The 111,973-nt window shown below is 70.5% G+C and carries 107 protein-coding genes (2 of these 107 running past the window's edge); 32 read left to right on the top strand and 75 right to left on the bottom strand.

Features of this window, described 5'->3' with window-relative positions; genetic code table 11:
• From rplF to KNO15_RS20495, 19 genes are all read right to left on the bottom strand, one after another.
• A protein-coding gene (gene rplF / locus KNO15_RS20585; RefSeq protein WP_241705713.1) for a 50S ribosomal protein L6 crosses the window boundary here: on the bottom strand, positions 1–151 show its beginning. 386 nt of this gene lie to the left of the window's left edge; 151 of the gene's 537 nt are visible here — the first part of the coding sequence; the start codon lies at positions 149–151; its stop codon lies off the left edge, out of view.
• A 7-nt stretch (positions 152–158) separates the two neighbouring features.
• Complete coding sequence (rpsH, locus tag KNO15_RS20580; RefSeq protein ID WP_208041276.1) at positions 159–557, bottom strand: 30S ribosomal protein S8; 399 nt, start codon at positions 555–557, stop codon at positions 159–161.
• 111 nt (positions 558–668) lie between these two features.
• A complete protein-coding gene (rplE, locus tag KNO15_RS20575) occupies positions 669–1,256 on the bottom strand; it encodes a 50S ribosomal protein L5 (protein WP_208041275.1) in 588 nt (195 codons plus the stop codon).
• The gene (rplX, locus tag KNO15_RS20570; RefSeq protein WP_241705712.1) at positions 1,256–1,615 is read right to left on the bottom strand and encodes a 50S ribosomal protein L24; all 360 of its coding nucleotides are present in this window, start codon (positions 1,613–1,615) and stop codon (positions 1,256–1,258) included. Before rplX ends, rplE begins: the two co-directional genes overlap by 1 nt.
• 2 nt (positions 1,616–1,617) lie before the next feature.
• Positions 1,618–1,986: a 50S ribosomal protein L14 gene (gene rplN, locus KNO15_RS20565; RefSeq protein ID WP_021759574.1), complete on the bottom strand. Its 369-nt coding sequence runs from the start codon at positions 1,984–1,986 to the stop codon at positions 1,618–1,620.
• A complete protein-coding gene (rpsQ, locus tag KNO15_RS20560) occupies positions 1,983–2,288 on the bottom strand; it encodes a 30S ribosomal protein S17 (RefSeq protein ID WP_241705710.1) in 306 nt (101 codons plus the stop codon). The genes rplN and rpsQ overlap by 4 nt, the downstream gene beginning before the upstream one ends.
• Positions 2,288–2,620: a 50S ribosomal protein L29 gene (gene rpmC, locus KNO15_RS23215; RefSeq protein WP_278046607.1), complete on the bottom strand. Its 333-nt coding sequence runs from the start codon at positions 2,618–2,620 to the stop codon at positions 2,288–2,290. Before rpmC ends, rpsQ begins: the two co-directional genes overlap by 1 nt.
• Positions 2,620–3,039 carry a 50S ribosomal protein L16 gene (rplP, locus tag KNO15_RS20550; protein ID WP_055894786.1) on the bottom strand — a complete coding sequence of 140 codons (420 nt, stop codon included), beginning with the start codon at positions 3,037–3,039 and terminating at the stop codon, positions 2,620–2,622. Before rplP ends, rpmC begins: the two co-directional genes overlap by 1 nt.
• A gap of 2 nt (positions 3,040–3,041) precedes the next feature.
• Entirely contained in the window at positions 3,042–3,818 is a 777-nt protein-coding gene (gene rpsC / locus KNO15_RS20545) for a 30S ribosomal protein S3 (RefSeq protein WP_241705708.1), read from the bottom strand.
• Entirely contained in the window at positions 3,818–4,210 is a 393-nt protein-coding gene (rplV, locus tag KNO15_RS20540; protein ID WP_055913964.1) for a 50S ribosomal protein L22, read from the bottom strand. The genes rpsC and rplV overlap by 1 nt, the downstream gene beginning before the upstream one ends.
• Before the next feature lie 24 nt (positions 4,211–4,234).
• Positions 4,235–4,516, bottom strand: a complete 282-nt coding sequence (gene rpsS / locus KNO15_RS20535) for a 30S ribosomal protein S19 (protein WP_208041270.1) — start codon at positions 4,514–4,516, stop codon at positions 4,235–4,237.
• 12 nt (positions 4,517–4,528) lie between these two features.
• Positions 4,529–5,368, bottom strand: coding sequence for a 50S ribosomal protein L2 (gene rplB, locus KNO15_RS20530; RefSeq protein ID WP_055913962.1), 840 nt, complete (start codon positions 5,366–5,368; stop codon positions 4,529–4,531).
• A 24-nt stretch (positions 5,369–5,392) separates the two neighbouring features.
• On the bottom strand, positions 5,393–5,692 hold the full coding sequence (gene rplW, locus KNO15_RS20525; protein ID WP_208041269.1) for a 50S ribosomal protein L23: 300 nt from the start codon (positions 5,690–5,692) through the stop codon (positions 5,393–5,395).
• The gene (gene rplD, locus KNO15_RS20520; protein WP_241705706.1) at positions 5,692–6,342 is read right to left on the bottom strand and encodes a 50S ribosomal protein L4; all 651 of its coding nucleotides are present in this window, start codon (positions 6,340–6,342) and stop codon (positions 5,692–5,694) included. The genes rplW and rplD overlap by 1 nt, the downstream gene beginning before the upstream one ends.
• Positions 6,343–6,347: 5 nt before the next feature.
• Positions 6,348–7,007, bottom strand: a complete 660-nt coding sequence (rplC, locus tag KNO15_RS20515; protein ID WP_208041267.1) for a 50S ribosomal protein L3 — start codon at positions 7,005–7,007, stop codon at positions 6,348–6,350.
• 14 nt (positions 7,008–7,021) lie between these two features.
• Positions 7,022–7,330 carry a 30S ribosomal protein S10 gene (gene rpsJ / locus KNO15_RS20510; protein ID WP_005050520.1) on the bottom strand — a complete coding sequence of 103 codons (309 nt, stop codon included), beginning with the start codon at positions 7,328–7,330 and terminating at the stop codon, positions 7,022–7,024.
• A 355-nt stretch (positions 7,331–7,685) separates the two neighbouring features.
• Entirely contained in the window at positions 7,686–8,768 is a 1,083-nt protein-coding gene (locus KNO15_RS20505) for a glycosyltransferase (protein WP_241705704.1), read from the bottom strand.
• Entirely contained in the window at positions 8,765–9,685 is a 921-nt protein-coding gene (locus KNO15_RS20500; protein ID WP_241705702.1) for a glycosyltransferase family 2 protein, read from the bottom strand. The genes KNO15_RS20505 and KNO15_RS20500 overlap by 4 nt, the downstream gene beginning before the upstream one ends.
• Positions 9,682–10,686 carry a glycosyltransferase family 2 protein gene (locus KNO15_RS20495; RefSeq protein WP_241705700.1) on the bottom strand — a complete coding sequence of 335 codons (1,005 nt, stop codon included), beginning with the start codon at positions 10,684–10,686 and terminating at the stop codon, positions 9,682–9,684. The genes KNO15_RS20500 and KNO15_RS20495 overlap by 4 nt, the downstream gene beginning before the upstream one ends.
• A 168-nt stretch (positions 10,687–10,854) precedes the next feature.
• On the opposite strand from KNO15_RS20495, the gene KNO15_RS20490 reads away from it, so the two are divergent.
• Positions 10,855–11,781 (top strand): hypothetical protein, encoded by a 927-nt coding sequence (locus KNO15_RS20490; protein ID WP_241705698.1) that lies wholly within the window; start codon positions 10,855–10,857, stop codon positions 11,779–11,781.
• 292 nt (positions 11,782–12,073) lie between these two features.
• Here the strand turns inward: KNO15_RS20490 and KNO15_RS20485 are convergent, their stop codons facing one another.
• From KNO15_RS20485 to rpsL, 5 genes are all read right to left on the bottom strand, one after another.
• Complete coding sequence (locus KNO15_RS20485) at positions 12,074–13,846, bottom strand: choice-of-anchor L domain-containing protein (protein ID WP_241705696.1); 1,773 nt, start codon at positions 13,844–13,846, stop codon at positions 12,074–12,076.
• 147 nt (positions 13,847–13,993) lie between these two features.
• Positions 13,994–15,187 (bottom strand): elongation factor Tu, encoded by a 1,194-nt coding sequence (gene tuf, locus KNO15_RS20480; RefSeq protein WP_064109785.1) that lies wholly within the window; start codon positions 15,185–15,187, stop codon positions 13,994–13,996.
• A 114-nt stretch (positions 15,188–15,301) separates the two neighbouring features.
• Complete coding sequence (gene fusA / locus KNO15_RS20475) at positions 15,302–17,416, bottom strand: elongation factor G (protein ID WP_308220463.1); 2,115 nt, start codon at positions 17,414–17,416, stop codon at positions 15,302–15,304.
• A 121-nt stretch (positions 17,417–17,537) separates the two neighbouring features.
• The gene (gene rpsG / locus KNO15_RS20470) at positions 17,538–18,008 is read right to left on the bottom strand and encodes a 30S ribosomal protein S7 (protein ID WP_055913932.1); all 471 of its coding nucleotides are present in this window, start codon (positions 18,006–18,008) and stop codon (positions 17,538–17,540) included.
• Positions 18,008–18,382, bottom strand: a complete 375-nt coding sequence (gene rpsL / locus KNO15_RS20465) for a 30S ribosomal protein S12 (protein WP_011186743.1) — start codon at positions 18,380–18,382, stop codon at positions 18,008–18,010. The genes rpsG and rpsL overlap by 1 nt, the downstream gene beginning before the upstream one ends.
• A 418-nt stretch (positions 18,383–18,800) precedes the next feature.
• On the opposite strand from rpsL, the gene KNO15_RS20460 reads away from it, so the two are divergent.
• Genes KNO15_RS20460 through KNO15_RS20440 form a run of 5 tightly spaced genes read left to right on the top strand, consistent with a single transcriptional unit; the run spans position 18,801 to position 22,419 of the window.
• Complete coding sequence (locus tag KNO15_RS20460; RefSeq protein ID WP_241705694.1) at positions 18,801–19,379, top strand: SIS domain-containing protein; 579 nt, start codon at positions 18,801–18,803, stop codon at positions 19,377–19,379.
• Entirely contained in the window at positions 19,357–19,923 is a 567-nt protein-coding gene (locus KNO15_RS20455; RefSeq protein WP_241705692.1) for a D-glycero-alpha-D-manno-heptose-1,7-bisphosphate 7-phosphatase, read from the top strand. The genes KNO15_RS20460 and KNO15_RS20455 overlap by 23 nt, the downstream gene beginning before the upstream one ends.
• Positions 19,920–20,978 carry a GHMP family kinase ATP-binding protein gene (locus KNO15_RS20450; protein ID WP_241705691.1) on the top strand — a complete coding sequence of 353 codons (1,059 nt, stop codon included), beginning with the start codon at positions 19,920–19,922 and terminating at the stop codon, positions 20,976–20,978. Before KNO15_RS20455 ends, KNO15_RS20450 begins: the two co-directional genes overlap by 4 nt.
• Positions 20,978–21,664: a sugar phosphate nucleotidyltransferase gene (locus KNO15_RS20445; protein ID WP_241705689.1), complete on the top strand. Its 687-nt coding sequence runs from the start codon at positions 20,978–20,980 to the stop codon at positions 21,662–21,664. Before KNO15_RS20450 ends, KNO15_RS20445 begins: the two co-directional genes overlap by 1 nt.
• Positions 21,661–22,419 carry a WecB/TagA/CpsF family glycosyltransferase gene (locus KNO15_RS20440; protein WP_241705687.1) on the top strand — a complete coding sequence of 253 codons (759 nt, stop codon included), beginning with the start codon at positions 21,661–21,663 and terminating at the stop codon, positions 22,417–22,419. Before KNO15_RS20445 ends, KNO15_RS20440 begins: the two co-directional genes overlap by 4 nt.
• Before the next feature lie 36 nt (positions 22,420–22,455).
• Here KNO15_RS20440 and KNO15_RS20435 read toward each other — a convergent pair whose 3' ends face one another.
• The 21 genes from KNO15_RS20435 to KNO15_RS20335 form a co-directional block, all read right to left on the bottom strand.
• Positions 22,456–23,637, bottom strand: a complete 1,182-nt coding sequence (locus tag KNO15_RS20435; protein ID WP_241705686.1) for a hypothetical protein — start codon at positions 23,635–23,637, stop codon at positions 22,456–22,458.
• Between the two features lie 67 nt (positions 23,638–23,704).
• Positions 23,705–24,196, bottom strand: a complete 492-nt coding sequence (locus tag KNO15_RS20430) for a DUF6121 family protein (RefSeq protein WP_241705683.1) — start codon at positions 24,194–24,196, stop codon at positions 23,705–23,707.
• A gap of 43 nt (positions 24,197–24,239) precedes the next feature.
• Positions 24,240–25,460, bottom strand: a complete 1,221-nt coding sequence (locus tag KNO15_RS20425; protein ID WP_241705681.1) for a hypothetical protein — start codon at positions 25,458–25,460, stop codon at positions 24,240–24,242.
• Between the two features lie 108 nt (positions 25,461–25,568).
• Positions 25,569–26,291, bottom strand: a complete 723-nt coding sequence (locus KNO15_RS20420) for a hypothetical protein (protein WP_241705678.1) — start codon at positions 26,289–26,291, stop codon at positions 25,569–25,571.
• A gap of 5 nt (positions 26,292–26,296) precedes the next feature.
• Positions 26,297–26,989 (bottom strand): hypothetical protein, encoded by a 693-nt coding sequence (locus tag KNO15_RS20415; protein WP_241705677.1) that lies wholly within the window; start codon positions 26,987–26,989, stop codon positions 26,297–26,299.
• A gap of 176 nt (positions 26,990–27,165) precedes the next feature.
• Entirely contained in the window at positions 27,166–28,215 is a 1,050-nt protein-coding gene (pilM, locus tag KNO15_RS20410; RefSeq protein WP_241705675.1) for a type IV pilus assembly protein PilM, read from the bottom strand.
• 34 nt (positions 28,216–28,249) lie between these two features.
• Complete coding sequence (locus KNO15_RS20405; RefSeq protein WP_241705673.1) at positions 28,250–29,095, bottom strand: prepilin peptidase; 846 nt, start codon at positions 29,093–29,095, stop codon at positions 28,250–28,252.
• Positions 29,092–30,984 carry a hypothetical protein gene (locus KNO15_RS20400; protein WP_241705671.1) on the bottom strand — a complete coding sequence of 631 codons (1,893 nt, stop codon included), beginning with the start codon at positions 30,982–30,984 and terminating at the stop codon, positions 29,092–29,094. Before KNO15_RS20400 ends, KNO15_RS20405 begins: the two co-directional genes overlap by 4 nt.
• Positions 30,981–31,670, bottom strand: a complete 690-nt coding sequence (locus KNO15_RS20395; RefSeq protein WP_241705669.1) for a PulJ/GspJ family protein — start codon at positions 31,668–31,670, stop codon at positions 30,981–30,983. The genes KNO15_RS20400 and KNO15_RS20395 overlap by 4 nt, the downstream gene beginning before the upstream one ends.
• The gene (locus KNO15_RS20390) at positions 31,667–33,067 is read right to left on the bottom strand and encodes a type IV pilus modification PilV family protein (RefSeq protein WP_241705667.1); all 1,401 of its coding nucleotides are present in this window, start codon (positions 33,065–33,067) and stop codon (positions 31,667–31,669) included. Before KNO15_RS20390 ends, KNO15_RS20395 begins: the two co-directional genes overlap by 4 nt.
• A gap of 135 nt (positions 33,068–33,202) precedes the next feature.
• Complete coding sequence (locus KNO15_RS23210; RefSeq protein ID WP_278046606.1) at positions 33,203–33,643, bottom strand: type II secretion system protein; 441 nt, start codon at positions 33,641–33,643, stop codon at positions 33,203–33,205.
• 263 nt (positions 33,644–33,906) lie between these two features.
• Positions 33,907–35,136, bottom strand: coding sequence for a type II secretion system F family protein (locus tag KNO15_RS20380; protein ID WP_241705665.1), 1,230 nt, complete (start codon positions 35,134–35,136; stop codon positions 33,907–33,909).
• Positions 35,136–36,899 carry a type IV pilus twitching motility protein PilT gene (locus tag KNO15_RS23205; RefSeq protein WP_278046605.1) on the bottom strand — a complete coding sequence of 588 codons (1,764 nt, stop codon included), beginning with the start codon at positions 36,897–36,899 and terminating at the stop codon, positions 35,136–35,138. The genes KNO15_RS20380 and KNO15_RS23205 overlap by 1 nt, the downstream gene beginning before the upstream one ends.
• Positions 36,900–36,907: 8 nt before the next feature.
• Entirely contained in the window at positions 36,908–38,569 is a 1,662-nt protein-coding gene (locus KNO15_RS20370; protein WP_241705664.1) for a GspE/PulE family protein, read from the bottom strand.
• A gap of 239 nt (positions 38,570–38,808) precedes the next feature.
• Positions 38,809–39,036 (bottom strand): hypothetical protein, encoded by a 228-nt coding sequence (locus KNO15_RS20365; protein ID WP_241705662.1) that lies wholly within the window; start codon positions 39,034–39,036, stop codon positions 38,809–38,811.
• Positions 39,037–39,125: 89 nt separating this feature from the next.
• The gene (rpoC, locus tag KNO15_RS20360; RefSeq protein ID WP_241705660.1) at positions 39,126–43,001 is read right to left on the bottom strand and encodes a DNA-directed RNA polymerase subunit beta'; all 3,876 of its coding nucleotides are present in this window, start codon (positions 42,999–43,001) and stop codon (positions 39,126–39,128) included.
• Positions 43,002–43,050: 49 nt separating this feature from the next.
• On the bottom strand, positions 43,051–46,548 hold the full coding sequence (rpoB, locus tag KNO15_RS20355; RefSeq protein ID WP_241705657.1) for a DNA-directed RNA polymerase subunit beta: 3,498 nt from the start codon (positions 46,546–46,548) through the stop codon (positions 43,051–43,053).
• 319 nt (positions 46,549–46,867) lie between these two features.
• Positions 46,868–47,917, bottom strand: coding sequence for an SDR family oxidoreductase (locus KNO15_RS20350; RefSeq protein WP_241705656.1), 1,050 nt, complete (start codon positions 47,915–47,917; stop codon positions 46,868–46,870).
• Between the two features lie 47 nt (positions 47,918–47,964).
• Entirely contained in the window at positions 47,965–48,642 is a 678-nt protein-coding gene (locus KNO15_RS20345) for a response regulator transcription factor (protein ID WP_241705654.1), read from the bottom strand.
• The gene (locus KNO15_RS20340; RefSeq protein WP_241705652.1) at positions 48,639–49,802 is read right to left on the bottom strand and encodes a sensor histidine kinase; all 1,164 of its coding nucleotides are present in this window, start codon (positions 49,800–49,802) and stop codon (positions 48,639–48,641) included. The genes KNO15_RS20345 and KNO15_RS20340 overlap by 4 nt, the downstream gene beginning before the upstream one ends.
• Before the next feature lie 7 nt (positions 49,803–49,809).
• Positions 49,810–50,328: a hypothetical protein gene (locus KNO15_RS20335; protein ID WP_241705650.1), complete on the bottom strand. Its 519-nt coding sequence runs from the start codon at positions 50,326–50,328 to the stop codon at positions 49,810–49,812.
• 160 nt (positions 50,329–50,488) lie between these two features.
• Between KNO15_RS20335 and KNO15_RS20330 the strand changes: the two genes are divergently transcribed.
• Positions 50,489–51,364, top strand: a complete 876-nt coding sequence (locus KNO15_RS20330; protein ID WP_241705648.1) for a spermidine synthase — start codon at positions 50,489–50,491, stop codon at positions 51,362–51,364.
• Between the two features lie 6 nt (positions 51,365–51,370).
• Here the strand turns inward: KNO15_RS20330 and KNO15_RS20325 are convergent, their stop codons facing one another.
• From KNO15_RS20325 to KNO15_RS20310, 4 genes are read right to left on the bottom strand one after another with little or no spacing between them, the layout of a single operon-like run.
• Positions 51,371–52,291 (bottom strand): biotin-dependent carboxyltransferase family protein, encoded by a 921-nt coding sequence (locus KNO15_RS20325; protein WP_241705646.1) that lies wholly within the window; start codon positions 52,289–52,291, stop codon positions 51,371–51,373.
• On the bottom strand, positions 52,288–52,944 hold the full coding sequence (locus KNO15_RS20320; RefSeq protein WP_241705955.1) for a 5-oxoprolinase subunit B family protein: 657 nt from the start codon (positions 52,942–52,944) through the stop codon (positions 52,288–52,290). The genes KNO15_RS20325 and KNO15_RS20320 overlap by 4 nt, the downstream gene beginning before the upstream one ends.
• Positions 52,945–52,964: 20 nt before the next feature.
• Entirely contained in the window at positions 52,965–53,741 is a 777-nt protein-coding gene (locus KNO15_RS20315; protein WP_241705644.1) for a LamB/YcsF family protein, read from the bottom strand.
• A 4-nt stretch (positions 53,742–53,745) separates the two neighbouring features.
• The gene (locus KNO15_RS20310; protein WP_308220461.1) at positions 53,746–54,381 is read right to left on the bottom strand and encodes a CGNR zinc finger domain-containing protein; all 636 of its coding nucleotides are present in this window, start codon (positions 54,379–54,381) and stop codon (positions 53,746–53,748) included.
• A 140-nt stretch (positions 54,382–54,521) separates the two neighbouring features.
• Between KNO15_RS20310 and KNO15_RS20305 the strand changes: the two genes are divergently transcribed.
• Positions 54,522–55,130 carry a GNAT family N-acetyltransferase gene (locus KNO15_RS20305; RefSeq protein WP_241705642.1) on the top strand — a complete coding sequence of 203 codons (609 nt, stop codon included), beginning with the start codon at positions 54,522–54,524 and terminating at the stop codon, positions 55,128–55,130.
• A 17-nt stretch (positions 55,131–55,147) separates the two neighbouring features.
• Here the strand turns inward: KNO15_RS20305 and KNO15_RS20300 are convergent, their stop codons facing one another.
• The 7 genes from KNO15_RS20300 to KNO15_RS20270 all read right to left on the bottom strand — a co-directional run bounded on the left by KNO15_RS20300 (position 55,148) and on the right by KNO15_RS20270 (position 65,747).
• The gene (locus tag KNO15_RS20300; RefSeq protein WP_241705640.1) at positions 55,148–55,675 is read right to left on the bottom strand and encodes a SprT-like domain-containing protein; all 528 of its coding nucleotides are present in this window, start codon (positions 55,673–55,675) and stop codon (positions 55,148–55,150) included.
• Between the two features lie 36 nt (positions 55,676–55,711).
• Positions 55,712–56,308, bottom strand: a complete 597-nt coding sequence (locus tag KNO15_RS20295) for a hypothetical protein (protein WP_241705638.1) — start codon at positions 56,306–56,308, stop codon at positions 55,712–55,714.
• A gap of 24 nt (positions 56,309–56,332) precedes the next feature.
• A complete protein-coding gene (locus tag KNO15_RS20290) occupies positions 56,333–57,523 on the bottom strand; it encodes a PQQ-dependent sugar dehydrogenase (protein ID WP_242599943.1) in 1,191 nt (396 codons plus the stop codon).
• Between the two features lie 173 nt (positions 57,524–57,696).
• On the bottom strand, positions 57,697–63,903 hold the full coding sequence (locus KNO15_RS20285) for a DUF5979 domain-containing protein (RefSeq protein ID WP_241705634.1): 6,207 nt from the start codon (positions 63,901–63,903) through the stop codon (positions 57,697–57,699).
• 346 nt (positions 63,904–64,249) lie between these two features.
• Positions 64,250–64,552, bottom strand: coding sequence for a DUF427 domain-containing protein (locus KNO15_RS20280; protein WP_241705632.1), 303 nt, complete (start codon positions 64,550–64,552; stop codon positions 64,250–64,252).
• A gap of 78 nt (positions 64,553–64,630) precedes the next feature.
• Complete coding sequence (locus KNO15_RS20275) at positions 64,631–65,206, bottom strand: 2-phosphosulfolactate phosphatase (protein WP_241705630.1); 576 nt, start codon at positions 65,204–65,206, stop codon at positions 64,631–64,633.
• Positions 65,207–65,210: 4 nt separating this feature from the next.
• Positions 65,211–65,747, bottom strand: a complete 537-nt coding sequence (locus KNO15_RS20270) for an EVE domain-containing protein (RefSeq protein WP_241705629.1) — start codon at positions 65,745–65,747, stop codon at positions 65,211–65,213.
• A gap of 110 nt (positions 65,748–65,857) precedes the next feature.
• Here KNO15_RS20270 and KNO15_RS20265 point away from each other — a divergent pair, with 110 nt between their 5' ends.
• From KNO15_RS20265 to KNO15_RS20250, 4 genes are read left to right on the top strand one after another with little or no spacing between them, the layout of a single operon-like run.
• Positions 65,858–66,175 carry a YciI family protein gene (locus KNO15_RS20265; protein WP_241705627.1) on the top strand — a complete coding sequence of 106 codons (318 nt, stop codon included), beginning with the start codon at positions 65,858–65,860 and terminating at the stop codon, positions 66,173–66,175.
• A gap of 28 nt (positions 66,176–66,203) precedes the next feature.
• Positions 66,204–67,508 carry an RNA polymerase sigma factor gene (locus KNO15_RS20260; protein WP_241705626.1) on the top strand — a complete coding sequence of 435 codons (1,305 nt, stop codon included), beginning with the start codon at positions 66,204–66,206 and terminating at the stop codon, positions 67,506–67,508.
• A 49-nt stretch (positions 67,509–67,557) separates the two neighbouring features.
• Entirely contained in the window at positions 67,558–68,133 is a 576-nt protein-coding gene (locus KNO15_RS20255) for a hypothetical protein (protein WP_241705625.1), read from the top strand.
• Entirely contained in the window at positions 68,130–68,810 is a 681-nt protein-coding gene (locus KNO15_RS20250) for a DUF1684 domain-containing protein (RefSeq protein ID WP_241705624.1), read from the top strand. The genes KNO15_RS20255 and KNO15_RS20250 overlap by 4 nt, the downstream gene beginning before the upstream one ends.
• Before the next feature lie 102 nt (positions 68,811–68,912).
• Here KNO15_RS20250 and KNO15_RS20245 read toward each other — a convergent pair whose 3' ends face one another.
• A complete protein-coding gene (locus tag KNO15_RS20245) occupies positions 68,913–71,129 on the bottom strand; it encodes a HelD family protein (protein WP_241705623.1) in 2,217 nt (738 codons plus the stop codon).
• 254 nt (positions 71,130–71,383) lie between these two features.
• Between KNO15_RS20245 and KNO15_RS20240 the strand changes: the two genes are divergently transcribed.
• Positions 71,384–73,144, top strand: coding sequence for a DEAD/DEAH box helicase (locus tag KNO15_RS20240; protein ID WP_241705622.1), 1,761 nt, complete (start codon positions 71,384–71,386; stop codon positions 73,142–73,144).
• A 347-nt stretch (positions 73,145–73,491) separates the two neighbouring features.
• Here the strand turns inward: KNO15_RS20240 and KNO15_RS20235 are convergent, their stop codons facing one another.
• From KNO15_RS20235 to KNO15_RS20225, 3 genes are all read right to left on the bottom strand, one after another.
• Positions 73,492–74,100 carry a TetR/AcrR family transcriptional regulator gene (locus KNO15_RS20235; RefSeq protein ID WP_241705621.1) on the bottom strand — a complete coding sequence of 203 codons (609 nt, stop codon included), beginning with the start codon at positions 74,098–74,100 and terminating at the stop codon, positions 73,492–73,494.
• An 83-nt stretch (positions 74,101–74,183) separates the two neighbouring features.
• Positions 74,184–75,047 carry an alpha/beta fold hydrolase gene (locus tag KNO15_RS20230; RefSeq protein WP_241705620.1) on the bottom strand — a complete coding sequence of 288 codons (864 nt, stop codon included), beginning with the start codon at positions 75,045–75,047 and terminating at the stop codon, positions 74,184–74,186.
• Positions 75,048–75,112: 65 nt separating this feature from the next.
• A complete protein-coding gene (locus KNO15_RS20225; RefSeq protein ID WP_241705619.1) occupies positions 75,113–75,694 on the bottom strand; it encodes an NUDIX hydrolase family protein in 582 nt (193 codons plus the stop codon).
• 111 nt (positions 75,695–75,805) lie between these two features.
• On the opposite strand from KNO15_RS20225, the gene KNO15_RS20220 reads away from it, so the two are divergent.
• From KNO15_RS20220 to KNO15_RS20210, 3 genes are all read left to right on the top strand, one after another.
• Positions 75,806–76,462, top strand: coding sequence for an alpha/beta hydrolase (locus KNO15_RS20220; protein ID WP_241705618.1), 657 nt, complete (start codon positions 75,806–75,808; stop codon positions 76,460–76,462).
• Positions 76,463–76,535: 73 nt separating this feature from the next.
• Entirely contained in the window at positions 76,536–81,215 is a 4,680-nt protein-coding gene (locus tag KNO15_RS20215; RefSeq protein ID WP_241705617.1) for an ATP-dependent helicase, read from the top strand.
• Positions 81,216–81,222: 7 nt separating this feature from the next.
• Positions 81,223–81,999, top strand: a complete 777-nt coding sequence (locus KNO15_RS20210) for a DNA-formamidopyrimidine glycosylase family protein (protein WP_241705616.1) — start codon at positions 81,223–81,225, stop codon at positions 81,997–81,999.
• Between the two features lie 95 nt (positions 82,000–82,094).
• Here the strand turns inward: KNO15_RS20210 and KNO15_RS20205 are convergent, their stop codons facing one another.
• Complete coding sequence (locus KNO15_RS20205; RefSeq protein ID WP_241705615.1) at positions 82,095–82,676, bottom strand: NADPH-dependent FMN reductase; 582 nt, start codon at positions 82,674–82,676, stop codon at positions 82,095–82,097.
• 99 nt (positions 82,677–82,775) lie between these two features.
• Here KNO15_RS20205 and KNO15_RS20200 point away from each other — a divergent pair, with 99 nt between their 5' ends.
• The 3 genes from KNO15_RS20200 to KNO15_RS23420 all read left to right on the top strand — a co-directional run bounded on the left by KNO15_RS20200 (position 82,776) and on the right by KNO15_RS23420 (position 85,750).
• On the top strand, positions 82,776–83,330 hold the full coding sequence (locus KNO15_RS20200; RefSeq protein WP_241705614.1) for a hypothetical protein: 555 nt from the start codon (positions 82,776–82,778) through the stop codon (positions 83,328–83,330).
• Positions 83,331–83,356: 26 nt separating this feature from the next.
• Positions 83,357–83,851 (top strand): MarR family winged helix-turn-helix transcriptional regulator, encoded by a 495-nt coding sequence (locus tag KNO15_RS20195; protein WP_241705613.1) that lies wholly within the window; start codon positions 83,357–83,359, stop codon positions 83,849–83,851.
• A gap of 129 nt (positions 83,852–83,980) precedes the next feature.
• Positions 83,981–85,750, top strand: a complete 1,770-nt coding sequence (locus KNO15_RS23420; protein ID WP_241705612.1) for an LCP family protein — start codon at positions 83,981–83,983, stop codon at positions 85,748–85,750.
• Positions 85,751–85,843: 93 nt separating this feature from the next.
• On the opposite strand, the gene poxB is transcribed toward KNO15_RS23420, so the two are convergent.
• On the bottom strand, positions 85,844–87,577 hold the full coding sequence (poxB, locus tag KNO15_RS20185) for a ubiquinone-dependent pyruvate dehydrogenase (RefSeq protein ID WP_241705611.1): 1,734 nt from the start codon (positions 87,575–87,577) through the stop codon (positions 85,844–85,846).
• A 146-nt stretch (positions 87,578–87,723) separates the two neighbouring features.
• On the opposite strand from poxB, the gene KNO15_RS20180 reads away from it, so the two are divergent.
• On the top strand, positions 87,724–88,356 hold the full coding sequence (locus KNO15_RS20180; protein ID WP_241705610.1) for a ScbR family autoregulator-binding transcription factor: 633 nt from the start codon (positions 87,724–87,726) through the stop codon (positions 88,354–88,356).
• Positions 88,357–88,637: 281 nt separating this feature from the next.
• The gene (locus KNO15_RS20175) at positions 88,638–89,015 is read left to right on the top strand and encodes a DUF3566 domain-containing protein (protein ID WP_241705609.1); all 378 of its coding nucleotides are present in this window, start codon (positions 88,638–88,640) and stop codon (positions 89,013–89,015) included.
• Here KNO15_RS20175 and KNO15_RS20170 read toward each other — a convergent pair.
• On the bottom strand, positions 88,996–89,631 hold the full coding sequence (locus KNO15_RS20170) for a TetR/AcrR family transcriptional regulator C-terminal domain-containing protein (protein ID WP_241705608.1): 636 nt from the start codon (positions 89,629–89,631) through the stop codon (positions 88,996–88,998). The two genes, KNO15_RS20175 and KNO15_RS20170, sit on opposite strands and share 20 nt — an antisense overlap.
• Positions 89,632–89,702: 71 nt before the next feature.
• On the opposite strand from KNO15_RS20170, the gene KNO15_RS20165 reads away from it, so the two are divergent.
• The 6 genes from KNO15_RS20165 to KNO15_RS20140 all read left to right on the top strand — a co-directional run bounded on the left by KNO15_RS20165 (position 89,703) and on the right by KNO15_RS20140 (position 95,110).
• Entirely contained in the window at positions 89,703–90,353 is a 651-nt protein-coding gene (locus KNO15_RS20165) for a biotin transporter BioY (RefSeq protein ID WP_241705607.1), read from the top strand.
• Positions 90,350–91,450 carry an AMP-binding protein gene (locus KNO15_RS20160; RefSeq protein WP_241705606.1) on the top strand — a complete coding sequence of 367 codons (1,101 nt, stop codon included), beginning with the start codon at positions 90,350–90,352 and terminating at the stop codon, positions 91,448–91,450. Before KNO15_RS20165 ends, KNO15_RS20160 begins: the two co-directional genes overlap by 4 nt.
• Positions 91,451–91,730: 280 nt before the next feature.
• Positions 91,731–92,849, top strand: a complete 1,119-nt coding sequence (locus KNO15_RS20155) for an acetyl-CoA C-acyltransferase (RefSeq protein ID WP_241705605.1) — start codon at positions 91,731–91,733, stop codon at positions 92,847–92,849.
• Positions 92,850–93,474: 625 nt separating this feature from the next.
• Positions 93,475–94,176: an energy-coupling factor ABC transporter ATP-binding protein gene (locus KNO15_RS20150; RefSeq protein ID WP_241705604.1), complete on the top strand. Its 702-nt coding sequence runs from the start codon at positions 93,475–93,477 to the stop codon at positions 94,174–94,176.
• On the top strand, positions 94,170–94,781 hold the full coding sequence (locus tag KNO15_RS20145; RefSeq protein ID WP_241705953.1) for an energy-coupling factor transporter transmembrane component T family protein: 612 nt from the start codon (positions 94,170–94,172) through the stop codon (positions 94,779–94,781). Before KNO15_RS20150 ends, KNO15_RS20145 begins: the two co-directional genes overlap by 7 nt.
• On the top strand, positions 94,778–95,110 hold the full coding sequence (locus tag KNO15_RS20140; protein WP_241705603.1) for a CHY zinc finger protein: 333 nt from the start codon (positions 94,778–94,780) through the stop codon (positions 95,108–95,110). Before KNO15_RS20145 ends, KNO15_RS20140 begins: the two co-directional genes overlap by 4 nt.
• A 12-nt stretch (positions 95,111–95,122) precedes the next feature.
• Here KNO15_RS20140 and KNO15_RS20135 read toward each other — a convergent pair whose 3' ends face one another.
• The 6 genes from KNO15_RS20135 to KNO15_RS20110 form a co-directional block, all read right to left on the bottom strand.
• Complete coding sequence (locus KNO15_RS20135) at positions 95,123–96,091, bottom strand: NAD(P)-dependent alcohol dehydrogenase (RefSeq protein WP_241705602.1); 969 nt, start codon at positions 96,089–96,091, stop codon at positions 95,123–95,125.
• A 10-nt stretch (positions 96,092–96,101) separates the two neighbouring features.
• Positions 96,102–96,320, bottom strand: coding sequence for a helix-turn-helix transcriptional regulator (locus KNO15_RS20130; RefSeq protein ID WP_208041206.1), 219 nt, complete (start codon positions 96,318–96,320; stop codon positions 96,102–96,104).
• Positions 96,314–96,730 (bottom strand): hypothetical protein, encoded by a 417-nt coding sequence (locus tag KNO15_RS20125; RefSeq protein ID WP_241705601.1) that lies wholly within the window; start codon positions 96,728–96,730, stop codon positions 96,314–96,316. Before KNO15_RS20125 ends, KNO15_RS20130 begins: the two co-directional genes overlap by 7 nt.
• A 242-nt stretch (positions 96,731–96,972) precedes the next feature.
• Entirely contained in the window at positions 96,973–97,461 is a 489-nt protein-coding gene (locus tag KNO15_RS20120) for a DUF2087 domain-containing protein (RefSeq protein WP_241705600.1), read from the bottom strand.
• Positions 97,462–97,581: 120 nt separating this feature from the next.
• The gene (locus tag KNO15_RS20115) at positions 97,582–102,369 is read right to left on the bottom strand and encodes an ExeM/NucH family extracellular endonuclease (protein ID WP_241705599.1); all 4,788 of its coding nucleotides are present in this window, start codon (positions 102,367–102,369) and stop codon (positions 97,582–97,584) included.
• A gap of 147 nt (positions 102,370–102,516) precedes the next feature.
• Positions 102,517–104,592 (bottom strand): vWA domain-containing protein, encoded by a 2,076-nt coding sequence (locus KNO15_RS20110; RefSeq protein WP_241705598.1) that lies wholly within the window; start codon positions 104,590–104,592, stop codon positions 102,517–102,519.
• On the opposite strand from KNO15_RS20110, the gene KNO15_RS20105 reads away from it, so the two are divergent.
• Positions 104,591–105,538: a LysR family transcriptional regulator gene (locus KNO15_RS20105; protein ID WP_241705597.1), complete on the top strand. Its 948-nt coding sequence runs from the start codon at positions 104,591–104,593 to the stop codon at positions 105,536–105,538. The genes KNO15_RS20110 and KNO15_RS20105 overlap by 2 nt on opposite strands.
• 71 nt (positions 105,539–105,609) lie before the next feature.
• Here the strand turns inward: KNO15_RS20105 and KNO15_RS20100 are convergent, their stop codons facing one another.
• Positions 105,610–106,194, bottom strand: a complete 585-nt coding sequence (locus KNO15_RS20100; protein ID WP_241705596.1) for a TetR/AcrR family transcriptional regulator — start codon at positions 106,192–106,194, stop codon at positions 105,610–105,612.
• Positions 106,195–106,291: 97 nt separating this feature from the next.
• Complete coding sequence (locus KNO15_RS20095) at positions 106,292–106,771, bottom strand: hypothetical protein (RefSeq protein WP_241705595.1); 480 nt, start codon at positions 106,769–106,771, stop codon at positions 106,292–106,294.
• A 149-nt stretch (positions 106,772–106,920) separates the two neighbouring features.
• Between KNO15_RS20095 and KNO15_RS23200 the strand changes: the two genes are divergently transcribed.
• Positions 106,921–107,049 carry a hypothetical protein gene (locus KNO15_RS23200; RefSeq protein WP_278046604.1) on the top strand — a complete coding sequence of 43 codons (129 nt, stop codon included), beginning with the start codon at positions 106,921–106,923 and terminating at the stop codon, positions 107,047–107,049.
• Positions 107,046–108,380 (top strand): glycosyltransferase, encoded by a 1,335-nt coding sequence (locus KNO15_RS20090; protein ID WP_241705594.1) that lies wholly within the window; start codon positions 107,046–107,048, stop codon positions 108,378–108,380. The genes KNO15_RS23200 and KNO15_RS20090 overlap by 4 nt, the downstream gene beginning before the upstream one ends.
• An 84-nt stretch (positions 108,381–108,464) precedes the next feature.
• Here the strand turns inward: KNO15_RS20090 and KNO15_RS20085 are convergent, their stop codons facing one another.
• Complete coding sequence (locus KNO15_RS20085; RefSeq protein ID WP_241705593.1) at positions 108,465–108,953, bottom strand: winged helix-turn-helix transcriptional regulator; 489 nt, start codon at positions 108,951–108,953, stop codon at positions 108,465–108,467.
• Positions 108,954–109,075: 122 nt separating this feature from the next.
• Between KNO15_RS20085 and KNO15_RS20080 the strand changes: the two genes are divergently transcribed.
• A complete protein-coding gene (locus KNO15_RS20080; RefSeq protein ID WP_241705592.1) occupies positions 109,076–109,567 on the top strand; it encodes an SRPBCC family protein in 492 nt (163 codons plus the stop codon).
• A 12-nt stretch (positions 109,568–109,579) separates the two neighbouring features.
• On the opposite strand, the gene KNO15_RS20075 is transcribed toward KNO15_RS20080, so the two are convergent.
• On the bottom strand, positions 109,580–110,047 hold the full coding sequence (locus tag KNO15_RS20075) for a GNAT family N-acetyltransferase (protein WP_241705591.1): 468 nt from the start codon (positions 110,045–110,047) through the stop codon (positions 109,580–109,582).
• Positions 110,048–110,140: 93 nt separating this feature from the next.
• Between KNO15_RS20075 and KNO15_RS20070 the strand changes: the two genes are divergently transcribed.
• Positions 110,141–111,322 (top strand): toxic anion resistance protein, encoded by a 1,182-nt coding sequence (locus tag KNO15_RS20070; protein ID WP_241705590.1) that lies wholly within the window; start codon positions 110,141–110,143, stop codon positions 111,320–111,322.
• On the opposite strand, the gene KNO15_RS20065 is transcribed toward KNO15_RS20070, so the two are convergent.
• Together KNO15_RS20065 and KNO15_RS20060 are read right to left on the bottom strand one after the other, a co-directional pair.
• A complete protein-coding gene (locus KNO15_RS20065) occupies positions 111,323–111,568 on the bottom strand; it encodes a hypothetical protein (protein WP_241705589.1) in 246 nt (81 codons plus the stop codon).
• A gap of 62 nt (positions 111,569–111,630) precedes the next feature.
• Positions 111,631–111,973 carry the 3' end of an FdhF/YdeP family oxidoreductase gene (locus KNO15_RS20060; protein ID WP_241705588.1) on the bottom strand. The gene runs 1,949 nt beyond the window's last position, so 343 of the gene's 2,292 nt are visible here — the last part of the coding sequence; the start codon falls outside the window, past its right edge; it ends in the stop codon at positions 111,631–111,633.

The raw sequence follows: 111,973 nt of genomic DNA, 5'->3' as shown, positions 1-111,973 counted from the left end.
GGACCTGGCCCTCCTCCAGCTTCGCCTCGATCGGGCTCGCGACGACGAGCGACAGCTCGCCCTTCGGGCCCTTGACAGTGACGGTCTGGCCGTCGATCTTCACATCGACCCCAGCGGGGATGTCGATGGGCAGTCTTCCAATACGCGACATGGCAGGGTCACCACACGTAGGCGAGGACTTCCCCACCCACGCCCTTCTTCTCAGCCTGGCGGTCCGTGAGGAGCCCCGAGGAGGTGGACAGGATGGCGACACCGAGGCCGCCGAGGACCTTGGGGATCTCCGTCGACTTCGCGTAGACGCGGAGGCCGGGCTTGGAGACGCGCTTGATGCCGGCGATGGAGCGCTCACGGTTCGGACCGAACTTGAGGTTGAGCGTCAGGGTCTGGCCGACACGGGCGTCGGAGACCTCCCAGCCGGAGATGTAGCCCTCGGAGGTGAGGATCTCGGCGATGTGTGCCTTGAGCTTGGAGTGCGGCATCGACACGGTGTCGTGGTGTGCCGAGTTCGCGTTGCGCAGTCTGGTCAGCATGTCTGCGACCGGATCTGTCATCGTCATTGCGGTTTTCCTTTGTTCACCAGGTTTCGTTCAGCCGTTACACGACTGACGACCTGTGGTGGAAGTGGGCCGGCCGGGTGGCCGGCCCACAAGTAGACAAGGCTACTAGGTTCAGTTGCTTGTCTCGTTCGAACGGAACGGGAAGCCGAGCTGCTTGAGCAGCGCGCGGCCCTCGTCGTCGTTCTTGGCGGTGGTCACGACCGTGATGTCCATACCGCGGACGCGGTCGATCCGGTCCTGGTTGATCTCGTGGAACATCGACTGCTCCGTGAGACCGAACGTGTAGTTGCCGTTGCCGTCGAACTGGCGGTCGCTCAGGCCGCGGAAGTCCCGGATACGGGGCAGCGCGAGCGAGAGCAGACGGTCGAGGAACTCCCACATCCGGTCGCCGCGCAGCGTGACGTGCGCGCCGATCGGCTGGCCCTCGCGCAGCTTGAACTGCGCGATGGACTTGCGGGCCTTGGTGACCTGAGGCTTCTGGCCGGTGATCAGGGTGAGGTCGTTGATGGCCCCGTCGATCACCTTGCCGTCACGAGCCGCCTCGCCCACACCCATGTTGACGACGATCTTCACGAGGCCGGGCACCTGGTGCACGTTCGTGAAGCCGAAGTCCTTGGACAGGTTCGCGGCGATCTCGGTCTTGTACTTCTGCTTCAGGCGAGGCTGGATTTTGCCAGCACTCGTTGCAGTGTCCGTCATTACAGGTCCTTACCAGACTTCTTGGCGTAACGAACGCGGACCGTCTTGGTGACGCCGTCCTTCGTAACGGTCTCGTTGCGGAAACCGACGCGGGTCGGCTTCTTGGTCTCGGGGTCGACGAGCGCCACGTTGGAAACGTGGATCGACGCCTCGTGAGTCTCGATGCCGCCCGTCTTCGTGCCACGCTGCGTCTGACCGACGCGCACGTGCTTGGTCACGAAGTTGACGCCCTCGACGATCACGCGGTTCTTCTCCACGAGGACCTCGATGACGCGACCCTGCTTGCCACGGTCGCCACCGCGGGCCTGCGAACGGCCCGAGATGACCTGGACCAGGTCGCCCTTCTTGATGTTCGCCATGGTTACAGCACCTCCGGGGCCAGCGAGATGATCTTCATGAACTTCTTGTCGCGAAGCTCACGGCCGACCGGCCCGAAGATACGGGTACCGCGGGGGTCACCGTCGTTCTTCAGGATCACGGCGGCGTTCTCGTCGAACTTGATGTAGGAGCCGTCCGGGCGGCGGGTGTTCTTCCGCACGCGCACGACGACCGCCTTGACGACATCGCCCTTCTTGACGTTGCCGCCGGGGATCGCATCCTTGACCGTGGCGACGATGACGTCACCCAGGCCGGCGTAGCGACGGCTGGAGCCGCCGAGGACGCGGATGGTGAGAAGCTCCTTGGCGCCGGTGTTGTCGGCGACCTTGAGTCGGGATTCCTGCTGAATCACTTGGCCTTCTCCAGAATCTCAACCAGGCGCCACCGCTTGGAGGCGCTCAGCGGACGGGTCTCGTTGATGAGAACGAGGTCGCCGATGCCGGCGGTGTTGTTCTCGTCGTGCGCCTTCACCTTGGAGGTGCGGCGGAGGACCTTGCCGTACAGGGGGTGCTTCACGCGGTCCTCGACCTCGACGACGATGGTCTTGTCCATCTTGTCGCTGACGACGTACCCGCGACGGGCCTTGCGGTAGCCACGGACGAGGGCCTCGTCGGCCGCCGACTCCGCGGCCGCAGCCTTGGTGGTCTCAGCCATTACTTGGCCTCCTCAGTCTCGGTCTCGGCGACCTCGGCGGCCTCGGGGGCCTCCTTCTTCGCCTTGCTCTTCTTCTCCGCCTTGGCGGGCGCCACCTCGGCCGGAGCCGGAGTGGCCCGGATCCCGAGCTCGCGCTCGCGGATCACGGTGTAGATACGAGCGATGTCGCGCTTGACCGCACGCAGGCGGCCGTGGCTCTCGAGCTGACCGGTGGCCGACTGGAAGCGCAGGTTGAACAGCTCTTCCTTGGCCTTCTTCAGCTCGTCGATCAGACGCTCGTCTTCAAAGGTGTCGAGCTCGCTGGGAGCGAGCTCCTTGGTGCCGATCGCCATTACGCGTCGCCCTCCTCGCGCTTGATGATGCGTGCCTTGAGGGGCAGCTTGTGGATTGCACGGGTCATGGCCTCACGAGCGAGTTCCTCGGAGACGCCGGAGACCTCGAAGAGGACCCGACCCGGCTTGACGTTCGCGACCCACCACTCGGGAGAACCCTTACCGGAACCCATTCGGGTCTCGGCCGGCTTCTTCGTGAGCGGACGGTCCGGGTAGATGTTGATCCACACCTTGCCGCCGCGCTTGATGTGACGCGTCATGGCGATACGAGCGGACTCGATCTGACGGTTGGTCACGTAAGCGGGGGTCAGGGCCTGGATGCCGAACTCGCCGAAGGAGACCTTCGTGCCACCGGTCGCCTGGCCGCTACGGCCGGGGTGGTGCTGCTTGCGGTGCTTGACTCTGCGTGGGATCAACATGGTTATGCCTCAACTCCTGCTGCGGCCGGCGCGGCCTCGGCAGCGGGGGCGTTGCCCCGGCCACCGCCGCGACGCGGACGGTCACGGTCGTTGCGCTCGCGCGACGGCTTCTGGTTGGCCTGCTCGCGAGCAAGCTCCTTGTTCGTGATGTCGCCCTTGTAGATCCACACCTTGACACCGATGCGACCGAAGGTGGTCTTGGCCTCGTAGAAGCCGTAGTCGATGTTGGCGCGGAGCGTGTGCAGCGGCACACGACCCTCGCGGTAGAACTCCGAGCGGCTCATCTCGGCGCCGCCGAGGCGGCCGGACACCTGGATGCGGACACCCTTGGCGCCGGCGCGCTGAGCGCCCTGCAGGCCCTTGCGCATCGCGCGGCGGAAGGCCACACGTGCGGCGAGCTGCTCGGCGATGCCCTGGGCGACGAGCTGGGCGTCGGCCTCGGGGTTCTTGACCTCGAGGATGTTCAGCTGGATCTGCTTGCCCGAGAGCTTCTCGAGGTCGGCGCGGATGCGCTCGGCCTCGGCGCCGCGACGACCGATCACGATGCCCGGGCGGGCCGTGTGGATGTCGACGCGGACGCGGTCGCGGGTGCGCTCGATCTCGATGCGGGACACGCCCGCGCGGTCGAGCGACGTCTTCAGCAGGGTGCGGATCTTGACGTCCTCAGCGAGGTAGTCGCTGTAACGCTGACCCTTCTTCGTGCTGTCGGAGAACCAGCGCGACACGTGGTCGGTCGTGATTCCCAGACGGAAGCCGTACGGGTTGACTTTCTGACCCATTAGTTGCTCGCCTTCTTCGTGGCCGTGGCGTCCTGAACCTCATCCGGCGTCGCGAGGACGATCGTGATGTGGCTGGTGCGCTTGTTGATGCGGAAGGCGCGGCCCTGCGCACGCGGCTGGAACCGCTTGAGGGTCGTGCCCTCGTCCACGAAGGCGCGGCTCACGTACAGGTCCTGCTCGTCCAGGTAGGTGTTGCTCTGGTCGGCCTTGACGCGCGCATTGGCGATCGCCGAAGCGACGAGCTTGTAGACCGGCTCGCTCGCACCCTGCGGGGCGAACTTCAGGATGGCCAGGGCCTCCTGAGCCTGCTTGCCGCGGATCATGTTGACGACGCGGCGGGCCTTCATGGGGGTGACGCGGATGTGACGCACGCGTGCGATCGACTCCACCATTTCTCTCCTCCTTACGCCACCGCGTTAGCGGCGGCGACCCTTCTTGTCGTCCTTCACGTGACCACGGAAGGTGCGGGTGGGCGCGAACTCGCCCAGCTTGTGACCGACCATGGTCTCGGTGACGAACACCGGGATGTGCTTGCGACCGTCGTGCACCGCGATGGTGTGACCCAGCATCGCCGGGATGATCATCGAGCGGCGCGACCAGGTCTTGATCACGTTCTTGCTGTTGGCCTCGTTCGCGGCGACCACCTTGCGAAACAGGTGCTCGTCGACGAAGGGGCCCTTCTTGAGACTGCGTGGCATCTTCTCGAACTCCTACTTACGCTTCTTGCCGGCGTTACGGCGGCGGACGATGAGCTTGTCGCTTTCCTTGTTGGGGTGGCGCGTACGGCCTTCCTTCTGACCCCACGGGCTGACCGGGTGGCGACCACCGGAGGTCTTACCCTCACCACCACCGTGCGGGTGGTCGATCGGGTTCATCGCGACACCGCGGACGGTCGGGCGGACGCCCTTCCAGCGCATGCGGCCGGCCTTGCCCCAGTTGATGTTCGACTGCTCGGCGTTGCCGACCTCGCCGATCGTCGCGCGGCAGCGTGCGTCGACGTTGCGGACCTCGCCCGAGGGGAGGCGCAGCTGGGCGTAGGGGCCGTCCTTCGCGACGAGACGCACCGAGGCACCGGCGGAGCGGGCCAGCTTGGCGCCCCCGCCCGGCTTGAGCTCGATGGCGTGCACGACGGTACCGGTCGGGATGTTGCGCAGCGGCAGGTTGTTGCCCGGCTTGATGTCCGAGCCGGCGCCCGACTCGACCACGTCGCCCTGCTTCAGCCCGGCGGGAGCCAGGATGTAGCGCTTGGTGCCGTCCACGAAGTGGAGCAGCGCGATGCGCGCGGTGCGGTTGGGGTCGTACTCGATGTGCGCGACCTTGGCGTTGACGCCGTCCTTGTCGTTGCGACGGAAGTCGATCACGCGGTACTGGCGCTTGTGGCCACCACCGATGTGACGGGTCGTGATGCGGCCCTGGTTGTTGCGGCCACCGGTCTTCGACAGCGGACGGAGAAGGGACTTCTCCGGCGTCGAACGGGTGATCTCGGCGAAGTCGGCGACCGAGGAGCCGCGACGACCGGGGGTCGTGGGCTTGTAGTTACGAATAGCCATGTCTGTCTTCCTCTAGTCCTTCGCTCAGCCGACGGCCGTGAAGATGTCGATGGAACCGGACTTCAGCGTGACGATGGCACGCTTGGTGTCCTTGCGCTTGCCGATGCCGAACTTGGTGCGGCGGGTCTTGCCCTGACGGTTCAGGGTGTTCACCGAAGCGACCTCGACCTTGAAGATCGACTCGATCGCGAGCTTGATCTCGGTCTTGTTCGAGCGGGTGTCGACGAGGAAGGTGTACTTGCCCTCGTCGATCAGGCCGTAGCTCTTCTCGGAGACGACCGGAGCGATGATGATGTCGCGCGGGTCCTTGTTGACGGCGGCCATCAGGCAGACACCTCTTCCTTCTTGGTCTTCGACTCGATGAAGCCCTCCAGAGCGGCCTGCGAGAAGACGATGTCGTCGCTCACCAGGACGTCGTAGGCGTTCAGCTGGTCGTAGGTCAGGACGTGCACGGTCGGCAGGTTGCGGACGCTCTTGAAGGCCAGCTCGTCGTCGCGCTCCAGCACGACGAGGACGTGCTTGGAGGTCGCGACACCCGAGAGCAGGTCCACGACGGCCTTGGTCGAGGGGGCCTCGCCAGCCGTGAAGGCCTGGACGGCGTGGATGCGGCTGCCGCGGGCGCGGTCGGAGAGAGCGCCGAGCAGAGCAGCGGCGATCATCTTCTTGGGGGTGCGCTGCGAGTAGTCGCGCGGAGTCGGTCCGTGGACGATGCCACCACCGGTCATCTGAGGGGCGCGGATCGAGCCCTGACGAGCGCGACCGGTTCCCTTCTGCTTGAACGGCTTGCGACCGGCACCGGAGACCTCACCACGGTTCTTCGTCTTGTGGGTGCCCTGGCGCGCGGCGGCGAGCTGGGCGGTGACGACCTGGTGGATCAGCGGGATGTTGGTCTGAACGTCGAACAGGGAGTCAGGAAGCTCGACGGAGCCGGCCTTCTTGCCCTTGAAGTCGAGGACGTCAATCGAGGTAGCCATTTACCTTAGGCCCCCTTCACTGCGTTGCGGACGAAAACGATGCGGCCACGAGCGCCGGGAACGGCACCCTTGACGAGCAGCAGGCCCTTCTCGGCGTCGACGGCCTGGACCTTGAGGTTCAGGACGGTCACGCGCTCGCCACCCATGCGACCGGCCATGCGCATGCCCTTGAAGACACGGCTCGGGGTCGAGGAGGCGCCGATGGAGCCCGGCTTGCGGTGGTTGCGGTGCGCACCGTGCGAAGCGGAGACACCCTGGAAGTTGTGGCGCTTCATGACACCGGCGAAGCCCTTGCCCTTGGAGGTGCCGACGACGTCGACCAGCTGGCCGGCTTCGAAGGTGGCGTCCACGGTGAGCTCCTGGCCGGCCGAGTACTCGGCGGCGTCGGCGGTGCGGACCTCGGTGAGGTGACGGCGCGGCGTGACGCCCGCCTTCTCGAAGTGGCCGGCGGCCGGCTTGTTCACCTTGCGCGGGTCGATCTGGCCGTAGGCGATCTGGACGGCGTTGTAGCCGTCGACCTCGGGGGTGCGGACCTGGGTCACGACGTTCGGCGTGATCTCGATGACGGTCACGGGGATGAGCTTGTTGTTCTCGTCCCAGACCTGGGTCATGCCGAGCTTCTTGCCGAGGAGGCCCTTGGAGGTCTTGCTGTCGATGTTGGACATAGCGGCACTCCCCCTCAGAGCTTGATCTCGATGTTGACGTCGGCGGGCAGGTCGAGACGCATGAGCGAGTCGACGGCCTTCGGCGTCGGGTCGATGATGTCGATCAGCCGCTTGTGCGTGCGCATCTCGAAGTGCTCGCGGCTGTCCTTGTACTTGTGGGGCGAACGGATGACGCACACCACGTTCTTCTCGGTGGGAAGCGGCACCGGGCCGACGACGGTCGCGCCTGCACGGGTCACCGTGTCGACGATCTTGCGCGCCGAGGTGTCGATGACCTCGTGGTCATACGACTTAAGCCGAATGCGGATCTTCTGTCCCGCCATGTCTGACTCTCTCTCTTGTTATGGCGTCGTACGAGACGGCTCTCTCGAACCGTTCCTCGCATTGGACGCAGTGCGACGTACGCGTGGGGAACGCCACTATTCTTCTGTCAACTCACGCACCGCCCTGAGCACAGACCTCTGGCCTGTTTCTCGAGGATGTCGATTGTGAGCATGTCCTGCTACCTGCGGCCTAACCCCTCGACCGCCGGTCCGAAGACTCCCGCGGTGGGCTATGCACTGCCTGGCAGTGATCCGTTCGGAGCGCACGTGAGTGCGCTCGTTCCGAAATGTTGAACCAGACAAGTTTGCCAGATGTACGGCAATGCTGCAACCCGGGCGTGTCGCGGCTCGGGGGTCATCGCCTCCGGGCGGCCAGGAGTTCCTCCAGACGACGCCCGAAAGCGTCGTACTGCGACGCGACGTAGCCCTCCAGGGCAGCGGCCGTCCCGGTCGCCACGGGGCTTCCTCCCCGCGACAGCGTCACCAACGCGGAGGCCAGCTCCCGCGCGAGCTGTGCGTCGTCCACGCCGTCGATCTGCACGAGCTGGCCGCCGCAGACATCGGCGATCTCGGCCAGCGCTGGCGACGTGCGCGTCACCACCGTGCGACCGCAGGCCAGGCCCTGCCAGACCTTGTTCGCGATGACGGTGCGGGCCTTGTCGGAGTCGCCGAAGATCCCGAGTACGACATCCGCCTCGGCGAGATGGCCGGCGAGCTCCTCCTCGGGGACGGGGTCCACGAACCGGACGACCCTGTCGAGCCCCAGTTCGGAGACCAGGCGCTCGATCTCCGGTCGTGGGGTTCCGTGACCGATGAAAGTGACGGCCAGGTCGGTCTCGCGCGCCGCCCGCGCGACGGCGTCCAGGACGATCGGCAGGCCGTGCAGCGGGATGTAGTTGCCGTAGTAGAGGACGTTCGTGGGTCCGCCGCGCTGCGCGTCCCGCCGGGCCGCCGGCACCGCCCAGGCGGGCGCTCCGACGGGCAGCGAGAGCACCTCGGTGCCCGGGTGGGCCCCGGCGAGCGCGGTCGCACGGACCCGGGTGTCGATGAGCACGAGATCGGCGACGCGATAGGCGATCCGGTCGACGAGGGAGTACCACCGAGCGCGCACAGTGCCCGGCCGGGCCTTCTTCCAGTCTTCGACCATCGTCTCGTACTGCCCGACGAAGCCGTCGACGACGAGGACGCCACGGTTGAGACGGGCGACGATCCAGAGCAGGGCGGCGTACGGGAGCGAGAACTCCGCCAGGATGTACAGCTGCTTTCCGCCCAGCCCGAAGAGGAGCGTGCCTACGTCATGCGGGATCCGGCGGGTGCGCGATCCCTCGTAGCGCCGGTTGACCGTGATGTCGGCGTCGAATCGGCGCACCAGATACGAGCGGATGCGCGAGTTGCGGGGGTACGCCGGGTCCCACACGCGGCCGTAGCCCACCTTCACGAGCTCGTCCCCACCCTGCGCAGGCCGTTGCGCGCGGCGCGCACCACCGTCACACCGAAGTAGGCCCAGGCCCCGTAGCCCGCACGTCCGTGCCGTATCGCCGCGCTCGCGCAGGCGAGGAGCCCGGCGGCGCTCGCCGCCCGGCCTGCGCGATCGGCCGGGATGGTGAGGAAGAAGTCCCCGCGGATGCGCGCGGAGTGGTCCATCAGATGGCGCTTTCCCCACTCCAGACTCGATCGCCAGTCCGGCGCGGTCGTCAGGGAGTCGGAATGGCTCACCGGCCGCTGCACGAGCGGGTCCGGTACGCACAGCATCCTGGTTCCGCGGTTGGCCTCCAGCCGCACGAGCCATTCCCAGTCCTGATGGAGACGCACGGAGGTGTCCCACGGCTCCCGGAGGGCGAGCGCGCGGGGGAACAGCATGGTCGACGAGGCGAACTGCGGGGAGACCGAGCGGAGCCGGGGTCGCGCGAGGAGGTAGTAGGAGATGCTCAAGACGCTGAGCACCGGTTCGGTCGGGACGATCCGCGTCTCGCCCGTGAGGGTGTCGAGCTCGGTGATGGCGCACGACATCAGCCAGTTGTCGTCAGCGCCCGCGCGCTCGCGCACCGCCTCGAGCTGGTCCCGGAGTTTGTGCGGCACCCAACTGTCGTCGTCGTCCAGAAGTGCGATCAGCTCATGGCGGGCGGCGCGGATCCCCGCCATCCTGGCGCCGTTCCCACGATCTGCGGGATCGGAGCGGACGACCCGCACACGCGGATCGGCGAACTCGGGGCTCTCGCCCCTGCCGTTCATCGCGACCACCACCTCCACCTCGACGTCGCGCTGGGCGAGCGCGGACGCGACGGCGTCGTGGAGGGCGGCGCGGGTGTTCATGGTCGGGATCACGACCGACACCCGGGCGTGGCGTGGAGTCATGAGCGGAACCTCCTGAGCCGATCGTGGAGCCACAGTGCGGGCGTCAGCAGCAGCGGGTACAGGCGGCCCGACGCCGCGATGATGCGGCCGTGGAGCGCCGCGCGACGGTCGATCGCGGCGCAGTCGCCGAGGTTCAGCGTGCGGAGCTCCGTTCGCGCGAGTCGGAGACCCTCGCGGACGTCGGGTCGGGGGGCGCGCCGACGGATCGGGACGAAGGCGACGGCGATCGCATAGAACCAGAGCCGGAAGTAGGCGACGGCGCGGGGGTCGACCCCGGCGCGCGCGGCTGCGGCGACCGCGACGTCCCTGGCCACGGCGTACCGGCCGAAGTCGGGACGCCGCCCGCGGCTCAACGAGCCCGGCCGCTCGACATAGGTGTACACGGAGTTCGGTGACAGGACGACCCGCTCGCTGCGCTCGACGGCTCCGATCACGCCGACGAAATCCTCCTGGGGGTACTCGGTGCCGAACGGCGCGTCAGCGAGCACCGACCGATGGAACAGTTTGCTCCAGAGGAAGCCCTGCACGTCACCGCCGAGCACTCGCAGCAGGGCCTGCTCGCGATCGATGACGCCGGACTCGTCGACGCCGTCGACCCAGCGCTCCGCACCATCGGCCGAGCGGAAGCGCGCCCGGGCGAACACGAGGTGGGGACGACTCGCGCGGATCAGTCGATCGAAGATCTCGAGCGCGTCCGCTGCCGGCTCGTCGTCGTCGTCGACGAACCACACATAGTCGCGTCGGACGTGTCGGAGCGCGACGTTGCGTGCCAGGGCCGGACCGTGGTTCTCGTCGAGCGCGACGACCGTGGCGTGCGGATTGCCCGCCGACCACGTGCGCAACCGTTGGAGGGTGTCGTCGCGTGAGGCATCGTCGACGAGGACGAGCTCGGCACCGCGGCCGAGGCGGTCGAGCCGCTCCAAGGCGTGCTCCACCGTGCCGCCGGCGTTGTGGAAGCAGACGACGATGCTGATCGGGTACTCGGAATCTGGATGTGACATGGTGTGTCGGTCATACTACTGCGGGTAAGATTTCTTTTCGCTGCGGCCGGCGACGCACAGTACTCGACCGATACGGGTGAAGTCCTCCTCAGGTCGGCGCGCAGCTCGATGATCCACAGATGTCGCCCTGACGCGTCCTCGGGGGCTCCTGGACGACAGGCTGAGTGCATGGCAGCACTCTCCCGCACCACCGAGACCACAGCGACACGCGTCCACCTCCGGGTGGTCGAGCCCGGGCGGCGGACGACCCTCCGCCAGATCGCCCGCGCTCGCACCAGACGAGAGCACCTGGAGCGCCTGCAGCTCGTCGCCTGCAGCCGCGCGCGGCCGGCGGTTTTCGCCTACTGGTCTGCCGCGCTCCTCCACGATCTGCCGATGTTGAACGCTCCCCCGTCGACGGTCCACATCCTCGCCGCGGGCCCTGCCGGCTCGGCCGACCGGGGCGTCGTGGCGCATCCCCGGACGCCTGAGCTGAGACCCCAGCGTCGCCACGGCCTGCGGGTGACCTCTCCGGCGCAGACGGTGGCCCACCTCGCAGGACGCACGTCGTTCGTCGAGGGGGTGGTGATCGCCGACCACGCCCTGGCCGCCGGAGCGTTCGACGAACGCGCCCCGCTCGCCACACGGGCCGAGATCGTCGGGGCCGCCGAGCACCTGGTCGACCCCGGCGAACGCTCGCGTGCGTTGGCGGTCGCCCGGTTCGCGGACGGCCGCGCCGAATCCCCTCTCGAGTCGGTCAGCCGTGCGACCATGGCACTCGCCGGTGCGCCGCCTCCCGAGCTGCAGGTTCCGCTCCACGATCTGAACGGCCTCGTCGGGCGTCTCGACTTCTGCTGGCCGGCTCTCGGACTCGCGGGCGAGGCAGACGGCGCCGAGAAGCTGCTTCACCCGGCGTTTAATCGCTCGCGCGGCGGGTGGGACGTGCTCGCGGCTCGAGCCGAGCGTGAGCGGCGGATCGAGGCGGCCGGCCTGCGCGTCCTCCGCTGGCGTTGGGAGACCGGGCGTCGGGTCGACAGGATGGCCGCGTTCCTCGCCAATGAGGGTGTTCCACTCGACGCCAAGTCCCGGCTTGCCGAACTCGGGCTCAGACCGTGATCACGAGGACGCGCGTCGTAGGGCGTGAGGGGGTTCGCCGTCGGCGAGAACGAAAAGGCGGGACCGACTTTCGTCGATCCCGCCCCGGACGGCGCCTCGCGCCGCCGTCCTCGTGGTTCCAAGTCCGCTTATGCGGTATCCGAACTCTTCATCCGTGATCCGGTCAGCGGCTTGGTCTGGTTTGCGAGGTCCATGCTCACCATAGGCACTCTCCCTTCGTCGACGGATCCGTTCGGTTGAAACGGTGCGTCAATTCTGCGCCCGAGTAGCCGGGAGGTAAACCCCCCGGAGATCATCGACCCGCGCGAGACCCGGGGTGACGCGCCCGCAGAACCGAACGGGAGGCCAGAACGGCGACACCGGCGAGGAGGGCGATCACAGAGAATCCGGCGACGGGAGCGATCTCCGTGCCGGTACGGGCCACGCGCTCACCGGCGTTGGGCGGGGCCACCGCCACCGGAGCCGGAGGGAAGACGGGCACCGAGCGCGGCTGCGTCTGCGGCAGAGGGCGGGCGACGACATCGAGCCGGACCGTGATCGGGTCGCTGACCACTCGGGTCGGTTCGAGCGGGGAGGCGACGGCCGAGGTGGGCGCCGTGGACGCGGTGGACGCAGTGGACGCGGTGGACGCACTGAACGCGGTGGGGGTGAAGTCCGAGCCGCGGAGGACCAAGCTCACGGCGCTCGCTGTCGCCGCCGGGCCGAGGAGCTCCGCGCGCGCTGTCGTGGGCGCACCGGCTGGGCCAGCGCTCAGCGGCGTGGAGCCTGGCGCGCCCGCGATCGCCGATGAGGTGTAGTCGAACGAGTCGGCGCCCTCGTAGCCCTCGGTCGCGCGGTACGTGCGCTGGGCGCCGGTGCCGGAGAGAGTTCCGTGAGCGGGGGCACGCACGATGTCGAACTCGACGGTGGATGCGTCGTACTCGAGATCGTCGGCGAAGCGGGCGACCAGCGTCATGACCGTGTCCTCGCCGGCTACGGTCGAGTACCGCACGTCGTGGACAGGCGGCGCAGACCCCGCGGGTACTTCGATCTCGATCGCCACGCGATAGGGAGAGGACGTCGTGAGGCCGTCGGACACGACGTACTCGAAGGCATCCGGGCCGAGGTAACCGCGCGCAGGGGTGTACGTGCCGCCTGGGCCGTCGAGCGCGAACGTTCCGTGCATCGGCCCGGACGTCACTGTGTAGGTCAGGTGGTCTCCATCAGCGTCGAACCCGGGAAAGGTCACGGCTGCCTTCGCCTCGCCGGAGACCGTGAACGAGATGTCCCCGGCGGTGGGCGCTGTGTTCGAGGTGAGACCACCGGCCGCGAGAAGCACGGTCGAGTCGAGGTCGGCGTCGGCCGCGTCGGCGATCACCAGCTTCACACGGTTCACCGCGCCGGGCTCGACGGGTACCACACACGACAGCGGCACGGTGAATCCGTTCAGGGCCGTGTCGACGGATCCCGTGGTGTTGCCGACATACAGGGCGGCGTTGACGTTCGCGTTCACGGTGTCGATCCGCACCGCTTCGCCCTCGATGACCGCGCAGTTGCGGCCGTTGACGAAGATCGCGAAGACGTCGTTGTAGCCCTTGCCGATCCAGTGCTCGTACTCGGCCGAGCCGAAGACGTACGCGATCGAGAGGGAGTTCGCCCGCGGTACGACGTCGAACTCCAGCACGGCGGCATCGAAGGTCTCCGCACCCGCGAGCGCTGAGGCGTCGGCATCACCGGCCGACCCCAGACGGGTCGACGCGCCCGAGCCGTGCGGACCAGCGATGGTCGATAGGACGGCACCGGTGCTCAGAGCGATGCCCGCATCCAGCCCGATCGCCGACATCCCGGCGAACGAGCCGATCGCACGCGGATCGCCGGTGAAAGCGATGTTCGACACGGTCGCGCCCGCACCCACCAGCCGGGCGACCAGCTCGTCCACGGAGACGTCGGCGCTGTCGATGACCTGCTGCCCGGGCGACGCGACGGCCGCCTGGCCCACTGGGTCGGCGAGCGCCCCCGCGCAGACAGCCAGGGCGAGAGCACAGACGGAACGGAGGGCTTGAGCGGGGGAACGCAGAGACATCATCACCTCGAAGTAAATGTAACCTCCAATATGTATCAGAGTCAGCCGGCGAACGCCAAGCCCAGTCGAGGCGGGAGGAACGACAAAGGGCCGGATCCTTGCGGATCCGGCCCTCGCCGAGTGAGTCTGCCCGGTGAACCGGGCGGTGACTTACTTGTTGATCTTGGTCACCGTACCGGCGCCCACGGTGCGGCCACCCTCACGGATGGCGAAGCCGAGGCCCTCCTCCATGGCGATCGGCTGGATGAGCTCGACCGACATGTCGGTGGTGTCGCCGGGCATGACCATCTCGGTGCCCTCGGGCAGCGAGATGACGCCGGTGACGTCGGTGGTACGGAAGTAGAACTGCGGACGGTAGTTCGTGTAGAAGGGGTTGTGACGGCCACCCTCGTCCTTCGAGAGGATGTAGGCAGTGCCCTCGAAGTTGGTGTGCGGCGTAACCGAACCCGGCTTCGCGACGACCTGGCCGCGCTCCACGTCCTCGCGCTTGGTGCCGCGGAGGAGCAGACCACAGTTCTCGCCGGCCCAGGCCTCGTCGAGCTGCTTGTGGAACATCTCGATACCCGTCACCGTGGTCTTCTGCGTCGGGCGGATGCCGACGATCTCGACCTCGGAGTTGATGGCGAGGGTGCCACGCTCGGCACGACCGGTGACGACGGTGCCACGACCGGTGATCGTGAAGACGTCCTCGATCGGCATCAGGAACGGCTTGTCCTTGTCGCGGACCGGGTCCGGGATCGAGTCGTCAACGGCCTCCATGAGGTCGAGGATGGACTGGGTCCACTTCTCGTCGCCCTCGAGAGCCTTGAGGCCGGAGACACGCACGACCGGAGCGTTGTCGCCGTCGAAGTCCTGGCTGGAGAGCAGCTCGCGGACCTCGAGCTCGACGAGCTCCAGGATCTCCTCGTCGTCGACCATGTCGGACTTGTTCAGCGCGACGAGCAGGTACGGAACGCCGACCTGCTTGGCGAGCAGAACGTGCTCACGGGTCTGAGCCATCGGGCCGTCGGTGGCGGCGACCACGAGGATCGCGCCGTCCATCTGAGCAGCACCGGTGATCATGTTCTTGATGTAGTCGGCGTGACCAGGGGCGTCGACGTGCGCGTAGTGGCGCTTCGGCGTCTCGTACTCGACGTGCGAGATGTTGATCGTGATACCACGCTGACGCTCTTCCGGAGCCGAGTCGATCGACGCGAAGTCGCGCTGCACGTTGGTCGCCGACGGGTACTTGTCAGCAAGCACCTTGGAGATCGCCGCGGTGAGCGTCGTCTTGCCGTGGTCGACGTGACCGATGGTTCCGATGTTCACGTGCGGCTTAGTCCGCTCGAACTTGGCCTTAGCCACTGTGGTCCTCCTCAGGACTCTCGTGCAGACACCCCGGTCGACGGATTTCGACCGGAGGGTCTACGGGTTTGGTTTCTTATGTTACGGGATGTTGCCTGGGAGCAGTGACCGAGGTCACTCGCCCTTGCTCTTCTGGACGATCTCGTCGGCGACAGCCTTCGGGACCTCCGCGTAGCTGTCGAACTGCATCGAGTACACCGCGCGGCCCGAGGTCTTGGACCGCAGGTCACCGATGTAGCCGAACATCTCGGACAGCGGGACGTTGGCGCGCACGACCTTGACGCCGCTCGCATCCTCCATGGACTGGATCTGTCCACGGCGGGAGTTGAGGTCGCCGATGACGTCGCCCATGTACTCCTCCGGCGTACGCACCTCGACCGCCATGAGCGGCTCGAGGAGCACCGGGTTCGCCTTGCGAGCAGCCTCCTTGTAGGCCATCGAGCCGGCGATCTTGAACGCCATCTCCGAGGAGTCGACGTCGTGCGACGCACCGTCGACGAGCGTCGCCTTGACGCCCACCGTCGGGAAGCCGGCGAGCACGCCGACCTGCATCGCGTCCTGGATGCCCGCGTCGACCGAGGGGATGTACTCGCGCGGCACGCGACCACCGGTGACGGCGTTCACGAACTCGTACGAGGTCTCCGGGGTGACCTCCATGGGCTCCAGGCTGATCTGCACCTTTGCGAACTGACCGGAACCACCGGTCTGCTTCTTGTGGGTGTAGTCGTACTTCTCGACCGCGCGGCGGATGGTCTCGCGGTAGGCCACCTGGGGCTTGCCCACGTTGGCCTCGACGTTGAACTCGCGCTTCATGCGGTCGACGAGGATGTCGAGGTGGAGCTCGCCCATGCCCTTGATGACCGTCTGGCCGGTCTCCTGGTTCTGCTCGGTGCGGAACGTCGGGTCCTCTTCGGCCAGCTTCTGGATCGCGGTGCCCAGCTTCTCCTGGTCGGCCTTGGTCTTCGGCTCGATGGCCACCTCGATCACGGGCTCGGGGAAGGTCATCGACTCGAGCACGACCTGGTTGTCCGGGTCGCTCAGGGTGTCACCGGTGGTGGTGTCCTTGAGGCCGATCACCGCGTAGATGTTGCCGGCGGTGACGAAGTCGACCGGGTTCTCCTTGTTGGCGTGCATCTGGAAGATCTTGCCGATGCGCTCCTTCTTGCCCTTGGTCGAGTTCACGACAGCGGCACCGGAGTCGACACGGCCCGAGTACACGCGCACGTAGGTCAGGCGACCGAAGAACGGGTGCACGGCGACCTTGAAGGCGAGGGCCGAGAACGGCTCGCTGGCGTCGGCGTGGCGGAGGATGACCTCCTCTTCGTCGCGCGGGTTGTGCGCCTCGATGGCGGGCACGTCGAGCGGCGACGGGAGGTAGTCGATCACGGCGTCGAGCATCGGCTGGACGCCACGGTTCTTGAACGCGGAACCGCAGAGGACCGGGTAGATCTCGTTGTTCACGGTGAGCTTGCGGATCGCCGCCTTGATCTCCGGAACGGTGATCTCCTCGCCGCCGAAGAACTTCTCGAGCAGCGCGTCGTCGGTCTCGGCGACGGTCTCGAGGAGACGGTTGCGGTACTCCTCGGCCTTCTCCTGGAGGTCGGCGGGGATCTCCTGGACCTCGTACTTGGCGCCCATGGTCACGTCGCCCTTGGCATCGCCCGGCCAGACCAGCGCGCGCATCTCGACCAGGTCGACGACGCCGACGAAGTCGGACTCGGAACCGATCGGGAGCTGCATCACCAGCGGCTTGGCGCCGAGGCGCGAGACGATGGTGTCGACGGTGAAGTAGAAGTCGGCGCCCAGCTTGTCCATCTTGTTGACGAAGCAGATACGCGGGACGACGTACTTGTCGGCCTGACGCCACACGGTCTCCGACTGGGGCTCGACGCCCTCCTTCGCATCGAAGACGGCGACGGCACCGTCGAGCACGCGGAGCGAGCGCTCCACCTCGACCGTGAAGTCGACGTGTCCGGGGGTGTCGATGATGTTGATCTGGTTCTTGTTCCAGAAGCAGGTCACGGCCGCGGACGTGATGGTGATGCCGCGCTCCTTCTCCTGCTCCATCCAGTCGGTGGTCGACGCACCGTCGTGGGTCTCACCGATCTTGTGGTTGACGCCCGTGTAGAACAGGATGCGCTCGGTCGTGGTGGTCTTGCCGGCATCGATGTGGGCCATGATGCCGATGTTGCGGACCTTCTTCAGGTCGGTGAGCACGTCCTGTGCCACAGGGTTCCTCCGAAAAATAGAGAGTGGAAGGGGTGCCGCCCGGGCGGAGCACTCCGATGGAGTACAACGCCCGGACGACGAAAAGTGTTACCAGCGGCCCTGCGACTACCGGCGGTAGGGCCTACCAGCGGTAGTGGGCGAAGGCCTTGTTCGACTCGGCCATCTTGTGGGTGTCCTCGCGGCGCTTGACCGCGGCACCCAGACCGTTCGACGCGTCGAGGATCTCGTTGGTGAGACGCTCGGTCATCGTCTTCTCACGACGGCCCTTGGCGTAGCTGGTGAGCCAGCGGAGCGCGAGCGTGTTCGCGCGGTGCGGCTTGACCTCGACCGGCACCTGGTAGGTCGAGCCGCCGACGCGGCGGCTGCGGACCTCGAGGGTCGGGCGGATGTTGTCGAGCGCCTTCTTGAGCGTGACGACCGCGTCCTGACCGGACTTGGAGGCGACGCCCTCGAGCGCGTCGTAGACGATGCGCTCGGCGAGGCCCTTCTTGCCGTCGAGGAGGATTTTGTTGACGAGCTGGCTGACGACCGGCGCGCCGTACACCGGGTCGGCGACGACGGGGCGCTTCGGAGCTGGACCCTTGCGAGGCATTACTTCTTCTCCATCTTCGCGCCGTAGCGGCTGCGAGCCTGCTTGCGGTTCTTGACGGCCTGGGTGTCGAGGGCGCCGCGGACGATCTTGTAGCGGACGCCGGGCAGGTCCTTCACACGGCCGCCGCGCACGAGCACCATCGAGTGCTCCTGCAGGTTGTGGCCCTCACCGGGGATGTACGCGGTGACCTCGGTCCCGTTCGAGAGCTTGACGCGGGCGACCTTGCGGAGCGCGGAGTTCGGCTTCTTGGGGGTGGTGGTGTAGACACGGGTGCACACGCCGCGCTGCTGGGGGTTGGCCTTCAGGGCGGGGGCCTTGGTCTTGGTGACCTTCGGCGTCCGGCCCTTCCGAACCAACTGCTGAATGGTTGGCACTGAACTTCTCCTTATATGGACTGCACGGTGACAGTTGTTGCTTTTTCTCCGCACCCCGATCCACCCGCTTCGCGGGTCGCTCGGGAAATGAGGAGTATCGGACCGATGGCCGATATGCCGTGGGGGCCAGGGTTCCGTGCGGTTCCCTTGCCCATCGGATGAGTACGTGCCGGCTCGCCCGTTCCCCCGCGAGGGCGCCTGTCGCCAGGCATGGAATAAGCGCGCGACAGAGCGCACACCCGATAAATACTATCGTCCGCGCGGTGGTCGGTCAAATGAGAGCGGCCGTGCTAGCGCCCTGTCCGCGGACGGCGAAACCCGGGCGACATCACCCTTCCTGCGGGCATTCCTCTGCTCAGATCCGGTATGTCAGAGCGGTATACACTCCCGGCATCCGACGCCGAGAGAAGGGGCCGCCATGCGCAGCATCGAACAGATCCTCACCGAGACCATCGCGGTCAAGACCCGCATCATCGACGACAGGCGACTGCTCGCCGTCGGCGACGAGATCGCCGCGGCCATGGTGCGCTCGTATCGCGCCGGAGGCAGGGCCTACTTCTGCGGCAACGGCGGGAGCGCCGCCGACGCACAGCACTTCGCCGCGCAGCTCAGCGGTCACTTCATCTTCGACCGGCCGCCGCTGGCCGCGGAGGCCCTGCACGGCAACGCGTCCCACCTCACCGCCGTGGCGAACGACTACGACTACGAGAGCGTGTTCGCCCGCGCACTGGAGGGTTCCATCCGCCCGGAGGACGTGCTCGTCGCGATCAGCACCTCAGGCGACTCCGAGAGCATCATCCGGGCGGCGAAGGCGGCGCACGACAAGGGCGCGACGGTCGTCGCCTTCACGGGCGAGTCCGGCGGCGCGCTGCGCGAGCACGCGGACCTCCTGCTGAACGTGCCGTCGTCGGACACCGGGCGCATCCAGGAGTCGCACATCGTCTTCATCCACGCGATCTCGGAGCGCGTCGAGCATGACCTCTTCGCCGCCGCGTGAGCCGTGGTGCCTCTTCCTCGACCGCGACGGCGTCATCAACCGCCGGATAGTCGGCGACTACGTGCGGACGACGCGGCAGTGGGAGTACCTCCCCGGTGCGCTCCAGGCGCTTCGCCTGCTCTCCGAGTGGGCGCCCCGGATCGTGATCGTCACCAACCAGCGCGGGGTGGGTCGCGGACTGATCGCAGAGGACGACCTGGATCGCATCCACACCAGGCTGCTCGAAGACGTCGCGATCGTCGGTGCCCGCATCGATGCGATCCGGGTGTGCCCGCACCTGGAGACCGACGAGTGCCCCTGCCGCAAGCCGCGTCCCGGACTCGCGCTCTCCTGGCTCGCGGTGAATCGCGAGGTGAATCCGGCCCGCTCCGTCATGGTCGGCGACTCCCCGTCCGACATGGGAATGGCGCAGAACCTGGCCGCTGCGACCGGCGGATGCCTCCGCGTGCTGATCGATGATGGCTCGGACCCCGCCACGACCGGGGTCGACGCCGACTTCCGCTTCCCCACACTCCTCGACTACGCAAGGGACGTGACGCCGTGAACCCGAGCTCGACAACCGTGCGCGGCCGCGCTCCCCTCCGCCTCGGGCTCGCCGGGGGCGGAACGGACGTGTCCCCGTACTCCGACACCTACGGCGGGCGCATCCTCAACGCGACCATCGACAAGTACGCCTACGCTTACGCGACACTGATCGAGTCCGGCGTGGAGTTCCACTCCCCCGACCGGCAGACGGCGGGCGAGGCCGACGTCGGCGACATCGACACCCTGCTCGACGGGTTCGGCCTCCACGTGGCCGCCTACAAACGGATGATGGACGAGTTCAACGGCGGCGTCCGGCTGCCCGTCCGGCTCTCCACGCAGGTCGACGCACCTCCCGGTTCGGGTCTCGGCTCCTCCTCGACACTGGTCGTCGCGCTCGTGACCGCGCTGGCCGAGCTGTTGCAGACCTCGCTGGGCCAGTACAAGATCGCGCGCCTGGCCTGGGAGATCGAACGCGAGGACCTCGCCCTCGCGGGAGGCTGGCAGGACCAGTACGCCGCGACCTTCGGCGGTTTCAACTACATGGAGTCGCGGCCGGGCGGCCGGATCGTCGTCAACCCGCTCCGCGTCCGCCGCGAGGTCATGACGGAGCTCGAGGCATCCCTGCTCCTCTACTTCGGCGGCGTTTCGCGCAGCTCCGCCGCCGTCATCGCGGAGCAGCAGCGGAACGTCGTCGCCGGGGACAGCGGGGCGATCGAGGCGACACACCTGCTGAAAGCAGAGGCGGAGGCCATGAAGGACCACCTCCTCGTCGGCGACCTCCCGGCTCTCGCCTCCACCATGCGCGGCACCTGGGAGGCCAAGAAGCGTCTCGCCTCGCAGATCAGCACCCCCGCGATCGAGAAGGCGTACCGCATCGCCGACGAGCACGGCATGCTCGCCGGCAAGGTGTCGGGAGCGGGCGGCGGCGGCTTCATCCTGCTCCTGGTCGACCCCGCGCGCCGGTTCGAGCTCGCCCGCAGCCTCGAGTCGGAGTGCGGCGGCCAGGTGATGACCTGTCACTTCACGAAACACGGCGCGGAGAGCTGGCGCGCGCCGGAACCGGAGCACCGGTGATGCAGGTCGCGATCCTCGCCGGCGGCCTGGGCACGCGGCTCAGCGGCTCCATCCCCGCCGGACTCCCCAAACCCCTCGCCCCCATCGCCGGGCGGCCGTTCCTCGACCATCTGCTCGACTGGGCGATCGACCGCGGCGCCGACGACATCGTGCTGCTCACCGGGCACGGATCGGCCGCGATCGGCGACCACGTGGGCGACGACCACCGCGGGGTCCCGGTGAGCTACAGCGTGGAGCCGAGCCCGCTCGGTACGGGCGGCGCGCTGGCGAACGCCGCCCCGCTGCTGGCCGCGGAGTTCGTCCTCGTCAACGGTGACACGTTCGTCGACGCCGACCTCGTCGCCCTGCGCGCGGGCCTCGACGCGGCGCCGGTCGTCATGGCGCTCGTGGAGGTCGCCGACACCGGCCGCTTCGGCCGGGTCGAGGTCGCGGGCGACGTCGTCACGGCCTTCCGCGAGAAGGGCGCCGCCGGCCCCGGACTCATCAACGCCGGCGTCTACGCGCTGAAGCGCTCCGTGGTCGACGGGCTGCCGCGGGGCGCCTCGTCGTTCGAGCGCGACTTCCTCGAACCGCACCTGGCGGAGGTGGCGCCCCGCTACCTCCTGTGCGGTCCCACGTTCTTCGACATCGGCGTCCCGGCGGACTACCGCGCCGCCGACCTGCACTTCACGGAGGTCCGACCATGACGATCGCGCTGCAACGTGCCACACTCGGCGGCCTGCGCCTGGACCGTGCCGACCTCCACGACGCCGTCCTGCGCGTCCTGGACCTCGCGCAGACCGGGTCGGGCGGCATCGTCGTGCCCTCCAACGTCGCGACCTCGCGCTACCTGCGGACGGTCGGGCTCCCTCGTCTCGAGAAGGAGGCCGCCTTCTGGCCGATCGACGGCGTGCCGCTCACATGGCTGCTCCGGATCGCCGGCAAAGGAGCCTTCCCCCGCGTGGCGGGGACCGACCTGATGAACGCCCTCATCGCGCATCCGGGCACACAGGACCTCCGGATCGGGGTGATCGGTGCGGCGTCCGACGAGGCCGAGCGGTTCTATCGCGACCACGGGCACCCCAACGTCCGCGGGGGCGACCTGCCCGTGGCCGAGACGGGCAGCCCGCTGCTCGTCGAGGCAGGCGACGCGTTCCTCGCGGAGTTCCGCCCGCACATCGTCTTCACCTGCCTCGGATTCCCGAAGCAGGAGTACCTGATGCTCGCGCTCCACGAGCGGCATCCCGACATCGTGTTCATCGGGGCGGGAGCGGCCGCTCAGATCAACACAGGACAGTTCCCCCGGGCACCGCGTTTCATGCGCGCGGTCGGCCTGGAGTGGGTATGGCGGATGAAGCAGGACCCGTCACGCCTCGTGAAGCGCTACCTCCTGCAGGATCTCCCGTGGCTCGTGGGAATGGTGCCCGTCGCGGTCGGCGAGCGGCTGCGGCGGCGGCGCTGAGGCGGAACGGTCGGTGCGGAACTCGCGCCGCCGGGCTCAGGCGCCGCTCTGAGGCTGGTTTCCGTCGGTGTAGAGGGGCACGAAGAGCGGACCGCTGCCGTCGAACGTAAGGAGGCCGGCGAAGGCGACCGGGATCGAATCGATCGTGCCCGTTCCGGTGGCGCCGTCGGAGCTGCGCAGCAGATCGACGTCGCCGCTCACGCTGCCGCTGTCGGCGTAGACCTCCCAGCCGTCCGAGTTCCACTCGGGGTTGAGGTCGACGATCGGACGGGTGCCGAGGTGCCAGTGCACGTCGGTGATGGTGACGCCCGGCAGCTGCGAGAAGGTATAGAACGGACAGTTCTTGGGGTCCGCCTCGGTGGACGCCACGCACGCATCGAGCCACGCGTCGATGGCCCGGCGCCCCGCCGCATCGCCAGCCGACGAGAGCCTCGCGTTGAACTCGGTGGGGCTCAGGTACCCGCCGGCGGGCGCCGCGGTGACGTCGGCGTTCCAGACCTCGAAGTTCTCGTTCGAGGAGCTGAACTTCACCGGGTAGGTCCCCGGAAGCGCGCGCAGCGTGACGGCGGTGCCGATGGGCATGCTCTGCGGGTGCTTGCCCGCGACGGTGTACGTCAGCCCGGCGGGGCCGTTGACCTTCAGGTCCACCGTGTCGGGGGTGATGGGTGCGAGCGTCCAGAACGGCAACCCGGGGAGGCCGCCCGACGGCTCGACGGCGAACGACCGCTGATAGGTACGGTCGCCCTGCGTGATGGTCGCCTTGACGGTGGTCTTCGAGCCGCGGGTCACCGCCGGCTGCAGCGTGAAGCTGCGGATGCGGTCGGTGATCTTGGCGTAGGCGGCGTCGGAGAGGAGAACGTCGCTCGCGTTCGGGCGGATGCCGGCCAGCTTCATCGCGGCCTCCGCCCTGCCGTGCTCGAGATCGCTCAGGTACTGGGCGACGACGGTGCGCGGAAGGTTCTGCAGCGCGGCGATCGCCGTGATCGAGAGGGTCGCTCCCGCGGCTGTGGTGAGGAGCGTCACGGCCGCGATCATCGCCCAGACCCAGCGCGGGACGTGGTCGGAGGACCGCTTCGCGGGCGCCGGAGGCTGGACCGGTGGCTGGGCGAGCGCCAGTGGCTGTGCCGGGGTCGGGGTCGATGCCGGTGTCGATGCCGATGCCGGAGTCTGCTCGGGTTCCGTCGCGGGAGCGGGGGCGAGGTCTGGTGCGTCGTCCATGAGTTCCTCTCGGGTCTGCTTCCGCAGTGTATCGACCCGGGTGGACCGCTGCGTCCACCCGTTCGGGTCACTCCTCGTCGTCGTGCTCCCAGGGCCAACGCGGGCGACCGCGCTGACGGAACCGGCCGACGAGGACCAGCTGGTAGAGCAGCGTGACGAGGAACGCGGCGATGCCGACGGTGATGGCGTACACACTGCCCAGCTGGCCCAGAGCGAACAGCACGAAGTGGAGGACGTCGCCGGCGACGAACGCGCCGGCCACTCCCCCGGCGACGCAGTACGCGAGGTAGCAGGCGACCCCCACGCCGATCGCGGTGAGCGGCGCGATGCGCTGCTGGTCGCCGGGCACCCGCGTGCCGGTGACGATCAGCGCCACCAGGAGGACGGCGACGGCGGCGCCGGTCATGATCGGCCCGACCAGCGGGCCGGCGGCGGGGTCGGCGATCACCTCGGTGTCGGTGGCGAGGGAGATCAGTCCGAAGGCGGCGACGAGGAGGGCCAGGTAGAGGCCTGCCGCGAAGCAGGCGACCACGATGGCGTAGGCGCGCTCGTCACGCATCGGTGCTCTGTGCTCCTCGGCTCGTGCTCCGGCAGCGGGCCGCTCAGTATCCCTGCTGCGCGTAGGCGTTGGCGGCCTGGTTCTGAGCGTCGGCGACCTGCTGCTCGTAATCGGCCTGCGCCTCCGCGTTGCGCGCCTTGAGCTTGCGGCCCCGCGCGGCGAGCCAGGCGCCGGTCCAGATGGAGACCTCCCGGGCGATGACGCCCGCCAGCACCGCGAACGGCGCGACCCACACCTGGTTGAGCAGGATCTGGCGCTCGTCCGCGTTGCGGCGGAAGAAGTCGTTGTCGATCAGCACGGCGCCGATGTAGACGAGGTAGACGAAGATCGCGACGAAGAGCCCACCGAGGATGTACGCCCACCAGCGCGCACGGTTGATGATCTGGATCAGCACGACCGTGCCCACGAAGAAGGCGATGATCGGAGCCCACCCGGCCGAACGGCTCGTGAAGAACTGGATGAGCGACGGGACGAAGTCGCTGCTGGGCGTCAGCATCGCCCCGACAACGACGACGGCGACCGCCCAGAGCACGGCGAACAGCACCGTCCCCACAAGCGCGATGAGGATGCCGACGCCACGATTGCTCTTGCGCTTGGGCGGCTCGGGACGCTGCAGGAAGATCGGGGCGACCGGCTGCGGCGCGATCGGCGGCGCGGCGGCCGGCTCGGGAGCCCAGGTCGCCTCGCCCGGCTGGGCGGCGTAGGCGGCCGTGGCGGCGGCGGGAGCCTGAGCGGCGGCCTGCTGCGTCTGCTGCTGGGCGGCCTCCCCCGCGATGATGACGGGCGCTGCCGCCTGCGCAGGAGACGCGGTGTCCACGGTCGCGTCGCCGGCGGCGGTCGCGCCGGGCTCGCCGTTCGTGCGGGCGACGGCGGCGGCGATGTCGGCGTCGGAGGCCGTGACGGGCTCGGGCTCGATCGTCGGGGCAGGCGCGGCGGGCGCCGCAGCCACGGGGACCTCCGGAGTCTCCGGCGCGCTCGCGTCGGCCGGGCGGTTGACGTGGCCGCGGGCGGAGACGGGGCTCGACGGTGGCGCGGCCATGTCGGGGTCGGTGTCGTGGGGTTCGGCGGCGGAGGGGGCTGCCGCGCGCTCGGTGTTCTGAGCGGGCTCGGGGTTCTCGGCGGGCTGGGCGTTCTCCGCGTTCTCGGCGGGCTGGGCAGACTCGGCGGCGGCCGAGGCGGCGGGCGCGGTTGCCGGCTCGACGTGGGGCGCGTCCGGCCCTGCGTCGTCCCGCTTCTCAGCGGGTTCCGGTGTCGTGTCGCTCATGCTGGCGCTCCTCGCTCCGCCCCCAGTGGGCACCTGTAAGTGGTGCCCACTGTAGCAACGGGGGTGCCGAAGTCGAGGGAGGGCGGGCCGGGGTGGGGCCGGTCGGGGCTACTTGGCGGGGGCCGCCTGTGTCGAGGGATTGAGTACGTAGATGAAACCGCTCACCTTGCCGTCGAACCCGGGGCCCGTTGCTGCGGGGCCGACGTCGATCCCATTCACCAGGAAGAGGCGCTGCCCCTTCTGAGCCGCCGCAACGAATGCGACGATATTCGGGTAGGCGCCACGGACGGTGACCGAGACCGGGACCACGGTGAAGACGTCCTTCGTGACGAGGGGGCTGACCGCCGGCGGCATTCCCGGGACCGCGGTGGGCGCCGGAGTCGGTGCAGGGGAAGGGGTCGACGACGGCGCGGGCGTGGGTGTGGCCGTCGATCCACTCCCCGAAGCCGTCGCTGCCGGAGCCGGCGCCGCCGGGTTCGCCGGAGGGACGAACCCCGCGCCATCGGTGATCTGCGACGCGGTGACCGTCAGTCCGTTCGCTGTGGCGAGGGCCGTGAGCTCATCCATGAACGCCGGGGTCTGCGCCTCCGCGGGGATCGATGACTGCACCGCCGTGAGCTGCGACTTCAGATCGGGCAGCGACTCGCTGTCCTTCTTCAGCTTGTTCAGGGCGATCTGGCTCGACGCGTTGGTGCTGTCGACCTGGAGCGTCTGCGCGTCGGCGGCCGCCGACTGGTCGAGCTGCGGCTGGATGCCGAGCACCCAACCGAGCGCGGCGACGACGACCATGGCCAGCACGGAGCCGATGATCCAGAGGCGGGTCTTGTCCATCGTGATCACTTGCCCTTCGGCTCGTAGCGTTTGGTGTAGAGCGCGGCTGAGACGTGGATGGTGACCGTCGCCTTGTAGATGTTCTTCACGTCGTCCAGGACGACGGTGCCGGGGACGACGTCGACGACTCCGGGGATCTTCTGCAGAACCCCGACCCACGCGGGGACATCGGGCAGCGCGGCGCTGGTACCGACCACCATGACGGTGCCGACACGCGGCCCCTGGAGCGGATCGGTCGACTGCGGGTAGATCGCCGTCGGTGCGGAGGAGTCCACGGCGACTGACGCGAGCTCGAGTCCGGCCGGCTGGGCGGCACCGACCTGGTCCAGGAAGGCCTTCCAATCGATCTCGGTCGACACGCCGGCCTGCTGAGCGGCCTGCGCGAGCGCCACCTGCTTCTGCACGTCGCGCACGGGCGCGTATTGCTTCTGCTGCGCGAAGAGGGAGGTGGTCTCGGTTTGAGCCGCGAGCAGCTTGGCCTGCGACAGCACGTTGAGGCTGAACGCGCCGCCGGTCGCGGCCAGCACGACGAGGAGGACGGCCATCACACCCCAGCCGAAGCCGCGCCTCGTGCGCGCATTCCGTCGTTCCGCCCGAACCTCGGGCGGCAGGAGGTCGACCCGCGGCTCTGCACCGACGGCCAGTCCTTCCTGGCGCGGGCCGGAGGCGAACTGCTTCTTCGGGGCTGGGCTGTTCACGCCCTGTGACGCTCCGGGCGCCTTCGGCTCGACCGAGGATGCGCGGCCCTTCGGGGCCTTTTGCGACTTGACTCCGCGCGCAGTCTTCGCCTGCTTCGTCGCGCCGGCTCCCTTGCCTCGTCTCTGTGCGTTCTCGTCGGCGTCGTCCGCGCCCCTCGGACGCCGTGTGATGAGGCTCATGCTGCGCTCCCGAGTGCGAGGCCGACCGCCGCGGAGAGCGTCGACCTGTTCTGCCGAAGGACTGTGGCATCGAGGTGACGCGACAAGGCGACGGAGTGGAAGGGGTCCCCGACCGCGACCGGCAGCCGGGTCATCTCGCTCAGCGCGTCGGCGAGCCCGGGAAGCTGGGCGCCGCCGCCGGTGAGCACGACGTTCTCGACCGGAGTGGTGGGGCGCGTGTTGACGAAGTAGCTGACCGTGTTGCGGAGGCTGGTGAGCAGTTCGCCGGTGACCCGGTAGATGATCTCGACCGCCTGCTGCTCCTGCGGGCTCGACACCTGCTTGGCCAGGCCGATGGTCGACTTGATGCGCTCGGCCTCCCCCGGCGCGACCTCCAGCCCGGCACGCAGCGCTTGCGTGAGCTCGGCGCCGCCCGCGGGGATGATCCGGACGAACTGCGGGACGTTGTCGGTGAGGACGACCACGCTGGTGGTGTTCGCGCCGATGTCGATGAGGGCGACGGTTCCCCGCTGGCCAGTGCGGGTGACCAGGGCGCGTGACACCGCGAACGGCAGGAGGTCCACGTCGATCGCCGTGAGTCCGGCCAGAGTCGCTGCCTTCACGTTGCCGAGTACGGCCTCCTTGACCGCTGCGACCAGCAGGCCGTTGACCACCGGCCCGGTGTCGCCGATCTCTTCGGAGACCGGGTAGAAGTCGAGGAGGGCGTCGGCGACCGGCACCGGGAGCATGTCCTGCACGTGGAACGGCAGGCTCTCGCGAATGCGGATCTGCGACATCCTCGGCATTGTCAGGTCGCGCGCGAGCACACGCTGGTTGCCCATGCCGAGCACGACCTCCTTGCTCTTGAAGCCGCCCTGGTGCCACAGCCGGCGCAGGCTCGCAGCGACCGTGTTGGGCTCGAGGACCTCGCCGCGGCTGGCCGCGCCGTCAGGCAGCGGCACCTCGGAGTGACGCAGGAGCGTGGGTCTCGGCTTATGCGGATCGGCGAGCTCCACGGCGCGGATGGACGTGCTGCCGATGTCGATTCCGACGATGCTGCGTGCCATGCTGTCCTCCTTTACTTCTGTGCTTCTCGTGCGTTCACGCGAGTCCGAGGAGCGCCAGGTAGGCGTTCCAGATCGTGGGGCCGGCGAGGATGCCGAGCCAAGCCCCGGCCAGCATCCACGGGCCGAAGGGGATGCCGCTGCCTTTCCGCGCTCGACGAGCGGCGACCAGCACCAGGGCGAAGACGCCACCGAGGACGAACGCCGCGAAGCCACCGACGATCAGCGGTCCCCAGCCGAGGTAGCCCAGGAAGATCCCGAGCACGCCGGCGAGCTTGACATCGCCGAAACCCATCCCGCCGGGATAGACGAGGGCGAGCAGCAGGTAGAGCGCGTAGAGCACGACACCGCCGATCGCCGCGCTGAGCAGCGCAGCCCAGTCGCCCGTGAGCACGCCTGCCGTGCCGAGCAGGGCCGCTCCGACGAGGTAGGAGGGCAGCACGATCGCGTTCGGCAGCCGGTGGGTGTCGAGGTCGATGAGCGCGAGGGCGATGCTGATCGCGGCGAGATAGAGGTACGCGACGACCTCCAGCACGCCGGCGGCGAGCGCGGTGCCGGTGTGCTCGGCGGGTGCCTGCGGGCCGGCCCAGAACCACCAGGCGACGAGGGCGAACGCGATCGCGGTCGCGCCCTCCACCAGAGGGTAGCGCGGCGAGATCGCGCTGTGGCAGGACCGGCACCGTCCGCGCAGCAGCAGCCACGACACCACCGGGATGTTGTCGTACGGCTTGACCTCGGTGCCGCAGCTGCCGCACGCACTCGGCGGCGACACGATCGAGCGCCCGGCAGGGATGCGGTAGACGACGACATTGAGGAACGAGCCGATGAGCGCGCCGAACACGGCGACGAAGCCGACGGCGATGGCGAAGAGCGCAAGGGTCATGACAGCGGCGCTCCCGTCGCCGAGAAGGCCGTCTTGACCTCGATCTCGGTCGCCACGTTGAACGACGTGGTGCGCGGTGTCGGGAACTTGGGCGGAGGCGAGTTGAGCAAGCGGGTGTCGTAGCTGTAACGCTTGAGGAAGCCGGACGAGCCCGATCCGGTGCCGACGGGGCCGCGGTACTCCTGGGCGATCGAGCCGGTGACGCAGAGATACCCGGCGTACGAAGCGGACGCGTAGTTGTGCACCTCGAAGCTGTGATAGTTCGACAGGATCGCGGCGCTGATCGTACGAGCGCAGTTGCCGCTGGACGACGTCGACTCCCACGTCACATAGTCCTTGCTCGAGCTGCAGGTCGTGTTGCGCGCCGTCGGAAACGGCGTCGGGTTCGTGCAGACCTGCGGGTCCCACACCCAGACCGCACCGGCGCCGACGAGGCCGAGGATGTCGTTGGCGGGGTCGCTGTAGACGAGCTTCCCGGTGATCCAGACGAAGTGGTCCGCGTTGATCGTCATCGCGCCGTGCATGGCGCCCTGCACGAACACATCGCCTGCCCGGCAGTTGTACGGGGCATAGGTGGAGACGATCTCGTTGGCGATCGGATAGCCGATCCCATTGCCCGTGCTCGTGTTGTCGGCGCCGACGCACTTGAGGGTGTTGGCGTTGGGCGAGGCCGAAGTCGACCAGTAGTTCGGGTCGGTCGATGTGGTCGGCACGCTCTGCACATAGGCGAGGTTGTTGAAGATCTGCGACGGCGAACCGATCGGGATGGTGACGCCGTTGGTGAGGTCGGCCAGAGTGTTCGCGTTCGCCGCCGCCGAGGCGCCGGGAACACCCGGCTTGCCGCAGAACGTGGGAGTCGTCCCGCTCGGCGGGGTGGCGGTCGGATTGATCTGCGTCTTCACGGTCCAGGGCGAGATGACGTTCATGGACGCGATGCCGCCGGAGATCAGGAAGGTGATCTTCGTCGGCCCGGTGTAGAGGCAGCCAGGAACGGGCACCCTGGCCGGGATGTCGGTGCGCACCTGATCGAGCTGGGCCTGCGGCGGCGGCATGGTGATGAGCGCGGAGTTGACGGGCGCACCTGCATTGAACACCGGCGTGCCGGAGCAGTTGGTCTGCGAGTAGAGATTTCCCAGGGAATTGCGGTTGGGGTTCGCGGTCGAGACTTTCTGCTTGAACGTGCCGCCGCAGATGTTCAGGGTGTCGTTCGAGTGCACCTGGCCGTCGAAGGTGTCGCCGGCCACGAAGTTGATGAGGCAGCCCGTCGGGCGGCTGGTCCCCGACCACGCGTAGGCCTTGGGACAGCCGCCACCGTTGAGCGCCGGGTCGAGCTCTTCGTAATCGGTGAAGTAGACGTAGTTGGTGAACCCGGTCTGCTTGATGTTCGCGACGACGCTGCGGGTGACGTTGTCGACCTTCCCGGTCGCACGGATGTGCAGGATGCCGTTGCTGGCGTACTTGGAGTTGTCGACCTCGTAGCGGTAGGAGGCGTTCGCGGGAAGTCCGTCGGTGAGCGGCACCGGGGCCCACGAACCGCCATTGGTGACCACAAAGGCCGGATTGGCGTTCGCGCCTGTGGGCAGGGTCACCGTGCCCTGCGAGTTGTTCGCGATGGTGAACGGTGAGTTCGGGTTGCCGTACTGCTGGTAGCTGGGGTCGTTGGTAAGCCGGCCCTGGTATTCGCCGATGCCGGCGAAGGCGGCCGACATCGCGGCGTCCCAGTCGGCGTCGTGGTTGGACCGGACGAGACCGGAGACCGAGAACGACATCGTCGTCGCCACCAGGAGCAGCAGAACGGCGGCGATGCCGACGACCATCGCCAGTGCGACGCCGCGCTCGCGGGACGATCGGAGTCTGCGAAGGCGCCTGTTCAGAAGGGTGAGCATCACGACCCCGATCCGATGTTGGCCATGCCGATGGTGTTGGTCAGCGTCACTGCGCTGGCTGCCCCCGTCGGCTGGATGGTGATGGTGACCTGTACCGAGGTGATAGCCGCACGCGCCTGCCACGTCGTCAGGTTCGCTGGGAGGAGTTCGGTGCCGGTCTTGTCGAAGTAGCGGAACACCGTGGTGGTAGACGGGATCGAGTTGCAGAGCGAGCGTGTCGTGGCCGCGTTCAGGGGGACGAAGTCCCAGTGGCCATTGACGCCGGCCACCGCCGTCAACGCCGCCTGCTGCTTCTCCACCAGCGCTCCGGATGTCGCGTCGTAAGTGACCAGCACCGGAGACTCCCCTCCGCTCAGGTTCACGTAGGCGTAGAACGAGATCAACATCGGGGCAGCCTTGATGATCGCCGGATCGCTCTGCTGTCCGCCGACGATCGGATTCGCGAGCGGGTCGGGCGTCGCCGCGCGGATCATGCGGGCCGCCTGGTTCATCCCGTTGGAGGCCTGCCGCGTCCCGCCGTCGATCGACTGGGACAGGCTCACCGTGTGCGTCGCGACCACGAACAGCGAGACGGCGAGTCCCATCACCACGGTGGTGAGCGCGATGGCGACGAGGAGTTCGATCAGCGAGAGACCTGCGTCGCGCCCCTGCGTGACGCGGGACCGGAGGAGCCTACCCAGTCGGATCATGGCGCCCTCGGATCGAGCGTGAACGTGTTCGCGCCGGTGAAGGCCGGGCTCCCGGTGGGCAGCGCGATCTTCGACGACGGGACGAGTGCCCCGCTGGTGAGCGCGTCGCCCGAGTTGCTGAGCGCGTAGAGGGTCCAGCTGCCGTAGGGCAACGCGATGGTCGCGGAGTTGCCCGAAGACTGAGCGAAGTTCATGCGCATCCCGGTCGCGCATCCCGGGTCGCCGATGGACGATGATGCGACCGCGCTGACGGCGACCAGCCACGTGCTGGACGTCGTGACGGTGACCAGCTTCATCGTCACCGTGCCGAGCGAGCCCGGCGTGACCTGGATGATCGGGTCCGAGCGGATGCCGACGTGCCCGCTGGCGTTCGGAATGGTCCAGCGCTCGGGATCGACCGAGAGACAGATCGGGGCGGCACCTGTGGCCGTTCCTGGCGTGGTGTACGAGCCGGCGAACGCCTGGTAGCCCGAGGAGTACGGGAAGAGCGGGGTGCTCGTGGTCGTCACGCCGGATACGGTCGTCTTGGTCACCTGGGTGGTGTAGGCATCGCCCTGCGGAACGTAGGTGACGGTGAGATTGGTCGGGAACATCGTCGTCGCGGGTGCACCGGGCGCCAGCGTGAGCTTCGGAGTAGCCGCTGTGTCGTACTGCTTGTCGAGCACGGACGACTGTCCCGCGGTCACGGGCACGTTCACCTTGAGCGGCTGCTGCTGGTCGCTGCTGATCCGGCCGTCACCCGACGAGCCGATCGTGACGATGTACGCGCCGGGCACCACTTTGAGCACGTAGCTGCAGCCGTCGACATCGGTGGCGGAAGGCGCGGGGCTCACGGTGGTCGCCGTGTTGGGTGTGACCGAGCCGTCGACCGCGACGGCGATCGGAATGCCGGGGACACCTACACCGGCGGCATTGCGGGCGTGGACGATGATCGTCCCCGTGGTCGGGTCGTTGATCGGTCCGGCCGGAGCGAGCAGTGTGCTCGCCTGCACGGCAGCGGCGCCCGCACGCATCCCGGACCAGGTGACCGAGACGTTGAGGGTCTTGTTCTGCAGGAGGCCGGACGTGCCGCAGTCGGACGCGGTGCCGGCGTTGGTCAGCCAGCCGGCTGACTTGGTGACGGTGTAGGTCGTGCCATCGACGGTAGTGGTCGTGACGCCGCTGACGACGCTGAAGACGTTGGTCGCCGAGCGGGCCTGGTCGATGGCCTGGGCCGCGAGATTGGCGGCCACCTCGCTCGAGCGGTTCGACCGGGTGAGGGTCATGGCGGTCGTCAGCAGGTAAGCGACGAGCACGGACAGGAGCCCGAAGACCATCATGGCGATCAGGACCTCGATGAGGGTGAACCCACGATCGCGTTCGAGTCGGCGGAGCAGAGGGCGGTGCAGGCTGTTCACGGGGTCACCTCCCTTGTCGGGTCCGGGGGTGTGCAGCCGATGGAGCTGGCGATGGGGCGGGTGGTGCGGGACGAAGCCGGTAGTGCGGAAGCGAGGCGCCGGCTGCTGCCGCGGCGCCCCGCTTCGCTGCACTGGCTACGGAAGCGCGGTGCACGCTCCCGACCCGGTTCCGTTGGTGGAATCGATGTGGTAGACGTTCGTGGTGTCCTTGCTCGCCGCGGTGATGCAGAACGAGGTCGCGGTGGAGCCGGTGAAGTATGCCCAGCTGATCGTGTCGGTCCCCGAGGTGAATCCATACTTGCCGAGTCCAGCGGACGTGAGAGCCGGCTGTGTGGCGCTGGAGCCCTGGTCGGTGTAGTAGGCAACGGTCGCGGTCTTCGCGTTGGCCAGGTCAGACTTGACCGACGCGTCCTTCGCGTTGTTTTGAACGCCGATGTAGATCGGGATGGCGATCGCGGCGAGGATGCCGATGATGATGACCACCACGAGGAGCTCGATCAGGGTGAAACCCTTCTCGTCCTCCTCGAGCAGCCCCTGACGGCGAGCGTTGAGCTTGCCCATGAGACGGAAGTACATTTCTGTGTCCAATCGGTCGGGTGATGGTGCGGGGTGAGCGGCGCGAGATTGCCGCTTCGGGGATGACCATATTTGCCAGGAGATTCGGAGAAATATCCCCCGTTGCAGGGGTTTTGTGGGCGTTTCGTACCCCAGAACTGGGGAGGGTTGTGATATTTGTCCCTCGCCGGAGGGGCAGCGGTGCAACCTGTCGGCGAAGCGCCTCGGGCGCGCGGGCTGAGCCGACACTCGGGACGAATGTCGGCTCAGCCGTGCGCAGGACTTCAGCCGCCGATGGCGCCCGCGATGCCGAAGATAGGCAGATAGAGCGCAACGACCATGCCACCGATGATGACGCCCAGGAAGGCGATCATGAGCGGCTCGATGAGCGAGGTGAGCTGCTCGGTCATCGACTCGACCTCCTGCTCGTAGAAGTCCGCGATCTTGTCGAGCATGGTGTCGAGCGAGCCGGCGTCCTCACCGACCGCGACCATCTGGGTCACCATCGCCGGGAATACCGTCTGCTTGCTCAGCGGCGTCGCGATCGACTCGCCCTGCCTCACGCCTTCCGCGACCTGCACGAGCGCGTTCTCGATCACCCAGTTGCCACTGGTCTCCCCCACTATTCGCAGGGCTTGAAGGATCGGCACGCCGGCGGAGATCATGTTGGCGAAGTTGCGGCTGAAGCGCGCGATCGCGATCTTCTTGATCAGCGAGCCGAAGACCGGCATGCGGAGCTTGAACGGATCCAGACGGCGACGGACGTTCTCATCGTTCTTGTGCCGGGGCCACCACAGGGCGAAGGCGATGGCCAGGATCGCGATCAGCGGGCCGATCCAGACCATCTGGTGGGAGAGGATCACCAGCAACTCCGTCGGCACCGGCAGTTGCTTGCCGAGCCCCGCGAACATCTTCTCGAACACCGGCACGATGAAGATCAGCATCGCCAGCACGCCGAGAAGAGACATGATCAGGACGATGACGGGGTAGGTCATCGCCGACTTGATCGCGCCGCGGAGCTTGACCTCCTTCTCGAAGTTGTCGGCGACGGCCTCCAGGGCGCCGTCGAGGAAGCCGCCGGTCTCACCGGCCCGCACCATGTTGATCATCAGCGGCGGGAAGACCTGGGCATGCTTGCGCATCGCCTCTGAAATCGCCGTTCCGCTCTCGACCTGGTCGCGCACGTCGCCGAGCACGGCCTGGAGCTTCTTGTTGGCCGACTGCTCGGCGAGGATGTTCAGCGTGCGCAGCAGCGACAGGCCGGCGCCGATCATCGTCGCCATCTGACGGCTCATGATCGCGAGGTCCTTGAGCTTGACGCCGGAGCCGCCGCCGAGCTTGATCTCCCGGTTCAGGCCGGTGCCGGCCGCAGCCTCCGTGATGGCGACGGGCGACAGGCCCATGGTGCGCAGCCGGGAGGCGACAGCAGCTTCGCTGGCGGCGTCGACGCGGCCCTTGACGATCTTCCCGTCCGCGTCCCTGCCCTTGTAGTTGTACGGCGTGGTGACCGGCATCAGCGCACCACGGTCCCCGAGTAGCTGTCGCCGAAGTCCGGACCGCTCGACATGACCGACGACTCCGCCGGCGACTCGACGCGCTGGATGAGGCGGGTGAGGCCCTCCACGTCGTGCGCCTTCTCGACGGCGGCGTGGCGGGTGATGACGCCCGAGTTGACCAGGTCGGCCAGGTGCTGATCCATCGTGCGCATCCCGGATTCGCGGCCGGCCTGCATCATGGAGGCGATCTGGTAGGTCTTGCCCTCGCGGATGACGTTCGCGATGGCCGGGGTCATCATCAGGATCTCCGTGGCCACGACGCGGCCCCTGCCGCTCGCGCGCTTGACGAGCGTCTGTGAGACGACCCCCTGAAGCGTGCCGGCCAGCTGCGCGCGCACCTGATCCTGCTGGTGCGGAGGGAACACGTCGATGACGCGGTCGATGGTCTGCGGCGCATCCTGCGTGTGCAGCGTCGCGAAGACGAGGTGGCCGGTCTCGGCAGCGGTCAGCGCGACCGAGATGGTCTCCAGGTCGCGGAGCTCGCCGATCAGGATCACGTCGGGGTCCTGGCGCAGGACGTGCTTGAGCGCGTTCGCGAAGCTGTGGGTGTCGTGGCCGACCTCCCGCTGGTTCACGATCGACTTCTTGTGCACGTGCATGAACTCGATCGGGTCCTCGACCGTCACGATATGGTCGGAGCGGGAGCTGTTCACCAGGTCGATGAGCGCGGCCAGAGTCGTCGACTTGCCCGAACCGGTCGGGCCGGTGACCAGCACCAGGCCGCGCGGCAGTTGTGAGAACTGGCCGACGGCGTCCGGGACTCCCAGCGCGGCGAGCTGCTTGATCTCGGTCGGGATGAGACGGAACGCACCGCCGTACGACCCGCGCTGCTGGTAGAGGTTCACCCGGAAGCGGGAGTTCGCCGAGATCGTGAACGCGAAGTCGAGCTCGTGCTCGCGCTCGAAGATCTGGCGCTGACGGTCGTCGAGGAGGCTCATCAGGGCCTCGCGCGTGCGGTCGTGGTTCCAGGGCTCGGTGCTCGCCGCCGGGCGCAGGCCACCGTCGACGCGGATGGTCGGAGCCGCGCCGACGGTGATGTGGAGGTCGGACGCCTTCTGGAACACGACCTCGTGGAGGGCGGCGACCAGTTCCTTGTCCGCCTTCTCGAGCGCCTCCCGCTCGGGCTGAGTGAGGGTCTCGTCGATCTCGGTGACGTCCGGGCGGGCGGCGACCGGCTCGAGGATCTGGAAGTCAGGCGACGGCGCCGCGGCACGGCGGCCCTCGGGGATGAGCCGGCGGACGGGGTCGGGCGCGTCGGGCGCGGTGGCCGGAACCGGTGTGGCGGGCGGAGGCGCGGAGTCGAGCGACCAGACGACCGACGACGGAGTCGGCGGGGCGTAGGCGGGCGGGTCGTACGCAGGCTCGGCCGAGGCGAACGGGGCGGTCGCCGCAGCGTACGCCGCAGAGTCGTAGGCGGGGGCCTCAGAGACGACGGGAGCGTCAGCGGCCGCAGGCGGCGGGAACCCCGCCGCCGACCCGTACGCCGGTACCTGCTCGGCCACGTCCGGCGTCGAGGCCGCGTAGGTCGGGGCGTCGAAGACGGGCGGTGCCAGCGAGGGTGAGTCGAACGTCGGCGCAGAGTACGACGGCGGGCTCAACGGCACACCCGTCCCCGGGTTCCAGCCTCCCGCCGTCGCGCCAGGGGGTGTCACCGGGATCTCGTAGACCGGCTTCGCCGTCGGCGGCGGGAAGCCGCCCCAGCTCTCGTCGTTCGTTGTCATGGGCCCTCCTAGGCGACCACTCTCAGGATCTCTTCGACGGACGTCATGCCGCGCTTGACCTTCTCCCAGCCGTCCTCGCGCAGCGTCAGCATCCCCTGCTCGCGGGCGACGCGGCCGATGTCGGCGCTCGATGCGCGCTCGACCGTGAGCCGCTCGATCTCCTCCGTCACCGCCATCACCTCGTGCACGGCGATACGGCCGCGGTAGCCGGTGTTGGAGCACGCAGGGCAACCGACCGGCACGAAGACGGGAGGCAGCTCCACGTCGGGCACCTCGAACCGCAGCCGCCGCAGATCATCGTGCGTGTACGCCCCCGGCTGCTTGCACCGCTCGCAGAGGCGGCGGGCGAGGCGCTGGGCGACCACGCAGTCGAGTGCGGAGCCGACGAGGAAGGGCTCGATGTCCATCTCGGTCAGGCGGGTGACCGCGCTGGGGGCGTCGTTGGTGTGCAGGGTGGAGAGCACCAGGTGGCCGGTCAGCGACGCCTCGATGGCGATCTGCGCGGTCTCGTGGTCGCGGATCTCACCGAGCAGCACCACGTCCGGGTCGCTGCGGAGGATGCTTCGCAGCGCGCTCGCGAACGTCAGACCCGCCTTGGGGTTCACCTGCACCTGGTTGATGCCCGCCATCCGATACTCGACGGGGTCCTCGACGGTGATCACGTTGATCTCGGGGCGGGCCACCGCGTTGAGCGTCGTGTAGAGCGTGGTCGACTTGCCCGAGCCGGTCGGGCCGGTGACGAGGATCATCCCGTACGGCTTCGAGTACGACGCCCGGTAGGTCTCGAAGTTGCGCTCGAGCAGGTTGAGGTCGGTGAGGGTCATCCCGGTGTTCGTGTTGTCCAGGATCCGCATGACGACCTTCTCGCCCCACACCGTCGGCAGGGTCGCGACACGGAGGTCGATCTGGCGGCCGCCGTGGACCACGGACATGCGGCCGTCCTGCGGCTTGCGGCGCTCGGCGATGTCGATGTCGCTCATGATCTTGAGCCGGGAGATCACGCCGTTCTGGATCGCCTTCGGCGCGCTCTGCATCGCGTGCAGCACTCCGTCGATGCGGTACCGCACACGCACGTCGTGCTCGGCCGGCTCGATGTGGATGTCGGACGCGTGGTCCTGGATGGCCTGGCTCACGAGCAGGTTCACGAAACGCACGATCGGCGCCTCGTCATCGGCCTCCGTCAACGCGCTCTGGTCCTCGACGGGGGCGGACTCCTCCTCCAGCGTGTTGGTGAGGTCGCTGAGCTCGTCATCGGCGCGGATGTAGCGGTCGATCGCGGTCAGGAGGTCGGCCTCGTCGGCGACCACGGCGGTCACGCCCATGTGCGCGGCGGCGCGCACGTCGTCGAGCGCGAAGACGTTGCCCGGGTCGGCCATCGCCAGGATCACGGAGCCGGCGGCGGTCCCGATCGGGAGCACGGTGTGCCGACGGCAGATCGCGCCGGGGATCAGGCCGACCGCCGCGCGGTCGACCGGGTAGTCGGCGAGCTCGACGAAGGGCAGGCCCGACTGCGCCGCGCGGGCGCGGGCGAGCTGGCCGGCGGTGATCGCCCCGCGGCTCACCAGCTCGCGGACGACGGCCTCGTCGGCACTCGGCTCGGTCTCGACACGGTCCAAGTACTCGATGGGGAGATGGCCGTGCAGAATCAGGATCTCGGTCATGGACGCCACAGGGGACCTCCTCGGATAGAAGTCCTGCCGCTTCGGGTATACGACAGGGCGCCGCCGTCGCCCGGGCGAGACTCCGGGCGGGGCGAAGCTTTGTCACCGTAACCGCCCCGCGCGCCAACGGACCAGACCCGCGTGCGGGTGCCCCACGCGCGGGGGTCACCTGCGTGCAGCCATCGCTTCCTCACTTTCTCCCGCCTGCAGCCGGCGTTTTGCGGGAGAAAGTGAGGAAGCGATGGCTGCTAGTGGTGGCGGATGTCCCCGCGGCGACTGGCGAGGTAGACGAGGATGCCGCCGAGCACGGCGCAGCCCATGGTCGTCAGCCAGTACGGGAGGGTGCCGGCGGCGTTACCGCTCGACGCCTGGACGATCCCCACGACGAAGCTCACCACGGCGACCACGAGCGCGACGGCCGCGAAGCCCAGCATCGAGCGACCGACGGTGTCCGTGTACTCCAGAAGCCTCCACACCTCTCCATTGTCGCGTATCCGCGCACGCTCGAACGACGAAGGCCCCCGGCGTCTGCCGGGGGCCCTCGTGGTACGGGCTACCTACCTGCTTAGTTGTAGGTGCCCGGGGTGTAGTCGTCCGAGCTGAAGCTGTCGAAGTCGACGAAGCTCAGGTCGTTCTCGCTGAACGCGGAGTCGTCGGCGAAGATGCGGTTGGGGTACCGCTCCGCCTTGGCCTCCTCCGTCGCCTCCACCGAGACGTTCCGGTAGCGGGACAGACCCGTTCCGGCCGGGATGAGCTTACCGATGATGACGTTCTCCTTGAGACCGATCAGCGGGTCGGACTTGCCCTCCATGGCCGCCTGCGTCAGGACGCGGGTGGTCTCCTGGAAGGACGCGGCCGACAGCCACGACTCGGTCGCCAGCGAAGCCTTGGTGATACCCATGACCTCCTGACGGGCGGACGCCGTCTTCTTGCCCTCGGTCAGCGCAGCGCGGTTGATCTCGTTGTACCGCGAACGGTCGACGAGCTCACCCGGCAGCAGGTCGGTGTCGCCGTGGTCGACGACGGTGACCTTGCGGAGCATCTGACGGACGATGACCTCGATGTGCTTGTCGTGGATCGGCACACCCTGCGAGCGGTAGACGCCCTGCACGCCGCCCACCAGGTGCTTCTGCACCTCGCGGACGCCCTTGACCCGGAGGACTTCCTTCGGGTCGACGGTGCCGACGATCAGCTGCTGGCCGAGCTCGACGCGCTGGCCGTCCTCCACGAGGAGCGTGGAGCGCTTCAGCACCGGGTAGACGTGCGGCTCGTCGCCGTTGTCCGGGGTCAGGATGACCTTGCGGGACTTGTCCGTCTCCTCGATGACGATGCGGCCTGCGGCCTCGGCGATCGGGGACGCACCCTTGGGGGTACGAGCCTCGAACAGCTCCTGGACGCGCGGCAGACCCTGGGTGATGTCGTCCGCGGAGGCCGAACCACCGGTGTGGAAGGTACGCATCGTCAGCTGCGTTCCGGGCTCACCGATCGACTGGGCGGCGATGATGCCGACCGCCTCGCCGATGTCGACGAGCTTGCCGGTCGCGAGCGAACGGCCGTAGCAGGCGGCGCAGACGCCGACCGCCGACTCGCAGGTGAGCACGGAGCGGACCTTGATGTCGGTCACGCCGGCGGCCACCAGCTTGTCGATGAGCACGTCGCCCACGTCCTCGCCGGCCTTCGCCACGACGGAGCCGTCGGTTCCGATCGCGTCGGCGGCCAGGGTACGCGCGAACACGGAGTTCTCGACGTTCGGGTCGCGGGTGAGGACGCCGTCGGCGCCCACGGTCGCGATCGGGAGGTCGAGGCCCTTGGTCGTGCCGCAGTCGTCCTCGCGGATGATGACATCCTGCGAGACGTCCACCAGACGACGGGTCAGGTAGCCCGAGTCGGCCGTACGGAGAGCCGTGTCGGCCAGACCCTTGCGGGCACCGTGCGTCGCGATGAAGTACTCCGCCACCGACAGACCCTCGCGGTACGAGGAGATGATCGGACGCGGGATGATCTCACCCTTCGGGTTGTTCACCAGACCACGCATACCGGCGATGTTGCGAACCTGCAGCCAGTTACCACGGGCGCCCGACGTCACCATGCGGTTGATGGTGTTGTCGGCCGGGAAGTTGGCGCGCATGGCCTCGGCCACCTCGTTGGTCGCCTCGGTCCAGATCTTCACCAGCTCCTGGCGACGCTCGAGGTCGGTCGTCAGACCCTTCTCGAACTCGGCGGTGATCTTGGCGGCCTTCTTCTCGTAGCCGGCCACGATCTGCGCCTTGTTCGGCGGGGTCAGGATGTCGCTCAGCGACACCGTGACGCCCGAGCGGGTGCCCCAGTAGAAGCCGGCGTCCTTGATCCGGTCGAGTGCGGCCGCGACCTCCACCTTCGGGTACCGCTCGGCGAGGGCGTTGACGATCGACGAGATCTGGCCCTTGTCGGCGACGGCCTCCACGTAGGGGTAGTCCGCCGGCAGCGCCTCGTTGAAGAGGGCGCGGCCGAGGGTGGTCTCCACGATGGCGGTGACGGGCTGCGTACCGGTGTCGGCCGCGTCGGACGGCACGTAGTCGTCGAGACGGATCTTCACCTTGGCGTTGAGGTGCAGCGAGCCCTGGTCCTTCGCGAGGATCGCCTCGGAGACCGAGGAGAACGCGCGACCCTCGCCCACGGCGCCCTCGCGGACGGTGGTGAGGTGGTGCAGACCGATGATCATGTCCTGCGAGGGCAGGGTGACCGGGCGGCCGTCGGACGGCTTCAGGATGTTGTTCGAGGCGAGCATCAGGATGCGGGCCTCGGCCTGGGCCTCCACCGACAGGGGAAGGTGCACGGCCATCTGGTCGCCGTCGAAGTCCGCGTTGAAGGCGGCGCACACCAGCGGGTGGAGCTGGATAGCCTTGCCCTCGACGAGCTGCGGCTCGAACGCCTGGATGCCGAGACGGTGCAGGGTGGGCGCGCGGTTCAGGAGGACCGGGCGCTCGCGGATGATCTCCTCGAGGACGTCCCAGACCTGCGGACGCGAACGCTCCACCATGCGCTTGGCGGCCTTGATGTTCTGAGCGTGGCTCAGGTCGATCAGGCGCTTGATCACGAACGGCTTGAACAGCTCCAGCGCCATCTGCTTGGGCAGACCGCACTGGTGCAGCTTGAGCTGCGGACCGACGATGATGACCGAACGGCCCGAGTAGTCCACGCGCTTGCCGAGCAGGTTCTGGCGGAACCGGCCCTGCTTGCCCTTCAGCATGTCGCTGAGCGACTTGAGCGCGCGGTTGCCGGTGCCCGTGACCGGGCGGCCGCGGCGGCCGTTGTCGAACAGCGCGTCGACGGCCTCCTGGAGCATGCGCTTCTCGTTGTTCACGATGATCTCGGGGGCACCGAGGTCGAGCAGGCGACGCAGACGGTTGTTGCGGTTGATCACGCGACGGTAGAGGTCGTTCAGATCGGAGGTCGCGAAGCGGCCACCGTCGAGCTGGACCATCGGGCGCAGCTCCGGCGGGATGACCGGGACGACGTCGAGGACCATCGCGGCCGGCGAGTTGCCGGTCGCCAGGAACGACGACACCACGCGCAGGCGCTTGATGGCGCGGATCTTCTTCTGGCCCTTGCCGTTCGCGATCTGCTCGCGGAGAAGCTCGGCCTCGGCGGCCAGGTCGAACGCCAGCAGGCGGCGCTTGATCGCCTCGGCGCCCATGAACGCCTCGAAGTACAGGCCGTAGCGGTCGACGAGCTCGTTGAAGTCCGCGTCCTCCGGCTTGAGGTCGCCGACCTTGAGGGTGCGGAAGGACTCCCACACACGCTCGAGACGGGCGATGTCCTCGTCGTAGGACTTGCGGATCTGGCCCATCTCCTTCTCGGAGGTGTCCTTGACGCGACGCTTCTGGTCGGCCTTGGCACCTTCCTCCTCGAGGGCGGCGAGATCGGTCTCCAGGCGCTGCAGACGCTCGGCGACGCGGGCGTCGCGCTGGTCGGCCAGCGTCTTGATCTCCAGGCGCAGCTCGTTCTCGAGGCCGGGGAGGTCGGCGTGACGGCCGTCCTCGTCGACCTGGATCACCATGTAGGCCGCGAAGTAGATGACCTTCTCGAGGTCCTTCGGCGCCATGTCGAGCAGGTAGCCGAGGCGGCTGGGCACACCCTTGAAGTACCAGATGTGCGTGACCGGCGCGGCGAGCTCGATGTGGCCCATGCGCTCACGGCGCACGGAGGACTTGGTGACCTCCACGCCACAGCGCTCGCACACGATGCCCTTGAAGCGGACGCGCTTGTACTTGCCGCACGAGCACTCCCAGTCGCGGGACGGGCCGAAGATCTGCTCTCCGAACAGGCCGTCCTTCTCGGGCTTCAACGTGCGGTAGTTGATCGTCTCGGGCTTCTTGACCTCGCCGTAGCTCCAGCGACGGATGTCGTCAGCGGTGGCCAGTCCGATACGCAGCTCGTCAAATGTTGTCGATTCGAGCAATGTTTACTCTCTCCTAGAAAAGATTCGTCAGTTGGGTCTGGCTACCGGGTCAGATTTCGTCGATCGACGACGACTCGAACCGGGAGGAGATGTTGATGCCGAGCTCCTCCGCAGCGCGGAAGGCCTCGTCGTCGGCGTCGCGCAGGCTGACCGCCTGGCCGTCGGCCGAGAGGACCTCCACGTTCAGGCAGAGGGACTGCATCTCCTTGATGAGGACCTTGAAGGACTCCGGGATGCCCGGCTCCTGGATGTTCTCACCCTTGACGATGGCCTCGTAGACCTTGACGCGACCGAGGATGTCATCCGACTTGATGGTCAGGAGCTCCTGGAGCGCGTACGCGGCTCCATAGGCCTCGAGGGCCCACACCTCCATCTCACCGAAGCGCTGACCGCCGAACTGCGCCTTACCACCGAGCGGCTGCTGGGTGATCATCGAGTACGGGCCGGTCGAACGCGCGTGGATCTTGTCGTCGACCAGGTGGTGCAGCTTCAGGATGTACATGTAGCCGACCGACACCGGGTCAGGGTAGGGCTCGCCGGAACGGCCGTCGAACAGCTGCGTCTTGCCGGACGAGCCGATCAGGCGGTCGCCGTCGCGCGTCGGGAGCGTCGAGTCGAGCAGACCGGCGATCTCCTCCTCCTTGGCACCGTCGAACACCGGGGTCGCGACCTTGGTGTTCGGCGCTGCGCGGTGCGCGGCCTCGGGGAGGTCGGCGGCCCACTTGGGCTTGCCGGAGATCTCCCAGCCGTTCTTCGCGATCCAGCCGAGGTGGATCTCGAGGACCTGGCCGAAGTTCATTCGACCGGGCACGCCCAGCGGGTTGAGGATGACGTCGACCGGCGTGCCGTCCGCGAGGAACGGCATGTCCTCGACCGGGAGGATCTTCGAGATGACGCCCTTGTTGCCGTGACGGCCGGCGAGCTTGTCACCCGCGGTGATCTTGCGCTTCTGGGCGATGTAGACCACCACGCGCTGGTTCACGCCGGAGCCGAGCTCGTCGTCGCCGTCCTGCGCGTCGAAGACCTTGACACCGATGATGGTGCCCTCCTCGCCGTGCGGGACCTTGAGGGAGGTGTCGCGCACCTCGCGGCTCTTCTCGTTGAAGATCGCGCGGAGCAGGCGCTCCTCGGCCGACAGCTCGGTCTCGCCCTTCGGCGTGACCTTGCCGACGAGGATGTCGCCGGGGCGCACCTCGGCGCCGATGCGGATGATGCCGCGCTCGTCGAGGTCGGCCAGGAGGTCCGGGCTGACGTTCGGCAGATCGCGGGTGATCTCCTCCTTGCCCAGCTTGGTGTCGCGGGCGTCGACCTCGTACTCCTCGATGTGGATCGAGGAGAGGGTGTCGTCCTTCACCAGGTTCTGGCTGAGGATGATCGCGTCCTCGAAGTTGTGACCCTCCCACGGCATGAACGCCACGAGCAGGTTCTTGCCGAGCGCGAGCTCGCCGTTCTCGGTGGCCGGGCCGTCTGCGACGACCTCGCCCGCCTCGATCCGGTCGCCCTCGTCGACGACCACGCGGTGGTTGTACGAGGTGCCCTGGTTGGAGCGGTCGAACTTGCGCAGGTAGTAGGTCTTGATCGTGCCGTCGTCCGCCTGGACGGTGACCGCGTCGGCCGAGACCTCGGAGACCACGCCGGACTTGTCGGCGGTGACCACGTCACCGGCGTCGATGGCCGCGTAGCCCTCCATACCGGTACCGACGACCGGGCTCTCCGAGCGGAGCAGCGGCACCGCCTGGCGCTGCATGTTCGCACCCATGAGGGCTCGGTTGGCGTCGTCGTGCTCGAGGAACGGGATCAGGGAGGTACCCACCGACACCATCTGGCGCGGGGAGACGTCCATGTAGCCGATCTCGTCGGCGGGGATCAGGTCGACCTCGCCGCCCTTCTGGCGGGCGAGCACGCGCTCCTCGACGAAGTGGCCGTTCGCGTCGAGCGGGGCGTTGGCCTGCGCGACGACGAAGTCGTCCTCCTCGGAAGCGGTGAGGTAGTCGATCTGCTCCGTCACGCGACCGTCGACGACCTTGCGGTACGGGGTCTCGATGAAACCGAACGAGTTGATCCGCGCGAACGACGCGAGCGAGCCGATCAGACCGATGTTCGGGCCTTCCGGCGTCTCGATCGGGCACATGCGGCCGTAGTGCGAGGGGTGCACGTCGCGGACCTCGACGCCGGCGCGCTCACGGCTCAGACCACCCGGGCCAAGCGCCGACAGGCGGCGCTTGTGGGTCAGACCCGCGAGCGGGTTGTTCTGGTCCATGAACTGCGACAGCTGCGACGTTCCGAAGAACTCCTTGATCGCGGCGACGACCGGTCGCACGTTGATCAGGGTCTGCGGGGTGATCGCCTCGATGTCCTGCGTGGTCATGCGCTCGCGGACGACGCGCTCCATGCGGCTCAGGCCCGTGCGGACCTGGTTCTGGATGAGCTCGCCGACGGCGCGGATGCGACGGTTGCCGAAGTGGTCGATGTCGTCGGTGTCGAGACGGATGTCGGTCTCGACGCCGTTGCGCAGACCCCTGAACGTGGTCTGACCGTCGTGCAGGGCGACCAGGTACTTGATCGTCGCGAGGATGTCCTGGACGGTCAGCACGGAGTCCGTCAGCGGGGCCTCCAGGCCGAGCTTGCGGTTGATCTTGTACCGGCCGACCTTGGCGAGGTCGTAGCGCTTCGGGTTGAAGTAGAAGTTGTCCAGCAGCGCACGCGCGGCCTCGGCGGCGACCTGCTCGCCCGGACGCAGCTTGCGGTAGATGTCCTTCAGCGCCTCCTCCTTGGTGAGGATGGCGTCCTTCTCGAGGGTCAGCTCGATCGACTGGTAGCCGGCGAACTCGCTGAGGATCTCCTCGCTGGTGAGGCCGAGGGCCTTCAGGAAGACGGTGACCGACTGCTTGCGCTTGCGGTCGATGCGGACACCGACCTGGTCGCGCTTGTCGATCTCGAACTCGAGCCACGCGCCGCGGCTCGGGATGACGCGCGCCGAGTAGATGTCCTTGTCGGACGTCTTGTCGGCTGCGGCCTCGAAGTAGACGCCCGGCGAGCGGACGAGCTGCGAGACGACGACACGCTCGGTGCCGTTGATGATGAAGGTGCCCTTCTCGGTCATGAGCGGGAAGTCGCCCATGAAGACCGTCTGGGTCTTGATCTCACCGGTGAGGTGGTTCATGAACTCGGCCTCGACGTAGAGAGGGGCCGCGTAGGTCTTGCCCTTCTCCTTGCACTCGTCGATCGAGTACTTCTTCTCTTCGAGGAAGGGGTTCGTGAACGAGAGCTGCATGGTCTCGCCGAGGTCCTCGATGGGAGAGATCTCTTCGAAGATCTCCTCGAGGCCCGTGTTGGCGGGCAGATCCTGGCGACCCTGGGCCTCGGCTTCTGCGACGCGTGCCTTCCACGCGTCGTTTCCGACCAGCCAGTCGAAGCTCTCCGTCTGCAGTGCGAGCAGATCGGGAACGGTGAGGGTGTCCGTGATCTTGGCGAACGAGAGACGAGATGCGGCTCGTCCGTTCTTGGGTGTCTTGTCAGTGTTGGTTGCGTTGCGCGCAGCAGCCAAGGAAATAACCTCCGTGGGCCCCGTCGGGCCAGTTACTGTCGGTCGAGATGTGGTGTTATGAGGGACGAGGACTCCCAGACACGTCGCGCTGCGCCGTATCTGACCCGGTGAACCGGGCCCAGACGCGTGCGTGGAAAGTCAGAGCCGACCGCAATATGAAGGCAAGGGTGTGCGCTGGGAGCGCAAAGAACCACTATATGTCAAACTGACGCGCCGTGTCCAGTCTTTTCTTGACCCGGGGCGCAGTCTCGGTGTATAACCTCGCGGGCGGCCGGATATTCCCCGGCGCGACGGGCGAATCTCCGGGCGGATCTCCGGGCTAGCGCAGCCGCGGCGGGAGGGAGTCGACGGTCGCGAACACGGCCTCTTCACGCGACCGCGGCTCCCAGCCGAGCACACTGCGCGCCTTGTGCGAGGAGCCGTTCCTGTAGACGCCGATGTCGGCCAGCGAACCGCGCACGCGCCGGCTGAACGGGGCGGCGGCCTTGACGACCCAGGTCGGCATCACGCCGGTGCGCACCCGGTCGCCCGCCGGCGAGCCGAGGTGGCCGCGGATCAGCAGCGCCAGCTCCGGCGCGCTCAGCGCATCCCCGGCCGTCGCGAGGAACCGCTCGCCCGCGGCTTCCGGGCGGGTCATCGCGAGCAGGTGGAGGCCGGCCACGTCGCGCACGTCGACGACGCCGAAGTACACGTCGGGCAGGCGCGGGAGGCGGCCCTCCTTCACGAGCTTCACCAGCTCGACAGAGCTGGAGTAGTCGGGGCCGAGCACCGGGCCGAGGATGCCGACCGGGTTGACGGTGGCGAGCTGGAGGTGGCCGCCCTCCTCCGCGATGAAGGCCCATGCCGCCCGTTCGGCGAGCGTCTTGGAGCGGACGTAGGCGCTGATCGGGCGGCCGCTGTCGAGCTCGGTCCAGTCGACCTCGGTGAACGGCCGCTTCGTCGGCGCGTGACCGTAGCCGATCGCGGCGAACGATGAGGTGAGGACGACCCGCTCCACCCCGGCGTCGCGAGCGGCGCGCAGCACCCGCAGCGCGCCCTCCCTGGCCGGGCGCACCAGCTCGTCGGGATCCTTCGGCTCCGTCATCGGGAAGGGGGAGGCGACATGCAGAACGAACCGGCAGCCGGCGACGGCGTCGGACCAGCCGGCGTCGTCGAGGAGGTCGGCGATGGCGAACTCCACGCGGTCGCCGGCATCGGCACTGTCCGTTCCCCCGAGAGCGGCTCCCGCGGCGAGCTGCGCGCGGACGTCGGCCGCGCGCTGCGGCGACCGGATGGTCGTGCGGACGTCATACCCCGCCTCCAGCGCCGCGAGCACGCAGTGCGCCCCCACGAACCCCGACCCGCCCGTCACCAGCACCCGATCCGCCATGACGACATCCTCCTCCCCTCCCCGCCGCTGGTACAGGATGCGTGAGGCTAGGGGCGGACGAGGGCGATGGCTTGGGCGCGGGTCCGGACTCCGAGCTTGGCGAAGATGGCGTTGATGTGCGTCTTGACTGTCGAGGTGCCGACGAACAGGGCGGAGGCGATCTCGCCGTTGCTGAGGCCGTCGGCGACCAGGCCGAGCACCTCGGCCTCCCGGCGGGTGAGCGTCGGGAACCGGGCGACGAGCGCGTCCGGCCGATCGGCCGCCCTCGCGGGTGCTGCCGAGGTCAGCGAGCCGACGATGCGCGCGCCGACCTCCGGTGCGAACGTGGACTGCCCGCGGGCGACCGCGCGCACGGCCGCGGCCAGCTCGGCGCGGCCCGCGTCCTTCGTGAGATAGCCGCGCGCGCCGGCGCGGAGCGCCGTGAGGATGGACTCGTCGTCGGCGAAGGTGGTCAGCACCAGCACGGCGACACCGGGAGCGTCCCGGGTGATGCGCTCCGTCGCGCCGACACCGTCGAGCACGGGCATGCGGAGATCCATCAGCACGACGTCGGGGCGCTCGGAGACGGCGAGCGCGACCGCCTCCGCGCCGTCGGCGGCGGCCCCGACGACCTGCATGTCGGGCAGGAGGCCGAGCACGGTCACCAGCCCGTCGCGGATGATCGCCTGGTCGTCGGCGACGACCACGCGGATCGGGGTCTCGGCGGCGGGCAGGGCGCCGCTCATGCCAGCCTCGCCTCGGCCGTCACGGTGAACCGGCCGTCCGCCGAGGAGGCGGCCACCGAGCCGCCGAGCGGCAGCGCGGCGAACCGCTCGCTCATCCCCTCCAGGCCGTGGCCTCCCCCGGAGGCCGCCAGCTCGGACAGCGGCGCCGCGGTGACACGCGACGCGACCAGCGGAGAGGAGACCGTGAGCTGCACCCGCCCAGTCTGCCAGTCGAGCCCCGCGTCGACGGGAGCGCCCGGCGCGTGCTTGCGCGCGTTGCTCAGCGCCTCCTGCAGAGCGCGCTGCAGCGCGGTCGCCTGACCAGCGCTCAACGGCCTCGGCTCGCCTGCGACGTGGAGGTCGGCCGTGCCGCCGAGCGTGCGGTGGGCGGCCACGAGGTCGTCGAGGGTGGCCCGGAACTCGGCGGGGGCCACCATCCCCGCCGCCGTCGTGCGGTCGGGATCGCGCAGGGCGGCGACCGCCCTCCGCGCCTCGGCCAGCCCATCGGCCGCGAGGCCGCGCGCGACCACGACCCGGTCGCGCGCCGCCGCGGCGTCCCCGGCCTCCAGCAGCGCGTCGACCGCATCGAGCTGGATGACGAGCCCGCCCAGGCTGTGCGCGAGCACGTCGTGCAGGTCGCGGGCGATGGCCACGCGCGCGGCCTCCTCACGCATCTCGAGGTCGCGCTCGCGCAGCAGCGCGGCCTGCTCCTCCGTGGTGCGGAACTGGCGGCGGCTCAGGCCGGCGAACGCGGCGAGGACGATGCCCGCCATCTCGCCGAGCACCGCGGCGACGGGCGACCCGAACGGCACGGCACCGACGGCGACCAGCGCCGCGCACGCCACGGCGACAGCACCGCCCAGCTGTACGGGCCGCTCCGGGTCGCCGATCAGATACAGCACGGCGACGGCCGCCGGCACGATCGCGAGGCCGTCGGTCGCCGGCGCGACGAACGCACCCGTGACCGCCGCGACCAGGCTCAACACCAGGGCGGCGCGCCTCCACCCGGCGAAGCTCAGCACCGCGCGGAGAACCCACGCGGCGACGGAGACGAACGCGACGACGAGCACCCACACCGGGCGGTCCCCGGCGTGGGTGCGCAGCAGCGACCAGCCGATGGCGACGGCGCCGAGCAGATTCAGTGCGAGGGCCAGCAGCCCCGGCCTGGTCCAGAAGTCCACGAGACCATCATGCGGCGAGCGCGGCGTGACGATCGAGACGCGCCGCGAAGACGGCGGTTCGGGCGGCGCGGTTGGCGGCGAACACCAGGAAGATGACACCGGTGGCGGTCACCAGGTGCAGGCCGGCGGCGGAGGCGACGACGTCGACGCCGATGCGGATGCCGATCACCACGACCCAGAGCACCATCCCCAGCACCCCGGTGCGCGACTCGTACGTGGCGACGTAGCGGGCGTCGTTGCCGAGCTGCACGGGGTTCTCCAGCCGGCGGAAGTGCGCGATCGCGCCCATCCACGCGCCGACACCGAGTGAGAGCACGAGCTCGCCGGCGACCACGGCGATGTCGAGGGGCGTGAGCGAGGGGAGTGTGACCTGCTGCCCGATCGTCACCAGCCCGACGACGGTCATGATCGCGGGGAAGCGCCACATCTTGGCAATCGACACCGGACGCCACGTGAGCTGCCGGTAGCCGACCCAGCAGATCAGCAGCAGGATGAGGATCGCGTTGGTCAGCGTCTGGACGGTCATGGGGGCGTTCCTTCCGGCCGGAGGATCCGGCCACTCCCCCAGCGTCGTCGACGGGCGCGGTGGGCGGCACCGCCCGACGGCGGAGACCGGGTGGAGACGAGGGTGGAGATCGGGTGGAGGCCGAGGGCGACGCCGGGGCGTCCGCGGCTACGCTGGACGCGTGCCACAGAACCCGTCGGTCCCGTCGGTCGTCCTCGCGGAGAGCGGCTACCTCGCCAGCATCGAGCCCGACCGGTTCGTGCCGGGCGCATACCAGCTGATCGTCGACGGGACGCCGCAGTCGCACGTCGACCTGGACGACCCGAGCCGCCTGTTCTTCGAGTACGTGCAACGCATGGGCAACGTGATCGACCTCATCGGCGAGCCGGGGCAGCCGATCACCGCCGTGCACCTGGGCGCGGGCGCGCTGACCCTCCCCCGTTACGTCGCGTACACGCGGCCGGGATCGCGGCAGCAGGTGGTGGAGCTGGAGAGCCGGCTGGTCGACCTGGTGCGCGAGAACCTCCCGCTGCCGCGCTACGCGCAGATCCGCATCCGGCACGGCGACGCCCGGGAGGTCGTGGGCAAGCTGCCGGCCGGCCTCCGCGGTGAGGTCGACCTGCTGGTCGTCGATATCTTCAGCGGCGCGCGCACGCCCGCCCACGTGACCAGCGTGGAGTTCTACCGCTCTGCGGTGTCGCTGCTGAAGCCGGACGGCATCGTGCTCGTGAATGTCGCGGACGGGCCGCCGCTCACGTTCGCGCGCAGCCAGGTGTCGACGCTCGGCGCGGTCGTGGAGAACGTGGCCGCCCTGGCCGAGACGCAGGTGCTCAAGGGGCGGAGGTTCGGCAACGTCGTGCTGGTCGGGTCGAACTCCCCGCTGCCGCTGGAGTGGCTGCCGCGTCTGCTGGCGAGCGGACCGCATCCCGCGAAGGCCGTCGCCGGCGAAGAGCTGCGCACGTTCGCCGCAGGCGCCCCCATCGTGACCGACCAGACCAGCGTCCCGTCGCCGCCGCCCGCGCGCGGCATCTTCCAGAGCGGCACACGCCGCGACTGACGCGCGCTACGCGTGGCGGAAGAGCACGCTGGTTCCGGGCCGCAATTGCGCGAACGCGTCGAGCGAGCGGTCGGCGACGACGGCGATGACCGGGTAGCCGCCGGTCACCGGATGGTCGGCGAGGAGGACGGTCGGCCGGCCGTCGGGCGAGACCTGCACCGCCCCGGCGACCATGGGCTCGCTCGGCAGCTCGCGGGACACTGCTCGCTCGAGCAGCACGGGAGCCCCGGGCTCGACGCCGGCCGCGTGCGACGGCGTGCGCGGCGGGTCGAGGCGCACGCCCACGCGATCGCCGTCTGCGCTCACGCGCCACTCCACGCTGAAGAACGCGTCGAGCGCCTCCGGAGTGAACCAGTCCGCGCGGGGTCCGCGGTGCGCGCGCACCTCAGCGACCGCCTCCCCCTGTTCGAGGAGCGGGACGAAGTCGACCGCGGGCACGGGCGTCTCCGGGGGCGCACCGATCGCGAGGAGGTCGCCGGCTTTCAGCGGCGACGGCCCCAGTCCGGAGAGGGTGTCGCGGGAGCGGGAGCCGAGCACGGCCTCCCCCTCGATGCCGCCGCGCACGGCGAGGTAGCTGCGCATGCCGGCCGTCGGCTGCGCGACACGCAACTCGGCCCCGGCCTCCGCGCGCACAGCAGTGTGCGGGTCGACCGGTCGGCCGTCGAGCACGAGCCGCGACGCCGCGCCGCCGACGGCGAACCACGCCGGTGCCTCGAACCGTGCGGCGAAGCCGCCGAGAAGGAGCTCGACACCGGCCGCGGATCCCGGGTTGCCGACCAGACGGTTGGCCAGGCCGAGCGCGCCGCGATCGAGCGCGCCGGACGGGCTCACCCCGACAGCCGCGTGCCCCGGTCGACCGAGATCCTCGATCAACGCGAGCGGGCCGGGGTCGAGGACGCGGAGCGCGCGCGCCGGATCGCCGCTCACGGCGCGACCTCCACGAACCGCACCTCGACACCGGGGCGGAGCAGCGCCGGCGGATCGGCACGCGCGTCCCAGAGGGCGGCGTCCGTGCGGCCGATGAGCTGCCAGCCTCCGGGACTCGAGCGCGGGTACACGCCGCTGAACTCCCCCGCGAGGCCGACCGAGCCCGCGGGCACGGCCGTTCGCGGCGTGGGCCTGCGCGGCACGCGCAGGCCGTCATGGTCGGTCACCAGGTAGGCGAAGCCCGGGGCGAAACCGCCGAAGGCCACGCGCCAGCGGGACGCGGTGTGCCGTTCGACGACCTCCCGCGGCGTGATGCCGAGCAGTGCCGCCACCTCGGCGAGGTCGTCGCCGTCGTACCGAACGGCGAGCTCCACCAGCTCGTCGGCTACGGCGGCGGGAGGCTCCGGGGCGGTGCGCTCGATCCAGCCGCGCGCGGCGGCGGGAGACAGCACACGAGGATCGAGCAGGACCGCGATCGTGCGCGCCGCCGGGACGAGGTCCACGACACCGGGCGGCCGGGTGCGGTCGAGCGCGCGGAACATCCCGAGCACGGCGTCCAGCTCGGCGCGCGCATCGCCGCCGGCAGCTCCGCCCGCAGCCTCGACCTCGACGAGGAGGGCGCGGTCGCCGTAGCCGAGGACCCGCACGGTCACGTCGATCTTCACCTCCACGGTCAGACGAAGGCTTCCACGGCGATGCCCGCGTCCTCCAGGCCGCGCCGCACGGCCTCCGCCATCGCCACGGCGCCGGGGGTGTCGCCGTGGACGCACAGGGAGCTCGCGGTGACGGCGATCCGGGTGCCGTCCACGGCCTCCACGGTTCCGTCGGCGGCCAGGCGCACGGCGCGGGCCGCGATCGCCTCGACCTCCGAGAGCAGCGCGCCGGGCTCGGAACGCGGCACCAGGGTGCCGTCCGGCCGGTAGCCGCGGTCGACGAACGCCTCGCCCACGAATCGGAGCCCGCGGGCGACCGCCGCGCGCTCGACCGCCGAGCCGGCCAGGCCGAGCAGTGGGAGCTCCGGATCGAACGCGGCGACGGCCTCCACCACTGCGGCCGCCTGCGTCTCGTCGTCCACGATCCGGTTGTAGAGGGCGCCGTGCGGCTTGACATAGCGCACGGCCGTGCCGGCCACGCGCGCCATCCCGGCGAGCGCCGCCAGCTGATAGATCACCTCGTCGCGCAACTCGGCCGCCGGCACCGCCATGCTGCGCCGGCCGAAGCCGGCGAGGTCGCGGTAGGAGACATGCGCTCCGACGGTCACGCCGTTCTCGGCCGCGAGGCGGCAGGTGGCCCGCATCGTGGAGGGGTCGCCGCCGTGGAACCCGCACGCCACGTTCGCGCTCGTGACCAGCTGCAGCATGGCGGCGTCGTCACCCATCGTCCAGGCGCCGAACGACTCGCCGAGGTCGCTGTTGAGGTCGACGCTGCGCCGCTCGGCGATGGGCTCCATCCACCTATTCTGCGGTACCGGCCGCACCCCTCGCACCGGCGGCACGCGCGCGGTGCGCCCGCACCTTGGCGCGATTGCCGCAGCGCTGCATCGAGCACCAGCGGCGGTTGCCGCTGCGCGACGTGTCGAGGTAGACCAGCCGGCAGTCGTCGGCCGAGCACTCGCGGATGCGACCGTCTGCGTCCGGGCCGAAGAGCCGGACGGCATCGCGAGCGACCGTGCCGAGAGCCTGGTGCGGCCGTGCGAGAGTCCGTCCGGCCTGCCGACCACCGCCGGCCAGCACGGGCGGGATGTCGGGGGTCGCCGCGAACAGGTTCACGACGTCGACATCGTCGGGCGCGAGAGTCTCGCCTCTGCTGGCCTGACGCGCGAGCCTGCCGATGGCGATGCGCAGCATCTCGGCGTCGCGGAACTCCCGTTCGCCGGAGGTGGCCGCCACCTCGGGGAAGCGCTCCTGGAGCCAGCCGCCGAGCGCTTCCGCGTCGTCGACCGACCGCCATTCGGCGTTGTCCGGCTCGTCGAGCCCGCCCGTGTACGAGAAGTCGAGGGCGAGCGAGCCGGAGTCGAACCACCAGCGCAGCCCGTCGGAGTCGTCCATCCACTGGCCGGTTTCGCGGGGCAGGAGGACGTCGGTAGGCACCGAACTACCTTAGTCGGTTATCGGTCGCCTCCCGGCCACGATCGAGGGGCACGCAAACGCCCTCAAACGGGCGTTTCAGGGGCGTTTGCGTGCCCCTCGGCGGCGAAAAGGATAGGTGGCGCGGGTGGGATACTGGGCGGATGAATGCGCGCCGTCCCGACCCCGCCGCCGTCCTCGAGGGTGCGACGGTGCGCCTGCGCGCCCTCACGACGGACGACCTGCCCGACCTGCACGACGCGATCGGCCATCCCGAGGTGTTCGCGGGAGGCTGGGGTGGCGGCCTCGCCGCCTACCGCGACACCTACGAGGAGTGGCGGGAGTTCATCCTGCGCTACCTCGCCTGGGACACCGGCAACGTCACCGCCGTGTGCCTGCGCGACGGCGACCGCATCGTCGGAACGACCACGCTGGGCGACTTCGATCTCGCGAACGGCTCCGCCCACATCGGCTGGACGGCCTACGCGCCGGAGGTCTGGGGCACGCGCGTCAATGCCGAGACGAAGCGGCTGCTGCTCGGCACGGCGTTCGACAACGGCTTCGAGCGGGTGAAGCTGCAGGCGGACGTGCTCAACGAACGATCCAGGGCCGCGATCCTCCGCCTCGGCGCCACGTTCGAGGGCGTGCTGCGGCACACGCAGCCGCGAGCGGACGGCACGTGGCGCGACACCGCGGTGTACTCGGTGCTGCGGGAGGAGTGGCCGGCGGTGCGCGACGGGCTCGACGCGCGGCTCGAGGTCACGACCGCCTGACGGCCGCGACCGCGCCTTCAGTCCGAGCCGCGAGCCCGCGGGTCGAGCGCTTCGGTGGCGGCGGCCGCCGCCATCCTGCGCTGCGCGGCCGACACCTCCCTGTGCACCCACGAGATGAGGTTGGCTGAGTCGAATCGGCGACTGCAGGCTCCACAGGCCAGGGCGCGCGCCGGCTTGCGGTAACGGTAGTGCGTGTGGCCTCTCGGGCAGGTGCCGATCCAGGGCGCCAGGTCGTCGGCGATGGCGCCGCCGTGCAGGCGCTTGCCCTCGTAGCCGAGATCCAGCGCGATCGCCCGCCAGCGCGGTCCGTGCCCCGCGCGCGAGCCGGCGAGAGCGTGCGCGACCTCGTGCAGGAGGATCTGGTGGATGTCGTCGTCCTCGTACCGCGCGGCCAGATACCGCGACACCGTGATGCGCTTGGCCGTGTAGTTGCAGAGGCCCGCGCGCGTCTTGGCGTTGTCGAAGTCGAAGCTCCACACGGCGGGGTCGAGGTGGAGGGCGATCAGGGCGTCCGCCCAGCGGCGAACGCGTTCGAGTTCGGCCATCAGCGCTGATCCCCTGATCGACTCATGACCCGCATCCTACGCCGGAGCGGCGTCGTCGTCCGCGCCCTTGGTCACCTCGCCGGAGGCCGCGCGTTGCGCCTCCAGGAACCGCTGCACGACAGCGACCGCGGTGAGGGCGCCCTCGATCTCGGCAGGGGAGGCGCCCAGCTTCTCGCGCAGGAACACCGCGGCGGTCATGTCGGAGAGCGCGTTCTCATAGTCGGCCTGGTCGAAATAGCACTTGCCGCGGTTCTGAACGGCGAACGCCTCCAGGGCGCTCCAGTCGCGGCCGCGGGCTTCGTCGACGCAGCCCGTCAGCTCGACGATCGCTTCGTCGAGCTTGCCCTGGTACTGCAGCACCTGCGCCCGGCGGATCCGCGCCCCCAGCAGCTGCTCACGATCGCCGGTGAACCGCGCCTGGCGCACCGCTTCGTTGCCGACCACCATCGCGTCGTCGAGCCGGCCGAGCAGGCGCAGCAGCACGGTCTTCTCGTTGAGAGCGCTCAGACTCCGCAGGCTGCCGAGCTCGTCGAGCCGCTCGTCGGCGGCGCGCAGATCGACGCGCTCGCGGAGTGTGGACGGATCGTATCCGAGGATGATGCTCAGGGTCGGCTCCCAGGTCGTGCGGTCCACTCCAGAGTAGCCGTCCAAACCCGATTACCCGGGCTGCCGCGTGTTCTGCGCGGGGACGAGCGGCACTTCGACGAGTCGGTCGTCGCCGGCGCGCGGGGATCCGCGGCCGTCGGTGTTGTCGGTCAGCAGCCAGAGGCGGTCACCGCGCGCGACGACGTCGCGCAGCCTCCCCAGGTCGCCGTCGAGGAACGCCCGTGTCGTCGCAGGTGCGTGCCCGGCGGTCGTCCAGGCGGTCCAGAGCCGTTCGCCGCGCAGCGCGGCCAGGAAGACGGTGTCGCCCACCACCGCCAGCCCGCTCGGGCTCGCCTCGCCGGTCGGCCACTGGGCGACCGGATCGGTGTACTTCGGATCGTGACCGGCACCTTCGACCACCGGCCAGCCGTAGTCGGCCCCAGGAACGATGGGGTTGAGCTCGTCCCACGTGTTCTGGCCGAACTCGCTCGCCCACATCGTGCCGTGGGAGTCCCAGCCGAGACCCTGCACGTTGCGATGGCCGGACGACCAGACCGGGGACCCGGGGAAGGGATTGTCGTGCGGCACCTGGCCCTCGGGCGTGAGGCGCAGGATCTTGCCGCCGAGGGAGGCCGGGTCCTGGGCGTTCGCGCTGTTCGAGGCATCCCCCGTGCCGACGTAGAGCATGCCGTCTGGGCCGAAGGCGATGCGGCCGCCGTCGTGGTTGGCGGCCGCGGGGATACCGGTCAGCACCGGCTCCGGAGCCCCGATCGCGTAGGAGCCCGGCACGCCGGTCAACGGCATCCGCACCACCCGGTTGTCGGCGCGAGTGGTCTCGTAGGCGTAGAGGAACGGGGGCGCCGCGACGGCCTGAACCGCGAGTCCGAGGAGGCCGCCCTCCCCGCGATGCACGACCCCCTGCACCCTGCCGACCTCGCGGAGGCCGCCCTGCGGCAGCCGCTCGAGGACGCGGCCGGCGTCGCGCTCGCTGATGAGGGCGGAGCCGCTGGGGAGCGGGACGACCGACCACGGGGCGTCGAGGCCGGTCTCCAGGACGGTCGTCGCTGTGCCGGGCTGCCACGGGATCGCGGCGACCGGCGGAGCGGACGCGGTCGGGCGAGGCGCGGAGGTCGTCCGGGTCGCGGTGGGAGCGGGCGGCGACGCTGTGCAGGCGGTCGACACGGCGACGACGGCGAGCGCGCAGCTCAGCTGGAGGGTGCGGACGACCCGCCGGGCGCGATCGTGGCGCAGAACCAGCCGCATCGTGCCTCCCCTCACGCGCCTCATGCTAGCCCGCGGGCCTGATACGTCGGCAGGGGCGGACCGTGACTCCGGAGGGTCGGCGGCGGCACCGGCGTGGCGTTCCGTTGCTCCGGAGATCCGCACCCATCGGGCGCGGATCTCCGGAGTTGCGGCACGCAGGCCGGGCGCTCGGGTCAGGCCCGGCGGCGGCGCCAGCCGACGAACGCGGTTCCGAGCAGGGTCAGCACGCCGGCCCAGAGGGCGACGAGCAGGTAGTCGCCGGCGCTTCCGGTCTTCGCGAGGCCGCCTGCGGGCGCGACCGGCGGGTCCACGTAGATCGTGGCGCACGCCGCGTCGGCGTCGTCGGCGCAGGGGCCGTCGATCGCGGGCGGCTGCCACGGGCCGACCGGCGGGGTCGTCACCGTCACCGCGTTGACCGGGTAGCTCTCCGCGGCGTAGGTCACCACCACGTGGAGGTCGAGGCTCGCGCCCTTCGCCAGGCTCGCCACCGGCCAGGTGACCGTGCCGCCCTTCGATCCCGCGCCTGCCGCGAACGTGCCGCCCTGGTCCGCTGAGACGAACGTCGCCCCGGCCGGGAGGGTGTCGACCACGTCGAACGCCGTGGCGTCGAGCGCTCCGATGTTGGTGACCGTGATCGTGTAGGTCACCTTCTCGTTCATTCCCACGACAGGAGCCGAGGCGGTCTTGGCGAGCTCGAGGCGCCCGTACTCGAAGGTGTTGGTGAGAGTGGTGACCTGCGCGGGCGGCACCGCACCCTGCACCGACCCGGCGCCGATGTGGACGCTGCCGTTGGTGACGGTGCGGCTCGCCTCGCCGTAGCTGCCCGCCGCGCCGGATTCGGTGATCGTGCAGTCGGAGCCGATCGGGAGGCCGTCGATGCGGGCCGTGAAGCCGGCGGAGCGCTCGAGCAGGGTGTGCGCGGCCGCTCCCAGGTCGACGGGGACTCCCGCGACCGTGCAGGCGACATCGGCGCCGAACTCGTCGGGCGCCGCCGAGGCTGCAGCTCCCGTCACGACCTTGTCGATCTGCAGCGGACCGGTGGCGATCGTCACTCCCGCCTTCACCGGGGCACGGCGCACCGTGCCGCCGCCGACGAGCGACGCTGTCGCGCCGAACTGGTTCCAGGCCACCGCCGGAGCCGAGCCGGGCGACGCCGGGAGCGACACCGGGGCGCCGTCCGTCGCCGACGCCGTGGCGGGGCGGTCGATGGTGCGGTAGAGCACCGTCGCCCCTTCGCCGCCGCGCAGCGCGCCGTTCGCGGTGCCGGCGAAGTCGAGCGTCACGCGCAGGCCGGTCACCGCGGCCCAGTCACCCGTGAAGGCGCCGGAGGCCGTCCACGAGGCCGGGTGGGTCGAACAGGTCGGATCGGTGGGCCACGCCGTGGTCGAGCCGGACTGGCACACGCCGGGCTCGGTGGTGACCTCCCAGGTGACGGCCGTCCCCGCCGGCACGTCCTGCACCGTCACCCCCGCCGCGCCGTCGAAGACCGGCCGGAAGGTCGAGCCGCGCGAGCCGCCGGTGGCGAGCATGCGGTCGCCGACCGCGGGCAGCGGCTCGACCAGGACGAGCGAGGTGTAGTCGACGGTCCCGGTGTTGAGAGCGCTGAGCCGCCACCGGTCGGTGCCGCCGACCACGGTGTTCGCGGCGCACGGCGAGGAGTAGTAGCCCTCGCCGTCGGTGCGGCAGGTAGCCGACGGGTCGGTCAGGTTCTGCGCGCCGGAGACCGTGCGGTCGACGACATCGCCCTGGACGCCCTTGGTCGTGTAGAGCGACGGCCCGTTGACGGGCTGCACGTAGTTGGTCGTGCCGCACGCGGTTGCCGGCAGGCCGGTCAGGACGCCCTGACCGTTGCCGGACGAGTTGGTGCACGCCGACAGGCTCTGCACCGTGGAGACGACGAACTGGTTCGTCGCCCGATCGCCCGAGCCGAGTCCCGGCTTCAGGATCAGGCCGAGCACGACCGTGAAGCGCTCACCCGGAGACATCCGGGAGCCGCCGGCCGGCCACGTCAGCCCGAACCGTCCGGTCGCGGCGTCGTAGGCCACGGTCGGGGCGGTCGAGAGGGTCCCGCCCGCGCTGGTCGAGAAGGTCGGCGCCTCGCCGTCCCACACCAGCGAGGCCGGGAGGGTGTCGGTCAGGCCGGCGAGGTCCAGGTAGCCCGTGCCGGTGCTCGCGAAGGTGAGGGTCCACGGGACGCTGTCGCCGACCGGGACGGTGTGCACGTTGTTGGCCGGTGTCTTCGCGACGTCGAGGGAGGCCGTGCCCGGCGCGAGCTGGATGCCCGCGGAGGCGCCGGCGGTGGCGTCGGCGTAGACCGTCGGCGTGTCGGTGCGGTGGCTCACCGTCTGCACCGTGTCGGTGACGCTGCCGGGGAACGGGATCGCCGACCCGTCGCGGGCGACCGCGAGCAGTGCGACGTGCAGGACGACCGTCGCGGTGAAGCCCGCGGGCACGGCGCTGCGGCTGAGGAGCCCGCCGTCCGCGCGCAGGAAGGTGAACCGGAGACCGGTCACCTGCCCGGCCGCTGCCGTCGGCAGGGCTGCCGTCGCCGCAGGCGTGCCCAGGATCCACGTGCTGCTGCCGTCGGTCTGCGCATCGACGCGGACGCGGTCGGCGCCGGCCGGCAGCGTGACGTCGCCGGCGCTGAGGCCGGTCAGCGCGAACCGGTTCCAGAACGCCGCGTCGTCGTCGGTGATGACGACCTGGTGCGTCGCCGCCGTCGCCGAGCCCGGCGTGGCGGTGAGCGTGACGGTCACCGGGGCGGTGCGGTCTCTCTCCAGCAGCGTGCTCGGAGAGATGGTCTTGGCCGCGGTGACGCCGAGGGCGCCCGTGGTCAGGGTGAGCGCCGCGTCGGCGGACGCGTACGGCCGCGAGCCCTGGCCGGAGGGGTACAGCACGGGGTCGTAGCCCTGCGTGAAGCCGTGGTTGTCGATGCGGAAGGCCGTGACCGCTGCCCCCGAGGTGCGCGTGAGCGCGCGGACCCGGGTGTCGAGGGTCATGGTGAGGGCCTGGCCGGAGGCGATCGTGCCTCCCGTCGTCTGCGGGCTCGTGCCCTGGTAGACGACGCTCACGCCCACGACATCGGCGAGGTCGGCCGGCGTCAGCGCGGCAGCTGCGCGCATCGAGACGACGGTGGTCGAGGTGCTGCCGTCGGCCGCGCGATGCCACAGGGTGACCTGAGAGGCGTCGAGATCGACCTGCCCGGCAGGCACCGCGAACGCGATCCTGGTCAGGTCGAGACGCTCGAACGGGCTGGAGCCGGTGTAGCTCGCGCCGGAGAAGGGATCGGCTCCCCACGCCGCGGCCCCCGAGAGGCACGCGGTCTCGGCGCCGGCGTCGCACGGCGACGGATCGGTCACCCGCACGTACGAGGCGCGCGAGGTGGAGGTGTTCTGCGCCGTGAGCGTGAAGGTGTTCGTCGGGTAGTCGGCCGGGTCGACGTCGCCGAGGTGCGGGACCACGATGGTGGACCGCGAGCTCGTCTTGGTCAGGCTCACCGCCGGCGGCTGATCGATCAGCGTGACGGTGTCGTGGCCGGTGACGGGAGGAACGGCGGTGCCGTTCTTGACGCCGTCCGCCTGCGCGACGTTGTCGACCGAACCGGTGGTCCCCGCGGTGACCCACGGGTGCGCCGGGTCGACCGGCACGCGCTGCACGTTGCGCAGCTGCCAGACGAGACCGATCGGCCGGGACTGGCCGAAAGCGACCGTCGCGACGCCGGAGCCCGCGGGAGGTGCGGTGGGATCGGTGGCCGCCGCGCGGGCGGCGTCGTTCGGGACCACTGTGATCCGCACGCCGGTGGTGTCGGCGGTCTGGGCCGGGGTCAGCGTGTAGCCGACGAAACCGGCCCCGTTCATCCAGCCGCCCGCCGGCGCCGGCACGATCGTCCACGCCCCGCCGCGGTACAGCTCGACCGTGCTCACGGCGTCCCAGCGCAGCAGCGGGTCGGCGCTGTAGGAGATGGGCGAGACCTTCAGCAGATCGAACGCCTGGAAGACGGTCGACTCGGGGTGCGCGGGGTCGCCGGCCGGGTCGGTCAGCGTGACCGAGCCGTACCCGGTGTTCGTGACACCCCAGCTGAGCAGGGTTCCCGCCTGGTCGCCGGACTGCGACGGCAGGTCGGTCACGTCGCCGCTGAGGTCGGGCTTCGTCCACTTCTTGGCGATGCCGAGCGAGCCGGCGCCGGTCGTGGACTGGATCTTGGCGTTCGCGTCCGCTGTCTTCTGGGCGCCGGTGACGACCTCGCCGTCGACCGCGCCCTGGGTGTTCGCGACCGCATGGTTCGTGTAGGTGCTCGCTGGGCCCCCCGCGACGGAGGTGGCGCCGGAGCCGTCGCGCAGCGTGGCACGCGCCTGCCCCGTGATGGCCGGACGAACGGTGGTGCCCTGGGCGAAGCCCGCCGCGTCCTCGAACGTGAACTGCAGGCCGACGGTGCCGGCAGGCAGCGACGAGGCGCGGTAGACCTGCGCGGCCGCGGTCGCATCAACGGTGTCGAGGACGGTCCAGGTGCTGCCGTCGGTCGTGTACTTCACCGTCAGCGTCGAACCCTTCAGCACCTGCGTCGGGGCGACGCCGATCGGGTCGAAGCCGTTGAAGAAGTCGTTCGCGACGCCGGGGCGCCAGACGTCCTCCACCACGATGCTGGTCGGGCGCACGTAGGCCGAGTCGCTCGACGTCGTCGCGGGGAGCTGCGCGGTGACGGTGGCTCCCGGCGAGACCGGCGCAGACGGCGTGATGGTCTTGGCGAGGGTGAGCTCGATGTCAGGGTAGAAGATCGACAGCGGCGCCGTCGCCTGACGGCTCGCGGTCCCGGCGGCGTTCGCCCCCGTGACCGTCAGCGTGTTGGTGGTGTCGACATGCGCTCCCTCCGCCGCGATGTCGGCGGTCGGGGCGATCAGGAACTGGGCGGTCGCGACGGTGCCGGTGGCGATGGCTCCGGTGAAGACGAGCTCGAAGCCGGTGAGGTGCGTCTCGGTCGGAGCGGTCGGCACAGCGGGCGTTGCGCCGTCGGCGAAGGGGACCGCCTGGCTGGAGCCGTTGGAGAAGTGCCAGACGACCTGGGCGCCTCTCGCGCCGGACGGATAGGACACGCCTGCTGCGAAACCGCCGAAGCGGATGTCCTGGGTGAAGTAGCCCAGGTCGGCGAGGGTCAGCGTCGCGAGCGGGCCGTTGGAGGAGTTCTTGCCCGAGATGGTCGCGGTGGCCGTGGTTCCTGCCGGGATGCGCGCGGGGCTGATCTGCTTGCCGGGGGTGACGGCGACGGTCAGGTCGCCGACGGCGAACGGCGCCGTCGCGGTCTTCGTCACCGGGGTCTGGTTCTCGACAGCCACGGTGCCGGCGACGCGGTTGGTGACACTCGCGCCGGTGACCAGCGCGGCGCCGGTCTGCCGGTTCGTCGAGCGCTGAGCGACGAGGACGCCGACCGAGCCGGCCGCGCCGCCCGCGGTCAGCGCGGTGCCGTCCGGCCCGGCGAAGGTGAAGCGGAGGCCTCCCACGTCGCCGTTCGAGACACCGGAGGGGAGGGCGATCGCCGATGGATCGACCGGAGGTCCGGTGTGCCAGGCCCACGCTCCGGTCGCGGTGTCGCGCACGTAGGCGTCGACCTGAACGGTGGTCGCGCCCTGTGGCAGAGTGACGCCCCCGAATCCGGCGAAGTCGACCAGCGCGAACGGGTTGGCCGCGTCGAGTGCCGTCGCTGCGTCCGTGGCCGTCGCCGGGTCCTGCAGCGCGAGGCTGGACGCCGGGACGTTGGAGGCGTTCTGCGCAGAGAGCGAGATCGTGGACTGCTCGCCGGGGAGGTACTGCTGGCTCGCGGGCGTCCAGGTCTTGCCGACCGAGACATCCACCGAGGTCGGCACGTTGACGGTCACGTCTGCGCTGCTGGTCTGCGGGGTGGGCGAGCCGTCGAACGTGCCCACCGCCGTGTTCGTCACGGCGTGGTTCACCGCGGGCGACTGGGGCGTCAGCGTCTGCGGCGCCTTCAGCGTCACCATCACCAGGTACGTCCCGCCGGCGGGGATGCCCACGCCGCCGGCGACCGGCTCCTGGAACTGCACGGTGAGGACGCAGGACGCGGTCACGGTGTCGGTGCAGCCCGCGAGGCTCTTCGTGACCGGCTTGGTGCTCGGCTGGACGCTGGTGTCGAGGATGGAGAATCCCGCGAAGTCGGCGGGCAGTGCGTCCACCAGCTTCGCGCCGACGCAGTCGTTGTCGTCGCAGCCCACCTCGATCTTGTAGGTGAACTCGGCGCCCTTGAGCACCGTCACCGCCTTCTGGTTCTCCCCCACCGTCTTGACGACCGAGAGGGCGGCGTCGGCTGCGACCGCCGGCGCCGCGGCGAGGCCTCCGCCGACCAGGGCGACGACGGTCGCCGCGCTCACGGCGCCGAGCAGCCTCAGGCGCGGTGCGGCTCCCGAGGCTGCTCGGCGGCCTGCGCGGTGCGCGGGTGGCCCGCTGCGGCCGGTGCGGAAGGAGTTGCGGACATGCTGAAAGACACGACGAAGCACGGCGATCGGGTTTCGGGTAAGCGTGAGCTCGGGTACGCGCGCCGAAGAACGAGCCGGGTAAGCCCTCGCGCGCCTCCCGGTTCGGGTCCCGGGAGTTTCTCTCGCACTACCTGTCTAGCAATTCCGACCGGTCGGTTGGAAGCAACTTTGTACCCCGTTTTCGGGGGACAGTCCTCAAAAATGAGGACAAGTCCGTCCCCCAGTCCAGGGGGCGGACGGATCAGTCCACGACCCGGACGTCCTTCCAGAACGCGACGTAGTTGCTGTAATCCTTGCCGACGCGGTCGAAGGAGCTCGGATACGGCGTCGGATAGCTCCACGCGCGATCCTGCAGCACCGTGTCGCCGTCCTTGACCGAGAAGTACTGGCACTCACCCTTCCACGGACACGTGTACGGGGTGTCGGACGCGACCAGGTGCTCGGCGTTCACGCTCGCGGGCGGGAAGTACCAGTTGCCCTCGATGCGGATGAGATCCTCGGTCGGAGCCTCGGCGATGACGGTGTCGTTCAGAACAGCTTTCATGAGTGAAACCTCCTGAACGCACTGAACACCCGGTTCCACCGGAACATTCCGGCGGGACTGGGAGTTCGAGTCTTGCGCTCAGCCTGCTCGCAGGATCCGCACGTCGGAGGCCGTCCCGAGCCTCCCGGCGCCGGCGAGCTCGGCGGCATCCGCACCGGCCGCGATGCGCTCCTGGCCGGAGACCGACGCGGTGAGCAGGTGCGCGACGGCCCCTCGAAGTCCGGTGAACGCGGCACAGGCCGCGGCGGCCTCCGGCGAGCTGTAGTCGATCCCGAGGCCCGCGAGCGCGTCGACGAGGGCACCGGCGGCCAGGAGGTCTTCGACGGCGAAACGCGTGCCGCCCTCCACGGTCGTGCCGCCGGCCGCGACCAGCGCGACCATGGCGCGGCGGCCCAGCCTGACCTGCTCGTCGAGGATCCAGCGCGCGACCGCAGGCGCATCGGTCAGCCCGGCGGCCACGACGGCTCCGGTGCCCGGCACGAGCTCGATCGCGGCCTCCACGGGCTCGTCGGCGAGCGCATCCACCCAGACGACCACGTCGGCGTCGGCCGCCACGGCCGTCGCGCCGGCCGACGCCCAGTCGAAGCGCACCTGGTACTTGGCCTGGCGGTGCGCGGTAGGGACGGTCGACGGTTCGGAGCGGTGCGCGGTCACCGCCTCAGCGTAACCGGGCGCCGAATCCGGCCGGCGCGTGTTGCTCCCGATGACGGCGCTCGTGTTCGCGCTCCCCCGCCGACGCCGGGCGCATCTGGTGCCGGATCAGTTCGAAGTCGTGCCGCGTGAGCTCGATCAGCCCGGCGCGCAGCTGATAGCCCCAGTCGGGCTTGTCGCGCGTGAAGTCGAGAGAGGACAGCAACGGTCGGATGGGGGTCGCGACCGCGTCGTGATCCCAGTCGACGCGCCGACGCCAGGCGACGAAGTCGGCGGAGGCGTTGCGCCGCTGGCCGGTACCCGGCTGCATGCCCTGGGTCGCCTGGTACACGTCGGCGTCGGCCAGCCTCCCCACCGCGGTGAACCGCTTGAGCGGCTCGCCGTCGGGATACGACTCGCGCGGCGAGTAGTAGACGAACCCGTCGGCCGCCCCCATCCGCTCGAGCGGTGCGCGGGCACCGTGGTTGACCTGGGCGAAGCCGCCCGCGACGCCGCGCAGCACGTGGTCGTGCTGAACCACGCCCAGCCAGTAGCGGATCGCCATGCTCCCGTTCTAGCGCACAGGTCCGACATCGCGCTGGAGACGGGCGTCGTGTCGAATCCCGCACCCGCCGCTCGACGTCTCGGTGAGTGCCCGCGACGAAAGGACCACGCATGCGCTACCTCCTCCTGCTCACGACGGACTCGGCGCCGCCCTCCTCCGTGCTGCAGCGGTTCACAGTCGAGCTGATCCACGCCGGGGTGCTGCTGGCCGGCGAGCTCCTCGCCGTGGACGGCCTCCACGTCGAGCTCGGGGTGGACGGCTCCTGCCGGGTCGACGACGCGCCGGCCTCCGACTCCCGAGCGAACGCGCTGTGGATCGTGCAGGCCGCCGACCGGGCGGAGGCGGTCGAATGGGCGAGGCGGCTGCCGGTGGATCGTGGCAGAGTCGAGGTGCGCCGCATCGTGAGCGGCGCCGCAGCGGAGGCATGAGCGTGGCAGCACGACGGGAGGCGCGCGGGTGGCGGAGGCACAGGACGTGACGGCCGACGAGGCCCGCCGCGCCGTCGAGGCGGTGTGGCGCATCGAAGCGGGCAAGCTCGTGGCGGGCCTCGCCCGCTGGACGGGCGACGTCGGGCTCGCGGAGGAGCTCGCGCAGGACGCCCTCGTCGCCGCGCTCGAGCAGTGGCCGGAGACCGGAGTGCCGCGGACGCCCGGCGCCTGGCTCACGACGGTCGCGAAGCGCCGCGCGATCGACGGCTGGCGCCGCCGCGAGCGCCTCGACGAGCGCTACGCCGCCCTGGCCCGCGACCTCGAGCAGCAGGACGACGACGACCCGGCCGCCGCGGTGGACGAGGAGATCCAGGACGACCTGCTCCGGCTCGTGTTCGTTTCGTGCCACCCCGTGCTCGCCCCCGGCGCCCGGGTCGCGCTCACGCTCAAGCTGCTCGGCGGGCTCACGACCGACGAGATCGCCCGGGCGTTCCTGGTGCCCGTCCCGACGATCGCGCAACGCATCGTGCGGGCCAAGCGCACGCTCACCGCGGCGCACGTGCCGTTCGAGGTGCCCGACCGCGCCGACTACCCCGAACGGCTGTCGTCGGTGCTCGAGGTCGTCTACCTGATCTTCAATGAGGGCTACTCGGCCACGGCGGGCGACGACTGGATGCGCCCCGACCTCTGCCAGGAGGCGCTGCGGCTCGGCCGCGTCCTTGCCGAGCTCACCCCGCGCGAGCCAGAAGTGCACGGCCTGGTCGCGCTGATGGAGTTCCAGGCCTCCCGCCTGCCCGCGCGCGCCACCGCCGACGGCGAGCCGATCCTCCTGAGCGACCAGGACCGCACCCGCTGGGACCGCATCCTCATCGGGCGCGGCGTCGCCGCACTCGAGCACGCCGACCGCCTGCTCGGGGCGCGCGGCCGCGGCCCGTATACGCTGCAGGCGGCGATCGCCGCGTGTCACGCGACCGCGCCCTCCCCCGGCGACACCGACTGGGAGGAGATCGTCGCCTTGTACGGCGCGCTCGCGGCCCTGCGGCCCTCCGCGGTCGTGGAGCTCAACCGTGCCGTCGCCGTCTCGATGGCCTCCGGCCCGGAAGCCGGGCTCGCTGTCGTCGAACGGCTGGTGGACGACGGCGCGCTGGAGTCGTACCACCTGTTGCCGTCGGTGCGCGCCGACCTCCTGTTCAAGGTCGGTCGCCACGCCGAGGCCGAGATCGAGTTCGAGCGGGCGGCATCGATGACGGCCAACGCGCGTGAGCGGACGCTGCTGCTCGCGCGCGCAGCGGAGGCGGCAGCCGCCGCCGGGTCGTCCGGGAGTGCACCGTGAATGCCGTCTCCCCCTGCCCCCGGCGCACCCGATGGGTGACACTGAAGGCGTGAGAGTCCTCCTCAAGCTCGTCCTCGACTCCGACCCCGACGCGGTCTGGCGCGCCCTGCACAGCCCGACGGCGCTGAGGGAGGTCGCCATGCCGTGGGTGGACTTCCGGTCGGACGAGCCGGCCGGGTTCCCGACCTCGTGGGACACCGCTGAGCACCGCGTCAGCGTGCGCGCGCTCGGGGCGTTCACGGTGGGCACGCAGGCGATCCGGCTCGACACGCTGCGCTCGACCGACCCCCGGGAGAGCGCCACGCGGATCCTGCGCGACAGCGGAGGGGGCACCGGCGGCCTCCTCTCTGCGATGCCGCACCTGGACCACCGGATGGCCGTCGCCCCCGACCCCGCGGGGCCGGGCCCCGACGGCCGGGTGCGCACCCTCTACCGCGACCGCCTGATCGTGCGCGCTGGCCTCGTCACCCCGCTCGCCTGGTACGCGCTCTGGGCCTTCTGGCAGTGGCGCGGCGTGCGCCTGCGTCAGCTCGCACCCACCTGGGCATACGATCCCCCCACGCCGGATCCGCGCACGGCGGATGACGCCGAGACGCACGACGCCGAGACGGAGGCAACAGCATGAGCACCACCACCCCCGAGTCCGCATCGGCGGTCGACCCCGGTCAGGGGCGAGCGGTGACGGCGGTGCAGACCGCGGACTGGCGGCGCAGCGTGTTCGCGCTGTACTCGTCGGTGCGCCGGATCGCGGCGAGCGACCCCGCCGCCGCGCACGCGCACTGGATCTCCTGCCGCAACGACCTGTTCTCGTCGCACCCGGCCTCCCCGCTGCTCGACGCCGACCGGGACCGCTTCACCGGCCTCCCCGTCTCGCCGTACGACCCCGACTGGCGGTTCGAGCTTCCCGTGCACGCGCCGGCGGAGGCGAAGCGGATGGACGTCGAGACCGGCACGGACGGCGTCGTGCCCTTCGAGCTTCTGGGCACCGTGCGGGTGCCGCTCGCCGGCACCCTCGACGTATGGCGGCTGGCCTCCTACGGCGGTGGCCTCTTCGTGCCGATCAAGGATGCGCTGGCCGGCACGCGCGGCGGCACCTACGGCGGCGGACGCTACCTGATCGACACGATCAAGGGCGCCGATCTCGGGATGTCGGCCGACGACGGCGAGGCCACTCTCGTCCTCGACTTCAACTTCGCCTACAACCCCTCGTGCGCGTACGACCCGGCCTGGGCGTGCCCGCTCGCGCAGGCGGGCAACACGCTCCCCGTCGACATCCCCGTCGGCGAGCGCTACGCCGGCTGAGCGCGCGCGGCGCCCGAGGGCACCCGAGGGGCACCTAAACGCCCCTAAAAGTGTGTTTTGGGGGCGCTTGCGTGCCCTTCGGCGGCCTCCCGCGGGCGAACGTCAGCGAGCGACGAGCGTGAGGCGCTGGGTGGGGCGGGTCATCGCGACGTACAGCGACGCGGCGCCGCGCACCGACTCGGCGGCGAGCGCGTGCGGGTCGGCCAGCACGACGGCGTCGAACTCGAGCCCCTTCGCCTCGTAGCCGGTCAGCACCGAGATCGGGCGGGTGAGGCCCGCCGCGCCGCGCGCAGCGTCGTCCCCGAAGCGTCCGCGCACCGCGGCGGCCACGGCCTCCACGTCGGTCGCGGTCGCGATGACGGCGAGCGTGCCGTCCCGGTCGATGCCGCGATCGTGGGCCACAGCCTGCGCGACCGCCTCGGGGAGTCCGTCCGCCTGCGCCGCCACCCGGCGGATCGGCCAGTCACCCTCGCGGACCGCGCGCGTCGGGGTGATCGGCAACCCCGCGTCGCGCGCGATGCGCTCGGCCTCGCGCGTGATCTGGGCGGGCGTGCGGTAGTTGACGGTCAGCTCCTCCAGACGCCAGGCGTCTTTGAACGAGGGCCGCAGCGCCTCGTCCCAGCTGGTCGCCCCCGCCGCCGACGCCACCTGGGCGATGTCGCCGACGATCGTGAACGACTTCATCGGGCAGCGGCGCACCAGCACGCGCCACTGCATCGGCGACAGCTCCTGGGCCTCGTCCACCACCACGTGCCCGTAGGTCCACGAACGGTCGGCGGCGGCGCGCTCGGCGGTCGTGCCGCGGTCGACCTGCTCGGCGAACCCGTCCGCCAGCTGCTCGGCGCTCACCAGGCCCTCCACGCCCATGTTGCGGATCGCCGCGCGCGCGTTCTCCAGGTCGCGCTTGCGCTGCCGGTCGCGCTCGCGGGAGGCCGGGTCGGCACGCCCGGGGAAGTCGCCGAGCAGCTCGGCCGCCTCGTCGAGCAGCGGCACGTCAGAGACGGTGAACGGCTCGCCGCGATCGCGCAGCAGAGCAGCCCGCTGGGCCGGCGTCCAGCGCGGCGTGAGCTCGGCGAGCCACGCCGGTCGCGCGTAGAGATCCTGCAGCAGCTTCTGCGGCGTCAACGGAAGCCAGGCCGTGTTGAGCAGCACGCGCACGTCGTACGAGGTGCGGAGATCCTCACGGAGCACCCGGAGGTCGGCCTCGTCGATCGTCGAGCCTCCGGCGCGCAGCTGTGCCGCCAGCTGGTCGGTCAGCTCGCCCAGCGCCTGCTTGACGAAGGTGACCCGGGCGACGTTGTGCGGCTTGCCGGTGCGCTGGGCCTTCGCGATGGCCCGCTGGACGAGCTCGGGGGAAACGACCAGCCGCTCGTTGTCCACCACGATCGTCTGCGGCCCGTCGGGTGCCTTCTGCCGCGACCGGACAGCACGCGACAGCAGCCGCGCCATGGTCGCGGCGCCCTTCAGCCGCGCGGCCTCCGGAGCGTCCTCGGCCGTGGCCTCCACCCCGGGGTACAGCTCGCCGAGCGTCTGCATGACGACTCCGGTCTCGCCCAGCGACGGCAGCACCGCCTCGATGTACCGCAGGAACGCCGACGACGGCCCGACCACGAGCACGCCGGAGGCGCTCAGCCGCTGCCGGTTGGCGTACAGCAGATAGGCGGCGCGGTGCAGCGCCACCGCGGTCTTGCCGGTGCCGGGACCGCCCTGCACCACGAGGGCGCCGCGGAGGTCGGAGCGGATGATGCGGTCCTGCTCGGCCTGGATGGTCGCCACGATGTCGTGCATGCGGCCGGTGCGTTGCGCGGTGAGCGCGGCCAGCAGCGCGCCCTCGCCCTGCACCTGCCCGCCCGCCGCCGCGCCGTCGAGCAGCGCCTCGTCGAAGACCTCGTCGTCGATGCGGACGACCTGGCGGCCGTTCATCGTCAGATGCCTGCGGGCGCGCACCCCCATCCGCTCGCTCGCGGTGGCCTGGTAGAACGCGCTCGCTTGCTGGGCGCGCCAGTCCACGAGCACGGAGCGCTGGTCGTCGTCGCGCAGGCCGACACGGCCGATGTAGCGGCGGTCGGTGCCGTCGACGGGCTCGTCGAGCAGCAGACGGCCGAACACGAGCCGCGCATCCACGTCGCGCAGCTGCAGCAACTGGTCCTCGTACAGACGGGCGAAGGCGTCGCGTTCGCTGCGCGCCTGGTGGTTGCTTCCGACACTCTCACGGCGCACGCGGGTCAGCCGCTCCTCCGTCTCGGCCCTGAGCGTGTCCAACCGCTCGTACAGGCCCGAGACGACGGCGCGCTCACGATCGAGTTCCGATTCCTGCACGCGCGACCACCTTCCGGATTACGGGCCGATAGTCTACGACCTCCGGCCGGGAATGTGCTCCCAGCAAGCATGGGGTCGATACACGGTAGACTGTCCGGACCAGCACGACTGGCCTGCCGACATCGTCGGTGTGCGCGAGCGCCGGGCGGTGGCCCCGCCGCGCACCTCCACTCTTCTTTCCGGCGAAGACGTCCCGTTCCTGCGACGACCGCCCGAACCGCCCGACAGGGCAAAGCCCTGCCAGAAAGGCACTTGTGACCACCCAGACCTTCGCCGACCTCGGCGTGCCCGCTCCCCTCGTCGCCGTCCTCACGGCCGACGGCAAGACGGAGCCGTTCCCCATCCAGGCCGACACCCTGCCCGACACGCTCGCCGGACGCGACGTGCTCGGCCGCGGCAAGACCGGCTCCGGAAAGACCATCGCGTTCTCGCTGCCGCTGGCGGCGCGGCTCGCGGCCGGCGCCTCCGGTGCGCCCGGCGGCCGTCCCCAGCGCGGACCCCGCCGGCCCCGCGGCCTCGTGCTCGCACCCACCCGCGAGCTCGCCACCCAGATCGACGCGACCCTCAAGCCGCTCGCGACCGCACTCGGCCTGACGACGACCACCATCTTCGGCGGCGTCTCCCAGAGCCGCCAGGTCACCGCGCTGCAGGCGGGCGTCGACATCATCGTCGCCTGCCCCGGCCGCCTCGAAGACCTCATGAAGCAGGGCATCGTGCACCTCGACCACGTCGAGATGACCGTGCTCGACGAGGCCGACCACATGGCCGACCTCGGGTTCCTGCCGACGGTCACGCGCATCCTGAACGCCACGCCGTCGCGCGGCCAGCGCCTGCTCTTCTCGGCCACGCTGGACAACGGCGTCGACAAGCTGGTGTCGAAGTTCCTCACGAACGAGGTTCTGCACTCGGTCGACGACGCGACCAGCCACGTGGAGGCGATGACCCACCACGTGTTCGAGGTCGCGGACCAGGACGCCAAGAAGGACCTGATCCACGCGCTCGCCTCCGGTCGCGGCCGCCGCATCCTCTTCATGCGGACCAAGCACCAGGCCAAGCGCCTCGCCAAGCAGCTGACGTCGGCCGGGATCCCCGCGGTCGACCTCCACGGCAACCTCAGCCAGGGTGCCCGCGACCGCAACCTCGCCGCCTTCGGCTCCGGCGACGTGCGCGTGCTGGTGGCGACCGACGTCGCCGCACGCGGTGTGCACGTCGACGAGGTCGAGCTGGTCGTCCACGTCGACCCGCCCGCGGAGCACAAGGCCTACCTGCACCGCTCGGGCAGGACCGCCCGCGCCGGGAGCACCGGCGACGTGGCCACCGTCATGCTGCCCGACCAGGCGGGCGACGTCCGCTCGCTGCTGCGCGCGGCCGCCATCACAGCGAGCCCGCAGCGCGTCACCGCGGAATCGCCCGCGGTGACCTCGCTCGTCGGCGAGCGCGCACCGCGCGTGGCGCCGGCGCCTGCGCCGAAGGGCGGGTCGAACGGCGGGTCTGCCAACGACGGCGCGTCTGGCAACGACGGCGGTCGTGGCGGACGCGGGAACGGCCGAGGCCGCAACGGCGGAGGCCGGAACGGCGGAGGTCGGAACGCGGGAGGTCGCGACGCGGGAGCTCGCGACAGCGGCGGTCGCTCGACCGCTGGTCGTGACTCGTCCGGAACCGGTCACGACGACACGCGCGACGGATCGTCGCGCCGACGCGGACGCGGCCGGGGTGCCGGTGCCGCAAGCGGCGAGCGCGCCGGCGGAAGTGCCCGCAGCGGCGGCAACGGCGGTAACGGAGGCAACGGCGGAGCCGGTCGCAACGGCGGCAACGCCGGAACCGGTCGCAGCAGCGGCAACGCCGGCAACGCCGGTAGCGGCGGTTCCACCCGTACGGGCAACGGCGGAAGCGGCCGCGCGGGTGGCAACGGCGGAGCCGGCCGCAGCGGCGCTCCGCGCACCGGCATGCGCGTCGGCGACCTCGTCGGCGGCAGCACCAGCCGCGGCCGCGGCACCCGCCGCGCGCGCGGCTGACGCTCCGCGACATCGACGACTCCGGCCAGCGCCGACACGTCGGGTCACCGCCCGCACCTCCGCTCTCACAGCAGCAAAGCGTCCGCCACTCCGGAGATCCGCGCCGCCCGGCACGATCTCCGGGGTCGCTGCCACGTAGCTCCGGAGCCCCAACACGCCACGTCAAGCCCCGTGGATCCGGTGGGCAACGGAGGACTCCCCGACACGCCCGGGAACCGCAGCCAACGGAGGAGATCGGGCCAGGAAACGGCAGGATCTCCTCCGTCAGCCGTCACCAACCGCCGCGACACCAGCGATGTCCTCCGTTACCGGCGGGACGTCGGCTGAGGGCAACGGAGGACTTCCGGCTAGCGGAGATCGGCCGCGGCCCGGACTCCGCCGAGCGCGGCGATGCCGGCGACGATGCCGTCGATAAGCAGGCGGAAGCTGCGGTCGAGGTCGTCCGGGAGGCCGAAGCCGCCGCCGAGTTCCAGGGTGATGAAGCCGTGGAGGGCGCTGCGCAGCATCCGGATCGCGTCGACGGTGGCATCGTCGGGCAGGCCGAAGCCTCGTAAGGCGGCGGCCAGGACGGCGATGGTCTCCTCCGCGCGGGAGGCGAGCCCGGCGTCGGCTTCCGAAGCGAGGTCGGGGGCGACCTGCGTGGCGGCGTAGCGGCCCGGGTGCCGGTGGGCGTACGCCCGCACCGCGTCCGCCGCCGAATGGATTGCCTCCGGGCCCGAGCGGCCGATGGTCGCCTCTGCCAGCACCCGCGTCAGCTCGGCCACGCAGTCGGTGGCCACCAGGCGACGCAGGTCGTCGAGGGAGGCCACGTGCTTGTACAGGCTCGGCACGGCGACACCGGCGCGGGACGCGACGGCAGCGAGCGTCAGCCGGTCGAGTCCGGCCACGCCACCGTCGTCGACGACGTCGAGCGCCACCGCGGTGACCGCGGAGCGGGTCAGCCCCGCCCTAGGCACGGGGCTCACCCCCGGCGAACCCGCCCGCCGGCACGGGGACGACCCCCGCGACCCGCGCGGCCGCCCGGCGCACGCCGTGCGCCCTACGCACGCGCCGCGCCCCAGTCGCCGCCCGCCGCCGCCCGCAGTTCGCTGAGGAAGGCCAGCGTCGCCGGCACGATGACGTCGGGCCGCTGGGCCTGCGGGTAGTGGCCGGACTCGGGGACGCGCACGACCTGTGCGCCGAGCGTCTCGATCCAGTCGGCCTCGGCGGCAGGGTCCTTGTAGTCGGGGTCGAGCTCTCCCACGAAGGCGAGCATGGGGGCCGCCACCTCGGGCAGCCGGGGCTCGACGACGGAGTGGGTCAGTGCGAGCGTGAGGTGCCGGAACGAGCGCAGGCGGCCGGGCTCCTTCATGTTGCGCTTGAGGTCGGCGGCGTGCTCTTTCAGCCACGGCGCCGTGCGACCCTTGTTGATCGACCGGTAGTAGCCGGCCCAGACCGATGCGCCCCAGGGACCGGTGAACAGCACACGGTACATCCCGTGGACGGACGCCACGGCGAAGCGGCTCATCGCCGGGTCGCGCAGCAGCGGGCCGAAGAGCACGAGGCCGGCGATGGCGTCGGGGCGTTCGGCGGCCGCCCAGGCCGCGGCCGCGGCGCCCATGGAGTTTCCGAGGACGGCGGCACGACCGCCGAGTTCGTCGATCAGCGCGAGGAGGTCGCGGCCGGACACGATGTCGCCGAACTCGCGGAAGGTGGTGTCCGAGTCGCCGTGCGCCCGCAGGTCGGTGACGGCGACGCGGTAGCCGGCCTCCAGCAGCGGGCCGACCAGTTCGCGGTAGGTCGAACGGAGGTCGCCCATCCCGGGGACGGCGACCACGAGAGGGCCGGTGCCCTCGACGGTGTAGCTGATGCGTCCCTCGGGGCGCTGCAGGTACCGGACCTGCGAAGCGATGGAAGTGTTCATAGCCGTAAAGCTAATACCATTAGCCAAAATATGCAAGCCTCTGAGTGAAACGGCCCGGAGCCGGCTCAGGTCAGCTTGCCCACCGCCGCCATCGCGGCCTTGACGAGCGCGCCCCGCCCGCCCTCCAGCTCTTCGCACACCGTCGGCGACACGGCCTCGTCCGGCGTCATCCAGGTGATCTCGAGGGCGTCTTGCCGGGGCTCGCAGGTGCCGGTGACGGGCACGACGTAGGCGAGCGACACGGCGTGCTGGCGTTCGTCGGTGAACGCGGACACCCCGGGCAGCGGGAAGTACTCCGCCACCTGGAACGGGACGGGGCTGGCCGGCAGCAGCGGGAACGCCATCGGACCGAGGTCTTTCTCGAGGTGACGGAACAGCGCCTCCCGCAGCGTCTCGCCGTACATCACCCGGCCCGACACCAGCGTGCGAGTGATCTCGCCGACGGCGTTCGCCCGCAACAGCACGCCGACCTCGGTGACCTGGCCCAGGCCGTCGACCCGCACGGGCACGGCCTCCACATAGAGCAGCGGGAGGCGCCGGCGGATCTGCTCCAGCTCGATGTCGCTCAGCCAGGCGGGACCGGGCCGGGCCCCCGAGCCGTCGAGCGGGTCGGGAGTCGGGTCCGGATCGGGGGTGCGCACGCTCATGCACCGATCCTACGGATGCCGAAGCCTGTGTTCACGCAGACAGACGGATCTGTGGACTGCGCCGCGATCTGGGGGCTGTGGAGGACGGCCGGGTAATGCACACAATGGAACATGCCGTTCCCCGCCCCCGAGCTCCGCCTCGACCGCGACGCCGTGCTGTGGTCCGCAGGAGAGGCCGACCGGGCCGACCGACCCCGGCTGATCCTGCTGCACGGGTACGCGTCCGACGAGGCCGATCTCTTCGGCATCTCGGCCTATCTTCCGCTGGAGCCGGTGATCGCGTCGCTTCGCGCGCCGATCCCCGAGGGGCCGGGCTTCGCGTGGTTCTCCCGGTTCACCAACGTCTCCGGCGACCCGATCGCCGCGAATGCCAACGCCGCGGCCCGTGCGGTGCTCGACTGGATCGACGAGCAGCCCGACGTGCCGACCGGCCTCCTGGGCTTCTCGCAGGGCGGCGCGATGGCGCTGCAGCTGATGCGCCTGGCCCCCGAGCGCTTCGACTTCGCCGTGATGCTGTCCGGCTTCGTGGTGCAGGGCCCCGAGGACGGCGACGCGACCCTCGGCGAGCGCAGGCCGCCGGTGTTCTGGGGTCGCGGCACGAACGACGACACCATCCCCGCCGCGTCCATCGCACGTGCGGAGGAGTGGCTGCCGGGGCACTCCGGCCTCGACGCCCGCATCTACGAAGGCCTCGGGCACGGAATCTCGCCGCTCGAGCTGGGCGACATCTCGTCGTTCATCCGGGCACACCTGCCCCGCAGCCGCTGACCCGAGCGGCACGGCCGCTGCGCGAGAGTGCTCCGACTGGCCCCTGTCGGTGGCGGGGAGCAGGATGGAGTCGATGAGCGACGTGCTCGACCGGTTCTCCCCCGCGACCCGTGAATGGTTCCGCGGGGCCTTCGCCGCGCCCACGGACGCGCAGGCCGGGGCATGGGAGGCCATCTCGCACGGCAGGCATGCGCTCGTCATCGCGCCGACCGGCTCCGGCAAGACGCTCGCCTCCTTCCTCTGGGCGATCGACCGGCTGGCGAGCAGCGAGCCGAAGCCCGACGACCGCCCGGGGACGCGGGTCCTGTACATCTCTCCGCTCAAGGCACTCGGGGTCGATGTCGAGCGCAACCTGCGCGCTCCCCTGGTCGGCATCACCCAGACCGCGAGGAGGCTGGGCGCCGAGCCTCCGCACGTGAGCGTCGGCGTGCGCTCGGGCGACACCACGTCGGCCGACCGCCGCGCGCTCGTCGCGTCGCCTCCCGACATCCTGATCACGACGCCGGAGTCGCTGTTCCTCATGCTCACCTCGCAGGCGCGCGAGACGCTCGCGGCCGTCGAGACGGTGATCGTCGACGAGGTGCACGCCGTCGCCGCCACCAAGCGCGGCGCCCATCTCGCGCTCTCGCTCGAGCGCCTCGACGCCCTGCTGCCGGCGCCCGCCCAGCGCATCGGACTGTCTGCGACGGTGCGACCGGCGGAGGAGGTGGCGCGCTTCCTCGGCGGCCGGGCACCGGTTGAGGTCGTGGCCCCGCCCGCGGGCAAGCGATTCGACTTGCGCGTCGTCGTGCCGGTCGAAGACATGAGCGAGCTCGGCACCTCGACGTTCGCGAGCGGCAACGACGACGGCTCCGCCCCACAGGCCGGCTCGATCTGGCCGCACGTGGAGGAGGCGATCGTCGACCGCGTGCTCGAGCACCGCTCCTCGATCGTCTTCGCCAACTCGCGGCGGCTGGCCGAGCGGCTCACCGCCCGGCTCAACGAGATCTACGAGGAGCGCGTGCTCGGCGGCGAGGCCGGCGTCGCCCCGGCACCGCGACCTCCCGCCGAGCTGATGGGCGGCTCGGGCCAGACCAAGGGCTCCGCCGCCGTCGCCGATCCGGAATCGCTGGTGCTCGCCCGCGCGCACCACGGCTCGGTGAGCAAGGAGCAGCGCGCGCTCATCGAAGACGACCTCAAGTCGGGGAGGCTGCGCTGTGTCGTCGCGACCTCCAGCCTCGAGCTCGGCATCGACATGGGCGCCGTCGACCTCGTGGTGCAGGTCGAGGCGCCGCCCTCTGTGGCGAGCGGGCTGCAGCGTGTCGGCCGCGCCGGCCACCAGGTGGGCGAGGTCTCCCGCGGCGTGGTCTTCCCCAAGCACCGGGCTGATCTCATCCACTCGGCTGTCGCCACCGAGCGGATGGTCGGCGGCCTCATCGAGACGCTGAAGGTCCCGGCCAACCCGCTCGACATCCTCGCCCAGCAGACCGTCGCGGCGACCGCGCTGGAGCCGCTCGACGCCGACGAGTGGTTCGACGCCGTGCGCCGCAGCGCGCCGTTCGCCACACTGCCCCGGAGCGCGTACGACGCCACCCTCGACCTCCTCGCCGGCCGCTACCCGTCCGACGAGTTCGCCGAGCTGCGCCCGCGCATCGTCTGGGACCGCGACGCCGGCACGCTCACCGGCCGCCCCGGTGCGCAGCGGCTGGCGGTGACCAGCGGGGGCACCATCCCCGACCGCGGCATGTTCGGCGTGTTCATGGTCGGTGAGCGGGCGAGCCGCGTCGGCGAGCTCGACGAGGAGATGGTCTACGAGTCGCGCGTGGGCGACGTGTTCGCACTGGGCTCGACGAGCTGGCGCATCCAGGAGATCACGCACGACCGCGTGCTGGTGACTCCGGCCTTCGGAGAGCCGGGCCGCCTGCCGTTCTGGAAGGGCGACGGCCTCGGCAGGCCGGCAGAGCTGGGCGCCGCCGTCGGCGCGTTCGTGCGCGAGCTGGGCGCCGCCTCCCCCGCCGACGCCGAGCTGCGCTGCGTGGAGGCCGGGCTCGACGCCTTCGCGACGGCCAACCTGCTGGCGTTCCTCCGCGAGCAGAAGGAGGCGACGGGTCACCTCCCCACCGACCGGACGCTGGTGGTCGAGCGGTTCCGCGACGAGCTGGGCGACTGGCGGGTCGTCTTGCATTCCCCGTTCGGCATGCAGGTGCATTCGCCGTGGGCGCTGGCCGTGCAGGCGCGGGTACGCGAGCGGTACGGGATCGACGCTGGGGCGATGGCGGCCGACGACGGCATCATCGTGCGTATTCCCGACACGGAATCCACGCCACCGGGCGGCGAGCTGTTCGTCTTCGAACCGGCCGAGCTCGACGTGCTGGTGACGCTGGAGGTCGGCGGTTCCGCGCTCTTCGCGTCGCGGTTCCGGGAGTGCGCCGCCCGCGCACTTCTGCTGCCCAAGTACAACCCGGGCAAGCGGTCGCCGCTCTGGCAGCAGCGGCAGAAGGCGTCGCAGCTGCTCGACGTCGCGCGCAAGTACCCGAGCTTCCCGATCATCCTGGAGACGGTCCGGGAGTGCCTGCAGGATGTCTACGACCTCCCTGCGCTCGACCAGGTGGCGCAGAGCATCGCGCAGCGGAGCATCACCATCGTGGAGGCCGCGACAGAGACCGCGTCGCCCTTCGCGCGCTCGCTGCTGTTCGGGTACGTCGCCGCGTTCATGTACGAGGGCGACAGCCCCCTCGCGGAGCGGAGGGCGGCGGCGCTGTCGCTCGACGCCGGGCTGCTCGCCGAGCTGCTCGGGCGCGCCGAACTGCGTGAGCTGCTCGACCCTGCGGTGATCGAGCGCGTGGAGCTGCAGTTGCAGAGGCTCGACCCCGACCGACGGGTGCGGGGCGAGGAGGGCGTGGCCGACCTCCTGCGGCTGCTCGGGCCGCTGACGGTCGAGGAGGTCGCGCTGCGGCTGCAGGGCAGCGCCGAAACCGGGCCGGCCGACGAATCGGCCGAGACGGACGACGCCGCTCCCCTGCACGCCACCGCGGAGGCCGCAGCCGCGCACCTCGCCGCGCTGGTCGACGCCAAGCGGGCGCTCGCGGTGACCTACGCCGGCACCGAGCGCTACGCGGCCATCGAAGACGCGAGCCGCCTGCGCGACGCCCTGGGCGTCCCGCTCCCGATCGGCGTCCCCGTCGCGTTCATCGAGCCGGTCGACGACCCGCTCGGCGACCTCGTCAGCCGCTACGCCCGCACGCACGGCCCGTTCGAGATCGGCGAACTCGCCGCGACGCTGGGGCTGGGCCCGGCGATCGTGCAGGACGCGCTCCGGCGTCTCTCGTACGACGGCAGGGTCGTCGAGGGCGAGTTCCGTCCGCACGCGCACGGCTCGGAGTGGTGCGACGCCGAGGTCCTTCGGCGGTTGCGCCGGATGTCGCTCGCGGCGCTGCGCCAGGAGGTCGAGCCGGTCGAGACCGCGACCTTCGCCCGGTTCCTCGGCGACTGGCAGCACCTGGGCTCGACGCTGCGCGGGGTCGACGCGGTCGCCTCGGTCATCGAGCAGCTCGCCGGCGCGCGCATCCCCGCCTCCGCCTGGGAGTCGCTGGTGCTGCCCTCCCGGGTGTCCGACTACAGCCCGGCGATGCTCGACGAGCTCACCGCCACCGGGGAGGTCATCTGGTCGGGAGACGGCGCCCTCCCGGGCAACGACGGGTGGATCAGCTTCCACCTCGCCGACGCGGCGCCGCTCACCCTCGCCCCGCCGGCCGAGCGCGAGCCGGACGACCTGCAGCGCGGCGTCCTGGCGGCGCTGGCCCGCGGCGGCGGCTACTTCTTCCGCCAGCTGTCCGACACGCTGGGTGCCGAGCGCGGCGAGGCGATCGACGACGCGGAGCTCGTGACCGCGCTGTGGGACCTGGTCTGGTCCGGGCTCGTGACCAACGACACGCTGGCGCCGCTGCGCACCGTCACCGGCGCGGGCGGAGGCGCGCACAAGCGCCCACGGCAGCCGACCCGTTCGCGCATGTACCGCGGCCGGGTGGGAGCGCCCCGCCAGTCGGCGATGGTCACCCGGATGGGACCCCCGACCGTGGCGGGGCGCTGGTCGCTGCTCCCGGAGCGCGACCTGGAGTCCACGGTCCGCGCGCACGGTCAGGCCGAGACGCTGCTCGACCGCTACGGCGTGGTGACGCGCGGCTCGGTGATGAACGAAGGCACGCCGGGCGGCTTCGCGCTCGCATACAAGGTGCTCAGCGGTTTCGAAGACACCGGGAGGGCGCGGCGCGGCTACTTCGTCGAGACGCTCGGCGCCGCCCAGTTCGCCAGTGGCCCGACGGTGGACCGCCTCCGCACTTTCGCACGCGACCACACGCAGCCCCGGCCGTTCGAGGCGCTCGCGATCGCGGCGACCGACCCGGCGAACGCCTACGGCGCAGCGCTGCCCTGGCCGTCGGTGCCCGCGGCGGGCGGTGGCGTGGAGGGCGGCACCGGGCACCGCCCCGGCCGCAAGGCGGGGGCGCTGGTCGCCCTCGTCGACGGCGAGCTGACGCTGTACGTGGAGCGCGGCGGCAAGAGCCTGCTGTGTTTCGTCGACCAGGCGAACGAGGCCGAACGGCCTGCGCTGCTCGCGGCGTCGCGGGCCCTGGCCGGGCTGGTGACCTCCCGTCGCGTCGACAAGCTCGCCATCGAGACAGTCAACGGTGCGTCCGTGCTCGGCTCTGCGCTCGGCGTCGCGCTGGGCGAGGCCGGGTTCCTCCCGACGCCGCGCGGCCTGCGCCTGCGCGGGTGATCGCCGGATGCCCGAGGGTGACACCGTCTTCCAGACCGCCGTGCGCCTGCGGCGCGCGTTGGCGGGGCGCACGCTCACGCAGACGGACTTCCGGGTTCCCGCATACGCGACGGTCGCTCTCAGCGGGCAGCGGGTCGAGGAGGTCGTCAGCCGCGGAAAGCACCTGCTGATCCGGGTCGGCGGGTACAGCATCCACAGCCACCTGAAGATGGAGGGATCGTGGGAGGTGTATCCGCCGGGCGGCCGGTGGCGCCATCCCGCCTTCCAGGCGCGGGCGGTGCTGCGCACGGCGGAGTCGCAGGCCGTGGGATTCCTGCTCGGGGTGCTGGAGGTGATCCCTCGCGCGCAGGAGGACTCCGCCGTCGGGCATCTCGGACCGGACCTCCTCGGCCCCGACTGGGATGCCGCGGAGGCGGTGCGGCGCGTGGAGGCGCATCCCGGGACGCCGATCGCGGTCGCCCTGCTCGACCAGCGCAACCTCGCAGGAGTCGGCAATGTCTACGCCAACGAGATCTGCTTCGTGCGCGGGATGCTGCCGACACGGCCGGTCGGTGAGGTCGATGTCCCCGCGGCGGTCGATCTGGCACGGCGCATGCTGGTCGCCAACCGCGACCGCGCCGTGCGCGTCACGACGGGCGACACCCGGCGCGGCCGCACGACCTGGGTGTACGGTCGCGACGGCCGCCCGTGCCTGCGCTGCGGCACGCTCGTGCACCGCTCCGAACTCGGCCGCACCGAGCTGGACGAACGCGTCACGTACTTCTGCCCCACCTGCCAGACCTGAGTCGAAGCGAGGGGCACGTCGTTGTCGCTTTCGCGGCGCGAAAGTGACGACGACGTGCCCCTCGTGAGGGCGTGCCCCTCGGGAGGAGACGCGTGTTACGCGGCGACGTCCTCCTCGGCGGCGGCATCGCGCACCGTCGCGAGCGCGGCCGACCACGACTCGAGCTGGTCGAAGACCGGGGTGAGCCCGGCCTCCGCAGCGGCGGTCGGCTTGAGCGACCAGTTCTCGAAGTCGTGCTGGAGGCTCAGCCCGACGAACGCACTGACGGTCGCGACCTGCAGCTGCGACAGCACCAGGCGCAGGTGCTCCACCGCGCGGGCGCCGCCGAAGACGCCGTAGCTGACGAAACCGGCCGCCTTGTTGTACCACTCGGAGCCCACGAAGTCGATCGCGTTCTTGAGCGCGCCGGAGGTGCTGTGGTTGTACTCCGGGGTGACGAACAGATAGCCGTCGAACTCGGCGATCTTGGCGGCCCACGCCTTGGTGTGGTCGTTGGCGTACTGTCCCGCTGCGGCCGGCATCGGCTCGTCGAGGTGCGGGAGGTTCCACTCGGCGAGGTCGACGAGCTCGTACTCGACGCCGTCGCGCTTCTCGGCGTGCTCCAGCACCCAGCGGGCGACGGACTCCCCGTTGCGGCCCGGGCGGGTGCTGCCGATGATGATGGCGATCCTGGTCATGTCAGCCTTTCAGTTTGATGACGTGTCACCGTTCGCGAACCCGGTCTGACCCTCCGCTATTCCCCGCCCTCGACGGCGGCGTGCCGCTAGGCTCGCGGCATGTCCCACCCGCGCGACCGCACCGGCCGTCAGCCCGACGACGCACACCTTCCCAGCGACGCCACCCAGCAGGAGCGTCAGGAGGCCGGCGACCGGCTGCGCGAACGCATCTACGTGACCTTCACGGCGCTCGCCATCCTGATGGCGCTCAACGCGCACGGCGAGCACCTCGACTCCCCGACTGTGCTGTGGACGCTCATCATCTCCGTGGTCGGCGTGCTGCTCGCCGGGCTCGCCTCCGACCTCGTGTCGCACATGATCGTGCACGACACCCTGCCGTCGGCCCGCGAGTTCCGACACATGATCGCCGTCGCCTCCCGTGCCCTCACCGTGCTCGCCGTGCCGGTCATCGTGCTGGCGCTGGCCTACTTCGGCGTGATGCAGGCCCGCACCGCCGTCGTCGTCGCCATCGCCGCGCTCATCGCGTCGCTCGCCGTGATCGCCAGGATCGCCGTCTCGCGCACCGGCCTCGCGGGGTGGAAGCAGCTGATCGTGCTGGCCGGCATCGTGCTGCTCGGGGTGGCCGTCGTGTTCTTGGAGCAGCTCGCCCACTGACCTCGTGGCGCGTGCAAGGATGGTGTATGGCGACCCTGCGCACCACCCCCGACCCGCGCAAGCTGAGCGCCGCCGAAGAAGAGCTCTTCCACACTTTCTACCTGATGAGGCGCGGGTTCGACCGCGCCCTCGACGCACAGCTGCAGCGCGACGACGGCATCTCGATCTCCGAACTGGAGGTGCTGATGGCGCTCGTCCGCTCGCCGGGGCGACGGCTGCGCGTGCGCGACCTGGTCGCTCTGACGGGCTGGGAGAAGAGCCGGGTCTCGCACCAGGTCACCCGCATGGCGGCGCGCGGCCTCCTCGAGCGCGAAGACTGCGCCGAGGACCGCAGGGCGACCTGGATCCGGCTCAGCGGCGATGGCCGCCGGGTCGTCGTCCGCGCTCTTCCCAAGCACACCGCGACGATCCGGCGCATCCTGTTCGACGCCCTCAGCGACGCTCAGCAGGACGAGCTGCTGGCGATCTCGCGCCGGATGACCGAGGCCATGGACGAGGAGCAGCCCCACCCCGGACCGTGAGGGTTCTCGCAGCCCCGGCTAACCCGTACCCGTGAGCGCGCTGAGAACTGCTGCCGGATCCGCTGGCCATTCCCGGCAACACCGCCGGAAACCAGCCGGTTCGCAGGCCGCACACTCTAGCGTTCTCGTGTGCGACGCCCGAACTTCCCCGCTGGAGACGACTCCGCCGACGGCCGCGAGCGCCCCGAGCCGCCGACCGAGGTCTACGGACGCGTGCCCGCAGCCGATCCGCGCCGGCCGGTGCGGGCGACGCGGCCGGCGTCCGGCGTGCCATCGGGTCGCGGAGCGGCCGCCGCAGGAGCCGCCGCCGGAGGTGCCGCCGCGGGTGCCGCGGCGCGTGGCGCCGGCGCAGCGGGCCGAGCGGGCGCGGCGCAGAACGACCCCGCCCTCGACCTGTTCGGGCTCTCCGGCTCGCCGGCCCCTGCGCCGGGAGACGGCGGCTTCGGCGACGACGGCGGCACAGGCGGCGGCCGTGGCGGCGGCGGCACGGGAGGCCGCGGCGGCCGTGGCGGGAAGGGCCCGCGCAAACATCGCCGCGCCAAGCGCATCATCGCCTGGACCGCCGGAACCCTCGCCGTGCTGCTCGTGGTCGTCGGCGGTTACGCGGCGTACAGCTACTTCCGCTTCGTGGGCGGCGTGAGCCATGTCGACGTGATCGCGTCCCCCGGCAACGGGCAGACCCAGAACATCCTGCTCGTCGGCGACGACCACCGGCCCGACAACGCCACCCAGGCGCAGTTGAACCAGCTGAGCACCACGCAGGACGGCGGCGGCACCAACACGGACACCATGATGATCCTGCACATCCCGGCCAACGGGAAGTCCGCGACCCTCGTCTCCCTCCCCCGCGACTCCTGGGTGAACGTGCCGGGTCACGGCATGAACAAGCTGAACGCGGCCTTCTCGCTCGGCGGCGGCGGGAGCAACCCGACCAGCGGCGCCAAGCTGCTCATCCAGACCGTGCAGGATCTCACCGGACTGACGATCGACCACTACGTGCGCGTCTCACTGCTCGGCTTCTACACGATCGCGCAGGCGCTCGGCCCGGTGGAGGTGTGCCTCAACAACGCCGTGAACGACCCGTACTCCGGCGCGAACTTCCCGGCCGGGGTCTCGACGCTCGGCGCGAAGCAGGCGCTGTCGTTCGTGCGTCAGCGCCACGGCCTCCCCCGCGGCGACCTCGACCGCGTCGTGCGCCAGCAGTACTTCCTGTCGGTCGAGGCGCATAAGTTCCTGTCGGCGGGCACTCTGCTCAACCCGGGCAAGCTGACCGCCACGCTGGATGCCGTGAGCGGCTCGCTCGAGACCGACCCCGGCCTCAACTTCCTCCAGCTCGCGGCGCAGCTGCAGGGCCTCACCGGCGGCAAGATCAAGTCGGCGACCATCCCGATCTCGGGCACGCCGACCATCACGGTCGACGGCCAGGACCTCTCGATCGTGCAGGTGGACACCGCGGCGATGCCGGCGTTCGTCCAGAGCCTGGAGGGTGTCCCGTCGGCGTACGACAGCGCGACGGCGGCCAAGCCCGGGGACACCACGGTGACCGTGCTGAACGGAGGCAGCCAGAACGGTGCAGCGGGCACGGCGACCCAGACCTTCACCGCTGCCGGGTTCAAGACCGGAACGCCCGGCGACGCCGACACGACCGCCACCACGACGATCCAGTACCCGAAGGGCCAGGAGTCGCAGGCCAAGGCGGTCGCCGCACTGCTCCCCGGTGCCGCGGTTCAGCAGAGCGGCAGCGTGAAGGGCGTCACGGTCGTGCTCGGCGACGACGGACTGATGCCCACGGCCCCCGGCGCCGGCGGTTCCACCGGCGCCGCCCCCACCGCTCCCGCGCCGTCGCCCACCCCCACCGGCGTGGGCACCAACTACGACTCCAAGGTCTGCATCAACTGACCCCCGCGCCATCGCTTCCTCACTTTCTCCCGCTCTCACGCGGCGTGTCGCGGGAGAAAGTGAGGAAGCGATGGCTGCGAGACGGGAGACGGGTCAGTCGAAGAGACGGCGGAAGACGTTGGTGTCGGCGAGGTCGATGAGCTCGTCGCCGCGGCCCGACATGATCGTGCGCAGCGCGTAGAGCGTGAACCCCTTGACCTGCTCTGCGGTGATCGCCGGCGGGATGCTGAGCTCCTGACGCGCGGTCACCACATCGACCAGGGCAGGGCCGTCGTGCGCGAACGCCGTGCGCAGCGCACTCTCCAGCTCGTCCGGCTTCTCCACCCGCTGACCGTGTATGCCGATGGCCTCCGCCACGCGCGCGAAGTCCGGGTTCTCGAGGCCCGTGCCGAAGTTGACGAAGCCCGCGGCCTTCATCTCCACCTCCACGAAGTTCAGCGAGGAGTTGTTGAAGACCACGATCTTCACGGGGAGCTTGTTCTGCACGAGCGTGAGCAGCTCGCCGAACAGCATCGTGAGGCCGCCGTCGCCGGCGAGCGCGACGACCTGACGCCCGGGGAACGCCGCCTGCGCCCCGACCGCCTGCGACAGCGCGTTCGCCATGCTGCCGTGGTTGAACGAGCCGATCAGCCGTCGTGAGCCGTTCATCCGCAGGTAGCGCGCCGCCCAGACCACCGGAGAGCCGACGTCCGGGATGAAGACGGCGTCCTCCGCGGAGAGCTCGCTGATCAGCCGGGCGACGTACTGCGGGTGGATGGGCGTGCGGTTGCGGTCGTTGACGGCCAAGTCGTCGAGGCTCTTGCGGGCCTTCAGGTAATGCGAGCGGGAGGAGTCGAGGTGCTTGGTGTCCTTTCGCTCCTTCAGGAGGGGCAGGAGCGCCTCCACCGTGTCCTTCACGCTGCCGACCAGCCCGAGGTCGATGGGCGTGCGCCTGCCGAGGTTCTCGCCGCGGATGTCGACCTGGATGATCTTCGCCTTGGACGGATAGAACTGCTGGTAGGGGAAGTCCGTGCCGAGCATCAGCAGCGCGTCGCAGGCCTCCATCGCGCGGTAGCCCGAGGAGAAGCCGAGGAGGCCGGTCATCCCGACGTCGTAGGGGTTGTCGTACTCGACGAACTCCTTGCCGCGCATCGCGTGCACGACGGGAGCGCGCAGGGCGCCCGCGATGTCGATCAGCTGCGGGTGCGCGCCCTCCACGCCGGCGCCGGCGAGGATGGTCACGCGCTTGGCGCTGTTGAGGATGTCGGCCGCGGCGGCGAGCTCGGCGTCCGCCGGCCTGGTCACGCGCGGGCTGTAGACGATCGGGGCCGACGGCCGACGGCCGACGCTGTCTTTGAGGAAGACCTCGCCGGGGATGACCACGACGGCGACGCCGCGCCGCTCGATCGCGGTGCGCATCGCGATCTCGAGGACGCGCGGCAGTTGCTCGGGGTAGCTGACCAGCTCGGTGTAGACCGCCGCCTCGCGGAACAGGTCCTGCGGGTGCGTCTCCTGGAAGTAGCTGCTGCCGATCTCGGGGCCGGGGATCTGCGCGGCGATCGCGAGCACGGGAACACGGCTGCGATTGGCGTCGAAGAGCCCGTTGATGAGGTGGAGGTTGCCCGGCCCGCAGCTGCCGGCGCAGACGGCCAGCTCGCCGGTGAGCGCGGCCTCGGCCGCGGCGGCGAAGGCGGCGGCCTCCTCGTGGCGCACATGTTCCCAGGTGATGCCGTCGGAGCGGCGCAGCGCGTCGGTGAACCCGTTGAGCGAGTCACCGGGGATGCCGTAGACCCGCTGGACCCCGGCCTCCTTGATGATCTGGACGATGGTGTCGGCGACGGTTGTCATGCGGCGTCCTCCTCGGTCGGCACTGCGGCGGTCGGTGTGGCGGCGATACTCCTCACGCTACTCCGCGGCCGCGACCGCGTCAGGATCCGTCCTGTGCAAACGCGCACATCACACACATAGGTGCGCGGCATTAATGTATTCCCGTCATGGTCACCCAACCCCGCGCCCTCGTGACGCGCGACGCCATCCTCCGCGGCGCCGCCGAGGTCTTCGGCGCGCGCGGCTACGGCCTGGCCTCCATCGCCGACATCGCCGCAGCGGCCGGGCTGACCAAGGGCGCGCTGTACTTCCACTTCGCCTCGAAGGACGAGCTCGCCTTCGCCGTGATCGAGGAGCAGCACCGCCGCACCATGGCCGCGTCGAATGCGATCGCGGCCGAGGGCCGCCCGGCGCTCGAGACGCTGATCCTGCTGTGCCGCAGCCTCGCGCTGCAATTGCTGGGGGATCCCATCGTGCAGGCGGGCATCCGCCTGACCACCGACGTGGCATCGGCCGACCAGCCGGTCGTCGAGCCGTACGAGGACTGGTTCGCCGCGATCGAGGAGCTGATCCGGCGTGCGATCGCCGAGGGCGACGTCGCGGAGAGCGTCGATCCCGCCGTGTTCGCGCATTTCGCCTCGCCGGCGTTCACCGGCGTGCAGCTGGTGTCGGCGACCCTGACCGCGCGCGCCGATCTTCTGCAACGCGCGCGCGAGATGTGGGTCGTCCTGCTGCCGGGCATCGCGGCGGAAGGCCGCCTCGACGCGCTGCGCGGGCTGCCCGACCTCATCGTGGAGTGAGTCGGGCGGCGTGATTCGGGCGGAGCGACCTCGCCGGGCGACGCGGGAGCACCGGTGACGCGGCGGGGACCCGCCCGACCGACATCCCCCCAGTCGCCGAAGCATGTACGTCGGTCGGGCGTTCGCCCCCGCCCGTCCATATTACATGCATAACCGGTCGATCGGTTTGTTTCCCGGCCTCACCGGGTCGTTCGCCCCCGGGGTTGCGCAGGCCCGTCGGTTAGACTCGCGGGTGGGGAGCCGCGAGAGCGGCACGGAATGGCACCATGGGGAGGTCGTCGATGTCGGCACGGACGAAACAGAAGAAACGGGCGTCGATGCGCCTGGTCTACATCGACTTCTGGTCCGCGCTGAAGATGTCGTTCTTGATCAGCCTGGTGCTGGCGGTGGTCACCGTCGCGCTGACCCTGCTGATCTGGTCGGTGCTCGACAAGATCGGCCTGGTGTCCTCGATGAGCAGCTTCCTCGAGAGCATCGCCGGCGCGCAGGGCGCCGCACTCGTCGCCGGTCTGACGTTCGGCAACGTGATGACCTTCACGCTGGTGGTCTCGCTGCTGGAGGTCATCGTCGTCTCCGCACTCGGTGCGATCTTCGCCGCCCTCTTCAACCTCGCCACCAATGTCGTGGGCGGCTGGAAGGTCACGTTCGGGAGCGACTGAGCGGGCCGCTCCGGCTCTCGTCGCCGAGCCGTTCGAGCCCGCCGACCAGCAGGTCGACGCCGAACGCGAAGGCGGCCGCCGAGTCCGAGGCATCCAACGGGTCGGCAGCCTCCCCGGTCGCCAGCACGCCGATGCTGTCGAACTGCATCCGCTGCTGCTCGTGCGAGACGTGGCCGAGCACGAAGTGGAGGAGAGCCGTGGCCGCCCGGTCGGAGGTCTCGGCGTCGAAGCCGCCGGACGCCGCGGCGGCCGCGAGCCGGCGCTGCGCCGCGGAATCGCCGAGGCCGAGGGCGTAGGTGCTGGCGACGACCTCCGCACCGTCGCGGTAGGCCAGCAGCGCGTCGCGGAGGGCGACCGACTCGGCGCGGAGGCGATCGGGCCAGGCGGTCGTGTCGGTCGGGGCGCCCGCTCCGCGCGCGACGATGCGGTCGGCGAGCTCGGCGAGCAGCGTCTGCTTGTTGGGGAAGTGCCAGTACAGCGCGCTCGGCTGCACGTCGAGGGCGGCGGCGAGGCGGCGCATCGTGAGGTCGGGCAGGCCGTAGTCGTCGAGGATGCGCAACGCGGTCTCCGCCACGTCGTCGCGGGTGTGCCTGCGGCCGCTTTCGTTTCCCGTCACGCCACCACTATAGTGAACGCTGTTCAGGTGAACACCGTTCAGGTGACGGCCCCGCCCCGAAGGACTGACCCATGACCGACTCCTCCCGCACCCTCCGACGCGGCGCCCGCAGGCTCGATGCGACCGACGTCGCCCGGGTCGCCGTCGTCGCCGCGCTCGTCGCCGTGCTCGGCCTCCCCGGCGGTTTCAGCCTGTTCGGGGCCGTCCCGATCACCGCGCAGACGCTCGGCGTGATGCTCGCCGGCGCGCTCCTCGGACCCTGGCTCGGCGCGCTGTCCATGGGCGTGCTGCTCGCGCTCGTCGCAGCGGGGCTCCCCCTGCTGGCCGGGGGCCGCGGCGGGATCGGCGTCTTCGTCGGCCCGTCGGCCGGCTACCTGTTCGGCTGGATCGCCGGCGCCGTCGTCATCGGGCTGATCGTCCACTGGGGCAACCGCAAGCCGGTCGCCTGGCGGACCTTCGCCGGTGTGGTCGTCGGGGGCATCCTCGTCGTCTACGCCGTCGGCATCCCGGTGCAGAGCCTCGTCACGCGACTCCCGCTCGCCGAGACCGCGCTCACCAGCCTGGCGTTCGTGCCGGGCGACCTGGTGAAGGCCGTGATCGCGACGGCCGTCGTCACCACCCTCGTGCGCGCCTACCCGCGGGCCTTCCGGCGCACGTGGGTCGCGAAGCCGGTCGCCGTCACTGTGAGCGAGCGCGACCGGGACGGCGCACCGGTCGCGTGACGACGATCGTCCCCCTGCGCGACGACGACCCGGCGCTGCTCGAACGACTGGCATCGGCGCGCGACGCAGGCCAGGTGCCGCTGGTGCTCGACGCCCGTAGGCCGCCCGAGCAGCTGCGGGCTGCCGTCGCGACAGCCTCGCGCGCCGACCTCGACGGCATCGGCTGGGCCACCCTCACCTCCGGGAGCAGTGGAACGCCCCGCGTCGTCCTGCGCACCCGGGCGTCGTGGGAGGAGTCCTTCGCCGCCGTCGACGATCTGATGGGAGCCGCGAGCGCTATCGCCCTCCCCGCTCCGGCCTCCTCGTCGCTGACGCTCTTCTCGCTGGCGCACGCGCTCAGCGGAGGACCGCGACCGCTGCTCGACGACATCGCGGCGGCGGACGGCTTCCACGGCACGCCCGAGGGGCTCCGCCGCGTGCTCGACGCGGGATCCGCGCCCGGGCTCCGCGCCGCCCTCGTCGGCGGCTCGCACCTCGACCCGTCGTTGCGTGCGCGCGCGGAGGAGTCGGGCATCCGGGTGACCGCGTACTACGGTGCGGCCGAGCTGTCGTTCGTCGCCGTGGACCGGGGCGACGGTCTGGTCCCGTTCCCCGGCGTGGAACTGCGCGTCGTCGATGGTGAGCTCTGGGTGCGCTCGCCGTTCGTCGCCTCGGGGTACGCGGGCGCGAGCGGCCCGCTGCGGCGGGACGGAGCGTGGGCGACGGTCGGCGACCGTGCGGAGCTCATGCCGGGCGACGGGGGCGGTGAACGGCTGCGGCTGCTCGGGCGGGCGGACGACGCCATCCTCAGCGCGTCGGCGACGATCGTCCCCGACGAGGTGGAGGCGGAGCTGCGTGCCCTGCCCGGTGTGCGCGATGCGCTGGTCTTCGGTCTCCCGACCGGTCGCGTCGGGGCGCTGGTGGCGGCGCTGATCGAGCCGTCCGGCGCCGACCTCCCGCTCTCCGAGCTGCGCGCGGCGGCCTCCGCTCGGCTCGCACCGGCGCACCGCCCGCGGCGCTGGTACCAGGGGGCGCTGCCGCGCACCGCCTCAGGAAAGCCGGCGCGTGCGGAAGCGCTGCGTCGAGTGCTCGCCGGGGAGGTGCGTCGGGTTGACTGAGGCTCCTGTCGTCATCACCTGCCGCTGCACGCCGACCGCGCCGGTGGGCGTTGGCGTGGGCGTGCACGAGTTCGCTCGGGAGGTGCATCCACGTGGCTGATGCACCCGTCGTCATCACCTGCCGCTGCGCGCCGACCGCGCCGGTGGGCGTGGGCGTGCATGAGTTCGATCGGGAGGTGCAGCCACGTGGCTGATGCACCCGTCGTCATCACCTGCCGCTGCACGCCGACCGCGCCGGTGGGCGTGGGCGTGCACGAGTTCGCTCGGGAGGTGCATCCACGTGGCTGATGCACCCGTCGTCATCGCCGCCCGCCGCACGCCCATCGGCAGGCGGGGCAGAGCGCTGGCCGCCGTGCGCGTCCACGAGCTCGCCGCCCCCGTTCTGCGGGCCGCGCTCGACGATGCCGAGACGGCGACAGGGACGACGGTGGAGATCGCCGACGTGCTGCTGGGCAACTGCATGGGTCCGGGCGGCAACCCCGCGCGGCTGGCCGCCCTCGCCGCGGGACTCGACCCGGCGGTCCCTGGGGGCACGGTCGACCGGCAGTGCGGCAGCGGCCTCGCCGCCATCCTCGACGCGGCGGCGGCGATCCGCGCAGGCGACAGGAGGGCCCGGCTCGCCGGCGGTGCGGAGAGCGCCTCCACCGCACCGGTGCGCTCGATCGACGGCGTGCCGTACGATCGCGCGCCGTTCGCGCCGGCCGGATTCCCCGACCCCGACATGGTGCGCGCGGCCGAAGACCTCGCCGCGCACGAAGGGATCGAGCGCACGCGGCTGGACGCCCACGCCGCCCGCAGCCACGCCCGCGCCGTCGCCGCGTACTCGGCCGGTCGCTTCGCCGACGAACTGGTAACCGTCGCCGGCCTCGACCGCGACGACGCCGTCGGCGGCGCGGAACGGGTCCTCCCCCGGCTGCCGGCGCTGTTCCCGGGCGGTGCGCTGACCGCGGGCACCTCCACTCGCATCGGCGACGGCGCGGCCGCCGTCGTCGTCGCTCCCGCCGGGACCGCGCCGGGCCTCGCCGTGCGCGCGGGAGCCATCGTGGGCGGCGATCCCGCGCTGCCGGGTCTCGGCGCCGCACCCGCGATCCTCCGGGCGCTTTCGGCTACGGGGAGTGACGTGGGCGCCATCGCGGCCTTCGAGGTGGTGGAGGCGTTCGCGTCGCAGAGCATCGCCGTGCTCGACCGCATCGGCGTCGCCGACGACGACCCGCGGGTGTGCGCGGACGGCGGCGCCCTCGCCCTCGGCCACCCGTGGGGCGCGAGCGGCGCGGTCGCTGTGGTCCGGCTGTTCGGCCGGCTGGTGCGCGGCGGCGCGCCGGCCGGCACGCTCGGCGTCGCCGCGGCCTCCGTCGGCGGAGGGCTCGGCGTTGCCGCGGTGTTCGAGGTGGTGCGATGAGCGGGCTTCCTCGGGGGCCGAAGGGCGCGAGCGCGCAGCACGTGCGGTCGAAGGGCACGTCGTCGCCCCTTTCCGGGCGCGGAAGGGGCAACTACGTGCCCCTCGCTGGCGGCGCGGCCACCCGCGCTGCACGCGGTCGGACGACGAGCACGCAGCACGCGCGGCCGAAGGGCACGTCGTCGCCCCTATCCGGGCGCGGAAGGGGCAACTACGTGCCCCTCGCTGGCGGCGCGGCCACCCGCGCTGCACGAAGTGGGACGACGAGCGCGCAGCACGCGTGGCCGAAGGGCACGTCGTCGCCCCTTTCCGGAAGCGGAAGGGGCAACTACGTGGCCCTCGCTGGCGGCGCGGCCAGCTGCGCTGCACACGGTGGGACGACGAGCGCACAGCGTGTGCGGTCGAAGAGCACGTCGTCGCCCCTATCCGGGCGCGGAAGGGGCAACTACGTGCCCCTCGCTGCCGACGCGGCCACCCGCGCTGCACACGGTCGGGCGGCGAGCACGCAGCACGCGCGGCCGAAGGGCACGTCGTCGCCCTTTTCCGGGCGCAGAAGGGGCAACTACGTGCCCCTCGCGCACGGCGCGCACGGCGCGCACGGCGTGAGCCCGGCGTTCGAGGTGGTGCGATGAGCGGGCTGCTCCTGACGGGCGTCGGGGTGCGTCTCGGCGACGTCGACGTGCTGCACGACGTCGACCTCGACCTCGATGCGCGTACGGTCGCGGTGATCGGCGAGAACGGGTCGGGCAAGTCCACGTTCGCGCGACTCCTGGGCGGGCTGGTGCCGGCCTCGGCGGGCGGGGTGCGCATCCTCGGGCTCGATCCGGCCCGGCAGGCCGGCGAACTGCGGCGGCGGACGGCGGTGGTGTTCAGCAATCCGGACGCGCAGATCATCATGCCGACCGTGCAGGAGGACGTCGCGTTCTCCCTCCGCCCCGAACGCCTCGGCAGGGAGGCGACCGCCTCCCGGGTCGCGGAGGCTCTCGACCGGTTCGGGCTCACCGCACTCGCCGACCACCCCTCGCACGACCTCTCCGGAGGCCAGAAGCAGCTGCTCGCGCTGTGCGGCGCGTTCGTGCGGCGTCCGGAGCTGGTCGTCGCGGACGAGCCGACCGCCTACCTCGACGCCCGCAACGCCCGCCGGGTCGCCGACCACCTGCTCGAGGACGCCGGCCACCGCCTCGTCCTCGTCACCCACGACCTGTCGCTCGCGGCGCGCTGCGACGCCGCTGTGCTCTTCGCGGGCGGCACCATCGACGCGGTCGGCGAGCCGTCGGAGGTCGTGGCCGCATACGAGCGCCTGCTGGCAGAGGGGAGCCTCCCCTGCTGACCCTCTACCGCCCGGGAAACGGGCCCCTGCATCGGATGCCGGCCGGACCGAAGCTGCTGCTGGTCGTCGCAGCCGTGCTCGGGGTGTCGCTGCTTCCCGCCACCTGGGTCGGAGCGGCCGTCGCAGCGATCGTCCCGGTGCTCGCGTATGCCGCTTCCGGTCTCGGCGACGGGCTGCTCGGGATGCGCGAGCTCGGCCGTCAACTGCTCGCCGTGCGCTGGGTGATCGTGATCACCGTCGCCGGCCAACTGTTGTTCCTCGGCCCCGAACCGGCGGTCGCCAACACCACCCGGGTGACCTCGGCGATCGTGCTGGCCGCCCTGCTCGTCCTCACGACCCGGGTCGCCGACCTCCTCGACGCGCTCGAACACGGTCTGCGCCCGCTGACCGCACTGCGCGTCGACCCGGCCAGGGTTGCGCTGCTGCTCACCGTCACCCTCAGCACCGTGCCCGTGCTCGCCGGGCTCGCGCGCGACGTGCGCGACGCGCAACGCGCCCGCGGCGCCCGGGCGGGACTGCGCGCGTTCGCGGTGCCGTTCCTGGTGCTGGCGTTCAAGCACGCGGACGAGCTCGGCGACGCGTTGACGGCGCGGGGTGTGCGATGAGCGCCGTCTCCCGCCCGCACGTGCTCGGGCCGACGGTCGACGACCAGACGCGCTGCATCCACTACCGAACCCCACTCGACGTCGTCGCCATCCGTTTCGCGTGCTGCGGCGAGTACTACCCCTGCCACCTCTGCCACGCCGAGACGGCCGATCACCCGGCACGGCAGTGGCCGGTCGCCGAACGCGACGAGCGCGCCGTGCTGTGCGGGGTGTGCGCCGCGACGCTGACGATCACCGACTACCTGGAGGTGGCTGCGTGCCCGGCGTGCGGTGCGGCGTTCAACCCGGGGTGCAAGCTGCACACGGAGCTGTACTTCGAGGTGCCGTGATTCCGGCGACCCTCACATCACCACGACGACCTTCCCGCGCGCCCTCCCTGCCCCGATGTGGTCGATCGCTTCGGCCGTGCGGTCCAGCGGATAGACGGTGTCGATGACCGGGCGCACCGTGCCGGTGTCGATGAGGCCGGACAGCTCGGCGAGGTCCTCCGCGCGCTCGCGCGACATGAGCCCGATCAGCCGTTGCCGGGTGGTGGCGTTGCGGAGGCCGGCGGCCGCGAGGCGTTCGGTTCCGCCGAGGACGCTGCCGGCGGACTCCCCTCCGACCAGGACGAGCGCGCCCTCCGGGGCGAGGCTCCTGCGCAGGAGGCCCAGCGGGCGGCTGCCGGCGATGTCGATGATGGCGTCCCAGATGCGCCCGAGGCCGAGCGGGTCGGTCGTCGTGTAGTCGATCGCGTCCGTCGCACCCAGCTCGCGGACCAGGTCGAGCTTGCCGCCGCTGCACACGCCGGTCACCAGCGCCCCGCGCGCGACGGCGAGTTGGACGGCGTAGTGCCCGACCCCGCCGGCCGCGCCGAGCACGAGAACGCGGTCGCCCGCTTCGAGGTGTGCGGCGGCCACCGCTTGCAGGGCGGTCACGGCCGAGATCGGCACCGCCGCTGCCTCCTCGAAGCCGAGGCCGCGCGGGATCCGCACGACCGCCGCACGGGGCGCCCGGACGTACTCGGCGAGCGCCCCGGCCGCGGCCCCGTAGACCCTGTCGCCCGGCTGGAGGTCGTGAACATCCGCGCCCACCGCCTCCACTTCGCCCGCGAACGCCAGGCCGCGCACGCGCGGTCTGGGACCCCGCAGCCCGAAGCCCATCGCCCGCATCAGGTACGGACGTCCGGTGGTGAGGTGCCAGGTGCCGGCGTCGATCCCTGCCGCGCGCACCCGCACCAGCACGTCGCGCGCACCCGCCTCGGGGACCGGGACCTCCTCCACTCGGAGCGCGGCCGTCGTCCCGTACGCATCCTGCACGACTGCTCTCATGATCGTCGCCTCACTCCTCGGGGTACTGGAACACGTCGTCGAGCGGCACCCCGAACACCCGCGCGAGTTGGAAGGCCATCTCCAGCGAGGGCGAGTACCGCCCCTGCTCGATGGCGATGATGGTCTGGCGGGTGACGCCGACCCGCTCGGCGAGCTCGGCCTGGGTCATCTCGCCCGCCCCGAATCGCAGCGCCCGGATGCTGTTCGTCACGCGCGTCGGCTTCACCATGCCGGGAGGCCCTTGCGGTAGGCGACAAGGGTCGCGATCGAGCCGACGACGGCCGACAGGACGAAGGCCAGGTAGACCGCGTTGGCGATCCAGAACCAGGGCGCCTCGAACAGGGCCAGCACGAGCGCGGCCAGCGCGCCGATGACGACGAACGCCTGGCCGACCCGCTCGCCGAACACCTTGATCTCGCGGTCGCGCTGGTCGCGTTTGTCGGCCTCCCGCGGGTTAGCGATCGAGATGCCGATGCGGGCGAGGATGTTGGCCACGATGGCGCCGACGACCGTGCCGATCAGCAGCGGGATGTAGGCACCGGGGCCGTTGACGCCGAGCAGGATCAGGTAGACGGCGTAGCCCAGGACGGCCACGACCAGGTAGGCCCAGGCGACCTTCTCATCGAAGGAGACGGACATCGCACACCTCGCATGTCAAGAATTGTAGACATGGAGAGTGTAAAACGAGTCGTACTCCAAGTCAATAAATCTTTACATCGCAGCAGGGGATTCGTGACGAATGTCGCGATTCGTGCCACGAAAGAAGGGATTCGTGACGAATGTCGCGTTTCGTGCCACGAATGACGGGATTCGTGACGAATGTCGCGTTTCGTGCCTCGAAAGAAGGGATTCGTGACGAATGTCGTGGCGTGGCCGGCGCGTCAGGGAGTGGTCTCGGCGCGCGCGTACTCGGAGCCCGAAGGGGTCCGCTCCAGGAGGCCGGCGTCGACCAGGTAGCGGCGCAGCGCCGCAGGGTCACCGCTGAAGCGCGCCAGACGTTCGGTGACCTCCCGCTCGCCCACCACCTCGCCCGGGGTCAGGGCGCGGTCGGCCACCCAGCGCAGCAGCTCCTCCCGATCGGACTGTGCCGACGGGTACCGATCGATGCGCCCGTCGGCGTCGAGGAAGCGCTGCACGCCGGTCGGGCGGGTACGGCCTCCCGCGGCGAGCGCCGCCCGGATGCTCGCCTCGGACACGACCGACCCGCTCTCGGACGAGGTCACGAGCCCGGCCGCGGCGAGCGCCGCGAGCGCGCGCTCCCCGCGTGCCCCTCCCTCGGTCGGCAGCCCCAGCGTCACCCGCGCGAACGCGGCACGGGTCTCGGGGTTGGCAAGCGCGGCGAGCATCCGCTTCCAGTCGTTCTCGGCCATGCGGCCACGGTACCGCTCCCGGCCGCACACGAACGCAGCACGGCATCGATCCCGCACAGCACGGCAGCCGCCGGACGCGCGAGGCGCCCGACGGCCGTCGTGTTCAGCGACTGGATGTCGTCACTGCTGCTGCCAGCCCCAGAGCCAGCCGGTGAGCCAGTTCCAGATCAGCGTCCAGATCCAGTGACCGACCGCATTGCCGTTGGATACCTTCAGGTCGTCCCAGCCGATCACCGTGTTGCTGCTGTCCTGCACGGACAGCTTGTGGTCGCCCTTGGCGAGCGGCTTCGGGAGGGTCAGGTGCAGGATGCCGTCGGCCGGCACCTTCACCCAGCCTCCGCCGACGCTCACCGGCTGCGAGTAGACCCACACCGACACCCACTGACCGGCGCGCGCCTTGCCGACCGTGACGTCGATCGGATCGCCCGCGTGATAGGCCTTGTCCTTGAACGAGACCTTGCCGTTCAGGGCCTTGGTCAGCTTGGACTCTGCTGCGGCCTTCGGGTCGCTGGTCGGCTTGCCATCGGTCGGGGCGTCGGCCACGGTGAGCGGGACGCGCACCGTCGTCCCGGACTCCTTGGCCGTGAGCACCAGGGTGCTCGCGCCCGCAGCGCTCGCGGGGACCGTGAAGGTCACCGTCGCGTTGCCCGACACATCCACCGGCACGGTGCCGATGACGGCAGAGCCGCCCCAGCTCAGCTCGAGCGAGGTGTTCGCCGGGCTGCCGAGGCTGGTCAGGTTGAGCTTCTGGACTCCGAAGCTCACCTGCTGACCGCGCTGCAGCGTCGTCGTGGGGACGTCCGTGACGGACACCCCGCGGCGGGCGAAGCTCGGCGACAGCGGGCTGTGGGCGGTGATGTAGCCAATCCAGGCGTCCCGGTCGATGAGACCGGAGTCGCGGGTGTCGGTTCCGGCCGCGAACGCCCGGAAGTTGTCGCCGCCCTGCGCGAGGAAGGAGAACGTGCCGACCCGGTACGACTTGGCCGGGTCGATCGGTGCGCCGTTCACGATGATGCTCGTGATGCGGTCGCCCTCCGGTCGGGTGGCGTCGTAGGTGTAGCTGACGTTCTTCGACAGGCCCAGGTTGAGGAACGGCCGGCTCGGCACGCTGCCGTCGGCGTTGCGCTGCCACTGCTGCTCGAGCGCCTGCTTGAACTGTGCTCCGGTGAGGGAGGTCGTCCACAGGTTGTTCACGAACGGCAGCACGGCGTTCGCCTGTGCGTAGGTGACGGATCCGTCGGTGCCGTAGAGCAGCTCCGCCCGGAGTCCGCCCGGGTTCACCACGCCGATCTCGGCGCCGCCCAGCTGGGCAGGCGACAGCGTCGACAGGAGGGAGTCGGCGACCAGGTTGCCGAGGGTGGACTCGCTCATCCGGTCGTCACGCACGCCGCTGAGGTACGCCGTCGTGATGTCGGAGGTGACCGAGCCGACCTTCTGGTTGCCGATGACCGCCGCGTCGGCGAGCGCCTTGTCGACGATCGACTTGACCTTCGCCACCCGCGGGTACGCGGCCACGAGGCTGGCGTCGCTGTCCGTGGTGCGCGCCACGTTCCGCGCAGCGTACGAGGTCACCGTGTCGGTGTCCGGGTCGACGGTCAGCTTCACCTGGCCGATGTTCTCGCCGTAGCTGCCGGTCTGGACGATCGGGCGCGTCTTGCCGGCGACACCCGGGACGGGCCCGTCCCAGCTGTACAGCTTGTGCGTGTGGCCGGTGAAGATCGCGGAGACCTTCGCGCTCGTCTTGGTGACGATGTCGGCGAACGCTCCGCCGGCGGCGACCTCCTGGTCGAGGGTCGCACCGTCGGGCGTGCCGAAGCCTGCGCCCTCGTGGTACTCCGCCACCAGCACGTCTGCCTCGCCGTTGGACGGGTCGCCGTCGGTCAGCTGGGCCGCGACGCGGTTGACCGCCTCCACCGGGTCGCCGAAGTCCAGCGTCGAGATGCCGCCGGGCGAGACCAGGGTCGGGGTCTCCTGTGTGACGGCGCCGATGACGCCGACGCGGAGGCCGTCCACCGTGAACACCGAGTACTCCGGCAGCGCCGGCGTCTTGGTGCCCTTCTGGTAGACGTTCGCACCGAGGTAGCTGAACGCCGAGGCGTCCTTCACGCGGCCGGTCAGGTCTGCGAAGCCCTTGTCGAACTCGTGGTTGCCCGCGGCGCTCGTCTTCAGGTCGAGGGCGCCCAGCACGTCCAGGGTGGGGACGTCGCCGGCGGACGCCGAGGCGAACAGGGAGGCGCCGATGTTGTCGCCGTCGGAGAGGAAGAGCGTGTTGCCCTCCCCGCCGTCGGCGCGCAGCTTCTCGACGGTGCCCGCGAACTTCACGGTGTTGCTGTCGATCCGACCGTGGAAGTCGTTGATGTTCAGCAGGTTGAGCGTCACCGGTGCGGCCTTCAGGCCCAGGCCGATGATGACCGGGTCGTGGTCGCTGGAGCGGTAGGGGCCCGCCTCGTAGAAGTTGGTGACGTTGTAGTTGTAACGGCTGTACTCCAGGGCCACCGACTCCACGGAGTTGATGTTCCAGACGTCCGCGCCGGTGATCGCCGCGTCGGCCGCCGGAGAGGCGAGCACGTGGTCGAGCGAGCCGACGGTGCCGCCGAAGGAGTAGGTCGCCTTCGTGGTGCGGGTGCTGACCTGGTCGATGTAACCGGCGTCGGTGAGGACCTTGATCGGGTCCTCGTTGAGGTAGGCGTTGAAGTCGCCGATCAGCAGTACCTTGTCGGAGCCGAGCGCGGTCTTGCGCTCGTTCGCGAACGCGACGAGGGCGTTGGCCTGCTTGACCCGGGAGGCGTTCGACGCGCCCTGCCCGTCGCCCTGGTCGGCGTCGGCACCCGTTCCCGAGCCCTTCGACTTGAAGTGGTTCACGATGGCGATGAAGGCGGACGAGTCCTGCGCTCCGACCTTCTTGAAGGCCTGGGCGAGCGGCTGGCGGGCGTTCGCGAAGGCCGCGTCGTCGAGGATCTTCGACGCGCCGACCGGGGCGGCGACCGCCTTCTTGTAGATGAACGCGGTCCGGATGACGTCCTCGCTGGACGGCACGGTCGCGGGCGAGGGCACGAAGGCCCAGACCTCGCTGCCGGCCACGGTGTTCAGCGCGGCGACCAGGGTCTTCAGCGCGTCATCCCTGTCGAGGCCGAAGCGCTTCGAGTTCTCGATCTCCTCGAGGGAGACGACGTCGGCGGTGAGGGCGTTGATCGCGGCGACGATCTTGTCCTGCTGGCGCTTCAGGTTGGTGGCGTCTGCGGCGCCGCGGGCGTCGCAGCCGGAGTTGACCGTGATCTTGTTGCCGTCGCGGTCGGTGTAGAACGTGCAGCCCGTGAGCTGGTCGCCGGTCGTCGGGAAGTAGTTCAGCACGTTGAAGGTCGCCAGGCGCAGGTCGCCTCCCACGTTGGCCGGAGCCGCGGTGCGGGTGTTGCCGAACGTGACGGGCTGGACGGTCGCGGCGACGGCCGGCGTGAGCTCGGCTGTCGGCTGGAACTTCCAGGCGTCGTTGCGGTAGTCGAGGATGACCGGCTTGGTGAACGTGACCGGGGCGCCGACGCGGACCGGGCTGGTCAGCGACAGGTACGGCAGCGGCTTCGACTTGTTGGCCGCGCTGAGGAAGTTGGTCGAGGCGCCGTCGTCGAGGGTGACCGAGCGGGCCTTGTTGCCCGCGACGGCCGCGGCGTACTCCGCAGTGCCGGGGCGGGCGGTCTCGGTCGCCTGCACGAGCGGCTTGTCGCCCGCCGCCAGGCCGATCTCGCCGTACTGGTTGGCCGAGTAGACGTCGGTGACGGTGAACGCGCCCTGCGGTGCGATCAGCATGCCCTCGAGGCTCTCGCGCTGCGCGTCGGTGGCCGGGAGGGCCACAGTCGCGGCAACGGGAGCGGTGACGGTGCTCGCGTCGAGCTTGTCGACCTTCGTCGGAGTGATCTCGGTGAGGCCGTTGAACTCGCTCACCGCGCCGGTCACCTTCACGTAATCGCCGACGGCGACGCTGGAGGCGAAGGAGGAGCCGAACGCGAAGATCGCGTCGGACGCCGTGTGCGTCGCGAGGTCGATCGCGCCGCCGGTGCCCGGGGTCTGCAGGTAGAAGCCGTTGAAGCCTCCGGTCGGGTAGGCCGCGGTGACGACGCCGACGGTGCTCACCGTCTGTCCCGCCTTCGGGCTCGTGTCACCGGCGCCCTGGATCTCGGCGATCGTCACCGTGCCGGGCGGACCGGGGTCGGTCCCTGTGCCGGGGTCGGTGCCGCCTCCGCCGCCCGGGTTGCCGGGATCGGCGGGCGATGACGTGTTCTGCGGCGTGATGGTGGCGCTGAGCGTGATGTCGGCGCTGTTGTCGTCCGTGTCCGTGAACGCCGTGCGGTTCAGCGACTTGACGTCGGTGTTGCCGGAGGGCGCCGTGGCCGGCTTGCTGCCCTCGAACGTGTTCGAGGTGCCGTAGCCGACGAGGTCCGCGACGCTCGCGTTGCCCGTCACCGAACCGGTCGGCAGGGTCAGCGCGGTGGCCGACTTCGCGAGGATGAGCGTGCCGGTGGTGCCGCTCGGGTTGAGGGCGTTGCTGGCAGCGTCGGGGGTGGGCAGGGCGGCGCCGTTGGTGCCATTGGAGGCGCCGGCGACGAGGTAGAAGCCCTTGGCGGCGATGCTGCCGCTCAGCGGCACGACGCCGCTCGCGGCGCCCGTGCCCGTGGCCGGGCGGTACTGGAGGCTCCATCCGGAGAGTGCGACCGCCTGGTCGCCCGGGTTGTAGAGCTCGACGAACTTGTTGGTGTACGCGGCTCCGGCGCTGCCGCCGGACAGGTAGGCCTCGTTGATGACGACACCGGTGCCGTCCGTGCTCGCGAACGCGGGGCTCGCGACGAGGGAGCCGGCGGCGAGTCCGGCTCCGACTGCCACAGCGGTGGCGGCGCGCAGCAGTGTGCGCAGTCTCATTGACATCTCTCTCCTCGGTCGGAAGGGGGGAACTCGTGCGAGTCCGCCGCAACCTTAGGAATCGAGGAGAACCGCACGCTGTCTCGTGAGTGAACGTACAGAAAACTCGTACAGGGGTAGACCGCTCATTTGAGCAGACCCCGTTCCCTAGCCTCGAACGCGGGTCATCCGGAGGGTGATGCCTGCTCCGACGAGCACGAATGCGGCCAACGCGACGAAGGGCGTCCAGCCGGTGTCAGAACCGGTGTCGGACAGCAGCTCCGTACTCGCGGTGGAGGACGAATCACCGGGCGGTGTCACGGGCGGCGCCGGACAGGTGACCACATTGGTGACGGTGTAGTGGGAGGCGGCGGCCGTCAGTGTCGGCGCGTACGGCAACGCGGAGTCCACCGTTGCGCCGTCGGCCTCGGTGACCCGCGCGCTCACGAGCGTGCAACCCGAGGCGAGCGAGGTCGACTCGGTGAACGAGATCGGGTCGCCGATGGTGTAGCCGGGTACGACCGAGCCGAAGGATTGAGCGGCCGGCGACCCACCGCCGGCCGGCGACAGCTGCAGCGCGGCGGAGATTCCCGCGGGCTGCGAGCCGTTCGTGTAGCTCACCCCGTCGACGACCCAGGTCTTGTCGACCTCCACCGTCGCCGGGTCGAGTCGGCGGTTGTAGACCATGCAGCCGACGGCCTGATCGGCACCGACCGCGACCTGGAAGCCGAGGCCGCCGTCGTTCGTCACGGGCAGGCGCGTCCCGTCGGCGAGGTCGGTGCAGACCGCGTTGACGCCGCCCTGGGTCACGAGGGAGTAGCCGGGCTGCTGCGTCTCGGCGACGCCCAGCAGCGCCTCCGTGGCGCCGGTCGGGAGCTCTGCGCGGAACGCGACTCCGCCGGTCCCGTCGGCCTGCGTCGTCGCTGTGGCCGGCGTCACGGTCGCGCCGGGTGTGAGCGCCGTCGCGTCGAACGTCCAGCCCGCTCCGGCGGGCGTCGCGCCGGTGATGTCTTCTCCGATCGTCGTGCCCGGCACGATCTGCTTGATCACGGTGAGGGACGGCGTGCAGTTGGCGAGTGCGAGCTTGCGGAGCTCGTCGCCGGCTCCCGAGAAGTCGGGGATCTGGAAGTAGTCGGCCGTGGCCACGTTTCCCGCGGCGGCGTCGAAGGCCTCTTGACCGGAGATCGCGGCGAGGTTGAGACCGCTGATACCGGAAACACCATTGCCGACGCCGAAGGAGATGACCCGCGTTCCCTGTGCCTTGATCACATTCGAGGAGAAGACCGCCGCCTCCGTGTCGGTGAAGTGCGTGCTCGACCCGTCGCCGTGCAGGGTGGTGCCGCCCCAGCGGGTCGGGTTGCCGTCCGTGAGTACGACCACCGCGTCGTAGTGGACGCCGGACTCGGCGACCCGCTGGAGTGCCGCGTCCCAGTTCGTCCCCGCGCCGAGGCCCCACGAGGCGTACTCGGCCTTGAACGCGTCGGCGCCCGCCTGTGTCGACACGGACTGCAACGCCGGCCGGTTCGTGTCCACGGTGCCGGTCGCCGCCTCCGTGCTCGGCGACTGGGCCGAGAAGCTGTACACCGCCATCCGGGAGGGCGTTCCCACGAACGCGTCGGCGAACGCATCGGCCGAGCTCTTCAGGGTCGGGAGGTTGGACCCGACCGACGCGGACAGGTCGAGCACGAGCGCGACGTCCATCCCGCAGCTCGCTGGCAGCGGCGGATTGACCCGCGACTGCTGCCAGACGCCGTTCGAGCGGGTCGGGAGGGAGTTGGAGCTGCTCTTCATGAAGTCGGAGGTGGAGCGGTAGGTGTTCGTCGCGACCAGCGTCGGGGTCTGGAACCGGTACGGGCTCGCGACGCTGCCGCTCCCGCTCCCCGGCCCCGTGCGCAGGGTGTCGTTCGCGAACCAGCCGGCGGGCGCGGCGATCTCCTTCACCCACGGCGCGGTGCCGAGGACGGCGCCCGTGACTACGAACGAGCAGTCGCCGTCGGCGTCGGAGGTGCAGGTGAGCAGCGGAGTCGTGTCGTCCGGGGCGGCGAACAGGCCGAGCTCGACCCCGGCGAGACCCGCGACCGTCGTGTCGGAGGTCCTGTCGCCTCCGACGCTCACCGTGACGACCGCCGAGTCCGGCCCCGGTGCCGGCACCGCGCCCTGCGCGGGACCCGCCATCGCGACCGCCGCCGCGAGAGAAACGGCACAGACCAGGACGACGGACGTGATGCGCACCTTGTACCCCATGACGAACACCCTCGCCCGCGCGGCGCCGGGGCGCAAGTCCCGGCCGCCGCGCGGCTGCGCCATGATGGTCTTCATGCGGATCGACGAGATCGCCCACTTCCGGGCGCTGGCGGCGGAGGGTCACCTGGCCCTCGCGGCCGAGGCGCTCGGCGTGTCGCAGTCGACGCTGTCGCGCTCCCTCGCCCGCCTGGAGGCCGAGGCCGGGGTCGAACTGTTCGACCGGCGTCGCGGACATCTCGAGCTCAACCGCTACGGTGAGATTCTGCTGGCCCACGCGCTCCGGGCCGAGGCGGAGCTCGAAACGGGCCGGGCACGCATCGACGCGCTGCGCGATCCCGCCGCCGGGATCGTGTCGCTCGCCTATGTGTCGTCGTTCGGCAGCTGGCTGCTGCCGCGGGTGGTCAGCGAGTACCGCAGCCTGTTCCCCGACATCCGGTTCGCGCTGCGCGGCGGCACGGCCGACACGGTGCTCGACGCGCTGCGCGAGGGGTCGGCGGATCTCGCGTTCTTGAGCCCCGACCCGCGTGATCCCGACATCGACTGGGTCCCGTTGACGGCCGAGCGCCTGGTGCTCGGCGTGCCGGAGGGCCATCCCCTGGCCACGCGCACCGAGGCGGCGTTCGCCGATCTGGCCGAGGCCGAGCTGGTCGCCCTGCGGCCGGGTTCCGGCCTCCGGACGATCGCGGATGCCTACTTCGCCGCCCACGGCGTCGTCATGGCGCCGGTGATCGAGGTGACAGAGCTCTCGACGCTGCGCGCTCTCGTGCGCGACGGCGTCGGCGTGGCGCTCATCCCGGACACCCCCGCCGAGCCGGGGATCGTGGCCGTGCCGCTCGCCGACGAGGCCCAACGCGTCGTCGGCCTCGCCCGCAACCGGCTCCGCTCGCAGCCGGCGGCCGCCGAGCAGTTCGCGCGCTTCGTGCGGGAAGAGCTCACCGCGCTCTGAGCGTGCGTCTGCTCGTCTTTCGCGGTGCCGAAGGGCACCCAAAGGCCCCTAAAACCGCGGAATAGGGGCGCTTAGGTGCCCCTCGGCACCAGATGCGCGGCGCCGACGGCCCGCCAGAGGCGGTCGATGTCGGCCTGAAGCGCGTCGAGGCGCCCGCGCTCGGCGGCGATCATGTACGCGCCGAAGAACCCCTGGACCGCGACGATCGCGAGCTCCCGTGGCGCGAGGTCGCTCGCGAGCCCGTCCTCCTGCGCCAGGTAACGCTCGACGACGCCCACCCAGTGGTCGTACGGGTCGGCGTCCGGCCCGGGCGGGAGGACGGTCTGCGAGAGGGCCATCGCCGCGCGCACGCGCACATCGGAGGCGAAGACGGCACCGACCCGCCTGGTGAGTTCGGCGGCGGCCTCGAAACCCCGGAGTCCGCTGCTGTCGATCTCGGCGACGATCCGCGGCCAGTTGCCGTACTTCTCCTCCAGCAATGCCTTGGCCAGGTCGAGCTTCGAACGGAAATGGAAGTACACCGCTCCCTTGGTCAACCCGGTGCGCTCGACGATCCGCTCGAGTCGCGCGCCGGCATACCCGTGCTGATCGAACTCGTCCGCCGCGGCCTCCAGAATGGCGGCACGGCTGCGCTCTGCGCGCTCCTGGCGTGGCATGGTAGGTCCTCGATCCGTTCGAACCGGTGGTCCCCCAGCGGCCAACTCTAGCCGGGCTCGCGCGACCGCCCGGGCGCGACGAGCCGGGGAACGCGGATCAGCAGGAGTCGGCGAACAGCCTTCGCGGGTGTTCCGGGTCGGCATCGTCGACGAGCACGGAGGCCACTTCGCGCGGCGCGCCCAGAGGGTCCTTCCTGCCCGTCGAGACGAACGACCAGTCCGCGTCGCGCTCGGGATCGTGCTCCGTCCACACCGAGAAGTTCCAGAAGCCGCGCAGCGCGTCACCGAGGAGGCCGGGGCCGTCGACGACCAGCACACCCTCGGGTGAACGGGATCGGAACGGGGCCACCACCTCCGCGCGCAGCTCGTCGGCCCCGCGACCGGCCGCGACGTGCAGGCGCTCGACAGGCTGGCCCGTCGTCCGCAGTGCAGCCGCGAACGCGTCGGCGGCCGCCGGGAGGTCGGCTGCGGCCACCCCGGTGACCGCGACGAACCGCGCCCCCGTCCGGTAGTGCTGCAGGAACTCGGCGGCCAAGCCGTCGAAGAAGGCGGCGCGGTCGTCGGTCGTGCTTCCCATGCCGCGAGTATCCCACCATGGCGGAGACGCAGCCAGTCCGGAGACCTCTGGCATTGAACATGTGGAGTCATACCTGCGACACCTGTAGTATCGGACCATCGCGCGAACGTTCCCCTGCGATCGCGACTCCCCCGTACAGAAGGACCCCCATGGACCCCTCCGAAGTCCCCGTCATCGAGTGGGCGATCGCCCTCAGCGGCATCCCCCTGGTCGTGGCCGGCGCGGCGCTCTGCAAGGCGATCCGCCCGCGGCGCCCCCGCACCGACCCGGCCGAATGAGTCGGACGCCGCTTCCCACCGTCGCATACGGGAAGCTCCGGTACCTCTTCGTCGGCGCGATCCTGCTCGTGCTGGCTGCCGCGACGGTCTTCCTCAAGATCTCGACGACCGCCGGCAGCGTCGCCGCCGTGATCTACATCGTCTTCCTGATCTGGGTCGTCGTACAGATCGGGCTCGCGATCGCCGATCGCCCACGCTTCGCCACGGGCCCCGACACCCCCGACGGGCTCACGATCGCGGCGCTCGTGCCCGTCTACAACGAGGACGTCCCCGCGTTGCGCGGCTGCCTGGAAGGGTTCCTCACCCAGACCAGGCGACCCGATGCGGTCGCGGTCGTCAACGACGGGTCCTCCGCCGAGCTGGACTACTCGGCGGTCCGGGACTGGTTCCTGCGCGAGTGCACGACCCTCGGCATCCGGGCGCACTGGATCGATCAGGTGAACAGCGGCAAACGGCACGCACAGATCGCCGCGATGCGGCGCGAGCCCGATGCCGACATCTACCTGACGGTCGACAGCGACAGCATCCTCGACCGGAACGCGACGCGCGAGGCGATGAAGGCGTTCGCCGACCCCGAGGTGCAGTCGGTCGCCGCTGTCATCCTGAGCACCAACTACCGGTCGAGCCTGCTCACCCGCATGATGGACGTCTTCACCGTGGGCCTGCAGCTCTTCGAGCGCTCGGCGTTCTCCCGGCTGAACTCGGTCATGGTCAACTCCGGAGGCTGCGCGTTCTACCGCGGCGGCGTGATCCGCGACAACGTCGAGCTCTACCTCAACGAGACGCTCGCCGGACGCCGCGTCAACTTCTCCGACGACAGCCTGCTCACCCTGTTCGCCCTCCAGCGCGGCAAGACCGTGCAGCAGCCGACCGCCTTCGCCTTCACGCTCATGCCCGCGAAGTTCTCGCACCACGTGCGTCAGCAGCTGCGCTGGATGCGCGGGTCGTTCATCCGGTCCGGCTGGCGCATGCGCTTCCTCCCGATGACGGGCGCCGCCTACTGGCTGCACATGATGAAGTGGATCGCGTACGGCACGATGACGAGCACGCTCATCATGCTCGTGGTCACCGGAAAGCTCCTGAATCCGTGGATGCTGGCGTCCGGGATGCTCGCCGCTGTCGCCCTCTACGTGCTGACGGCCTTCCGGTACCTCGCCGTCGTGCGGTCCGACCAGTCCACTGCGCAGCGCTGGCTGACCTTCGCGACCGCCCCGCTCGCCGCGATCTGGGGACTCACCTTCCTGCGGGTGCTGCGCTGGTACGCGATGGCCACGGTCCTCAACCTCGGCTGGGGCACGCGCGCGGTCGTCGAGGTGCGCGCCGACTCGTGAGACGGGGTCCGCACGCGTCGCGTGGACCGCGGCGGAGCACCACACGCCGATCGCGTGGGCGCCGCGCGACGGGTCCCGCGACGGTCAGGCCGTCCTGGCTTCCCGCGCGGCGAAGATCTCGCCCATGAGGTCGAGGCGCGACTGGGGCATCCCCGGCCCGGGCACCCCGACGACCTCGCTCGCGTCGGCGAGGGTGCCGCAGTGCTCGCACACGAGCTCGCCGTGCACGGGCGCGTCGCAGACGCCGTGGCGGTAGTCGATGGGCGGGCCGTCCGGCGCCGACCAGCGGTCGCCCCACTCGGTGAGTGCGATCAGCGCGGGAGCCAGGTCGCGGCCCTTCTCGGTGAGGAGGTAGTCGGAGCCGTCCTTGCGCATGATCCCGGCCTCCACGAAGCCGTCGAGCCGCGCCTGGAGCACGTTGGTGGCGATACCGAGGCTGCGCCGGAACTCCGAGTAGCGGGTGGAACCGGCGAAGAGCGCGTCGCGGATGATCAGAATGCTCCAGCGCTCGCCCACGACCTCGAGCGATCGCGCGATGGAGCACGCCTGGGAGTCGTACATCGTGCCGAGCATGACCCGATCATACCTCGGGGCTTGCATGATGCAAGCCCTCGGGCGTACGCTCGGCTTGCATCAAGCAAGCTCAGGCGACGATCGCCACGACAGGGCGGTCGCACAATCCAATGGAGGTCATCATGAGCGAGCAGGACTACACCACCACCATCCGGGTCCCGGCGACCCCCTCCGACGTGTCGGCAGCGGTCGCCGACGTGCGCGGCTGGTGGGGAACGGACGTGCAGGGCGCGACGTCACGGGTCGGCGACGTCTTCGACTACGACGTCGACGGCATCCATCACAGCCGCATCCGCGTCGAGGAGGCCGTGCCGGGTGAACGCGTCGTCTGGCGCGTGCTCGAGAACCACCTGGCGTTCGTCCAGGACCAGAGCGAATGGGTGGACACCACCATCCGATTCGACCTCGCGCCGGTCGACGGCGGGACGGAGCTGACGTTCACCCACGTCGGCCTGGTGCCGTCGTACGAGTGCTACGACGTCTGCTTCGACGCGTGGGGGTTCTACATCCGCACGAGTCTGGACGAGCTCATCCGAACCGGCGTCGGTCGGCCACACCGGTCGGGCGAGAACGGACCCCGCGAGGAGGATGTGCGCGCGATGCTGGCGCAGTAGCGCAGCACGGCGTCACCGGTCGCCGCGGTCGACCCGGCGGGAGAAGAACACGCGCGAGTACCGGCCGTCGACGCGGCGGCCGGTCTCGCGGAAACCGCGGCGCGGGTAGTACGCGAGGTTCTCGGTCATCGCAGCGTTCGTGTACAGGCGCACCTCACCGACCCCGGCCGCGCGCGCCCGCTCGTCTGCGAGATCGAGCAGCCGCCCGCCGAGACCGCCACCGCGCTCGGACTCGGCGACGGCGACGTTCTCGACGAGCACGTGATCGGCCGCGACCGACATCACGAGCAGCGCGACCACCGCGCCGTCGCGACGCACCACCGTCGCTCGGCCGTCGGCGACGATCGCCCGGTAGTCGTCGAGCAGCGGCCCGGGCTCGGCGCCGATGCGCTCGACGTAGGGTTCGTAGGCCTCGCGCACGAGCGCCTCGATCCCGGCGACGTCGTCCTCCCTCGCCGGTGCGAACTCCAACCCGCCCATCCCGCGACGATACCGCCACCAGGAGTCACCCCACTCCCAGCAGTGGCGGCCTACCCTGGGAGCACGTGACGCTCGTGGCGGGAGGAGCAGCGCATGAACGCGGACCCGGGGGACGACCTGCGGCCACCGGAGGCGATCGCCGAGCTCGGCGAAGACCAGGCGGTCGGCATGGTGGGCGTGCCGCCGGAGCGCGCGGCCGAGCTCGAACAGCGGGCGCGGGCCTGGATCGCGGAGCTCGCGGCCGCCGACCCGGAGAGCGACGCGTTCCGCCGCAAGATCGTGGGGTTCTCCCGGCTCGGCGATGCGGAGATGCGGCAGTCGAGCGACGCCTCCCGCCAGATGCTCAGCCGCCCTGCCGCATCGCTCGCCGCCGCCCGCGGCAAGAAGTCGGTGCGCACCGACCCGCAGTACGGCGTGCTGCGGACCCTGCAGGAGCTGCGCTCCACCGTGAGCGACTTCGACCCTCAGCACCTCGCCGGCCGGTACCGCACGCTGTCGAAGCTGCCGGGCGGCCGGCGGCTGCGTCGCTACATCGAGCGGTTCGAGTCGGCGCAGCGGCAGCTCGACTCCATGGTGGCCGCGCTCGACCACGGTGAGGAGGCGCTCCGCCGAGACAACGCGGCGATCGCCGAAGAACGCGCGTCGCTGTGGAAGACGACCGAACGGCTCAACGAGTACGTGCTGCTCGCCGGCGCGCTCGACCGGGCGACGGTCGAGCACGCGGCGCGGTTGCGCCTCACCGACCCCGTGCGGGCCAAGACGCTGGAGGACGAGGCGCTGTTCCCGATCCGCCAGCGCCGCCAGGACCTCACGACGCAGATCGCCGTCTCCGTGCAGGCCTACCTGGCGCTCGATGTCATCGCGAAGAACAATGTTCAGCTCATCAAGGGTGTGGAGAGAGCCAAGACGACCACGGTGTCCGCACTGCGGACGGCAGTCGTCGTCGCGCAAGCCCTCGACAACCAGCGCATGGTCATCGACCAGCTCGGCGCCCTCCACCAGAGCACGAACACCCTGATCGGCCGAACCGGCGATGCGTTGCGCGACCAGACCGAGCAGATCCAGAAGGAGCAGACGTCCTCCGCCGTCGACGTGGAGACCCTGCAGCGGGCGTTCGACAACGTCTTCGCCACCATGGACAGCATCGAGACCTATCGCGGCCAGGCGATCGACAGCATGGCGAACACCGTCGATGCGCTCGAGCACCAGGTGGCGCGGTCGCGCGGCTACCTCAAGCGGTCACGGCGCGACGCGGAGCCTCCGGCCACCGGATGATCAGTTGAAGATCGCCCATTCCGCGCGGTCGAGCCGTGCCGAGACACCCCGGACGACGAGATACCAGTAGCGCTCGTCGCGGTGCACGTACTCGCCCAGGATGGTCGTGTAGCTCCAGTCGCCGTCCACCCGGGTCCATCGGATCAGCGAGACCGACTGGCCGTGCCGCAGGAACGGCACCGCCGCGTAGTCGTCACGCGTGAGGTCGTACGACCGGGACGCGCGCTCCGCGCTCGGGGTGCTCATGGTGCAACGATCCGTCGTCGGCCGCGAGGCCGATAGGGACCAAAGTCATGTGCGACGGCGGCCTACTCGCGCGGCACCAGCCGCACGATCACCGCCTTCGACACGGGGGTGTTGCTTCCGATCGCCGCACTCTGCAGGGGCACGAGAACGTTCGCCTCCGGATAGTAAGCCGCGGCACAGCCGCGAGCGGTCGGATACGAGACGACGCGGTAGTTCTCCAGCACCCGGTCGGGCTCGTCGCGCCACTCGCTGTGGATGTCGACACGCTGGCCGTCGGTCAGGCCCAGCTCGGCGAGGTCGAACGGGTTGACGAAGACCACGTCGCGGCCGTTCTTGATGCCGCGGTAGCGGTCGTTGAGGCTGTAGATCGTCGTGTTGAACTGGTCGTGCGAGCGCAGCGTCTGC

Origin of the sequence: Leifsonia shinshuensis (assembly GCF_022606355.1) — a bacterium.
GTDB classification, from domain to species: domain Bacteria; phylum Actinomycetota; class Actinomycetes; order Actinomycetales; family Microbacteriaceae; genus Leifsonia; species Leifsonia shinshuensis_B.
Note: the sequence above shows the minus strand (reverse complement) of the source record. Positions and strands in the feature narration are given on the sequence as shown.

What these genes read in the sequence shown, in the direction of transcription:
- poxB (WP_241705611.1), bottom strand. Translation starts at nt 87,577, where the DNA reads ATGACAACCGTCGCCGACACCATCGTCCAGATCATCAAGGAGGCCGGG.
- KNO15_RS20380 (WP_241705665.1), bottom strand. Translation starts at nt 35,136, where the DNA reads ATGCCGGTCACCACGCCGTACAACTACAAGGGCAGGGACGCGGACGGG.
- KNO15_RS20495 (WP_241705700.1), bottom strand. Translation starts at nt 10,686, where the DNA reads ATGTCACATCCAGATTCCGAGTACCCGATCAGCATCGTCGTCTGCTTC.
- rpmC (WP_278046607.1), bottom strand. Translation starts at nt 2,620, where the DNA reads ATGGCGATCGGCACCAAGGAGCTCGCTCCCAGCGAGCTCGACACCTTT.
- rpsC (WP_241705708.1), bottom strand. Translation starts at nt 3,818, where the DNA reads ATGGGTCAGAAAGTCAACCCGTACGGCTTCCGTCTGGGAATCACGACC.
- rplP (WP_055894786.1), bottom strand. Translation starts at nt 3,039, where the DNA reads ATGTTGATCCCACGCAGAGTCAAGCACCGCAAGCAGCACCACCCCGGC.
- KNO15_RS20425 (WP_241705681.1), bottom strand. Translation starts at nt 25,460, where the DNA reads ATGAGCGACACGACACCGGAACCCGCTGAGAAGCGGGACGACGCAGGG.
- KNO15_RS20460 (WP_241705694.1), top strand. Translation starts at nt 18,801, where the DNA reads ATGCGCAGCATCGAACAGATCCTCACCGAGACCATCGCGGTCAAGACC.
- KNO15_RS20205 (WP_241705615.1), bottom strand. Translation starts at nt 82,676, where the DNA reads ATGACCAGGATCGCCATCATCATCGGCAGCACCCGCCCGGGCCGCAAC.
- KNO15_RS23200 (WP_278046604.1), top strand. Translation starts at nt 106,921, where the DNA reads ATGGACCCCTCCGAAGTCCCCGTCATCGAGTGGGCGATCGCCCTCAGC.
- KNO15_RS20250 (WP_241705624.1), top strand. Translation starts at nt 68,130, where the DNA reads ATGAGCACCACCACCCCCGAGTCCGCATCGGCGGTCGACCCCGGTCAG.
- KNO15_RS20430 (WP_241705683.1), bottom strand. Translation starts at nt 24,196, where the DNA reads ATGCGTGACGAGCGCGCCTACGCCATCGTGGTCGCCTGCTTCGCGGCA.
- KNO15_RS20230 (WP_241705620.1), bottom strand. Translation starts at nt 75,047, where the DNA reads ATGAACACTTCCATCGCTTCGCAGGTCCGGTACCTGCAGCGCCCCGAG.
- KNO15_RS20350 (WP_241705656.1), bottom strand. Translation starts at nt 47,917, where the DNA reads ATGGCGGATCGGGTGCTGGTGACGGGCGGGTCGGGGTTCGTGGGGGCG.
- rplX (WP_241705712.1), bottom strand. Translation starts at nt 1,615, where the DNA reads ATGGCGAACATCAAGAAGGGCGACCTGGTCCAGGTCATCTCGGGCCGT.
- KNO15_RS20490 (WP_241705698.1), top strand. Translation starts at nt 10,855, where the DNA reads ATGGCAGCACTCTCCCGCACCACCGAGACCACAGCGACACGCGTCCAC.
- KNO15_RS20095 (WP_241705595.1), bottom strand. Translation starts at nt 106,771, where the DNA reads ATGGGAAGCACGACCGACGACCGCGCCGCCTTCTTCGACGGCTTGGCC.
- KNO15_RS20405 (WP_241705673.1), bottom strand. Translation starts at nt 29,095, where the DNA reads ATGACCCTTGCGCTCTTCGCCATCGCCGTCGGCTTCGTCGCCGTGTTC.
- rpsQ (WP_241705710.1), bottom strand. Translation starts at nt 2,288, where the DNA reads ATGGCTGAGACCACCAAGGCTGCGGCCGCGGAGTCGGCGGCCGACGAG.
- KNO15_RS23205 (WP_278046605.1), bottom strand. Translation starts at nt 36,899, where the DNA reads ATGACAACGAACGACGAGAGCTGGGGCGGCTTCCCGCCGCCGACGGCG.
- rplW (WP_208041269.1), bottom strand. Translation starts at nt 5,692, where the DNA reads ATGGCCGCCGTCAACAAGGACCCGCGCGACATCATCATCGCTCCGGTC.
- KNO15_RS20105 (WP_241705597.1), top strand. Translation starts at nt 104,591, where the DNA reads ATGACGAACACCCTCGCCCGCGCGGCGCCGGGGCGCAAGTCCCGGCCG.
- KNO15_RS20085 (WP_241705593.1), bottom strand. Translation starts at nt 108,953, where the DNA reads ATGCTCGGCACGATGTACGACTCCCAGGCGTGCTCCATCGCGCGATCG.
- KNO15_RS20140 (WP_241705603.1), top strand. Translation starts at nt 94,778, where the DNA reads ATGAGCGCCGTCTCCCGCCCGCACGTGCTCGGGCCGACGGTCGACGAC.
- KNO15_RS20270 (WP_241705629.1), bottom strand. Translation starts at nt 65,747, where the DNA reads ATGGCGATCCGCTACTGGCTGGGCGTGGTTCAGCACGACCACGTGCTG.
- KNO15_RS20280 (WP_241705632.1), bottom strand. Translation starts at nt 64,552, where the DNA reads ATGAAAGCTGTTCTGAACGACACCGTCATCGCCGAGGCTCCGACCGAG.
- KNO15_RS20180 (WP_241705610.1), top strand. Translation starts at nt 87,724, where the DNA reads ATGGTCACCCAACCCCGCGCCCTCGTGACGCGCGACGCCATCCTCCGC.
- KNO15_RS20165 (WP_241705607.1), top strand. Translation starts at nt 89,703, where the DNA reads ATGACCGACTCCTCCCGCACCCTCCGACGCGGCGCCCGCAGGCTCGAT.
- rpsS (WP_208041270.1), bottom strand. Translation starts at nt 4,516, where the DNA reads ATGCCACGCAGTCTCAAGAAGGGCCCCTTCGTCGACGAGCACCTGTTT.
- KNO15_RS20435 (WP_241705686.1), bottom strand. Translation starts at nt 23,637, where the DNA reads ATGGACGACGCACCAGACCTCGCCCCCGCTCCCGCGACGGAACCCGAG.
- KNO15_RS23210 (WP_278046606.1), bottom strand. Translation starts at nt 33,643, where the DNA reads ATGTACTTCCGTCTCATGGGCAAGCTCAACGCTCGCCGTCAGGGGCTG.
- KNO15_RS20195 (WP_241705613.1), top strand. Translation starts at nt 83,357, where the DNA reads ATGGCGACCCTGCGCACCACCCCCGACCCGCGCAAGCTGAGCGCCGCC.
- rplV (WP_055913964.1), bottom strand. Translation starts at nt 4,210, where the DNA reads ATGGTGGAGTCGATCGCACGCGTGCGTCACATCCGCGTCACCCCCATG.
- KNO15_RS20420 (WP_241705678.1), bottom strand. Translation starts at nt 26,291, where the DNA reads ATGGACAAGACCCGCCTCTGGATCATCGGCTCCGTGCTGGCCATGGTC.
- KNO15_RS20150 (WP_241705604.1), top strand. Translation starts at nt 93,475, where the DNA reads ATGAGCGGGCTGCTCCTGACGGGCGTCGGGGTGCGTCTCGGCGACGTC.
- KNO15_RS20315 (WP_241705644.1), bottom strand. Translation starts at nt 53,741, where the DNA reads ATGGAGCCCATCGCCGAGCGGCGCAGCGTCGACCTCAACAGCGACCTC.
- KNO15_RS20175 (WP_241705609.1), top strand. Translation starts at nt 88,638, where the DNA reads ATGTCGGCACGGACGAAACAGAAGAAACGGGCGTCGATGCGCCTGGTC.
- KNO15_RS20120 (WP_241705600.1), bottom strand. Translation starts at nt 97,461, where the DNA reads ATGGCCGAGAACGACTGGAAGCGGATGCTCGCCGCGCTTGCCAACCCC.
- rplB (WP_055913962.1), bottom strand. Translation starts at nt 5,368, where the DNA reads ATGGCTATTCGTAACTACAAGCCCACGACCCCCGGTCGTCGCGGCTCC.
- KNO15_RS20080 (WP_241705592.1), top strand. Translation starts at nt 109,076, where the DNA reads ATGAGCGAGCAGGACTACACCACCACCATCCGGGTCCCGGCGACCCCC.
- rpsJ (WP_005050520.1), bottom strand. Translation starts at nt 7,330, where the DNA reads ATGGCGGGACAGAAGATCCGCATTCGGCTTAAGTCGTATGACCACGAG.
- KNO15_RS20440 (WP_241705687.1), top strand. Translation starts at nt 21,661, where the DNA reads ATGACGATCGCGCTGCAACGTGCCACACTCGGCGGCCTGCGCCTGGAC.
- KNO15_RS20290 (WP_242599943.1), bottom strand. Translation starts at nt 57,523, where the DNA reads ATGCGGCTGGTTCTGCGCCACGATCGCGCCCGGCGGGTCGTCCGCACC.
- KNO15_RS20445 (WP_241705689.1), top strand. Translation starts at nt 20,978, where the DNA reads ATGCAGGTCGCGATCCTCGCCGGCGGCCTGGGCACGCGGCTCAGCGGC.
- rplE (WP_208041275.1), bottom strand. Translation starts at nt 1,256, where the DNA reads ATGACGGACACTGCAACGAGTGCTGGCAAAATCCAGCCTCGCCTGAAG.
- KNO15_RS20070 (WP_241705590.1), top strand. Translation starts at nt 110,141, where the DNA reads ATGAACGCGGACCCGGGGGACGACCTGCGGCCACCGGAGGCGATCGCC.
- KNO15_RS20500 (WP_241705702.1), bottom strand. Translation starts at nt 9,685, where the DNA reads ATGACTCCACGCCACGCCCGGGTGTCGGTCGTGATCCCGACCATGAAC.
- KNO15_RS20090 (WP_241705594.1), top strand. Translation starts at nt 107,046, where the DNA reads ATGAGTCGGACGCCGCTTCCCACCGTCGCATACGGGAAGCTCCGGTAC.
- KNO15_RS20065 (WP_241705589.1), bottom strand. Translation starts at nt 111,568, where the DNA reads ATGAGCACCCCGAGCGCGGAGCGCGCGTCCCGGTCGTACGACCTCACG.
- KNO15_RS20305 (WP_241705642.1), top strand. Translation starts at nt 54,522, where the DNA reads ATGAATGCGCGCCGTCCCGACCCCGCCGCCGTCCTCGAGGGTGCGACG.
- KNO15_RS20345 (WP_241705654.1), bottom strand. Translation starts at nt 48,642, where the DNA reads ATGAGCGGCGCCCTGCCCGCCGCCGAGACCCCGATCCGCGTGGTCGTC.
- pilM (WP_241705675.1), bottom strand. Translation starts at nt 28,215, where the DNA reads ATGGCACGCAGCATCGTCGGAATCGACATCGGCAGCACGTCCATCCGC.
- KNO15_RS20300 (WP_241705640.1), bottom strand. Translation starts at nt 55,675, where the DNA reads ATGGCCGAACTCGAACGCGTTCGCCGCTGGGCGGACGCCCTGATCGCC.
- KNO15_RS20075 (WP_241705591.1), bottom strand. Translation starts at nt 110,047, where the DNA reads ATGGGCGGGTTGGAGTTCGCACCGGCGAGGGAGGACGACGTCGCCGGG.
- KNO15_RS20115 (WP_241705599.1), bottom strand. Translation starts at nt 102,369, where the DNA reads ATGAGACTGCGCACACTGCTGCGCGCCGCCACCGCTGTGGCAGTCGGA.
- KNO15_RS20210 (WP_241705616.1), top strand. Translation starts at nt 81,223, where the DNA reads ATGCCCGAGGGTGACACCGTCTTCCAGACCGCCGTGCGCCTGCGGCGC.
- KNO15_RS20455 (WP_241705692.1), top strand. Translation starts at nt 19,357, where the DNA reads ATGACCTCTTCGCCGCCGCGTGAGCCGTGGTGCCTCTTCCTCGACCGC.
- KNO15_RS20110 (WP_241705598.1), bottom strand. Translation starts at nt 104,592, where the DNA reads ATGGGGTACAAGGTGCGCATCACGTCCGTCGTCCTGGTCTGTGCCGTT.
- rplC (WP_208041267.1), bottom strand. Translation starts at nt 7,007, where the DNA reads ATGTCCAACATCGACAGCAAGACCTCCAAGGGCCTCCTCGGCAAGAAG.
- KNO15_RS20225 (WP_241705619.1), bottom strand. Translation starts at nt 75,694, where the DNA reads ATGAGCGTGCGCACCCCCGATCCGGACCCGACTCCCGACCCGCTCGAC.
- rpsH (WP_208041276.1), bottom strand. Translation starts at nt 557, where the DNA reads ATGACGATGACAGATCCGGTCGCAGACATGCTGACCAGACTGCGCAAC.
- KNO15_RS20335 (WP_241705650.1), bottom strand. Translation starts at nt 50,328, where the DNA reads ATGACCGTCCAGACGCTGACCAACGCGATCCTCATCCTGCTGCTGATC.
- KNO15_RS20220 (WP_241705618.1), top strand. Translation starts at nt 75,806, where the DNA reads ATGCCGTTCCCCGCCCCCGAGCTCCGCCTCGACCGCGACGCCGTGCTG.
- KNO15_RS20125 (WP_241705601.1), bottom strand. Translation starts at nt 96,730, where the DNA reads ATGTCCGTCTCCTTCGATGAGAAGGTCGCCTGGGCCTACCTGGTCGTG.
- KNO15_RS20100 (WP_241705596.1), bottom strand. Translation starts at nt 106,194, where the DNA reads ATGCCACGCCAGGAGCGCGCAGAGCGCAGCCGTGCCGCCATTCTGGAG.
- KNO15_RS20215 (WP_241705617.1), top strand. Translation starts at nt 76,536, where the DNA reads ATGAGCGACGTGCTCGACCGGTTCTCCCCCGCGACCCGTGAATGGTTC.
- rplD (WP_241705706.1), bottom strand. Translation starts at nt 6,342, where the DNA reads ATGGCTACCTCGATTGACGTCCTCGACTTCAAGGGCAAGAAGGCCGGC.
- rpsG (WP_055913932.1), bottom strand. Translation starts at nt 18,008, where the DNA reads ATGCCTCGCAAGGGTCCAGCTCCGAAGCGCCCCGTCGTCGCCGACCCG.
- KNO15_RS20265 (WP_241705627.1), top strand. Translation starts at nt 65,858, where the DNA reads ATGCGCTACCTCCTCCTGCTCACGACGGACTCGGCGCCGCCCTCCTCC.
- KNO15_RS20130 (WP_208041206.1), bottom strand. Translation starts at nt 96,320, where the DNA reads ATGGTGAAGCCGACGCGCGTGACGAACAGCATCCGGGCGCTGCGATTC.
- KNO15_RS20485 (WP_241705696.1), bottom strand. Translation starts at nt 13,846, where the DNA reads ATGATGTCTCTGCGTTCCCCCGCTCAAGCCCTCCGTTCCGTCTGTGCT.
- KNO15_RS20135 (WP_241705602.1), bottom strand. Translation starts at nt 96,091, where the DNA reads ATGAGAGCAGTCGTGCAGGATGCGTACGGGACGACGGCCGCGCTCCGA.
- KNO15_RS20200 (WP_241705614.1), top strand. Translation starts at nt 82,776, where the DNA reads ATGTCCCACCCGCGCGACCGCACCGGCCGTCAGCCCGACGACGCACAC.
- KNO15_RS20395 (WP_241705669.1), bottom strand. Translation starts at nt 31,670, where the DNA reads ATGATCCGACTGGGTAGGCTCCTCCGGTCCCGCGTCACGCAGGGGCGC.